This window comes from Acetomicrobium flavidum (assembly GCF_900129645.1).
Lineage (GTDB): Bacteria > Synergistota > Synergistia > Synergistales > Acetomicrobiaceae > Acetomicrobium > Acetomicrobium flavidum.
The window spans coordinates 230,687-346,029 of sequence record NZ_FSQZ01000001.1 but is presented as its reverse complement, the minus strand read 5'-3'; the positions used below and the strand labels follow the sequence as shown (position 1 = coordinate 346,029).

The 115,343-nt window shown below is 47.4% G+C and carries 110 protein-coding genes and 4 tRNA genes (2 of these 114 running past the window's edge); 81 read left to right on the top strand and 33 right to left on the bottom strand.

Features of this window, described 5'->3' with window-relative positions; genetic code table 11:
- From xseA to BUQ78_RS01615, 20 genes are all read left to right on the top strand, one after another.
- Positions 1-31, top strand: partial view of an exodeoxyribonuclease VII large subunit gene (gene xseA, locus BUQ78_RS01710; protein WP_074199084.1) — the 3' end only. 1,214 nt of this gene lie to the left of the window's left edge; the window shows 31 of its 1,245 coding nt (coding positions 1,215-1,245); its start codon lies beyond the left edge, outside the window; it ends in the stop codon at positions 29-31.
- Positions 32-65: 34 nt separating this feature from the next.
- Entirely contained in the window at positions 66-1,163 is a 1,098-nt protein-coding gene (mtnA, locus tag BUQ78_RS01705; protein WP_074200140.1) for an S-methyl-5-thioribose-1-phosphate isomerase, read from the top strand.
- Positions 1,150-2,394 (top strand): adenosylhomocysteinase, encoded by a 1,245-nt coding sequence (locus BUQ78_RS01700; protein ID WP_074199083.1) that lies wholly within the window; start codon positions 1,150-1,152, stop codon positions 2,392-2,394. The genes mtnA and BUQ78_RS01700 overlap by 14 nt, the downstream gene beginning before the upstream one ends.
- Positions 2,391-3,722, top strand: coding sequence for an amidohydrolase (locus BUQ78_RS01695; protein WP_074199082.1), 1,332 nt, complete (start codon positions 2,391-2,393; stop codon positions 3,720-3,722). The genes BUQ78_RS01700 and BUQ78_RS01695 overlap by 4 nt, the downstream gene beginning before the upstream one ends.
- 63 nt (positions 3,723-3,785) lie before the next feature.
- A complete protein-coding gene (gene alaS / locus BUQ78_RS01690) occupies positions 3,786-6,428 on the top strand; it encodes an alanine--tRNA ligase (protein WP_074199081.1) in 2,643 nt (880 codons plus the stop codon).
- Positions 6,429-6,430: 2 nt separating this feature from the next.
- Positions 6,431-6,853, top strand: a complete 423-nt coding sequence (gene ruvX / locus BUQ78_RS01685; protein WP_074199080.1) for a Holliday junction resolvase RuvX — start codon at positions 6,431-6,433, stop codon at positions 6,851-6,853.
- 19 nt (positions 6,854-6,872) lie between these two features.
- On the top strand, positions 6,873-7,823 hold the full coding sequence (miaA, locus tag BUQ78_RS01680; RefSeq protein ID WP_074200139.1) for a tRNA (adenosine(37)-N6)-dimethylallyltransferase MiaA: 951 nt from the start codon (positions 6,873-6,875) through the stop codon (positions 7,821-7,823).
- Between the two features lie 5 nt (positions 7,824-7,828).
- Complete coding sequence (gene ispH / locus BUQ78_RS01675) at positions 7,829-8,662, top strand: 4-hydroxy-3-methylbut-2-enyl diphosphate reductase (protein ID WP_041459752.1); 834 nt, start codon at positions 7,829-7,831, stop codon at positions 8,660-8,662.
- 20 nt (positions 8,663-8,682) lie between these two features.
- Positions 8,683-10,239, top strand: a complete 1,557-nt coding sequence (locus BUQ78_RS01670) for a 30S ribosomal protein S1 (protein ID WP_014806659.1) — start codon at positions 8,683-8,685, stop codon at positions 10,237-10,239.
- Between the two features lie 123 nt (positions 10,240-10,362).
- Positions 10,363-10,854, top strand: coding sequence for a peptide deformylase (gene def, locus BUQ78_RS01665; protein WP_014806660.1), 492 nt, complete (start codon positions 10,363-10,365; stop codon positions 10,852-10,854).
- Positions 10,851-11,789, top strand: a complete 939-nt coding sequence (gene fmt / locus BUQ78_RS01660) for a methionyl-tRNA formyltransferase (RefSeq protein ID WP_318259448.1) — start codon at positions 10,851-10,853, stop codon at positions 11,787-11,789. The genes def and fmt overlap by 4 nt, the downstream gene beginning before the upstream one ends.
- Positions 11,786-12,508, top strand: coding sequence for a nucleotide-binding protein (locus BUQ78_RS01655; protein ID WP_014806662.1), 723 nt, complete (start codon positions 11,786-11,788; stop codon positions 12,506-12,508). Before fmt ends, BUQ78_RS01655 begins: the two co-directional genes overlap by 4 nt.
- Positions 12,509-12,724, top strand: a complete 216-nt coding sequence (locus tag BUQ78_RS01650) for a 4Fe-4S dicluster domain-containing protein (RefSeq protein WP_014806663.1) — start codon at positions 12,509-12,511, stop codon at positions 12,722-12,724.
- Positions 12,725-12,743: 19 nt separating this feature from the next.
- Positions 12,744-13,805 (top strand): 3-methyl-2-oxobutanoate dehydrogenase subunit VorB, encoded by a 1,062-nt coding sequence (locus tag BUQ78_RS01645; protein ID WP_318259447.1) that lies wholly within the window; start codon positions 12,744-12,746, stop codon positions 13,803-13,805.
- A 17-nt stretch (positions 13,806-13,822) separates the two neighbouring features.
- Positions 13,823-14,566 (top strand): thiamine pyrophosphate-dependent enzyme, encoded by a 744-nt coding sequence (locus BUQ78_RS01640; protein ID WP_014806665.1) that lies wholly within the window; start codon positions 13,823-13,825, stop codon positions 14,564-14,566.
- 14 nt (positions 14,567-14,580) lie between these two features.
- The gene (locus BUQ78_RS01635; protein ID WP_074199078.1) at positions 14,581-15,144 is read left to right on the top strand and encodes a 2-oxoacid:acceptor oxidoreductase family protein; all 564 of its coding nucleotides are present in this window, start codon (positions 14,581-14,583) and stop codon (positions 15,142-15,144) included.
- A 23-nt stretch (positions 15,145-15,167) separates the two neighbouring features.
- Entirely contained in the window at positions 15,168-15,722 is a 555-nt protein-coding gene (locus BUQ78_RS01630) for an NUDIX hydrolase (protein WP_074200137.1), read from the top strand.
- 117 nt (positions 15,723-15,839) lie between these two features.
- Positions 15,840-16,733: a tyrosine-type recombinase/integrase gene (locus BUQ78_RS01625; protein WP_084532150.1), complete on the top strand. Its 894-nt coding sequence runs from the start codon at positions 15,840-15,842 to the stop codon at positions 16,731-16,733.
- Between the two features lie 24 nt (positions 16,734-16,757).
- Entirely contained in the window at positions 16,758-17,924 is a 1,167-nt protein-coding gene (locus BUQ78_RS01620; RefSeq protein WP_074199076.1) for a phosphopentomutase, read from the top strand.
- A gap of 32 nt (positions 17,925-17,956) precedes the next feature.
- Positions 17,957-18,781: a purine-nucleoside phosphorylase gene (locus tag BUQ78_RS01615; RefSeq protein ID WP_074199075.1), complete on the top strand. Its 825-nt coding sequence runs from the start codon at positions 17,957-17,959 to the stop codon at positions 18,779-18,781.
- Here the strand turns inward: BUQ78_RS01615 and BUQ78_RS01610 are convergent.
- Positions 18,773-19,606: a HesA/MoeB/ThiF family protein gene (locus BUQ78_RS01610; RefSeq protein ID WP_014806671.1), complete on the bottom strand. Its 834-nt coding sequence runs from the start codon at positions 19,604-19,606 to the stop codon at positions 18,773-18,775. The genes BUQ78_RS01615 and BUQ78_RS01610 overlap by 9 nt on opposite strands.
- A gap of 42 nt (positions 19,607-19,648) precedes the next feature.
- Between BUQ78_RS01610 and BUQ78_RS01605 the strand changes: the two genes are divergently transcribed.
- The 3 genes from BUQ78_RS01605 to BUQ78_RS01595 all read left to right on the top strand — a co-directional run bounded on the left by BUQ78_RS01605 (position 19,649) and on the right by BUQ78_RS01595 (position 20,957).
- On the top strand, positions 19,649-20,140 hold the full coding sequence (locus BUQ78_RS01605; RefSeq protein WP_245529598.1) for a sigma-70 family RNA polymerase sigma factor: 492 nt from the start codon (positions 19,649-19,651) through the stop codon (positions 20,138-20,140).
- 22 nt (positions 20,141-20,162) lie between these two features.
- A tRNA-Sec gene (locus BUQ78_RS01600) sits at positions 20,163-20,260 on the top strand.
- A 13-nt stretch (positions 20,261-20,273) separates the two neighbouring features.
- Positions 20,274-20,957 carry a response regulator transcription factor gene (locus BUQ78_RS01595; protein ID WP_014806673.1) on the top strand — a complete coding sequence of 228 codons (684 nt, stop codon included), beginning with the start codon at positions 20,274-20,276 and terminating at the stop codon, positions 20,955-20,957.
- Between the two features lie 2 nt (positions 20,958-20,959).
- Here BUQ78_RS01595 and cysS read toward each other — a convergent pair whose 3' ends face one another.
- Positions 20,960-22,384: a cysteine--tRNA ligase gene (gene cysS / locus BUQ78_RS01590; protein WP_074199074.1), complete on the bottom strand. Its 1,425-nt coding sequence runs from the start codon at positions 22,382-22,384 to the stop codon at positions 20,960-20,962.
- 106 nt (positions 22,385-22,490) lie between these two features.
- Between cysS and BUQ78_RS01585 the strand changes: the two genes are divergently transcribed.
- The 6 genes from BUQ78_RS01585 to serS are packed head-to-tail and all read left to right on the top strand — an operon-like array spanning position 22,491 to position 28,778.
- Positions 22,491-24,002, top strand: a complete 1,512-nt coding sequence (locus BUQ78_RS01585) for an excinuclease ABC subunit UvrC (protein WP_074199073.1) — start codon at positions 22,491-22,493, stop codon at positions 24,000-24,002.
- Positions 23,974-25,062: a bifunctional diaminohydroxyphosphoribosylaminopyrimidine deaminase/5-amino-6-(5-phosphoribosylamino)uracil reductase RibD gene (gene ribD / locus BUQ78_RS01580; protein WP_074199072.1), complete on the top strand. Its 1,089-nt coding sequence runs from the start codon at positions 23,974-23,976 to the stop codon at positions 25,060-25,062. Before BUQ78_RS01585 ends, ribD begins: the two co-directional genes overlap by 29 nt.
- On the top strand, positions 25,062-25,718 hold the full coding sequence (locus BUQ78_RS01575) for a riboflavin synthase (protein WP_074199071.1): 657 nt from the start codon (positions 25,062-25,064) through the stop codon (positions 25,716-25,718). The genes ribD and BUQ78_RS01575 overlap by 1 nt, the downstream gene beginning before the upstream one ends.
- A gap of 24 nt (positions 25,719-25,742) precedes the next feature.
- A complete protein-coding gene (locus BUQ78_RS01570) occupies positions 25,743-26,975 on the top strand; it encodes a bifunctional 3,4-dihydroxy-2-butanone-4-phosphate synthase/GTP cyclohydrolase II (protein WP_014806678.1) in 1,233 nt (410 codons plus the stop codon).
- 38 nt (positions 26,976-27,013) lie between these two features.
- A complete protein-coding gene (gene ribH, locus BUQ78_RS01565; protein ID WP_014806679.1) occupies positions 27,014-27,505 on the top strand; it encodes a 6,7-dimethyl-8-ribityllumazine synthase in 492 nt (163 codons plus the stop codon).
- Complete coding sequence (gene serS / locus BUQ78_RS01560) at positions 27,498-28,778, top strand: serine--tRNA ligase (protein ID WP_074199070.1); 1,281 nt, start codon at positions 27,498-27,500, stop codon at positions 28,776-28,778. The genes ribH and serS overlap by 8 nt, the downstream gene beginning before the upstream one ends.
- Here serS and BUQ78_RS01555 read toward each other — a convergent pair.
- Positions 28,775-29,536 carry an LmeA family phospholipid-binding protein gene (locus BUQ78_RS01555; RefSeq protein WP_074199069.1) on the bottom strand — a complete coding sequence of 254 codons (762 nt, stop codon included), beginning with the start codon at positions 29,534-29,536 and terminating at the stop codon, positions 28,775-28,777. The genes serS and BUQ78_RS01555 overlap by 4 nt on opposite strands.
- 65 nt (positions 29,537-29,601) lie before the next feature.
- Here BUQ78_RS01555 and BUQ78_RS01550 point away from each other — a divergent pair, with 65 nt between their 5' ends.
- The 19 genes from BUQ78_RS01550 (at position 29,602) to BUQ78_RS01460 (ending at position 47,245) form a co-directional block, all read left to right on the top strand.
- Positions 29,602-31,314 (top strand): WecB/TagA/CpsF family glycosyltransferase, encoded by a 1,713-nt coding sequence (locus BUQ78_RS01550; RefSeq protein ID WP_074199068.1) that lies wholly within the window; start codon positions 29,602-29,604, stop codon positions 31,312-31,314.
- Positions 31,314-31,778 carry a CBS domain-containing protein gene (locus BUQ78_RS01545; RefSeq protein ID WP_014806683.1) on the top strand — a complete coding sequence of 155 codons (465 nt, stop codon included), beginning with the start codon at positions 31,314-31,316 and terminating at the stop codon, positions 31,776-31,778. The genes BUQ78_RS01550 and BUQ78_RS01545 overlap by 1 nt, the downstream gene beginning before the upstream one ends.
- Positions 31,771-32,154, top strand: coding sequence for a hypothetical protein (locus BUQ78_RS01540; RefSeq protein ID WP_074199067.1), 384 nt, complete (start codon positions 31,771-31,773; stop codon positions 32,152-32,154). The genes BUQ78_RS01545 and BUQ78_RS01540 overlap by 8 nt, the downstream gene beginning before the upstream one ends.
- Positions 32,151-34,079 carry a V-type ATP synthase subunit I gene (locus tag BUQ78_RS01535; RefSeq protein ID WP_084532148.1) on the top strand — a complete coding sequence of 643 codons (1,929 nt, stop codon included), beginning with the start codon at positions 32,151-32,153 and terminating at the stop codon, positions 34,077-34,079. The genes BUQ78_RS01540 and BUQ78_RS01535 overlap by 4 nt, the downstream gene beginning before the upstream one ends.
- Entirely contained in the window at positions 34,061-34,270 is a 210-nt protein-coding gene (locus BUQ78_RS01530; RefSeq protein ID WP_014806686.1) for an ATPase, read from the top strand. Before BUQ78_RS01535 ends, BUQ78_RS01530 begins: the two co-directional genes overlap by 19 nt.
- Before the next feature lie 11 nt (positions 34,271-34,281).
- Entirely contained in the window at positions 34,282-34,893 is a 612-nt protein-coding gene (locus tag BUQ78_RS01525) for a hypothetical protein (protein ID WP_074199066.1), read from the top strand.
- The gene (locus BUQ78_RS01520) at positions 34,880-35,917 is read left to right on the top strand and encodes a V-type ATPase subunit (RefSeq protein WP_074199065.1); all 1,038 of its coding nucleotides are present in this window, start codon (positions 34,880-34,882) and stop codon (positions 35,915-35,917) included. Before BUQ78_RS01525 ends, BUQ78_RS01520 begins: the two co-directional genes overlap by 14 nt.
- Before the next feature lie 18 nt (positions 35,918-35,935).
- Positions 35,936-36,217 carry a hypothetical protein gene (locus tag BUQ78_RS01515; protein ID WP_014806689.1) on the top strand — a complete coding sequence of 94 codons (282 nt, stop codon included), beginning with the start codon at positions 35,936-35,938 and terminating at the stop codon, positions 36,215-36,217.
- On the top strand, positions 36,210-37,967 hold the full coding sequence (locus tag BUQ78_RS01510; protein WP_084532146.1) for a V-type ATP synthase subunit A: 1,758 nt from the start codon (positions 36,210-36,212) through the stop codon (positions 37,965-37,967). The genes BUQ78_RS01515 and BUQ78_RS01510 overlap by 8 nt, the downstream gene beginning before the upstream one ends.
- Positions 37,968-37,970: 3 nt before the next feature.
- Complete coding sequence (locus tag BUQ78_RS01505; RefSeq protein WP_318259445.1) at positions 37,971-39,374, top strand: V-type ATP synthase subunit B; 1,404 nt, start codon at positions 37,971-37,973, stop codon at positions 39,372-39,374.
- On the top strand, positions 39,371-39,997 hold the full coding sequence (locus BUQ78_RS01500) for a V-type ATP synthase subunit D (RefSeq protein WP_074199063.1): 627 nt from the start codon (positions 39,371-39,373) through the stop codon (positions 39,995-39,997). The genes BUQ78_RS01505 and BUQ78_RS01500 overlap by 4 nt, the downstream gene beginning before the upstream one ends.
- 5 nt (positions 39,998-40,002) lie before the next feature.
- Entirely contained in the window at positions 40,003-40,311 is a 309-nt protein-coding gene (locus BUQ78_RS01495) for a YbaB/EbfC family nucleoid-associated protein (RefSeq protein WP_014806693.1), read from the top strand.
- Between the two features lie 14 nt (positions 40,312-40,325).
- Positions 40,326-40,943, top strand: coding sequence for a recombination mediator RecR (gene recR / locus BUQ78_RS01490; protein WP_014806694.1), 618 nt, complete (start codon positions 40,326-40,328; stop codon positions 40,941-40,943).
- A 17-nt stretch (positions 40,944-40,960) separates the two neighbouring features.
- Positions 40,961-42,085 carry a PIN/TRAM domain-containing protein gene (locus tag BUQ78_RS01485; protein ID WP_014806695.1) on the top strand — a complete coding sequence of 375 codons (1,125 nt, stop codon included), beginning with the start codon at positions 40,961-40,963 and terminating at the stop codon, positions 42,083-42,085.
- The gene (gene ispF / locus BUQ78_RS01480; RefSeq protein WP_074199062.1) at positions 42,085-43,260 is read left to right on the top strand and encodes a 2-C-methyl-D-erythritol 2,4-cyclodiphosphate synthase; all 1,176 of its coding nucleotides are present in this window, start codon (positions 42,085-42,087) and stop codon (positions 43,258-43,260) included. The genes BUQ78_RS01485 and ispF overlap by 1 nt, the downstream gene beginning before the upstream one ends.
- On the top strand, positions 43,257-43,979 hold the full coding sequence (locus BUQ78_RS01475) for a septal ring lytic transglycosylase RlpA family protein (RefSeq protein ID WP_074199061.1): 723 nt from the start codon (positions 43,257-43,259) through the stop codon (positions 43,977-43,979). The genes ispF and BUQ78_RS01475 overlap by 4 nt, the downstream gene beginning before the upstream one ends.
- 27 nt (positions 43,980-44,006) lie before the next feature.
- Positions 44,007-45,410: a glutamate--tRNA ligase gene (gene gltX / locus BUQ78_RS01470; RefSeq protein WP_074199060.1), complete on the top strand. Its 1,404-nt coding sequence runs from the start codon at positions 44,007-44,009 to the stop codon at positions 45,408-45,410.
- A 32-nt stretch (positions 45,411-45,442) separates the two neighbouring features.
- On the top strand, positions 45,443-46,918 hold the full coding sequence (guaB, locus tag BUQ78_RS01465; RefSeq protein WP_074199059.1) for an IMP dehydrogenase: 1,476 nt from the start codon (positions 45,443-45,445) through the stop codon (positions 46,916-46,918).
- Positions 46,919-47,047: 129 nt separating this feature from the next.
- Positions 47,048-47,245 carry a cold-shock protein gene (locus BUQ78_RS01460; RefSeq protein WP_009201128.1) on the top strand — a complete coding sequence of 66 codons (198 nt, stop codon included), beginning with the start codon at positions 47,048-47,050 and terminating at the stop codon, positions 47,243-47,245.
- A gap of 75 nt (positions 47,246-47,320) precedes the next feature.
- Here BUQ78_RS01460 and hypF read toward each other — a convergent pair whose 3' ends face one another.
- Positions 47,321-49,609 (bottom strand): carbamoyltransferase HypF, encoded by a 2,289-nt coding sequence (hypF, locus tag BUQ78_RS01455; protein ID WP_074199058.1) that lies wholly within the window; start codon positions 49,607-49,609, stop codon positions 47,321-47,323.
- 62 nt (positions 49,610-49,671) lie between these two features.
- On the opposite strand from hypF, the gene cobO reads away from it, so the two are divergent.
- Genes cobO through BUQ78_RS01425 form a run of 6 tightly spaced genes read left to right on the top strand, consistent with a single transcriptional unit; the run spans position 49,672 to position 58,156 of the window.
- Complete coding sequence (gene cobO / locus BUQ78_RS01450) at positions 49,672-50,202, top strand: cob(I)yrinic acid a,c-diamide adenosyltransferase (RefSeq protein ID WP_014806701.1); 531 nt, start codon at positions 49,672-49,674, stop codon at positions 50,200-50,202.
- Positions 50,203-50,223: 21 nt separating this feature from the next.
- Entirely contained in the window at positions 50,224-52,779 is a 2,556-nt protein-coding gene (locus BUQ78_RS01445) for a calcium-translocating P-type ATPase, PMCA-type (protein WP_074199057.1), read from the top strand.
- A complete protein-coding gene (gene mnmA / locus BUQ78_RS01440) occupies positions 52,776-53,819 on the top strand; it encodes a tRNA 2-thiouridine(34) synthase MnmA (RefSeq protein WP_084532142.1) in 1,044 nt (347 codons plus the stop codon). The genes BUQ78_RS01445 and mnmA overlap by 4 nt, the downstream gene beginning before the upstream one ends.
- 36 nt (positions 53,820-53,855) lie before the next feature.
- Positions 53,856-56,303: a Lon protease family protein gene (locus BUQ78_RS01435; RefSeq protein ID WP_074199056.1), complete on the top strand. Its 2,448-nt coding sequence runs from the start codon at positions 53,856-53,858 to the stop codon at positions 56,301-56,303.
- Positions 56,263-57,024: an endonuclease III domain-containing protein gene (locus BUQ78_RS01430; protein WP_074199055.1), complete on the top strand. Its 762-nt coding sequence runs from the start codon at positions 56,263-56,265 to the stop codon at positions 57,022-57,024. The genes BUQ78_RS01435 and BUQ78_RS01430 overlap by 41 nt, the downstream gene beginning before the upstream one ends.
- Entirely contained in the window at positions 57,014-58,156 is a 1,143-nt protein-coding gene (locus BUQ78_RS01425) for a DUF362 domain-containing protein (RefSeq protein WP_318259443.1), read from the top strand. The genes BUQ78_RS01430 and BUQ78_RS01425 overlap by 11 nt, the downstream gene beginning before the upstream one ends.
- A gap of 87 nt (positions 58,157-58,243) precedes the next feature.
- Here BUQ78_RS01425 and BUQ78_RS01420 read toward each other — a convergent pair whose 3' ends face one another.
- Entirely contained in the window at positions 58,244-58,555 is a 312-nt protein-coding gene (locus tag BUQ78_RS01420) for a YerC/YecD family TrpR-related protein (protein ID WP_014806706.1), read from the bottom strand.
- 117 nt (positions 58,556-58,672) lie between these two features.
- Positions 58,673-59,740, bottom strand: coding sequence for a pyridoxal phosphate-dependent aminotransferase (locus BUQ78_RS01415; protein WP_318259442.1), 1,068 nt, complete (start codon positions 59,738-59,740; stop codon positions 58,673-58,675).
- Positions 59,741-60,031: 291 nt separating this feature from the next.
- Here BUQ78_RS01415 and BUQ78_RS01410 point away from each other — a divergent pair, with 291 nt between their 5' ends.
- The 14 genes from BUQ78_RS01410 to BUQ78_RS01345 all read left to right on the top strand — a co-directional run bounded on the left by BUQ78_RS01410 (position 60,032) and on the right by BUQ78_RS01345 (position 75,368).
- Positions 60,032-60,730 (top strand): lipid-binding SYLF domain-containing protein, encoded by a 699-nt coding sequence (locus tag BUQ78_RS01410; protein ID WP_014806708.1) that lies wholly within the window; start codon positions 60,032-60,034, stop codon positions 60,728-60,730.
- A gap of 59 nt (positions 60,731-60,789) precedes the next feature.
- A tRNA-Leu gene (locus BUQ78_RS01405) sits at positions 60,790-60,876 on the top strand.
- A 19-nt stretch (positions 60,877-60,895) separates the two neighbouring features.
- A tRNA-Met gene (locus BUQ78_RS01400) sits at positions 60,896-60,972 on the top strand.
- A gap of 8 nt (positions 60,973-60,980) precedes the next feature.
- Positions 60,981-61,057: transfer RNA gene (locus tag BUQ78_RS01395), tRNA-Met, on the top strand.
- A gap of 70 nt (positions 61,058-61,127) precedes the next feature.
- Complete coding sequence (gene tilS / locus BUQ78_RS01390) at positions 61,128-62,531, top strand: tRNA lysidine(34) synthetase TilS (protein ID WP_318259639.1); 1,404 nt, start codon at positions 61,128-61,130, stop codon at positions 62,529-62,531.
- A gap of 5 nt (positions 62,532-62,536) precedes the next feature.
- Positions 62,537-63,073, top strand: coding sequence for a hypoxanthine phosphoribosyltransferase (gene hpt / locus BUQ78_RS01385; protein ID WP_014806710.1), 537 nt, complete (start codon positions 62,537-62,539; stop codon positions 63,071-63,073).
- A gap of 21 nt (positions 63,074-63,094) precedes the next feature.
- Positions 63,095-65,011, top strand: coding sequence for an ATP-dependent zinc metalloprotease FtsH (gene ftsH / locus BUQ78_RS01380; protein WP_014806711.1), 1,917 nt, complete (start codon positions 63,095-63,097; stop codon positions 65,009-65,011).
- A gap of 116 nt (positions 65,012-65,127) precedes the next feature.
- On the top strand, positions 65,128-67,152 hold the full coding sequence (gene uvrB / locus BUQ78_RS01375) for an excinuclease ABC subunit UvrB (RefSeq protein WP_074199051.1): 2,025 nt from the start codon (positions 65,128-65,130) through the stop codon (positions 67,150-67,152).
- Entirely contained in the window at positions 67,112-69,952 is a 2,841-nt protein-coding gene (gene uvrA / locus BUQ78_RS01370) for an excinuclease ABC subunit UvrA (protein WP_074199050.1), read from the top strand. The genes uvrB and uvrA overlap by 41 nt, the downstream gene beginning before the upstream one ends.
- A complete protein-coding gene (rlmB, locus tag BUQ78_RS01365; protein ID WP_014806714.1) occupies positions 69,949-70,710 on the top strand; it encodes a 23S rRNA (guanosine(2251)-2'-O)-methyltransferase RlmB in 762 nt (253 codons plus the stop codon). The genes uvrA and rlmB overlap by 4 nt, the downstream gene beginning before the upstream one ends.
- On the top strand, positions 70,677-70,958 hold the full coding sequence (locus BUQ78_RS01360) for a DUF4911 domain-containing protein (RefSeq protein ID WP_074199049.1): 282 nt from the start codon (positions 70,677-70,679) through the stop codon (positions 70,956-70,958). The genes rlmB and BUQ78_RS01360 overlap by 34 nt, the downstream gene beginning before the upstream one ends.
- Positions 70,955-72,328 (top strand): TldD/PmbA family protein, encoded by a 1,374-nt coding sequence (locus tag BUQ78_RS01355; RefSeq protein ID WP_318259439.1) that lies wholly within the window; start codon positions 70,955-70,957, stop codon positions 72,326-72,328. The genes BUQ78_RS01360 and BUQ78_RS01355 overlap by 4 nt, the downstream gene beginning before the upstream one ends.
- Positions 72,329-74,650, top strand: coding sequence for a DNA translocase FtsK (locus BUQ78_RS01350; RefSeq protein WP_084532138.1), 2,322 nt, complete (start codon positions 72,329-72,331; stop codon positions 74,648-74,650). It abuts the gene before it with no gap.
- The gene (locus BUQ78_RS01345; RefSeq protein WP_074199048.1) at positions 74,631-75,368 is read left to right on the top strand and encodes a thiamine diphosphokinase; all 738 of its coding nucleotides are present in this window, start codon (positions 74,631-74,633) and stop codon (positions 75,366-75,368) included. The genes BUQ78_RS01350 and BUQ78_RS01345 overlap by 20 nt, the downstream gene beginning before the upstream one ends.
- On the opposite strand, the gene rpmB is transcribed toward BUQ78_RS01345, so the two are convergent.
- On the bottom strand, positions 75,365-75,559 hold the full coding sequence (gene rpmB / locus BUQ78_RS01340; protein WP_071778399.1) for a 50S ribosomal protein L28: 195 nt from the start codon (positions 75,557-75,559) through the stop codon (positions 75,365-75,367). The two genes, BUQ78_RS01345 and rpmB, sit on opposite strands and share 4 nt — an antisense overlap.
- Before the next feature lie 100 nt (positions 75,560-75,659).
- Between rpmB and xseB the strand changes: the two genes are divergently transcribed.
- From xseB to rsfS, 13 genes are all read left to right on the top strand, one after another.
- Positions 75,660-75,884, top strand: a complete 225-nt coding sequence (gene xseB / locus BUQ78_RS01335; RefSeq protein WP_041459756.1) for an exodeoxyribonuclease VII small subunit — start codon at positions 75,660-75,662, stop codon at positions 75,882-75,884.
- Positions 75,881-76,780 (top strand): polyprenyl synthetase family protein, encoded by a 900-nt coding sequence (locus BUQ78_RS01330; RefSeq protein WP_084532135.1) that lies wholly within the window; start codon positions 75,881-75,883, stop codon positions 76,778-76,780. The genes xseB and BUQ78_RS01330 overlap by 4 nt, the downstream gene beginning before the upstream one ends.
- Before the next feature lie 3 nt (positions 76,781-76,783).
- Positions 76,784-78,661: a 1-deoxy-D-xylulose-5-phosphate synthase gene (dxs, locus tag BUQ78_RS01325; RefSeq protein ID WP_084532133.1), complete on the top strand. Its 1,878-nt coding sequence runs from the start codon at positions 76,784-76,786 to the stop codon at positions 78,659-78,661.
- Positions 78,633-79,433, top strand: a complete 801-nt coding sequence (locus BUQ78_RS01320; protein ID WP_014806723.1) for a TlyA family RNA methyltransferase — start codon at positions 78,633-78,635, stop codon at positions 79,431-79,433. The genes dxs and BUQ78_RS01320 overlap by 29 nt, the downstream gene beginning before the upstream one ends.
- A 13-nt stretch (positions 79,434-79,446) precedes the next feature.
- A complete protein-coding gene (locus BUQ78_RS01315; RefSeq protein WP_074199047.1) occupies positions 79,447-80,331 on the top strand; it encodes an NAD(+)/NADH kinase in 885 nt (294 codons plus the stop codon).
- Positions 80,332-81,984, top strand: coding sequence for a DNA repair protein RecN (locus tag BUQ78_RS01310; RefSeq protein WP_074199046.1), 1,653 nt, complete (start codon positions 80,332-80,334; stop codon positions 81,982-81,984).
- A gap of 133 nt (positions 81,985-82,117) precedes the next feature.
- Complete coding sequence (gene rplU / locus BUQ78_RS01305; RefSeq protein WP_014806726.1) at positions 82,118-82,435, top strand: 50S ribosomal protein L21; 318 nt, start codon at positions 82,118-82,120, stop codon at positions 82,433-82,435.
- 4 nt (positions 82,436-82,439) lie between these two features.
- Positions 82,440-82,775 carry a ribosomal-processing cysteine protease Prp gene (locus BUQ78_RS01300; RefSeq protein WP_014806727.1) on the top strand — a complete coding sequence of 112 codons (336 nt, stop codon included), beginning with the start codon at positions 82,440-82,442 and terminating at the stop codon, positions 82,773-82,775.
- Entirely contained in the window at positions 82,772-83,047 is a 276-nt protein-coding gene (gene rpmA, locus BUQ78_RS01295; RefSeq protein WP_014806728.1) for a 50S ribosomal protein L27, read from the top strand. The genes BUQ78_RS01300 and rpmA overlap by 4 nt, the downstream gene beginning before the upstream one ends.
- 78 nt (positions 83,048-83,125) lie before the next feature.
- Complete coding sequence (obgE, locus tag BUQ78_RS01290; protein WP_074199045.1) at positions 83,126-84,469, top strand: GTPase ObgE; 1,344 nt, start codon at positions 83,126-83,128, stop codon at positions 84,467-84,469.
- Between the two features lie 15 nt (positions 84,470-84,484).
- Positions 84,485-85,123, top strand: coding sequence for a nicotinate-nucleotide adenylyltransferase (gene nadD, locus BUQ78_RS01285; protein WP_014806730.1), 639 nt, complete (start codon positions 84,485-84,487; stop codon positions 85,121-85,123).
- A gap of 6 nt (positions 85,124-85,129) precedes the next feature.
- On the top strand, positions 85,130-86,410 hold the full coding sequence (locus tag BUQ78_RS01280) for an LCP family protein (protein ID WP_245529602.1): 1,281 nt from the start codon (positions 85,130-85,132) through the stop codon (positions 86,408-86,410).
- A 71-nt stretch (positions 86,411-86,481) separates the two neighbouring features.
- Entirely contained in the window at positions 86,482-86,871 is a 390-nt protein-coding gene (rsfS, locus tag BUQ78_RS01275; RefSeq protein WP_014806732.1) for a ribosome silencing factor, read from the top strand.
- A 160-nt stretch (positions 86,872-87,031) separates the two neighbouring features.
- Here the strand turns inward: rsfS and tpiA are convergent, their stop codons facing one another.
- From tpiA to rsmH, 26 genes are all read right to left on the bottom strand, one after another.
- Entirely contained in the window at positions 87,032-87,844 is an 813-nt protein-coding gene (gene tpiA, locus BUQ78_RS01270; RefSeq protein WP_074199044.1) for a triose-phosphate isomerase, read from the bottom strand.
- Positions 87,845-87,907: 63 nt separating this feature from the next.
- Positions 87,908-89,098 carry a phosphoglycerate kinase gene (locus BUQ78_RS01265; protein ID WP_074199043.1) on the bottom strand — a complete coding sequence of 397 codons (1,191 nt, stop codon included), beginning with the start codon at positions 89,096-89,098 and terminating at the stop codon, positions 87,908-87,910.
- Between the two features lie 18 nt (positions 89,099-89,116).
- Positions 89,117-90,130, bottom strand: coding sequence for a type I glyceraldehyde-3-phosphate dehydrogenase (gap, locus tag BUQ78_RS01260; RefSeq protein ID WP_014806735.1), 1,014 nt, complete (start codon positions 90,128-90,130; stop codon positions 89,117-89,119).
- A gap of 120 nt (positions 90,131-90,250) precedes the next feature.
- On the bottom strand, positions 90,251-91,135 hold the full coding sequence (whiA, locus tag BUQ78_RS01255; RefSeq protein ID WP_074199042.1) for a DNA-binding protein WhiA: 885 nt from the start codon (positions 91,133-91,135) through the stop codon (positions 90,251-90,253).
- Positions 91,096-92,274: a gluconeogenesis factor YvcK family protein gene (locus BUQ78_RS01250; RefSeq protein ID WP_074199041.1), complete on the bottom strand. Its 1,179-nt coding sequence runs from the start codon at positions 92,272-92,274 to the stop codon at positions 91,096-91,098. The genes whiA and BUQ78_RS01250 overlap by 40 nt, the downstream gene beginning before the upstream one ends.
- Positions 92,258-93,232, bottom strand: a complete 975-nt coding sequence (rapZ, locus tag BUQ78_RS01245) for an RNase adapter RapZ (protein WP_014806738.1) — start codon at positions 93,230-93,232, stop codon at positions 92,258-92,260. Before rapZ ends, BUQ78_RS01250 begins: the two co-directional genes overlap by 17 nt.
- Complete coding sequence (locus BUQ78_RS01240) at positions 93,219-94,019, bottom strand: MogA/MoaB family molybdenum cofactor biosynthesis protein (RefSeq protein ID WP_074199040.1); 801 nt, start codon at positions 94,017-94,019, stop codon at positions 93,219-93,221. Before BUQ78_RS01240 ends, rapZ begins: the two co-directional genes overlap by 14 nt.
- On the bottom strand, positions 94,012-94,512 hold the full coding sequence (moaC, locus tag BUQ78_RS01235) for a cyclic pyranopterin monophosphate synthase MoaC (protein WP_074199039.1): 501 nt from the start codon (positions 94,510-94,512) through the stop codon (positions 94,012-94,014). The genes BUQ78_RS01240 and moaC overlap by 8 nt, the downstream gene beginning before the upstream one ends.
- 4 nt (positions 94,513-94,516) lie before the next feature.
- Positions 94,517-95,491 carry a GTP 3',8-cyclase MoaA gene (moaA, locus tag BUQ78_RS01230; RefSeq protein ID WP_074199038.1) on the bottom strand — a complete coding sequence of 325 codons (975 nt, stop codon included), beginning with the start codon at positions 95,489-95,491 and terminating at the stop codon, positions 94,517-94,519.
- Positions 95,482-97,386: a molybdopterin biosynthesis protein gene (locus tag BUQ78_RS01225; protein WP_074199037.1), complete on the bottom strand. Its 1,905-nt coding sequence runs from the start codon at positions 97,384-97,386 to the stop codon at positions 95,482-95,484. Before BUQ78_RS01225 ends, moaA begins: the two co-directional genes overlap by 10 nt.
- Complete coding sequence (locus BUQ78_RS01220) at positions 97,380-98,618, bottom strand: molybdopterin molybdotransferase MoeA (RefSeq protein ID WP_074199036.1); 1,239 nt, start codon at positions 98,616-98,618, stop codon at positions 97,380-97,382. Before BUQ78_RS01220 ends, BUQ78_RS01225 begins: the two co-directional genes overlap by 7 nt.
- An 18-nt stretch (positions 98,619-98,636) precedes the next feature.
- Positions 98,637-99,302, bottom strand: coding sequence for an SPOR domain-containing protein (locus BUQ78_RS01215; protein ID WP_074199035.1), 666 nt, complete (start codon positions 99,300-99,302; stop codon positions 98,637-98,639).
- A 31-nt stretch (positions 99,303-99,333) separates the two neighbouring features.
- Positions 99,334-100,758, bottom strand: coding sequence for a B12-binding domain-containing radical SAM protein (locus tag BUQ78_RS01210; RefSeq protein ID WP_318259436.1), 1,425 nt, complete (start codon positions 100,756-100,758; stop codon positions 99,334-99,336).
- 63 nt (positions 100,759-100,821) lie between these two features.
- Positions 100,822-101,973, bottom strand: a complete 1,152-nt coding sequence (ftsZ, locus tag BUQ78_RS01205; protein ID WP_074199033.1) for a cell division protein FtsZ — start codon at positions 101,971-101,973, stop codon at positions 100,822-100,824.
- Positions 101,974-101,996: 23 nt separating this feature from the next.
- A complete protein-coding gene (gene ftsA, locus BUQ78_RS01200; protein ID WP_074199032.1) occupies positions 101,997-103,319 on the bottom strand; it encodes a cell division protein FtsA in 1,323 nt (440 codons plus the stop codon).
- A gap of 55 nt (positions 103,320-103,374) precedes the next feature.
- Positions 103,375-104,160 carry a hypothetical protein gene (locus BUQ78_RS01195; protein ID WP_074199031.1) on the bottom strand — a complete coding sequence of 262 codons (786 nt, stop codon included), beginning with the start codon at positions 104,158-104,160 and terminating at the stop codon, positions 103,375-103,377.
- 13 nt (positions 104,161-104,173) lie between these two features.
- Positions 104,174-105,613: a UDP-N-acetylmuramate--L-alanine ligase gene (gene murC / locus BUQ78_RS01190; RefSeq protein WP_084532131.1), complete on the bottom strand. Its 1,440-nt coding sequence runs from the start codon at positions 105,611-105,613 to the stop codon at positions 104,174-104,176.
- Positions 105,600-106,700, bottom strand: coding sequence for a UDP-N-acetylglucosamine--N-acetylmuramyl-(pentapeptide) pyrophosphoryl-undecaprenol N-acetylglucosamine transferase (locus tag BUQ78_RS01185; RefSeq protein ID WP_074199030.1), 1,101 nt, complete (start codon positions 106,698-106,700; stop codon positions 105,600-105,602). The genes murC and BUQ78_RS01185 overlap by 14 nt, the downstream gene beginning before the upstream one ends.
- Before the next feature lies 1 nt (position 106,701).
- The gene (locus tag BUQ78_RS01180) at positions 106,702-107,847 is read right to left on the bottom strand and encodes an FtsW/RodA/SpoVE family cell cycle protein (RefSeq protein WP_074199029.1); all 1,146 of its coding nucleotides are present in this window, start codon (positions 107,845-107,847) and stop codon (positions 106,702-106,704) included.
- On the bottom strand, positions 107,844-109,205 hold the full coding sequence (murD, locus tag BUQ78_RS01175) for a UDP-N-acetylmuramoyl-L-alanine--D-glutamate ligase (protein ID WP_074199028.1): 1,362 nt from the start codon (positions 109,203-109,205) through the stop codon (positions 107,844-107,846). Before murD ends, BUQ78_RS01180 begins: the two co-directional genes overlap by 4 nt.
- A gap of 3 nt (positions 109,206-109,208) precedes the next feature.
- Positions 109,209-110,171, bottom strand: coding sequence for a phospho-N-acetylmuramoyl-pentapeptide-transferase (mraY, locus tag BUQ78_RS01170; RefSeq protein ID WP_074199027.1), 963 nt, complete (start codon positions 110,169-110,171; stop codon positions 109,209-109,211).
- Positions 110,161-111,573, bottom strand: coding sequence for a UDP-N-acetylmuramoyl-tripeptide--D-alanyl-D-alanine ligase (locus BUQ78_RS01165; RefSeq protein WP_074199026.1), 1,413 nt, complete (start codon positions 111,571-111,573; stop codon positions 110,161-110,163). The genes mraY and BUQ78_RS01165 overlap by 11 nt, the downstream gene beginning before the upstream one ends.
- Positions 111,570-113,081 (bottom strand): UDP-N-acetylmuramoyl-L-alanyl-D-glutamate--2,6-diaminopimelate ligase, encoded by a 1,512-nt coding sequence (locus BUQ78_RS01160; RefSeq protein WP_074199025.1) that lies wholly within the window; start codon positions 113,079-113,081, stop codon positions 111,570-111,572. The genes BUQ78_RS01165 and BUQ78_RS01160 overlap by 4 nt, the downstream gene beginning before the upstream one ends.
- A gap of 16 nt (positions 113,082-113,097) precedes the next feature.
- The gene (locus BUQ78_RS01155; protein WP_074199024.1) at positions 113,098-114,759 is read right to left on the bottom strand and encodes a peptidoglycan D,D-transpeptidase FtsI family protein; all 1,662 of its coding nucleotides are present in this window, start codon (positions 114,757-114,759) and stop codon (positions 113,098-113,100) included.
- Positions 114,756-115,154 (bottom strand): hypothetical protein, encoded by a 399-nt coding sequence (locus tag BUQ78_RS01150; protein WP_014806757.1) that lies wholly within the window; start codon positions 115,152-115,154, stop codon positions 114,756-114,758. Before BUQ78_RS01150 ends, BUQ78_RS01155 begins: the two co-directional genes overlap by 4 nt.
- Positions 115,155-115,177: 23 nt before the next feature.
- Positions 115,178-115,343: the 3' portion of a 16S rRNA (cytosine(1402)-N(4))-methyltransferase RsmH gene (gene rsmH / locus BUQ78_RS01145; RefSeq protein WP_074199023.1), read on the bottom strand. 737 nt of this gene lie beyond the right edge of the window; 166 of the gene's 903 nt are visible here — the last part of the coding sequence; its start codon lies beyond the right edge, outside the window; it ends in the stop codon at positions 115,178-115,180.

Sequence of the window (115,343 nt, the reverse complement as noted above, 5' to 3'; positions counted from 1 at the left end):
AATAAAGTCCTTACATCCAAAGGGAGAATAATCAATATTTTACTTAAGGAGTGACATAATTGTCCATGCCCGATCCCATTAAGTGGGAAGATGGTTTCCTATACCTGTTGGACCAAAGAAGGATACCGTTTGAAGTCGAATATCTGAAATGTACCAACTATCAAGACGTGGCCGAAGCCATAGAAAAGATGATCGTACGAGGGGCTCCTGCAATAGGGATAGCTGCCGCCTATGGAATCGTTTTAGCATCTCATGGCGGACTCCCTATGGTCAAGGAGGCCGTCTCTCGTCTATCTAAAACTCGTCCTACCGCTGTAAACCTCTTTTGGGCCCTAGAGAAGATGGAGAGGGCAGCGACTGATTTCCATGACGCAACCGCTAAAGATCCCGGGTTAATCCTTAAAGATCATTTGTTAGAAGTGGCCGTGGGTATTCACGAAGAGGAAAGACGGATAGAGAAATTGATTGCCCTGCATGGCCAGTCTATAGTGCCTCCCAATTGTCAGGTATTGACTCATTGCAATGCAGGGGCTTTAGCTACGGGTGGGATTGGCACCGCCTTAGGGGTAATACGGATGGCTCAAAAGATTGGGAAGGCGATAAAAGTTTATTGCGATGAAACCAGGCCACTCCTTCAAGGGGCCAGGTTATCCTCATGGGAACTTTGGATGGATGGGCTGGATGTAACCGTCATATGCGATGATATGGCAGCCTTTTTAATGAAAAAGGGCAAAGTGGACCTGGTCATCGTTGGAGCAGACAGGATAGCTTCCAACGGCGATACGGCCAACAAGATCGGTACGTATAATTTAGCGGTGCTTTGTAAATATCACGGTATCCCCTTTTACGTCGCTGCGCCCAGAAGCACCATCGACTGTAGCATAAAGGATGGCGAGGCAATACCCATAGAGGAAAGAGATCCCGATGAGGTGCGTACCGTTAGAGGCGTAAAGATCTTCCTCGAAGATATTCCGGCTTGGAACCCTGCCTTTGACGTAACGCCAGGCGATTTGATATCCGGGATAATAACAGAGGCAGGCATCTTGAAAGCCCCTTACAGAGAATCCATAGAAACGGCAATGCGTATAGATGTCAATTTTGAGGATGCCCATTGGGCGGATTCCTATTTAAAACAGGGAGGGTCAGAAGATGGAGGAATATAGAATCGCCAATCCCGCTTTAGCGGATCAGGGCAAAATTAAAATCGCCTGGGCATGGAACTTCATGCCTGTTCTAAAGCTCCTGCAGGAGAAATACAAAGATGAGCGTCCCCTCAAAGGGACCAGGATTGCTGCATGCCTACACCTTGAAGCCAAAACGGCATGTTTGTTAAGGGCCCTTAAGGCCTTGGGAGCGGAAGTCGTGGCCGCAGGAAGCAATCCATTATCTACTCAGGACGATATCTGTGCCGCCTTAGTGGCCCATGGGATCAAGGTATACAGCTGGCATGGAATGACGATGGATGAATATTACGGGAACCTGCACGCTTTGTTGGCATGGTCGCCGCAAATACTGATAGATGACGGTGGCGATCTTGTAACCTTGGTCCATAAGGAAAGACCCGACCTGTTGCCTTACATCAAAGGCGGATGCGAGGAAACTACGACCGGAGTGAAGCGGTTAAGGGCTATGTCCAACGAGGGGGTACTAGCCTTTCCAATGCTGGCAGTAAATGACGCTTTAAGCAAACACCTCTTCGATAACAGATATGGGACCGGTCAATCGGTATGGGATGCCATATGTAGGCTGACGAACATGCTGGTAGCCGGAAAGGAAGTCGTGGTGTGCGGATACGGATGGTGCGGCAGAGGTGTCGCCTCGAGAGCTTGCGGGCTTGGAGCCCGCGTTACCATCGTGGAGTCCGATCCACATAGGGCCCTGGAGGCCTATATGGATGGCTTTTACGTCACGGACATGCCAACTGCTGCACGAACGGGCGATATCTTTATAACGACAACGGGAAACATCAACGTCATAAGAAAAGAGCACTTTGCGTTAATGAAAAGCGGTGTGATCCTGGCCAATGCCGGACATTTCGATGTTGAGATATCCTGTACGGACTTGGACGAAATTGCAGTTCAAAAATCACAGACAAGGCCAGGCGTAACTACCTATGTGACCAAGGACGGTCGGTCTTTTCACCTCCTGGTGGAAGGCAGGCTTGTGAACCTGGCGGGTGGTGACGGACACCCGATTGAGATCATGGATTTGTCCTTTGCGCTTCAACTCCTATCCGTCCTGTACATAAAGGAAAGGGATTTGGAACCGGGACTTTATCCGGTTCCAAATGAAATAGATAAGAATGTAGCGCATTTGAAGCTTGAAGCTTTGGGAATTAAGCTCGAAAAGATGACGACCGAGCAGGAAGAATACATGGGAAGGTGGGACGAATGACCCCCAGCCTCAATGAGCAGGGCTTAGCGGAAGCGGACTTGGTATTCAGGGATGCCGTAGTGTTGGACGGGGCGCGCGACAGAGCTGAAATTTGCGATGTCGCAGTAACGCAAGGTCGTATACTGCGCCTTTTTTCGAGAGAGGAAAGGTCAAAGATAAGGGCTAAGGATGAATATTTTTGCCGAGAAAGAAAGGCCTTGCTGCCCGGTTTTGCAAATAGCCACACACATGTTGCGATGACGTTGCTTAGAGGTTTAGGCGAGGAAAGCCCATTAAAGGATTGGCTTGAAAAACACATTTGGCCCGTAGAGGGTCGACTTAAGCCCAGGCACATTAGGATAGGAACCCAACTTGGAGTAGCTGAGATGATAAGCGGCGGCATAACCTGCTTTGGGGACATGTACTTCCACATGGACGAGGTTGCAAGGGTGGCCACCGAGGTGGGCGTAAGGTGTGGACTGTGTCAGGGATTGATAGGAAATGCCCCGCTTTTTTCGTTAAAGCTGAAGGAAGGCATAAGGCTGTATGACCACTGGCACGGCAAGAACGACCTGATAACCGTGCAGCTTGGCCCTCATGCTCCATACACCGTATCGCCTAAGCTGCTGACGCAAGTAGCTGGCGCAGCAAGGGGCCTTAACGCAGGGATTCACATCCACTGGCTTGAGACCGAATGGGAAAGAAGCTATATAGAACAGGAGCTAAAGAAAGACCCAATCGACCTTCTTTATGAAACAGGGCTTGCTGACGTGACAAGCCTGATATTGGCCCATGGCGTATGGTTTCCCGAAAATAGGCTGAAGGAAATTGCCAAAGACAACATTGCGGTCGTTCATAACCCGAGCAGCAATATGAAGCTGGGGAGCGGTTTTGCGCCCGTTTCGCAGATGCTGAAGGAAGGCGTCCACGTCGCCTTGGGAAGCGACGGGGCGGCAAGCAATAATAGGCTGGATATGTGGCTGGAGATGCGAACGGCCTCCTTGATGCAAAAGGGGTATTATAAAGATCCAATGTTGATGAAATCAAAGGATGCGCTTAAAATGGCTTCTTATGCAGGATGCAAGGCGCTAGGTTTCTCAAATGTCGGCATGATTGAGGAAGGATGGAAGGCCGACTTTGCCGTCATAAACCTCGACAACGCGCGCTATATAGGATGGAACAAGGATAACCTTGCGAGCTTCATCGTATTCTCAGGGAGCTCGAGGGATGTCTGCGGGACCATGGTTAACGGCAAATGGGTATATAAAGACGGCGAGTTCCCTTCCTTGGACTACGAGAAGGTCATGTATGATGCAAAAGAAGCCAGGAAGGAGTTGCTAGCTATATAGCCTGCTATAAATTATAATTTAGTTTTAAGCCGTGCATATTAGGAAAGGGGGCTGCGATTTCCCGTGAAAAGACGAAGTGGAAGAGAGTTGCGGGAGCTTTTTTTATCGTATTTTGAACAAAAGGGGCATAAAAGATATCCAAGCTTCAGCCTGGTTCCAGATGATCCTTCTTTGCTTTTTACCATAGCCGGCATGGTCCCCTTTAAACCATATTTTTTAGGCCTTAAACAACCCGATGTCCCAAGGGCGACGACATCTCAAAAATGTCTGCGTACAAACGACATAGAAAACGTGGGAAGGACATCCAGGCACCATACCTTCTTTGAGATGCTTGGGAATTTCAGCTTTGGAGATTACTTCAAGGAAAGCGTCATTCCATGGGCTTGGGAGTTTCTTACCAAGGAGATAGGATTTTTGCCGGAGAGGATGTATGTAACCATATATCTTGACGATGATGAGGCCTTCGATATATGGCACAAGACGGTAGGTATTCCTGAAGATCGAATAGTGCGCATGGGCGAGAAGGACAACTTTTGGGCAGCCGGGCCGGTTGGACCTTGTGGGCCATGCTCTGAGCTCATTTACGATCAGGGGCCTGAGTTTTCATGCGGAAAGCCCGATTGTTTCGTCGGATGTGACTGCGACAGATATCTTGAGATTTGGAATTTAGTCTTTATGCAGTATAACAGGGATGAAGCGGGAAATCTCACCCCCTTACCAAGGAAAAACATAGATACGGGCATGGGGCTGGAGAGGCTCGCCTCTGTGGTGCAAGGTGTCAGGTCGGATTTCGAAACTGACCTCTTCATGCCCATGATAAACAAGATATCAAATATATCGGGCGTAGAGTATGCCATGAATAAGCAACACGATATGGCAATGAGGGTCATCGCCGACCACGTCAGGGCATTGGCCTTCATGATAGCTGATGGCGTACTTCCCTCGAACGAGGGAAGAGGCTACGTGTTGAGGAGGCTTCTTCGAAGGGCGTCTCGCTACGGACGGCTGCTCGGCCTGGAGAGGCCCTTTTTGGTTGATCTGCTTCCTACGTTAGTCGAGTTGATGGCAGACCCCTATAAAGAGCTAGTGGAAAATATAAATGTCATAGAATCCGTGATAAACCTTGAGGAAAAGAAGTTCAGCAGGACCCTGGACCAGGGCAGTGCTCTGATTGAAGAAGAGATATCCCGACTCAAGAAGGAGGGCAAAGACGTCCTGCCAGGAGAGACGGCTTTCGTGCTATACGATACCTACGGTTTCCCGCTGGAGCTTACGGAAGAAATATGCCAGGAGCACGGGATAAAGGTGGATAGGGATGGTTTCATCGAATGTATGGAACATCAAAGGGAGATGGCAAGGGCAGCAAGCAAGCAGTTAAGCTCTGCAACGAAGAAAGAAAGTTACTCCTCTCTTCTATCTAAGTGCGGCGGTAGCGAATTTGTTGGTTACGAGCTAAATGAGGTACGCGCGAAAGTCGTAGCTATATTTAAGGAATCGCAGGAAGTTTACGAGGCTCAAGAGGGAGAGGAAGTGGAGATATTCTTGGATAAAACTCCCTTTTACGCCGAGAGGGGTGGCCAAGTGGGAGATAGGGGATGGATGGAATCGTCTGGCTGCAAGCTTGAAGTGCTTGATACCTATTCCGTCCTAGAGACGCTTATAGCCCATAAAGCCAAGGTAAGATCTGGATATGTGGCGATCGGTGATGAAGTTGATGCACGGGTCGACGTAACGAGGAGAAACGCCATAAGACGCCACCACACATCCACGCATATAATACATGAGGCCTTGGCAAGGGTGTTGGGGCCTCATGTTAGGCAAGCCGGATCCTACGTTGCCCCGGATTACCTGCGCTTTGACTTCAATCATTTTGACCCCATAACGCGCGAACAGCTTACGGCGATTGAGTGCATAGCCAATGAGGTCGTTCAAGCAAACATAAAGGTCAACATCTTTGAAACAACCATGGACGAGGCCAAAAGGATAGGGGCGAAGGCCTTTTTCGACGAAAAGTACGGAGAAAGGGTACGTGTGATTCAGATACCTGGTTATTGTGCTGAATTATGCGGGGGCCTCCATGTAAATGCCACCGGCGAGATAGGCACTATAAAGATAGTCAAGGACGAAAGCATTGGATCGGGGCTTAGGCGTATAACTGCTCTGGCAGGCATGCCGGCGGTATCTCATCATCAGGAGCTGCAGTTCCTTGCTGAGGATTTAGCGTCTATGTGCAGCGTCGACGTAAAATCCCTAAAGGAAAAGCTTGCCTCCACGCTGGTGGAGCTTAAAAACCTCAAGGTCGAGTTGCAGGGGGCAAAGTTGAAGTTAGCCTTGCACCAGTGCGAAAAGATAACCTCTCAGCGCCAAGTGGTGGGGGATGTAACCGTACTTTTGGGAAAGTTCGAAGACCTTGAACCCGAGACCTTACGGCAGGTTGGGGACCATTTGAAGAGGGGACTCAACAAAGTCTTGATAGTACTGGGCAGCACCTATGGCGAAAAGGTATCGTTGGTTGCCATGGCTGACGAGGAGGCTGTAAAACGTGGTGTCCATGCCGGCAAACTGATAAACAAGATTGCAGCGATAGTGGGCGGAGGCGGAGGCGGAAGAGAAAACGTCGCTCAGGCCGGGGGTAAAGATGCCAGCAGGCTTGAAGACGCGTTAAATTCCGTGCCCAGGATTCTGCAAGAGATGTTGGGGGTATAAGGTTGGATCATGTTTTAGCCTTAGATGTGGGTAGCGTTCGCATCGGAGTAGCGATAAGCGACCCCTTTGGCACATTTGCCCAGGGGGTCGGTTTTTTGGACGCAAAGAGCGATTGGCTTGACCAATTGGACAGGATGATCAAAGAACGCAATGTCTCAACGGTAGTTGTTGGCCTTCCCGTTCGCACCTCGGGCAAGCACGACAGGGAAGCAGGTAAGGTCGTAAGTATGGTGGACAAATTAAAGAGAATGTTTCCCGATGTTTCCTTCGTGCTTTGGGACGAACGTTACACGACAGTGATAGCGCAAAGACTTTTGCTTGAAAGCAACATGTCGGGGAAGAAAAAAAGGAGCAAGGTCGACATGATCGCGGCTACGCTCTTGCTTCAAAGCTATTTAGACTACCGAAATCAAAACAAAACGTAAAGTGGAGTGAAGCGATTTGATGGGCAAGCCTAAATCCCCGATAGTTGCCATTATAGGCCCCACAGCAGTTGGCAAGACGGCCATCTCGCTTGCGGTAGCGCCTGCCATCGAGGGAGAAGTAATATCTGTGGATTCCAGGCAAGTATACAGATACATGGACATAGGGACAGATAAGGTGTCCATGGAAGATAGACGCCATGTAATTCACCATCTCGTAGATGTAACTGACCCCGATGACACCTTTACTGCAGCCAGGTTTGTCGAGGAGGCTAACGGTACCATCAAAAGGGTCATAGCCAGGGAAAAAAGGCCCTTGCTCGTTGGCGGAACGCCATTTTACTACAATGCCCTTTTTGGCGAGATGCTCACGACTTCGCTTGCAAGCGACGTTGAAGTGAGAGCGTCCTTGCTCAAGGAGGCTGAGATAAAAGGAAAGGGATACCTCTATAAGAAGCTTGAAATCCATGACCCTGATCTGGCGCTGCGCATTCATCCCAACGATTTGACTCGGATAGTCAGAGGGCTTGAGGTATTTTACACGACCGGAAAACCTGCCTCATGGTGGTATAGACATGGCAAAAAGATTAAGAGCCCTTATAATGTCCTCTACATAGGGATAATTAGGCCGAGAGAAGTCGCCTATAACAAGATAGAGCAGAGGGCCAGGCGTCAATTTGAAAGGGGATTAATCGATGAAGTTCGTTGGCTCCTTAAAAATGGCTTTGACGAGAGATTCCCTTCCATGCAAGGATTGGGCTACAGGGAGGTTGTTAGGTACCTGCGAGGGCTCTACAGTATGGACGAAGCTTTGACATATTATATCAAAGCAACAAAATCCCTATACAGGAGGCAGATGACTTGGTTTAAGAGGTTTAAGCCCATTGTGTGGTATGATTTAGACGAGATCGATGAAGATGTTGCTGTCAGCAGTATCGTCGATAAAATAAAGGAACATATGGGAGTCAAGTGAATTTCATGAAGTTAGTCATCGGAAAACCCTTAGGTTTCTGTTTTGGGGTAAAGCGTGCCATAGACGAACTCGAAAGAGCCCTAGGCAGATATGGCGAAGTTTACGCACTGGGAAGCCCCATTCATAACGAGGAAGAGGTCAAGAGATTAATTTCTATGGGGTTGAAGTTAATCGAAAAGGTGGAATGCTTGCCGCCGAACGCGGTAGTTTTTATAAGGGCCCACGGCACAACGCCGGAGATATTCGACATGGTGCGCAAGAAGGGAAGTATTGTGATAGATGGCACATGCCCCTCCGTTAAAAATGCCCAAGAGAAGGCTCGTCTTTTATCAAAAGAAGGCTACAATGTTGTGGTGGTCGGGGATCCCAAACATCCCGAGGTTCAAAGCATAAAAGGTCATGCTTTGGGCGAGGTATATGTCGTAACTTCCCCAAAGGATGTCGAAGCTTTCCCCGCGAAGGACAAAATAGGCGTGGTATCCCAGACCACACAGGAAGAGGGCATGCTGCTTGCCATTGTAAGTGCTTTGGTGCCCAAGTCACGGGAGTTGAGGGTATACAATACGATCTGCAAGGCCACCCTGCACAGACAGGAAACTGTAAAAAAGTTAGCATCTGAGACAGAAGGGGTAATAGTTATCGGTGGGCATAACAGCACCAATACGGCCAAGCTCGTCGAGGTGGCCAAGAAAGAGGGATGCGATGTCCTTTGGATTGCCAAATCTGACGAAATAGACGAAGATTGGCTTAAAAATAAAAGTATAATAGGCATAGCTGCCGGAGCTTCAACCCCGGATTGGCTTATAAATGACGTGATTAGTTCACTATCATGTAGGTAGTTAAGGGAGGATGGTTGGTAATGGTAGAGGAAGAAAAGCGAGAGGGACAACAGGAAATCGGAGGAGAAGCTATGGATCTCCCTCCCGCACAGGAGAACCAGGAGACTATGGAGGAACTGATAACGCAACATGGCCTTGAGAATGTACATAGAGGTAAAGTGGTAGAGGGCGTTATCATCGACAGCACCGATGACGGATGGCTAGTCGACATAGGATTTAAATGCGAAGGATTCCTGCCCAAGCGTGAATGGACCCACAGGATATTGGTTGACGATGACAGCGATCCGAGCGTTGGCGATAGAGTTCGTGCCGAGGTAACTAGGGTTGTCCATGGCGAGGAGTCTCAAGTATTGCTTAGCAGATGGCGCCTTCTCTTTGACGAAAGATGGAACGATCTGGAAAATGCCTTGAAGAGCAATGAGACCATAAAGGTCGTTGGCCTGAGAAAGGTAAAAGGCGGGCTAGTCGTAAATGCCTACGGGCTTGAGGGGTTTATTCCCATTTCCCATCTGGCGGAAGAGGGCAAGATGATCAACCCTTCCAAGTTCATCAATCAGGAGATCGAGGTTAAACTGCTTGAGAAGGATCGTAGAAAAAGAAGGCTTATCTTCTCCAGGAGATTGATCTTGGAGCAGGAAATGGCCAACAGGAAAAAGGAATTTTTCGAAAACGTAAAGGCGGGAGACATCCTCGAGGGAGTAGTCACCAGCATAACATCCTTTGGAGTATTCGTGGATTTGGGCCCCATTGAAGGACTGGTCCATATAAGCGAGCTGTCCTGGAGCAAAAACGTAAAACCTCGCGACATAGTTAAAAAGGGCAGCAAGGTTAAGGTTAAGGTGTTGAGCGTAGATCCCGAGCAGGAGAAGATCTCCCTCAGCATCAAACAAACGGAGCCGGATCCTTGGGAGGTAGTAGGACAAGAGGTCAAACCTGGAGATAGGTTATCGGGTCGTGTGACCAACACTGTTGACTTCGGAGCCTTCGTCGAGATAAAGCCAGGGGTGGAGGGTTTGATTCACATCAGCGATATCTCCTGGGGACATATCGATCATCCGCGCGAAGTGCTGAAAAAAGGCCAGGAAATTGAGGTCCAGGTTTTGGACGTAGATGTAGAGCAGAAAAGGATAAGCCTTGGCTATAAGCAGCTGCATGATCCGTGGGAAACCGTTGCCGAGCGTTATCAACCCGGACAGGATGTAACCGTAAAGGTCGTGAAGATAGTCGACTTCGGGGCCTTCGTGGAAATAGAAAAAGGTGTGGAAGGCCTCATACACATATCGCAAATTTCCAAGAGTCACGTTAGCGATGTATCGAAGGTGTTAAAGAGGGACGATGAGATAAGGGCAAGGGTATTAGAGGTCGATCCCAAGGAGAAACGGATAAGGCTGAGCATTAAGGCTCTGGAGGAAGAGGAAGAGAAGCAACACCAACAGGGAGAGCGCGACAAAAAGGATGAAAAGGAAGGAAAGGAAGCACAGGCTCCTAGGGAATCCAAAAACAGCCATCAAGCGCAGGAGAGCGAAGAGGGCATGGTGACCATAGGCGACGTCCTAAAGGGACAGTTGAAAGTTTAGACTTTTCTTTTTCTTAATGTGTATGCTATAATCAATACGAAAGCTAGTGTAAAAGGAGACAAAGAGGCGCATATTCAAAGGCGCCTCTTTGTTCGGGAAAGGGGCAGTTGTAGGGTGGCAATTATGGAGATCAGAAAATATCCAGACCCTGTCCTTCGCGCTAAGAATAAAAACGTAATCGTCTTCGACGAAAACTTGAAGAAGATAATAGATGATATGTTTGAAACCATGTATGCCAACGACGGTCTGGGGCTTGCCGCTCCTCAGGTTGGCATCAACCTAATGATAGCCGTGGTGGATCATGAGGGCAGAAAGTTTACTCTCATTAATCCCGTAATTATAGAAGCAAGGGGAGAACAGGTTGGGGAGGAAGGGTGTCTAAGCTTTCCTGAGATATTTGAGGAGGTCAAAAGGCCTGAAACGGTTAAAGTTGAGGCCTGTAATGAAAAAGGAGAAAGGTATACGATCGAGGCTTCGGGCATGTTGGCCAGGGCCTTCTGTCATGAGATAGACCATTTACACGGTAGGCTAATCATAGACATGGTGTCACCTTTTAAGAGAAGTTTGATTCAAAAGAAGCTAAAACAACGATCTAAAAAGGGTGTAGCGCGTTGAGGTTTTGGTATATGGCATCGGGCTCTTGGGGTGCACAGTGCCTGCTAAAACTACGCGAAAAGAAGGATCTCCTTCCGGAAATGGTGATTACCGCCCATCCGAAACCTTCCGGAAGGGGGTTGAAGTTGAAACCCAATGAGGTTGAGGAGGCGGCAGCCTCATTGGAATGTTTTATACGGAGGAGCGACAACATAAACCTCGACGAAGAACTCAAGAAAGAGCTCCAAGTCAGGAAGCCCGACGTCATATTAGTCATAGATTTTGGACAAAAAGTGAAGGAACCATATCTGTCTACCCCAAAGTTCGGTTGCATTAACTTACATCCCTCCCTTTTACCCAAATACAGAGGGGCTGCTCCAATCCAAAGGGCAATAATGGACGGCCAAGAAATGACAGGCGTTACCGTATTTAAACTAACGGAACAAATGGACGCAGGACCGATAATAGCCCAAAGGGAGGTCTTAATCGATCTCGATGATACAGCCTATACCCTAGGCATGAAGCTTCTTTCCGAGGGCGTAAATCTCTTAACTGAGGCATTACACTATTTCGTTAGCGGGACTGCTCAACTTAAGGAGCAGGACGAGTCGAAGGCAACATATGCGCCCAAGATAACGAACGAAGAAAGCTACTTTAATTTCAACCATGAAGCGATCAATGTGCATAACAAGGTGAGGGCATTGAACCCCAGGCCAGGTGCGCATACCTTCATAAGAGGTAAAAGGCTTAAAGTATGGAGGACAAGCCTGATTAACAGGGAGGATGTGCTAGGCTTGCCTGGGACAATTTTAAATATCAAGGAAGATCATCCGGTAGTTGCCTGTATCAAAGGAGCGATATCGTTGCGGGAAGTTCAATGGGAGGGCAAACCCCCCATTGACGGTCGATCATTCTTAAATGGCTTACGTTTACGTGAGGGGGATGTGTTGTCTTGACGGATTGGGATGAGATAAGGCAGAAGGCTTTAATGAGACATAATTGGGGCAAGATAATCGCTGTTACCGGAAGGCTTGGTTCCGGTAAGACGGAGTTTTTGCTAAGCTTGGCAAGTGCCTTTAAGGCGCAGGGCGAAAGGGTAACGATAGTAGATGTGGACATAACCAATCCCTATTTTTGTGTAAGAGAGATAGCATCCACGTTACAAAATGATGGGTATGAGGTTATTACCCCTCCGGGGGATACCAAGTGGAGCGACCTGCCTCTGGTGAGCTCTGAGGTGCACAATGCCATACTGGAGGATAGCAGAGTATTATTGGATATTGGAGGAGACGCTAAAGGTGCCTTAGCCTTAACGCAGCTTCTTCCGGAAATAGAGCAGTATAGACACACAATTTTGTACGTGATCAATCCATTTAGACCAATGAGTTCCACGGAGGAAGAGATTGACAGGTTGAAGAAAGCCATAGAAGAGACGTCTGGCTTGTCAATTGACGGTCTGATATGCAATCCAAACCTTGGAAATGAGACAACCAGCGAGAATGTAATTTCGGGGTACGAGGTAGTAAAGAGGTATTCAATGAAGAATGGAACTCCATTGTACTACCTTAGCACTACCACCTCGAATTATCACGATGTTGCAGCTAGGGTTAAGGACGTTGCAATCTGGCCTTTAGCCCGAAAAATTTTAATGCCTTGGGAAAGGAGTGAGGTTTAAATGCCCAAAGGGCGAATCGAAGTTTTGGAGGAAAAATGTAAAAGCTGCGGACTTTGCGTCGATGCATGTCCCAACAAGGTGCTCAAGATTTCCGATCGCATCAACAGCAAAGGCTATAGGCCCGCAGAGCAGTACAAGGATGGTTGTGTAGCCTGCAAGATGTGTGCCATGATGTGTCCCGATGTGGCAATTGAGGTATACCGCATAGAATCTTAATAAAATGGGGGTGCAATCAGTGTCCAATCGAGTCTTAATGAAAGGCAATGAAGCTTTTGCCGAGGCCGCAGTGCATGCCGGGTGTAAGTATTTCTTCGGATATCCAATAACCCCACAAAATGAGATACCGGAATATATGTCAAGACGGCTCCCGGAAGTAGGTGGGGTATACCTTCAAGCGGAAAGCGAAGTGGCCGGCATCAACATGATCTTCGGAGCAGCAGGAACCGGACACAGGGTGTTGATCTCCTCGTCGAGCCCTGGCATATCGCTCATGAGCGAGGGTATAAGTTATATTGCCGCTGCAGAATTGCCATGCGTGATCATCAATGTGATGAGAGGAGGGCCCGGTTTGGGAGGCATACTGCCTGCCCAATCAGATTACTTTCAGGCCACTAAAGGTGGCGGGCACGGTGATTACAGGCTTTTGGTCCTAGCTCCCGGCAACCTGCAAGAAGCCACGGAGTTTATAATGATGGCCTTTGATTTGGCGGAATTCTATAGGAACCCGGTGATGATACTGACTGACGGATTCATGGGACAAATGATGGAGGCCGTCGAGTTTAAAAAGGTGAAGCTGGATTACGATATACCCGACGTCAAGGAGTGGGCCATAGGATATATGGCCCAAAGGGGCAAGAGGGCCTTGATAAAGAGCTTGTCCCTGGACCCGGAGGTGCTTGAACAGCACAATAAAAAACTTCAGAAGAAATATCGCCTAATGGAAGAAAAAGAGGTAAGGTTCGAGTCCGCAGGCGTAGAAGATGCGGAAATAGTCATAGCAGCTTATGGCACAACATCCAGGATCGCTAAGTCTGCCATAAAGAAACTGAGGGAACAGGGAATTAAAGCGGGAATTATAAGGCCACAAAGCTTGTATCCATTCCCTTATAAGGCTTTTAGCGATCTCCCCGAGAGCGTAAAACGCGTCCTGGTGGTTGAGATGAGCTGTGGCCAGATGGTTGAGGATGTTAAGCTGGGAGTATGTGGCAAGGTTCCCGTCAGCTTTTACGGGAGATGCGGCGGAATGGCACCATCGGTTGACGAGATAGAAGAAGCCGCTAAGAATGCATTAGGTTAATCATAGGGGGGATAAGGATGCCTGAGGTAAAAATTTTCGAGCGCCCTAAATCAATGACGGACGTGTCCACTCACTACTGCCCAGGATGTACGCATGGCATTGTGCATCGTCTGGTAGCCGAGGTGATCGATGAACTTAAAATCCAGGAAAAGACCGTCGGCGTAGCCCCCGTTGGATGCGCCGTGCTGATGTATAACTACATAAATACAGATATGTATGAGGCTGCTCACGGAAGGGCCCCAGCAGTTGCAACCGGTTGTAAAAGAGTCAGACCCGATTTAACCGTCTTCACTTATCAAGGAGACGGAGACTTGGCTTCCATTGGGGCTGCAGAGATAGTGCATGCCGCCAATCGAGGCGAAAACATAACGGTAATTTTTATCAATAACGCCATCTATGGCATGACGGGAGGCCAAATGGCTCCAACCACCCTCATAAATCAAAAGACGACAACATGTCCCTTTGGAAGAGATCCCAAGGTCAATGGTTATCCCATAAGGATAGCGGAAATGCTCGCAACTTTACAGGCTCCAGGTTATATAGCTCGCGTCACTGTAGCCAGGCCGAAGTACGTCATGAAGGCAAAGGAAGCGATCAGGAAGGCATTCCAAACCCAGATAGACGGAAAGGGCTTTTCATTGGTAGAGGTGCTCTCCACTTGTCCGACGAACTGGGGCATGCGTCCCGCGGAGGCCTTAAAGTGGTTGGAAGAGAACATGATCCCTTACTATCCCCTGGGCGAGTTTAAGCTCCCCAACTAAGGCAGGTGAATCAGATGAGCTTTTACAGAGAAATGATAGCTGCCGGTTTCGGTGGACAGGGCATAATGCTGATGGGTCAGATAATAGCCCATGCAGCCATGTACGATGGCAAAAACGTCATATGGATACCCTCTTATGGCCCTGAGATGCGTGGTGGCACTGCCAACTGTAGCGTGGTAGTGAGCGATGGCGAGATAGCATCTCCTTTGATCTCCTCTCCCGACATATTGGTGGTTATGAATCAACCGTCGCTTGCGAAGTTCGTCAACAGGCTAAAGAAAGGCGGAATTTTAGTATATAACACAGACCTTGTGACCTATGACCATCCCCGCGACGACATCAACATAGTTGGCGTTAACGCCAACAGCATAGCATTGGAGCTGGGCAATGAAAGGGTCGCAAACATAGTGGTATTGGGGGCTTTGGCCGAGGTTACGGACATGGCTTCTGTCGAATCGCTGAAGGAAGCTCTCAAAGAGTTGCTGGGCGCGAAAAAGGCCAGTTTGCTGGAGATCAACTTAAAGGCCTTCGAAAAGGGGCAGGAAATAGGGAAACAATATATGGTTCAAGCCAAATAAGAGATGATCCCTCTAGGATGATTATGGATAAAAGCGAATATAGCATTACTTCAAAGCATATTTATAGCGGCAAGATAGTAAAATTGCGCGTTGATGAGGTCGCACTTTCTAATGGCCATTTAACGCAACGGGAGGTCGTGGAGCATGCCCCGGCAGTGGCCATCTTGGCCGTTGACGATGAAGGCAACGTCCTGTTCGTGCGCCAGTTCAGGTATGCGACCGGAAAAGAGCTGCTTGAGATACCTGCAGGCATCATGGAAAAAGGCGAGTCGCCCGAGGAAACGGCGAGGCGAGAACTGAAAGAAGAAGTAGGGTATGATGCAGGATATCTGAAGCATATAGCCAGCTTTTACTCGTCTCCCGGCTTTAGCGATGAGATCATACACCTTTTCTACGCTACGGGTATCTTTCCTTCGAAGCTGAATAGCGATGAGGATGAAATCATAGAGGGCATAAGGCTAAATCCAGAGGAGTGCAAACGGCTAATCGAAGAAAAGAAGATCGAGGATGCGAAGACTTTAGCAGCGTTGCTATGGTATTTGAACCAGATAAAGAGTATATTGCCTAGCAAAAACTAAGGGATATTTGTTTTTACTGCAATGCAACTACGCCTCAAAGGAACGAGGCGTAGTTGCATTGTTTTTGCTTATTTTGTGATATCATGAAAGAAATTTTATCGCCAAGAGGTGATGCAGGTGGCCAATTTTAATGATGACTCGCTCATTGACGGGTTTTCGGGCTACTTGCGCTTTGAAAGGGGATATAGCGAAAATACGGTTCAGGCATATATATCGGACCTGACAAAGTGGTTCGATTTTTGTGCGCGTCATGCCATCGACCCCTTTCCTCCTAAGCATGAATTTATAGCTAAATTTTTAAAGGAATTGGCAGAACAGGGAAAGGCTAAGTCATCTTTACAACGTTACGCCGCTACCATACGATCGTGGAATCGCTATCTTTCCCTGGAGGGGTTGGTTGATGAAGAGCAATGGTTGCCCTCCCTTCCATCCAAAGAGCAAAAGCTTCCTCAAATTTTGAGCGAGGGAGAAGTTGAGCGCCTGATCTCTTCCTGCAGAGACGGCTCGATCCTGGGCGACAGGGATGAGGCCATTTTTGAGATAATATACGGCTGTGGCCTTAGAGCTTCGGAAGTTTGCCTTTTAACTACAGGTGATATAGATTGGCATGCAAACACGATAAGGGTTAAAGGAAAGGGCGACAAGGAAAGGGTCGTACCCCTGCTTGGATCGATCAAGGAAAAGCTAAAAAAATATGTGGATACCGTACGTCCACAGCTCGATAAATTCGGGGAGCGTTGGCTATTTTTGACAAGGACGGGACGACAGCTCCATAGGGAGGACCTGTGGAGAATCATACGCCGAAGGGGAAAGGCTGCAGGTATCCCGGCCGTAAGGCTTCATCCGCATGTACTGCGACATTCGCTTGCCACGCACATGTTAAGAAGAGGATTGGATTTAAGGACGTTGCAGGAACTTCTTGGCCACGCTTCGATAGCTACTACTGAGCGATACACGCACCTGGACTTGGAGCTTCGAGATATATATGACAAATGTCATCCCCGTGCATAAGTCTGAGCCAGGAGGTGTGTTTGTTTGAGAACGTTTCTGATAATTCTGGATGGTTTTGGTGTAGGCGAAGCGCCCGATGCTGCTCTCTACGGTGACGAAGGCAGCAATACGGCTTATCATGTAGCATTAGCTATGGGTGGCGTAAATTTGCCCAACCTTGCGAAGATTGGACTGCCATTGATCGTCGACGTTCCGGGAAGTTATGTCTCTTGGCCTCCCCTTGGTGCTGCAGCAAGGCTACGCGAACTGTCTCCGGGTAAGGATACGACAACAGGACATTGGGAGCTGATGGGAACGGTTTTACGCGACCCCTTTCCCACCTTTCCGGATGGTTTTCCCGCCGAGATCATAGAAAGCTTCGAGAAGGCCATAGGCAGGAAGATATTGGGTAATTATCCGGCGTCAGGGACGGTTATAATAGAACAACTTGGACCTGAGCATTTAAGGACCGGATATCCGATAGTTTACACCTCTGCTGACAGCGTGTTTCAGATAGCGGCGCATGAGGATATAGTGCCTGTGGACGTTCTGTATGAATGGTGCAAAATTGCCCGCCAACTGCTTCAAGGTAAAAATGCTGTAGCGCGCGTCATAGCAAGGCCCTTTGCAGGAAAACCTGGCAGTTTTTTTAGGACCCCAAGGCGCAGGGACTTTTCGCTTCCACCGCCCAGGGAGACGCTTTTGGATAAGCTTTGCCAAGGAGGTTACGACGTCATAACCTTAGGTAAACTGGACGATATATTCGCAGGCCGCGGCATTACCAAGCCCCTTCATTGCCCGGATAACGACGAGTGCATGAAGCTCCTTTCGAAATTTGTAGAAGATGATTTCAACGGGTTGCTATTTTGCAACCTCATAGATTTTGACATGAAATATGGTCACAGAAACAATCCTCCTGGATATGCCAATGCGCTGCTCCAGTTTGACAGCTGGCTTGAGTCGTTCATAGGCCGCATTCGCCCGGACGATCTTTTGATCATCACTGCCGATCATGGAAATGATCCACTTACTCCCAGTACGGATCATAGCAGGGAGTACGTGCCGCTTCTCGTTTATGGCGGCAAGGTTCGCACTGGCAACATGGGGACCTTCAGCGGTTTTTGCTGCCTGGCTAAGACGTTGGCAGAGGTTTATAGCGTAGATGATGATGGATTGGATGGCGTTTCATTTGCCTCATTGATTTTAAGGTAATCGTACCAATATGCGACGGGAGTTGAAGCTAAATGACATATAAAGAAAAGGTTTATAGTGCCGTAGAATTTTTGAGGACAAAGATTTCGGAAGTACCAGAGGTAGCTATAGTCTTAGGATCGGGGTTGGGCAGTTTTGCAGATGAGATCCAAGAGGCCGTTGAGATACCTTACGAAGATATTCCCTTTTGGCCAAGGTCGACCGTCCCGGGACATGCAGGACGACTGGTTATTGGGCATGTGGGAAATAATTACGTGATCGCATTAAATGGCAGGGTTCACTACTACGAAGGTTATTCGATGGATGAGGTGACATTTCCTGTTCGCGTTTGCGGTTTGCTCGGCGTAAAGACGCTTGTATTGACCAACGCCTCGGGTGGCATAAATTATGGACTTAAGCCGGGAGACCTGGTTTTAATATACGACCACATAAATTTCATGGGGGTAAATCCCCTGAGGAGCGAAGATAGAGATTTCTTCGAGCCTCGATTTCCCGATATGACGTTTGTTTACGATTCAAAATTGATGGATCTATGCGAGCATATAGCACAAGAAAATGGCATTATATTGAAACGAGGCCTTTACATAGCCTTTAGCGGGCCATCCTTTGAGACTCCGGCTGAAATTCGGATGTCAAGGCTTCTTGGTGCAGACGTGGTTGGAATGTCGACCGTCCCTGAAGCCATTGTAGCGAGGCAAATGGGTATGCGCGTTTGCGCTATTTCGTGCGTGGCGAACTACGCAGCGGGCATGGAGGGCAAGGTTTTGACTCACGAGGAAGTTTTGGAGGAGATGGGCAGGGCTTCGGGTAAGCTTGTGACGATACTGCGGGGATTATGCAATTTTCGTTTAGCGTAACTGCAGCGACATCCATTCGTCGTGCTCGATATCGAGCCAAAGGAGACGATCTTTCAATATGTGCTCCTTCTTCAGGAGAATTTTAATTGCCTCATTGGACTGCAAGGCGGCGACCAGCGCTGGAGTCTGCGGCGGGTTTCCCAACACGACTTCGATACCCTTGTCGGGGACATCTTCCCCGAAGATCTCCAGCGGATGTGGATCTTTGGGCATTATTACTTTAACTTGTCCTACAAATCCCCCTATGGCTCCATGAACGACAGGAATGGCCGAAGCTCGACAAACCTCAAAGAGGAGCTGTCTTGAGCGGTTGTTGTCTAGGGCGTCGATTGCCACGTCGATTCCATCGATCAAGCCTTTGGCCGTATCTTGGTCAAACATGCAAACGCACGCTTCAACGTCAACGCTGGCGTTGATCTCTCTGACCCTTTCTGCAGCCACCAAAGCCTTTTGTCGATATAGCGTAGCTTCAGTAGCCAAAAGCTGCCTGTTTAGGTTATGGGCCTCAAAGCGGTCAAAGTCAACCAAGCGGAGATGACCAACTCCTGCTCGTGCCAGTATCTCGATGTTCCATCCGCCCAGGCCACCGCAGCCGACCACTAGTATGCTGCTTTTCAATAACCGAAGTTGCCCTGAAATGTCGAAGGTTCCGATGTTTCTCTCGTACCTTTCAGGGACAAGGCCCTCCTCGAGCAGCATGATTTCTAAGGTCTTCTCAGGTATGCCTTGTTTCGAAGCTGCCTTTATGGATTTAAATGGCACGACGACAAGGTCATTTTTAATGTTGCTTTCCGATTTCAGTCTATTTAATATATCTCTGTCCAATACCTTCAAACCTCCTAGGACATGAGAAAGGAGCAATATCAGTTGGATGAAATATTAACGAAGTATACCCCTTTAGTCCTCAAGATGGCTTCGTTGCTATCGAACGGGGATCCTCATCTCAAGGAGGATTTAACGCAAGAGGGCTACATAGCATTATATCATGCTATACGATATTATCGTAAAGACAGGGGAAGTTTCCCGGCCTTTGCGAAGAAGTGCGTTCGCAATGCGATGATATCCTATCTTAGAAAGAACAAGGCAAGGACAAAAGACCTCATATCGCTGGAAGCCCTTCCGGATCAACAGGACGAAACGAGCCTGGACGAAACGCTAAGGCAAAAGGATTTTTTAGGGAGTCTTTACGCTTTACTGACGCCAATGGAATCTAAAGCTCTTAAAGCTTTTCTTAGTTCGGGAAGCGTAGTAGAGGCAGCGAAAACACTGTCATGGCCGTATAAAAGGGTGGAAAACGCCGTGGCAAGGGCGAGAAAAAAGGCTGACATCCTGAGACAACTGGACAAGGGAGGGGAATAACTATAAGATTTAGTAGTCCGAAGGAGGCGATTGGTCGCTGGTGCGGCCCCCAGACTTCAAATCTGGTGTGGGTCAGTAAGGGCTGGCCCGGGTGGGTTCGATTCCCATTCGCCTCCGCCAAGGAGGATATCAAGTGCCGCAGACGATAAGGGTCGCAATAGCAAATAAGCACAGGTTATACAGGGAGTGCATCAAACACATATTGGAAATGGAAATGGATATATCCGTCGTAGGCGAGATGAGCCATGCCGACGAAATTAATAACATTGTCGACATGGCTCATCCTGATGTACTGGTTTATGATGAAAATCTAACCCGGGACGATACGGTGGAAGTCATTCGCGAGCTGTCCCAAAAATTCAACTCCCTACGATATGTCCTCGTCACTGCACAGACCAGCCTTCCTCCTCTGAACAGCTTAAAGAAGCTCGGCATATACGGATGCGTGTTGAAGTCATCGAAGTTAAAGGACCTTCTTTTAGCGATCAGGTATGCAGCTAAAGCCGAAACATATATGGATCCGCGACTAGAGGTGCGTGAAGACCATATCATTTCCCTGGAAGACGACGCTAACCAACTAAACCACTTGACCCCCAGGGAAAAGGAGGTCTTGTATTGGTTATCCCAGGGCTTCTCCAATCAAAACATAGCCAAGGTAATGTATCTGTCCGAAAAGACAGTTAAAAACCACGTCAGCCGCATCTTAAAAAAACTTGACCTCTCCGACAGAACGCAGGCGGCAGTTTTTGCTTGGAAGACAGGCCTTGCACAAAATACTCCCGAGCAACTCTTAGACGTTCTGGAAAGGAAGAAATAGACCTAGTCTTCTTTTTTCTTCCAACGAGTGCCTAGGGGAGTATCTTCCAATATGATGCCCTTTGAGGCTAGCTCATTTCGTATGGCATCTGCCCTGGCAAAATCGCGCTTCCTTCTTGCTTCGTTCCTTTCTTTTATGAGCTTTTCAATCTCGTCGGGCGATAGCTCCTCGGCCGTGGCAAATATCGTATCTATGCCAATGACGCCCATGATCTCTTCTACGGCATCGAAGAACTTTTTAGCGTTAATCAGAGCGTTCTTGTCCAGAGATGCGCTGTCCTTCAAATAGTTATTCAAGTCTCTCACGATCTCAAAGACGCTGCCCAACGCACCCGCCGTGTTGAAGTCGTCGTCCAGGGCCTCGCAGAACTTGATGTATCCCTTACGAATTACATCATCTAGCCAGGTGTCAGGGGTATCTTTCTCCTCGCTTCTTTCCATATAAAATATCAAATCAGAATAGCAGTTTCGAAGACGCTGCATGCTCCTGACGGCTTGCGTGAGAGATTCCTCAGAGAAATCAAGGGGGCTTCTATAATGAGCTCCCAATATGAAAAGCCTGACGGCCAACGGTTGGTATTTTCCAATCAACTCCCTTACGGTAAGTATATTGCCGAGCGACTTCGACATCTTCTCCTTATTGATCAGCAGGTAGCCGTTATGAATCCAGTATCTCACGAACTGTTTGCCCGTAGCAGCCTCCGATTGAGCTATTTCGTTTTCGTGGTGAGGGAATATGAGATCGCTTCCGCCTCCATGTATGTCTATTGTTTCTCCCAGATATTTCATTGCCATGGCACTGCACTCTATATGCCATCCCGGCCTTCCCGGGCCCCAGGGGCTATCCCACCACGGCTCACCAGGCTTTCTTGCCTTCCACAGCACAAAATCGAGGGGGTGTTTTTTCCTGGCATCCACCTCTATGCGCGCGCCAGCTTGAAGTTCTTCTAAGCCTTGGCCTGAAAGTTTACCGTAACCAGGAAAGCTTTTGACGTCGAAGTAGACGTTGCCCTCGACCACGTATGCATGGCCCCTTTCCATTATCCGCGATATGAGAGCAATTATTTCATCGATGTGTTCCGTAGCCAGGGGATGTACCGTGGCATGTCTAACGCCCAAAGGGGTGACATCCTCGAAGTATGCTTTTATAAATCGTTCAGCCAGCTCTTTAACCGTAATGCCGAGCTCATTGGCCTTATTGATCATCTTGTCGTCTATGTCGGTAAAGTTTTGGACGTAGACGACCTCGAAACCTTTATGTTCCATGTATCTCCTCAAGGTGTCGAATACTACGAAGGGCCTGGCATTTCCGATGTGAATGTAATCATATACGGTTGGTCCGCATACGTAAAAACCTACCTTTCCCTGGTGTAGGGGAATAAATTCATCCTTACGACGCATTAAATCATTATACAACATTAAGCCCATCTTGTCCTCTCCTTTCTTGCATGTCAAAATTACGACAATAATCCTAAACAATCCTATAATAAGAATGGGAAATTAGGAAGCGCGGGAGGAAAGCAAGATACGAAAAATGCAGGACAAAACTGAAGATCGTAACGAATCAAATAATTTGAAGGAAAAGCTTAAAAGCCTTCCGAATAGACCGGGAGTGTACATCTTCCATGGCGAGGACAACGAGGTTCTATATGTGGGCAAGGCAAAGTCGCTTAAGAAGAGAGTCTCATCTTACTTCCGTCACCAGGGGTTTGCCTCTCCGCGGCTTCGAAAGCTCGTCCAATTGGCCAAGGACATCTCATTTATAAGGACAGAAACCGAAGCAGAAGCCCTCATAGTGGAGGCGCGCCTGATCAAACATTATCAACCGTTTTTTAACATCGAACTAAAGATGGGCGAACGATACCCTTACATAAAGATTACAAACGAAGTTTTTCCCAGAGTGATCATAACAAGGCACAGAGGAGAAGACGATGCCATATACATGGGTCCTTACATCAGGGTTAAAGAGCTTAGGCAGGTTTTGAGGCTGATGGAGCGCTATTTCCCTCTGAGGAACTGCAGCCTAAACCTTAAGGAAACCCCTGTGCAAAATCGCCCTTGTCTGCGTTATAACCTTGGGAAGTGTTTGGGGCCATGCGCTGGTCTCTGCACGCCGAAAGAATACCGCGAACGCGTTGACGACGTAATATTGCTCCTAAGAGGTCAGACGAGCGCCTTGGTCGAAGGCCTTAGAAAAAGGATGGACGAGGCAGCAATGGCTTTGGCCTTCGAAAAGGCGGCATTTTATAGGGATGCCATAAGGGCTATATGGCGCTTGAGCAGACAGCAGATCTCCATTACGCTCAGGGATCCTATCGACAATGAAATTTGGAGCGCAATGGAGAGGCTGCAAGATGTTTTGGGCATATCATTGCCCCTTTGGCGCATAGAGGGCTGTGATATATCGCACTTAAGCGGAAGGGAGTCCTACGGCGTATTTGTGGTATTCGAGCAGGGTGTGCCAAATCCCTCGCTATATAGGAAGTACAGCATTAAAAGCGTGGAGGGCATAGATGACTTTCGTTCAATCGAGGAAATCGTCAAAAGGCGCTATTCCTCGCTGATCGAAAAAGGTCAGCCGCTTCCGCAGCTGCTTCTCATCGATGGGGGTGCACAACAGCTATCCTTTGCGATTAGAGCTCTAAAGGAGCTTAATATAGTTAATATGGCCATTGTAGCCCTTGCAAAAGAACAGGAGGAGATATATGTCCCAAACGCCAAAGAACCGATAAGGCTTTCGCTTGATGATCCTGGGCTTAACCTGCTTAGAAGGGTAAGGGATGAGGCTCACAGATTTGCGCTTTCTTCCCACAGCAACAAGTTTAATAAACGTTACAAACGCTCCGCGCTGGAAGATATACCTGGGGTGGGCAAAAGAAGGGCGGCGGCTCTCCTGGCGCAGTTTGGAAGCGTAACGCATATTGCCACCAGAACTCCCGAAGAATTAGAAGAGGTCGATAACATTGGGCCTAAATTGGCAAGACATATCCTTAAATACTTAAAAGGTGAAATTACAGATGAAGATGTCGGAAAGAAGATCTCATGAATATTATATGCGCATGGCGTTGAGTTTGGCACAAAGAGGAACGGGCACGACGACCCCTAACCCGAGGGTCGGATGCGTCGTGGTCAAGGACGGCACCATCGTTGGCATGGGCTTTCATCGCTACCCAGGTGGGCCGCATGCCGAGGTCGAGGCTTTATCTGAGGCAGGTGAAATGGCAGAAGGAGCGACTCTCTACGTAAATTTGGAGCCTTGCACTCATTACGGTCGAACGCCTCCGTGCTGTCCACTGATCGTCCAAAGCGGGATAAAAAGGGCCTTCATAGCCACTAAGGACCCCTTCCCAAAGGTTCAAGGCAAGGGGATAGAATATCTAAGCTCTCGTGGATTAGATGTTACAGTCGGCATTCTCGAGAAGGAGGCCAGATGGCTCAATCGCGGGTTTTTTAAGGCTTACGAGGAAGGAAGACCGTGGATCACTTTAAAAGCTGCCTCGAGCTTAGATGGCAACGTCGCCTTGGAAGATGGAAGCAGTCGGTGGGTAACGGGACAAAGTTCGCTCAAACGAGCCCACTTGCTTAGAGCTGAAACGGATGCAATACTTGTAGGAATCGGCACCGTCTTAAGGGACGATCCTCAGCTTACTGTAAGGATGACCGATGGCAGAAATCCGCTTAAAATAGTGCTAGATACTAATTTAAGGATTCCCTTCGACGCCAAGCTGTTCAACGAAGGCATGACGTTGATAGTGACATCTAAGGATTCGCCATCGCAAAAGGTAGAAGAATTGATATCAAGGGGAGTAAGCGTGCTTCAGGTTCCGACCGATTCCGGCAAACTGGATATCAAGGAGTTGGTCTTTAAGCTGCCATCCATGGAGGTACATTATCTCCTGGTCGAGGGCGGACCCAAGATATTGTCGTCCTTCTTCAGGGCAGGTTTATGCGACGACATGGCGTTATTTTATGCGCCCAAGGTAATGGGCAAGGGGATCGGTATGTTCTCGGAATTGTCCTTTGCCGACATGTCAAATGTACCGCAAGTCAAGATAAAAAACGTCAGGAGATTGGGAGGAGATCTCTCTTTGGAGGTCGATGCGTGATGTTCACGGGATTGGTTGAGACCGTAGGGGTTGTGCGCTCGATCGACAGGCATGGAGAGGTGACCAACATCGAGATTGAAGCGCCCGACATTGCCCCAAAGCTTTCTTTAAACGAATCGATTTCCGTATCCGGGGCTTGCCTTAGCGTAGTCAAGGCAGGGATGACAAGTTTTACGGCGGAAATGATGGAAGAAACTGCTACAGTTACTAAACTTGGTATGTTAAAGCCCTTTGACAGGGTCAATCTGGAACGCGCCCTTAAAGCAGGAGACCGCCTTGGAGGGCATATTGTCCTTGGACATGTGGAAGGGATTGGCACGGTCAGTGAAATTTCAAGAAAGACACAGACGTGCGTTATAAGGATACAGGCTGACGTATCGATATTGCGCTACGTAGTGCCCAAGGGTTCCATAGCAATAGACGGTGTTAGCCTTACGGTGATAAGCGTCACGGATACTGATTTTACCGTTGGAGTAATACCAAGCACCTTAAGGCTCACGACCTTGGGTAACCTAAAAGTCAAAGACCCCGTAAACCTGGAGACGGATATAATAGGCAAGTATATTGAACGTTTTTTAAAGGCTTCCTCTCGTGGTAAGGCAGATGAACAAGAGGAGCTGACATGGGAAAAGCTGGCCGAATACGGATGGCAGTAAATATCGGAAGGAGAGTGATGTATTATGGCTTTAGATGATGTATTTGCGTCGCCGGAAGAAGCCATAAACATGATCAAAGAGGGAAGGATGATCATCGTCGTCGACGACGAAGACAGAGAAAACGAGGGAGATCTCTTGATGGCGGCCTCCAAGGTGACGCGCGAATCCATAAATTTTATGACCAAATACGGTCGTGGATTGGTGTGCGTTCCCCTTACTGAGGAAAAGGCAAAACAGCTTGAGTTAGAGCCCATGGTACTTCATAGTACCGATCCCCATGGCACTGCCTTTACAATTTCCGTAGATGCTAAAGAGGGCACCACCACGGGCATTTCCGCCGAAGATAGGGCCATAACGGCCCGCCTGCTTGCAAGTCCAGAGGCGAAGCCGTCAGACTTCAGACGTCCTGGGCATATGTTTCCCTTGATCGCAAGGAAGGGCGGAGTACTTAAAAGGGCCGGTCATACGGAGGCAGCAGTGGACTTGGCAAGGCTTGCTGGATTAGAGCCCGTCGGTGTCATATGCGAGATAATGAACGACGACGGTACGATGGCCAGATTGCCTCAGCTGATCGAATTTGCAAAGAAGTTCGACTTGAAGATAATGACCATAAAGGACCTCATACGCTACAGACATATGAGAGATAAGCTTGTCGAAAAAGTCTCAACGGTCAAACTTCCAACGGAGTACGGGAACTTCATCGCCCATGCCTATCGCTGGATACTGGACGACGATCCCGATCGCCTGCATATAGCCTTAGTAAAAGGGGAGATCGGGGAAGAGGATGACGTGCTGGTAAGGGTGCATTCCGAATGCCTTACCGGAGATGTATTCGGATCTTTGAGATGCGACTGCGGTGCGCAACTTCACAAGGCCATGGAGATGGTAGAGCGCGAGGGCAAGGGCATTGTCCTGTACATGCGCCAAGAAGGAAGGGGCATAGGACTCTATAAGAAGCTTAAAGCGTATGAGCTTCAAGAAAAGGGAATGGATACGGTGGAAGCTAATATCAAGCTGGGAGTAAGCCCTGACTTAAGGGATTACGGAGTGGGGGCTCAAATACTTTTCGACCTCGGGGTAAGAAAGCTTCGCCTTATGACCAATAACCCCAAAAAAGTCATTGGCCTTGCAGGGTATGGCTTAAAGATCGTGGAAAGAGTTCCCATAGAAGTCGAGCCTAACCCCTATAATTCAGATTACCTTAGGACAAAAAAGGAAAAGATGGGGCATCTGCTTCATCAAAATGGCGACATATAACTCTGTTAAAATTTACTCACTGAAGGAGGAGGGTATCGATGCGCGTCTTTCAAGGCAACCTAATGGGAGAGGGGCAGAAAATCGCCCTGGTTGCTTCTCGGTTTAATGAACTGATAACAAATAAGCTAATAGAAGGTGCTAAGGATATATTGTTCAGGCATGGCGTCAAACCTCAAGATGTAGATCTATATTGGGTACCGGGCGCCTGGGAACTCCCGTTGGTAGCACAGGAGTTGGCCTTATCCGGAAAATATGACGCAGTAGTTCCGTTGGGAGCGGTCATCCGGGGAGATACACCGCACTTCGACTACGTTGCCTCAGAGGTCTCCAAGGGGTTGGCAAAGATAGCTTTAGATCATCGCGTTCCGGTGGTCTTTGGTGTTTTAACCTGCGACAATCTGGAACAGGCGCTGCTGCGCGCCGGAAGTAAGGCCGGCAACAAGGGCGGCGAGGCGGCGATGGCTGCCCTGGAGATGGTCAACCTGCTCGATCAAATACGAAACCAGAAAGGTGGTACCCAAATTGCTTGATATTAAGTGGATCAGAGAAAACCCGGATGAAGTAAGAAAGATGCTCGAGAATAGGGGATATGACTATCCATTAGACGAACTGTTGAGGCTTGATGGCCTGAGAAGGCAAAAGCTTATAGAGGTGGAAAACCTTAAGGCTAAGAGGAACGAGGGTTCCAAAGAGGTGGCCAGGCTAAAATCAAAGGGAGAAGACCCCTCGCAGTTAATGGAAGAGATTCGGAGCATAAATGAGACCATCAAGGCTTTAGATCAAGAGGTACAGGAAATTGAGGGGAAGCTGAGGGATTTGCTTCTTCAGATCCCAAACAGGCCACATGAGAGCGTTCCCGTAGGTAAATCCGAAGAGGATAACGTGGTAATACGTCACGTTGGGAATCTGCCCGAGTTTGATTTCGAACCCAAGCCCCATTGGGAATTGGGGGAAAGTCTGGGGATAATGGACTTCGAGGCGGGTATAAAGTTAGCGGGCAGCAGGTTTACCGTCCTTAGAGGTTACGGCTCTCGAATGGCCAGGGCCCTCATAAATTTCATGTTAGATCTGCATACCCGAGAACACGGATATCTGGAGTTCGAGCCGCCCTTCCTCGTGAACTCCAAGACCATGGAGGGCACTGGACAGCTGCCCAAGTTTGCAAACGACCTATACCATTGCGATAGCGATGACCTTTGGTTGATACCGACTGCAGAAGTGCCTCTGACCAACATGCACGCGGAGGAAATCTTGGAAGAGGATGTGTTGCCCCTTTACTATACCGCCTACACTCCATGCTTTAGAAGAGAGGCCGGAAGTCACGGAAGGGATGTAAGGGGGATGTTGAGGCAACATCAATTTGACAAGGTGGAGCTGGTGAAGATCTGCACCCCCGAAAGCAGCTACGACGAGCTGGAAAAGCTCACGCGAAACGCGGAAGAAGTCCTGAAGAGGCTTGGCCTTCCCTATAGAGTGGTGTGCTTATGCACAGGGGATATGGGATTCGCGGCGAGCAAAACTTACGACATAGAAGTCTGGCTTCCGTCGCAGAACACCTATAGAGAGATCAGCTCCTGCAGCAACTGCGAAGACTTTCAGGCACGACGCATGAACACCAGGTATAAACCCCGCGGCACCAAGGGAACACGTTTCGTACATACGTTAAACGGTTCCGGAATAGCCGTGGGCAGATGCCTCATAGCCATAATGGAAAATTATCAACAAAAGGATGGATCGATAAGGATACCGGACGTGCTGGTTCCCTACATGAACGGACTTACGGAAATAAGAAGCTTTCGTTAAAAGTTGTTTCCAAGAGACCGAGGATATGTCCATTTAAAGCCGCTGTCAAAAGGCTGGGGCTTATCCTTGGTCCGTATGAAAATTGCCTTGTCGTCGTTGCTGACAGAGTCCAGCCTAACCGGAAAAATGAAATCGCTGAAATCTATGAGCGGTTGGACTTTTTCCACCAGCTCTTGTGTCGCCTGCTCCGGAAGGCGGAAGCCGTCGGCATAAAGCTTGTAATTCTTAAGGTAGATTTTATTTTCATCGACGACCTCAAGTTCGCCTGTGAGCTTGGCCAAGACGTTGAGCTTGAACAGCAGCATTGGCAGCTCGTATACAGCTGTTGCTACAATTTTGCCGTTCCTTAAGTCGAACTCAAAGTTGCTCCATCTCTTATCCTTTAACTCGTAATTTTTCAATGCTCCATTTATGTCATCTTCAAGCAGCCTGGCTTCAAACGAGACTGCCGACACGTCACGTGGGCGCAGTTTTTTGTCCCAATCTGTGGGAGGGTTGAATTGCACGTCTCTTGCTTCGATGGCAATGCTGTCGATGCGCAATCCCTCTACAACCGCACCCTGTAGCTTGATATACAGATGAGACACGTATCCTTTATCTGTCGGGGGTGCGTCTACTATTATCAATGCCTTTTCCGGGGACAGCTCTTTTATAAAGCAACTGCCAAGTACCTCCAAGGGGACGCTATTGGCTTTGGCAGGCAGAGATATAAATGCTATCATTAAAAAAATTAGGCAAAGCTTTTTAATAAATTTCATTCTATACATCAACCCTTTCATGATAAAATTATAACCAGAATTTCAAGAGGGGAGAGATCCCAACAATGGGTAAAGTTTATCTTTTGATCACGCTCACGGCCTTAGGTTGTCTAGTATTCGAGAAGTTGACGAAAAGACGACTCTCCATGGACCAATGGGATTATACAAGAGACCTGCTGATGTTGGCCAGCATGTCTTTGCTCTCCATAAGCGTCGGAAGTCGCTCTTCCTCTGTAATAATAGGGTTTGGGGTAATCTTTGCTGTTGCGGCCATGGGCGAAAGGTTGTACACGTCGATGCTTTGGCCTATATTGAAGATCTCTTTGGCCGTGGCCTTTGCCTTTAAAGGACCTCAAATACATTTTATTACCCTGGGTGAGGATAACCTTTATTACCTATCTCCGAATGCAGCTGTCGTGGCGACGGCCATGTGGTTGTTGTTGTGTCAAGCTTTCATGAGAGAGGTAGATGAAATTTCGGGATTGTCGGGCCATTTGATGGCTATTACATGGGTTTTGTTGTGGGGCGTGAGCTTCTTTTTGGGCCAGGACTTAAAGGACGCCATGTGGATGTCCTTTGCCGGAATCCTCATATGTCTCATCTTCTGGAGCAGGATAGGTCATACCTACAGAAGGCTTGGAGATCCGCTTGTGTATTTCTGGTCCACACTTATAGCTGGCACGTCCCTCATAGGTGTCAGTAAAGGCATAACCTTTGCAACTATATTGCTGCCATTGTCCTTGTTTGCGCTTCCGATAATGGAGGCTTCCCTTGGGTTCGTTGGCAAGACCTTCACGGATAAAGGACGCTGGAACGTTTCGCTTTATGAAAGGCTGGTCTCGATGGGCATCGATCACCCGCAATCTGTGAGGTTGGTGTCCGCCTTCTGTATGACCCTAGGCGTTTCCGTTTCCCTATTTCAGCTTATAAGCTCTCCCTGGGGTTTTAGAATCTCCCTTCTGGTGTTCGTCTTGGGAACGATGGCCTTTCTGATCTACATATTTAAGAACGTGGTTCGCGAAGACCAACGCAGGCCAGCGTTGTGGGGTATATTTGTGGACAATGTGTCTATGGATTACGTTTTGAATAAAGTAATATTTTGGGCCACTCAGGAGAGTGACCAAAGCTATATGATAGTAACGCCTAATGCATTGGTTGCCGAAAGGTCGAGATATGACGCTAAGTTGCGGGAGGCAGTAAAGTCCGCAGACCTGTCATTGCCCGATGGAGCAGGGCTTATATGGGCCTTCAAGATATTAGGAGTCAAGATACAGGAAAGGATAACGGGCATAGACTTCATGAAAAGCTTGTGTCAAATTGCACAGCATAGGGATATGCCCGTATTCCTTTTGGGTGGAACACCTGAGGTGGTAGAGGAGGCTTCAAATCGCCTCGCAAAGGACTATCCGAATTTGAGGATAGCGGGTTTCCATCATGGATATTTCTCTCAAGATGAAGATGAGAAGATATGCAAGATGATAAACGAAAGCGGAGCCAAAATACTTTTCGTGGGTTTGGGGGTGCCAAAGCAAGAGCTATGGATCAAGTCCAATTTGGGGAGGCTTAAGGGCATCATAGCCATTGGCGTCGGGGGAAGTTTCGATGTCATATCCGGTCGCCTAAAGAGGGCTCCAGAAGCGTGGCAAAAGGTGGGCTTGGAATGGCTTTATCGCACCATGCAAGAACCTTGGCGGTTCAAGCGAATAATCAGATTGCCGATCTTTATGGCGTTAGTCGTCCTTACCAGGTTTGGCCTTTACACCAGGAGGATTGATTGATGGGAATAACGGCCTTGGATATCATGCAGAAGGATCTTACTGCGCTGTCAAAAGAGGATTTTATCGTTGATGCAGTGAAGATGTTTTATATTCATAAGGTTACGGGTGTGCCAGTGATAGAGGGGAATTGGTGTCTGGTTGGTTTTATCTCCGAAAGCGACATTATAAAGGCTGCACTCCCGACATATCTAGAAACAATAACCTCGTCAGCTTTTCTGGACAAAGAAGGAGAGCTTGGACTCTTCGACAAGATACATGGCATAGGATTTAGAAAGGTGGAGGATTTTATGACCAAGGAGGTGATTTACGTGGAACCCTCAGCAAGCCTTATGAGCGTTGCTGATCTCATGATACGGAAGAGGATCAAGAGGCTCCCAGTTGTTCAAAACGGAAAATTAATGGGAATCATAGACAGAAGCGCTTTCTGTGAATTTCTCATGGAAGGGGGAGTCTTGGATGGGTGAAGGGGAAAGGCAAACAGGCCAAGATCTCATAGAGGAGATAGAATCGTTCAGAAGCGTCCTGGAGCGTGAATATGAACAGAAAATCGCTGAGGTCAACAAAAAAAAGGACGAAATGTTGAAAACTATCCAGGAAATGTACATCAAAAAAATGGGCTCCCTCGTGGAAGAATTGGACGAACAGGAAAGAAAAGCACTTTCTCAAGCTGGAAATCTCGAACAAACTTATAAAGGGAAGGCCGAACGCCTCATCGAAGAGATCGATAAATCCAAGTTAATCGAATCTATATTGCATGATATTTCAAAGGAATTATGGCCAGGCCTCGACGACCAGAACGAAACTTTTTTGAGCAAGGGAAGGAGTATGGATGTAACTTGATCGCCGAGATGGTCAACCTTAGGATGCTGGGGCTAAAAAGCGATATAAAAGAGCTGATAGAACATATCAGGGATTTAGGAATTTTACATATAGTTGAAGAAAACAATGACTATCCCCCTGGAGCAGTGAAGGGGCCCGTCATAGAAAAGATGCGGTTTTTGCGTGCCGGTCTTCTTGGACTGTTAGAGGACCTAAACTGGAAAGATTGGGATAATCTCGACTGGGAGTCGATAGAATATCTTCGCAAAGTTGTACCTATCGATGATATTGCCTCTCTAGAAGATATAGAAAATAGCTTAGTAAAGTTTAAAAAAAGGCTTGAGGAGATCAAAGACGAAATAAAAGCTTTAGAAGAGTCCGCAATTGTCCTTAAACAAGTCCATCATCTGGCGGTTTATTTCCATCCTTTTGTTACGTCAGAAAGAAGTAAGGGAAATGCGGTTTCTTTGTGGCTTATAGAGTCAAACAGGCTTAATGGTTTGTTGCAGATCTTGAAAGAAAAGGTCCGTTCAGTCACCCCTGTGGGCCAACGACCTTTTTTCAATCATAAGACTCTTCCGCAGGGCGAAAATCTTTCTTTAGTTGCCTTGAGCACCAACCCTGATATAGAGCCAACCCTAATAGAGGTCCTGAAAGATTTGGGAGGTATACCTTATAAAACGTTTGGTATAGCCATGGATGGTTTGGCGGTAGAGTCGCCGCATAAGACGCAAATGGAATTGAAATGGCTTCCCAAGAAGTTGGCTGAGGCAAATGAAGCGCTTGAGGAAACAAGAAAAGAGTGGGGACCCCGATTGGCGGCCCTCTACATACTGATGGACGAAAGGCTTGAATCCCTAGCATTAGAGAAAAAACTAATAAAAGGAGGGGAATATTTCACTTTAAATGCTTGGGTTCCTCGCTCCAACCTGGACGAGGTCATCTCGTCTCTAAAGGAACGTTTTAAAGATCGCATCTTGATCACATGGAGGCCTCCACAGCCTGAAGAATGGGATAAGGTCCCCGTCTTGCTTGAAAACCCCAAATGGGCAAGACCGTTTGAGGTCTTTTTGAAGCTTCTTCCCCTGCCGGGATATAAAAGCGTGGATCCGACCGCGCTGATCGCCATATTTTTTCCTATGTTCGCAGGGTGTATGATAGGCGATATAGGGTATGGGATAATATTTTTGCTCTGCGGAATTTGGGCAAAGAGAAGAAATGGCGGAAACAACGGATTGTTATGTGATATCTCGCAGATACTGATAAATGTTTCCATATTGAGTATCTTGTGGGGTTTTTTATACGGCGAATTCTTTGGCGACCTAGGTCACAGGCTGTTGCATCTGCGGCCGGTATGGGTTGAAAGGACGCAAGGGGTTATTCCCGTGATGGCCTTTGCGGTTGCCTTGGGCTTCACGCACGTGACATTGGGGTTGATATTGGGGGCATACGAAGGGTTAAAGAGCAACAACAAACGTCATATATACGAACGAGTTGGGACGATTTTCATGATACTGGGCATCATCGCTTTCGTGGCGGATCGGGCTAAAATCATCCAAATTGATCTTTTGTGGCCGGCGCTCGGATTATTAGTGTTTGGGTTGGCTTTTCTGGTAAGAGGAGGAGGTCTTACGGGATTAGTCGAGACGATAGGGTCCATTGGAAACATATTAAGCTACATCCGCATAGCAGCGATAGGCTTGTCGTCGGCAATACTTGCCATGGTCGCCACAAAGTTTGTAGACGTACTCGGAGTATCCTTTTTTGGGATAGCGCTTGCCCTTTTAATACACCTGCTTAATTTGATAATAGCCATAGTGGGATCTGCATTGCACTCTGCTCGCTTACATTACGTGGAGTTTTTTGGCAAATTCTATGAGGGGAAAGGAAACAACTATAAACCGTTCAGGCGAAGGAGGGAAACCGCTTGGAAAAGGCCTTATTAGGATTGGCTGCAGCCCTGGCAGTTGGCATTCCGGCTTTAGCCACGGCTTACGCTCAGGCAAAAATAGGAAGTGCAGGCGCTGCTACGGTCGCCGAAAAACCGGAAACCGCTGCAATCATGATAATACTTGAGGCAATACCTGAGACTATGGTAATATTAGGTTTTGTCGTTGCTATTATGCTTATCTTATAGAGTGATCATTCATGGTCTCGCAAGATCTTATCAATTTCAAGAACTTTTTAAAAGATGAGTATGAAAAGCGCATAAAGGAATACGAGCAGAAAATTGAGGAAGAGCTGGCCGAAATCGCTGCATCCAAGGCTTTAGAGTTTGAGAAGAAAGCTGAAGAAATTAAAGGACATCGTTTAGAGCAACTCCGGGAACGCTTGGATTTGATCAAAATGAAAGCTGTAAAAGCAGGCAAGGATGCTATTGCAAATGCTGCAAATGAAGTTTTTTGCGAAGCTAGGGAAATGGCTGAAAAAATCACCCTTAACGCCAGAGCAAATTCAGCGAACTATAGCTTTATGCTAGACAAGCTTCTCGAAGAGGCCCTGGAAGTTTTATCCTGCGAATGTGGCACAATTTGGCTTTTGCCAGAGGAGGAGAAGCTTCTGGCCAGTTTGCCAGTGGGTTTCAGGCTTGCCATTGCCGAAAGGGATGACCAGTGGGGAGGACCTGTGGTCACGGACGAAGAGGAGGAAAAAGTTGTCGAAAATACTGTTAGGGGAAGGTTTGAAAGACTCTCGCCGATCATCCTTCAAAGGATCGGAGCCATTATGTCTCCGCTTATGGAAAAGATTGAGAGGTCATGAAGAAAATTACAGTTACCTATGCGCCGCCCTAAGAGCCAGGGCGGCCAGATTTTATACATGGGAAGAGCTTTCCTCGCTTGCTCGCGGCGGTTTTGAGTCCTTGAAATCTGAATTTCTGGAGGGACGATATAGCGAGAGCTATCGCTCGCAATTGTTATCTTCTTTGTCCTCTCCATTGCGCAAGATCGAGCTTGCAATCATGTTTGAGATCACAAGGCGTTTAAGATCGGCTCATTTGAAGGCCCAGGGCGAACCGCATGAACTGATGTCCGTTGTTTTAAGTCAGGCTGATCTGCACAACTTTCGCATTATCCTTCGAAGGTTTGCGAGCAAAGGCTCCCATCAGGAGCAAGAATATCTTTGGCACCTCTACGGTGATCTTCCAAGGAAATTTTTCAAGAATTTATGGGAGTCTGATAGCATTACTATGGCCAGGGAACGCATCTATCTTTTTGGCAATCCACGGGGAGCTATATTGGATAGTGCCTTGGCAGTTTTGCAAACGTCTAAAAACCTTATTTTGGCTGAGCGAGAGTTGATATTAAACTACATCGGATATTACGAAACATCAATCTCAAAGTTTCCCAATAAAAATGGTGCCATAGTCAAGGAATATCTCGGAAGGCTAGTCGACCTATGGAATCTAAACTTATGGCTTAAACAAAGGATAGGGGCAGAAGAAAGCAGATCCTCTGCGGATTACCTTCCGGGGGGAGCATGGATCAATCCTAAGGATTTATCTAACGCCAAGGTCATAACTGACGTTATTCGATGGACTCCGTGGTACAAAGCCGTTAGAACAAAAACATTTAACTCTACAATGGAATTCCAATGGCATATCCAAAGGGAATTTTGGAGGTGGCAGATCTCCTTATTTCGCAAGGACCCCTTAGGCTTTGAGGTGCCTTTCGGATACATTGCAAAGGCCCTGGCAGAATGGAGTAACTTGAACATCATTGCTATAGGTACTGCCTTCAGATTGAACCCGGATAAAATCATAGGAAGGTTGATCCCTACTAAGTGATTGCTGGGAGGCAATTCCATGGAGATCGATAATGAAAAGGAAGTTATTGCCCTAGGTCGGGAGATATTTACTGACCTTTGGAGGCTATTTGGATTCAAGATAATAGTGTGTGATGATCCAAACGACGTGCATAAACATTGGAGGGAGATTAACAGCCAGGATGTAGCCGTAATAATAACGGAAGAAAATTGGTTTTTTAAGATGCCCTTAAGGCTTAGGTTGTTAGCCGAACGTTCCATCAGTCCCGCTTGGGTCAAATTTCCCACATTGCTTCATGAAGGAGAAGATACGCTTGTATGACGACAAAGGCCAAATAAAAGGTATTTCGGGCTCAGTCGTGACGTCATCATGTCCTGTCAATACATCGATATACGAGGTCGCGTATGTGGGCAACGAAGGTTTGCTAGGGGAAGTCGTGAGGGTAAGGAAAAATTTCGCTGACATCCAGGTTTACGAGGACACGACAGGCTTACGGATTGGAGATCGGGTGATATTTACTGGAGAGCTTTTATCTATTAAGCTAGGTCCGGGGTTGCTGGGACAGGTGCTTGACGGCATAGGAAGGCCCTTGGGAAAGCTTGGGGAATCATCTCCATACATATCGAAGGGAACGCATAGGGATGCTATTGGAGGAGAAAGCTGGTCATTTGAGCCCTGTTTAAATAAGGGGGATCGCGTTGGGCCTGGGGATATATTGGGAGAGGTGACTGAGAAAAGCTTCTCTCACAGGATAATGGTTCCATTGAAAATCGGTGCCGGTAAATGCGAGATGACGTGGATAGCGCCTGCAGGCAATTACTCCAGCGACGACGTCGTATGCGAGATAGATGGACAGGCTATCAAATTACATCAAAAGTGGAACGTGAGGGTACCGAGGAACGTCGAAAAAAAGCTAGACTTAGATAGGCCCCTCATAACTGGCACACGTGTGTTGGATGTATTCTATCCCTTGGCTTTAGGTGGTACTGCGGTTATACCAGGAGGGTTTGGAACGGGCAAGACGGTAACCCAACAATCGATCGCGAGGTGGGCTAACGCTGACATCGTAATCTACATAGGTTGCGGAGAAAGAGGAAATGAGATGACGGAAGTCCTAGAGGAATTTCCCAAGTTAAAGGACGTTCGAAAAGATGCTCCCCTAATGGATAGGATGATACTCATCGCCAACACCTCCAATATGCCCGTAGCTGCAAGGGAAGCCAGCATATATCTGGGCATGACCATAGCAGAATATTATAGGGACATGGGATATGACGTGGCAATAATTGCCGATTCCATCAGCAGATGGGCCGAGGCGCTTCGGGAAATTTCAGGGCGATTGGAAGAGATGCCTGGAGAAGAGGGATACCCTGCATATCTTGCCTCAAGGCTTGCTCGCTACTACGAACGATCGGGAAACGTGGTTGCTCTAGGGAACCCAAAGCGCACGGGGTCTATATCGGTGATCAATGCAATTTCGCCTCCTGGAGGCGATTTCTCGGAACCCGTAACCCAGGCCGGCTTGCGACTCTCCGGGTGTTTCTGGGCATTGGATAAGGCCCTTGCCACGAAGAGACATTTTCCATCAGTCAACTGGACTCAGAGCTATTCTTTGTATACTGAGACGTTAAACGAATATTTTGTGACTCATGTGTCCGAGCAGTGGGCACTGCTTAGGGAATTTGCCCTTAGGGCGTTGAATGAGGGGAAATCCCTGCAGGAGATCGTTCAGGTAGTGGGAAGAGACGGCCTTACGGAAGATGAAAAGTGGACCCTCAAGCTCTCTGAATTGATCAACATATTTTACCTTCAGCAGAACGCCTTTGACGTAATAGATGCCTATTGCGACCCCGATAGACAGCTTGCAATGCTGAAGACATTAAAATCATTAGATGACGCAGTAAAAGATTCCTTAAGCAAGGGCGCTTTATTTGAACAGATTGACTCCCAACAGGCCTTTGCAAGGGATCTCATGGACCTGCGCTTGAGCAAGAAGGAAGATTATGAGGATATGTCGAATTCTTATATTATGAGGCTCAGAAACGATCTGTCAAACCTCACGGCGGTGTAGATGATGATGAGATTGCCGAAGGAAGGATATAGGACCATCGAGAAAATAGCCGGGCCTTTACTCTTCGTTAATAAGGTAAAGGGAGCTGGGATCGGGGAAGTCGTAAGAATCGTATCTAATTTTGGGGAAGATTACGGCCAAATTCTTCAGATAACAGAAGAGCTTTGCGTCATACAGGTCTTCGGTGAGACGATGGGACTTTCGCCGGGAAATTCAATCGTATGGCTCGAGAGGGACGTAATAAAGATACCTCTCGGCATTGCCCTTCAGGGTCGCATATTAAACGGCCGGGCTGATCCAATAGATGGAGAAGGCCCGATATCGTGCATTGAAATGTGGGCACCCATACAGGGAAACATCATAAATCCTTGGAGGAGAAAAAGTCCTAATAAATTCATCGAGACGGGGATATCAACGATTGACCTTATGAACACCTTGGTAAAGGGGCAAAAGCTTCCCATCTTCACGGGAACGGGGCTTCCTGCCAATAAGTTGGCAGCTCAAATTGCTAAGTACGCTGGCACTGATGCGTCTTCTAATGGCAAGGAACCCTTTTTGGTGGTATTTGCAGCAATGGGCATCACACAAAGGGAGGCCGCATATTTCAGGCGGGCATTTCATGAAAGCGGATCGATATACAGAGGGGTGTTTTTCTTCAATTTAGCAGAAGATCCATCCATAGAAAGGATCCTTACGCCAAGGATGGCCTTGACCGTGGCCGAATACTTCGCCTTCGAAAGAGGGTATGACGTTTTAGTGATATTGACGGATATGTTGCACTACTGCGAAGCGCTCAGAGAGGTGAGCTCGGCGCGAGAGGAAATTCCCGGTCGCAGGGGATTTCCTTCATATATGTATTCCGATCTGGCAAGCATTTACGAGAGAGCAGGCTGTATCTCCGGCCTCAAGGGAAGCATCACCCAGATTCCAATCGTAACGATGCCCGATGACGATCTGACCCATCCTGTGCCGGATCTGACAGGGTACATCACTGAGGGGCAAATCGTCATGGATAGGTCACTTCATGGCAGACAAATATTTCCCCCTATAGATGTGCTATCCAGCTTGAGCAGGTTGATGAATAAGGGCATAGGGGAGAAATCCACCGTTCCGGAACATAGATCGTTATCAGATCAGTTGTACGCTGCATACGGGCGCTTCAAGGACCTCGTGAGGCTCAAGGCCATAATCGGAGAAGAGGGGCTTACTCCTACGGAGCTGTCATACCTGGACTTTGGAGAGAAATTCGAGACGTACTTTGTAAATCAGAAAGACAAGCGTCGATCCTTGGAAGAAACACTTGAATGTGCTTGGGATTGTCTGTTAACCTTACCAAAGGAAGAGCTTCATCGCCTGCCCTCATATTTGATCGAGGAGATGTCGTTTAAAAGAGGGATGAAATTTTGAGCCGTAGGCCGCTGACCAGGGACCAACTCTTGGAGGTAAAGCGTAGCATCTCATCCCTAAAAAAGAGCAAGGAGATACTGGAGAGAAAAAGAGATACCTTATTGCAGCTCATGGAGGACGATAAAAAGCGCTTCAGGGAAATAAAAGGCGCTTTTTTGCGGAGTTGCACTAAGATATATTCGTCCTATGCGTTGGCGCGACTGCACGACGGGGAAGCATCAATATCCCTTTTGGGGATTAGCATCCCCCAAAGTAAGGTTGCCCAAAGGCTCAATCAGGCCATGGGATGTAAGTATCCGTCCTTTTACCCCGATGAGAACTTTCCGTCGCCCATGGAGCTTTACGATCCCATGCTTTTTTCCATTTATATAGATATGCTAATACAGGATCTGGCGGAGGCAAGAAAAGTGCTTTGGGAGTATATAAATTTACATGTAAAATTAAAAGCGTTGGAAGGAGAATTGCATAAAACGCTTCTTAGAATAAACACCATGGAACAAAATCTCTTGCCCAAGCTGGAGGAAGAGAAGCGCCAGATCACTTTCTATTTAAACGAAAAGGAAAGACAAGAGAGGTTCATCACGAAAAGCTGGTTGAAGAAGAGAAAAATTATTGGGGGGTAACACATATGAATATGGACAAACTGATGAAACAGGCTCAAAAGATGCAGGCACAGATGTTGAAAATCCAAGAGGAGCTGGCCAAAGAAACCGTTGAAGGCGAAAGCGGAGGAGGAGTAGTTAAGGTAAAGTGCAACGGGCAGGGGGACTTCGTCTCCATTTCCATAGATCCAGCAGTAGTGAACCCCGATGACATTGAAATGCTGGAGGATTTGATTCTGGCTGCCATTAATGATGCCCAAAGAAAAAGCAAGGATCTGGCAAACGAGAGATTAAGCAAATTTGGAGCCGGCTTTGGATTGCCGGGACTCATGTAAAGCAGGTGAAATGATTGGCTTTGTCGAAGCCGTTAGAGGATTTGATGCGGCTATTTGAGAGGTTTCCTGGCATAGGAGAAAAGAGTGCCAGGAGGATGGTGCTTTTTTTACTTCAACAGCCGAAAGGTTTTTCCGAAGCCCTTGCCGAGGGCATACGTAAGTGTAGTTCGTCTCTCCATCCATGCAGCATATGTGGAAATATTACCGACGACGATCCCTGCTCGATTTGCAGCGACCCCTTTAGGGACAAATCTACGCTGTGCATCGTAGAATCCGTCGAGGACTTAATCACCCTAGAGCAGGCCGGCATATATAATGGGCTTTATTTCGTCCTGGGAATGTTATATTCTCCCTTAGAGGGTGAAGAGGTATCACCTCAAGTCCTGGAGCGTCTCGTTAAGAGGGTATCGCAGGGAGATATTAAGGAGGTAATATTGGCTTTCAGCCCCAAGGTCGAGGGGGAGCTGACGATGAACCTGATAACATCGGTTCTGGATCCCTTGCCTGTAACTGTAAGCAGGTTGTCTTATGGTTTGCCCGTTGGCGGAAGCGTGAGCTTTGCGGACAGGACAACGCTACATGCTGCATTGGAGGCTAGGACATGCTTAAAAAGAGGCGAAGGCAGACAATAAACGGGAGGTAAACTTTAATGCAAGAAGGCATGGGACGACTTGTCAACATAATAATAAGGACCCTTTTAAGCATATTGGGCGCTATAGCCGGATATCAGTTAGCCCAATACCTATCCGGAAGTCCCTGGTGGCCAAAGAGCACTTTAATGCTGGATCTTTCCATGTGGGGGCTCGTGATTGTTTTTTCTGCCTTTATCGGTTATTTGTTGGCCCCCCTCTTCATCCGTGGCATCGCCCGAATCGGTCAGATATTTGAAAGATCCCTGCAAAGCTTTACATGGCAAGATCTATTTGTCGCCATATTGGGATTGATTGTAGGATTAATTGTGGCCAACTTATTGGCTATGCCCTTATCGGCCATACCGAACCTGGGTTTTTATTTGGCTATTTTGCTAAACATAATTTTGGGATACATAGGTTTGATCATCTTTTTAAGGAGAAAAGACGAAATCGTGAGCATGTGGTCCTCCTTCGAGGTCTTTAGGGATAGATTTCACTTGAAAGGGAAAAGGACTCGAGAGGAAGACGTGCACGACAATATAAAGATCCTCGACACCAGTGCGCTTATTGATGGCAGGATACTTGACATCGCAAAAGTGGGTTTCATAGAGGGTACATTATGCATCCCCGCGTTCGTGCTCTTGGAGTTGCAGGCTATAGCCGATTCGACAGATCCTCTCAGGAGGGCAAAGGGGCGCAGGGGGATGGAAGTGGTCGAGGATCTTCAAAAGCTCCCCGATGTAAAAGTCGAGATACTGGAGCAAACCCTTAAAGAGCTCAAAGTGGATACGGTCGACGAAGGCCTCATAGAGCTGGCTAAAAAACTGAGGGCAAAGATAATAACGACGGATTATAATCTCAACAAGATCGCCAGCATTCAAGGGCTTTCGGTGTTGAACGTAAATGATCTAGCCAATGCCTTAAAACCGGTGCTTATACCAGGCGAGACCTTGGAGGTGGATGTCATCAAGGAAGGCAAGGAGCCCAATCAGGGAGTTGCCTATCTAACTGACGGGACGATGCTGGTCGTCGAGGATGGGGAGAAATACATCGGCAAAAGGGTTGAAGTGGTCATAACATCCCTGCTGCAAACTTCAGCAGGGAGGATGATATTTGGCAGAGTAAAACGTGAGGCAAATTGATGTTCCATAAAAGATGTTCTTTCGTATTGTTAGCTGGGGGAAGGGGCGCCAGGATGGGAAGCCCCTTCAAGCAATTTCGGCCCTTGGGCGGCATTCCCCTGTGGGCATGGGGGTTAAGGCTAGCCAACAGGTTGTATTCCATGGGGTTGATAGAGGAAGCGGTCGTGGTATTTCCGAGGGACATCGATTTTACCGATCAGATCGAGCACCTCGACAAGTTTGATATGCCCTCTAAGATCGTTAAGGGCGGAGAGACGAGGCCAGCGTCATCGCTTGCCGGTGTGACTGCCTCTTGCGGCGATTACGTATTGGTCCACGATGCAGCTCGCCCCTTTGCCTCTGTGCGTTTGGTTAAGCGTATAATATCGGCCCTTACACCGGAAAGCGGGGTGATACCGCTAACTCCGGTCAGGGATGCCTTGAAAAGGGTGTCCGGTAAAGGAGATATCTTTCCGGTGTCTAGGGAAAACTTATGGTGCACACAGACACCTCAAGGATTTCCGCGAGAGGAGTTGATTGCCGCTATGCAGTTAGCCGGCGACAATATATCAGACGAGGCCGAGGCATGGATAAAGGCAGGTCATGAGATTAAATTTGTAGAAGGAGAACCAAATAATATTAAGGTCACCTATGAAAGCGACTTGAAGTTTTGTGAGACTATAGCACAGGGGATGGGCCAATTCAGGGTGGGGCATGGCTTTGACGTACACCCCTTACGTCCGTGGCGAAAGCTGATCTTGGCAGGATGCGATATCCCCGATGCACCCTTGGGGCTTGACGGTCATTCCGATGGCGATGTGATATCCCACGCGGTGGCGGACGCCTTGTTGGGAGCTGCCGGAGAGCCAGATCTGGGTACCCTTTATCCAGCCTCCGACGAACGGTACAAGGATGCATCGAGCCTCATCTTCTTGCAGGAAATATCTCGCCTTTTATCTCAGAAAAATTGGAGCCTGATATGGCTTGATGTAACATTGGAAGCGCAGCTACCAAGGCTTTCGGGATACATCGAACGATTTAAGGAGAATTTGGAGGACGCATTGTCTAACCTAATTTGGAATAAAGGAAAAGTTGTGAATATAAAGGTAAAATCAGGAGAAGGCGTTGGTGCAGTTGGAAGAGCTCGTTGCATGAGGTGTCATTGCATAGCGACGATGAGGGGGGATATTCTGTGAGAAAGGCAAATGGAAGGTCGATTTTGTTCGCCGTCATGATTGCCATAGTCCTTCTCTTATCAAAAAAGGCCAATGCGTCTCGACCCTATCCTTGGATCCATGACTCGGGAGCTAAAATTGAACTACATGTCGGCGAAAGGGTTATAGCTTCGGTACCCAAAGAAAAGGTGGACATCGTGTTATCATGTCTAAATAAATTGGAAAAGATTTTTGGGCAACAGCGAAAAAGTTACGACTACTATATCAAGAAATGCGATAACGGAACCTTTGTAATATCCTACAGAAACCGAGAGGACATCTTGACGATAACCCCCGATTTGGCCAAGTTTCACAAAAGCACGCCCATGATACTGGCAGGACTTTGGCTTACCAATATCTATGAAGCCCACTACGGAACATGGGATGTCGACAAAGAAGGTGCCCCCGACGACGTAATTGCCACTTGGTACGGAGGGCCAAGATGGAACGGAAACAGAATGGCCAACGGGGAGACTTTTTACGACTGGCAGCTAACTGCAGCGTGCAATGACGTTCCCCTGAACTCAATGGTGAGGCTATCAAACCCAGGCAATAAAAAAAGCGTTATCGTCAAGGTGACAGATCGATGCGGGAAGGATGGCATGGTTGACATGTCAAAGCTAGCCGCTGACTTGTTGGACGTCACTCGCAGGGGTATATCCAAGGTCAAGATGGAAATATTGTACGCACCAAGCCATTAATCGACTTAGGAAAGGAGCCATTGCAAAATGCGCGTTAGAACTCGTTTCGCTCCGTCGCCCACGGGCAATCTGCATATAGGCGGTGCCAGAACTGCTTTATTTAATTGGATATGGGCGAAAAAATGGAAGGGAAGTTTTGTGCTTCGCATAGAGGACACCGATAAAGAAAGGTCCTCTATGCAGTTCGAGGAATCGATAAAAAATGACCTATTGTGGCTGGGCCTTAATTGGGACGAAGGCCCTGATGTGGGAGGCCCTTATGGTCCGTATAGGCAAAGTGACAGATTTGGCATATATTATGATGTCCTTGAGAAGTTAAAAGATCTGGGTTGTGTTTATCCTTGTTATTGTACCGTAGAAGAACTGGAAAGCGAAAGGGAAAATCAGTTGGCCAAAGGTTTACCGCCGAAATATTCAGGAAAGTGCAGAAACCTGTCTGATGAAGAGCGAAAAAAACTCGAAGAGGCTGGCAGGCTCCCTTCTTGGCGATTTAAGGTCCCACAAAAACCTGGCAAAGTGGAGTTCTACGACGAGGTACATAAACACTACGCGCTTTCCTACAGAGAAGTTGGTGACTTTATATTAGTTCGTTCCGATGGCATTCCCACTTATATTTTTGCTGCGGTGGTAGATGATCACTATATGCAAATTACACACGTGATCCGCGGCGACGAACATCTCCCGAACACGGTCAGGCAAGTCCTGTTATATCAGGCTCTTTCGTGGGATCCCCCTTCATTTGCCCATATACCCATGATCCTTTCGAGGGAGGGCAGGAAGCTAAGCAAAAGAGAAGGAGCCGAGGGCATAAGCGAGTTGAGGGAAAAGGGCTATTTGCCTGAAGCGGTGAGGGCTTATCTGGCGACGTTGAGTTGGGCCGTCGAAGGAGAGGACTTCTTGTTTGACCCTGATGCTATGGCACAGGCATTCGACCTTTGCAGCATATCGAGATCTTCTCCAATACATGATGAAAATAGACTGAGATGGTGGGGCAATAAGGCCCTAAAACAAAAAGATGCCCTTTGGCTCGCGGAAAGGCTAATGGCAATAGCAAGGGAAAGGGACCTTAAGCCTTCGTGTTCGAGCACAACTTTAGCCTCATTATTGCCTGAGGCCTTATCCGACCAAGCCACAATTATTGAGGTGTTTGATAGTCTGATCTGGCTTTTTATGAGGCCACAGAAATCCGATGAGATGCCTTTGTGGATGGAAGAGCTTGCCAAAGAGCTCAGCGGGGTAGGTAGATGGGATAAAGAGGAGATAGAAAGGGTTTTAAAGGCCTTTCAAAGAAAACTTGGCATTAAGGCAAAGGAGTTCTTCCATCCTATTCGTATGGCTATAACCGGAAGCCATTGGGGCCCACCTCTGCCACTCGTCATGGAGGTCTTGGGAAAAGAGGAGGTCTTGTTCAGATTAAAGCAGGAAAACTAAAATAACGAACTTTAATTAAGGAGGATCGACCAATGGAATTCTCAGACAGATTTGTCTCTTACGAAGGATTTACCTTCGATGATGTGTTGCTGGAACCACGTTACAGCGAAGTAATACCTTCTCAGGTCTGCGTGAAGAGCTTCTTTACCAACCAAATAGAGCTAAACATTCCCATATGCAGTGCCGCTATGGACACGGTAACAGATGGACGCTTGGCAATAGCAATTGCCAGGGAAGGGGGCATAGGCGTTATCCACAGAAACATGACACCGGAGGCTCAGGCCGAGGAGGTAGACAAGGCCAAACGCAGCGAATCTGGCGTCATCGTGGACCCCTTTTACTTGCATCCCGATGATACCCTGCGTGATGCCGTTGCCTTGATGGAGCATTATCATATATCGGGGGTGCCCATAGTTGATGCCGATATGAAGTTGGTGGGGATAATAACCAATAGAGATCTACGCTTCATAACCGACTATGACCAACCCATAAGGGATGTGATGACAAAGGAAAACCTCATAGTTTCATCCGTTGGCACAACCTTGGAGGACGCGAAGGCCATATTGATGAAACACAAGGTCGAAAAGCTGCCCATCGTCGATAACGAAGGTCACCTAAAGGGATTAATCACAATTAAGGACATCATAAAAGCCAAGGAGTTTCCGAATGCCGCCAAGGACCCAAGGGGAAGGTTGCGCGTTGCCGCTGCTATGGGCGTTGGGGCAGATGCCTTATCGAGAGCCGATCAACTGGTTGCGGCAGGCGTCGACGCCATCGTGGTAGATACCGCCCATGGCCATTCAAAGCTTGTCTTGGATACTATACGCAAGCTTAAGGAGAAATACGGCGATTTGCCGATAGTTGGCGGCAACATAGCGACAGAAGAGGGGGCACGAGCCCTAATAGATGCTGGCGCTGATGCCGTGAAGGTGGGAGTAGGACCCGGATCAATATGCACGACACGAGTTATAGCTGGCATTGGGGTGCCTCAAATTGCTGCGATAATGAATGCAGCCAAGGTCGCCAAACCCAGGGGGGTCAAGGTCATAGCGGATGGCGGAATCAGGTACTCGGGAGACATAACCAAGGCAATAGCAGCAGGAGCAGATGTCGTGATGATAGGTTCGCTCTTTGCCGGTACCGAGGAAAGTCCAGGGGAAGAAGTGATATATAGAGGCAGATCGTTTAAAAGCTACAGAGGTATGGGATCGCTGGCGGCTATGAAGGAGGGCAAGAGTAGGGATAGATATTTTCAGGAAGGAGTTACGGAGGAAAAGCTGGTTCCAGAGGGCATAGAGGGCTTAGTGCCCTATAAAGGCCCATTGTCGTCCCTGATATATCAATTGGTGGGAGGACTAAAGGCTGGAATGGGCTATGTGGGAGCCAGGGATATAAAGGCCCTGCAGGAGAATGCCCGTTTCGTCAAGATAACTGCGGCCTCCGTAAAGGAAAGCCATCCTCATGACGTCGTGGTCACCAAAGAAGCCCCTAACTATTGGATGGAGTAGGCCTCATATGATGGCTATTCAATATTTGGGCAACTTTATATTGACGGAATGATAAAATGTTGTTATAGTTAAAAACGCGATCGCATCGGTGAGTGCGATTGATCTTTTGTATCTGGGAGGAGCAAAAATATGTTAGGTACTGTTAAGTGGTTTAATGCAACGAAGGGCTATGGTTTCATTACTTCGGAAGATGGCAAAGACGTCTTTGTGCATTATTCAGCTATTGATATGAAGGGCTTTAAGACGCTTGAGGAAGGCGACAAGGTGGAATTTGAAGTCGTCGAAGGGGCGAAGGGGCCACAGGCAGCTCACGTAAAGCGCGTTTAATGTAAGTTATTTCAAAAGGGACGATAAGACGGGTTTGACAATAAGACAGGAGGAAATTTTCCTCCTGTCCATTTTTTATTTGGACCAACGCTCTATGCCGATTGCTATTTGACCCAATGATATGCATTCGTCGTTTGGTGAGGTATTTTTGTGCACGAGAGGCTCTAAGCCGGCCCTTCGCAAAAGCGCACAGGTGACGTTTAGCAGCCTCTTGTTTTGCCATACTCCTCCGGAAAGTGCCACGTGGCGGATTCTCGTTTCAAGGGATATGTCCTTGCAAGCTTGGGCTAGCGCTGCAGCGAAGCCGTCATGAAAGCCGGCAGCCAGCCGCTCTTTCCTTTTGCCGCCCATTAGCCCCATAATCAGCCATTCTATGGCAGGACGCCAATCCAGAATGAGATGGCCGTTTTCGCGTTCTAACCGAAAAGGCGCACATTCCCTTCCCTTTGCTAGGGCTTCCAGCTCTATGGCGGCCTGCGCATCGTAGGTTACGGCATCCCGTAGTCCGAGCAAAGAAGCGGCGGCATCAAAGAGCCTTCCGGCAGACGAGGTTTTTACGTAAATATTCATATTTCTGATCAGGGCTTCTGACGTCCTTTTACGGTCAGGCCAAAATTTATCGGCCAGTTCCATAGATTTATCAAGCCCAAAAGTTTTAAGCAATATTGAAAGTGCAAAACGCCAAGGTTCCAAGACTGCCTTATCTCCTCCGGGAAGCGGCGCTTCCAAAAGGTGTCCCCATCTGATAAAGCTCTTGGCATTGCCTACCAGTATTTCTCCTCCCCAGATGTTGCCGTCGTCGCCGAAGCCAGTACCGTCTAAGATTAAGCCCATGGCCTCTCCTTGGAAATCGTTATCCCAAAGGCAGGCAGCCAGGTGGGCATGATGGTGTTGGACTGCAAGGCTGTCTTTTACCTCAGGCAATTTATCTTTTGCTATCTTCGTCGACAGATACATAGGGTGCTTGTCGTGCACTAAGAACAGGGGAGAAATTTCATAAAGCGACAAAAACATATCCATGACATGCTCATACAAGGCAATGCTTGCCACTTCCTTTAAATCGCCCAGGTATTGGCTTGTAAATATATAGTGATCGTGAGATACGGAAAAGGTCGACTTCATCTCTCCGCCAGCACCAAAAATAGGCGGTAGCACGTCTTTTGAGATGTAAGGTTGGGGCACATACCCCCTTGCCCTTCTCGTGAAGATGGGCGTATTGCCGGCCATGGCTATGACTGAGTCGTCTATCTTGACGTAGATATCGCGGTCATGCATAAGATAATAATCAGTTATAGACGCAAGCTTTTGAAGGGCTTCCCTATTTCCGGCAACCAATGGCTCATCGGACAAATTGGCGCTCGTCATGATTAGCAAATCCAGGTCTTCGTCTTCCAGCAGCAGATGTTGTATGGGCGTATAGGGCAACATGACTCCGTAAGTATCTATATTTGGGGCTACATAAGCCGATAGCAAAGGGCCGCATCCCTTTGCTTTGGGACAAACCACGATTGGCCTTCTTGGCGAAGCTAAAAGCTTTCTTGCCATGCCGTTGAGCAACACGACCTTTTCGGCTGCCTTAAAATCTTTGGCCATTAGAGCAAAGGGTTTGTCCGGTCTTTTTTTTCGAGCTCTAAGAGCCCTTACGGCTTCATCGTTTCTCGGATCGCAGGCTAAGTGGTATCCGCCGATTCCCTTTACCGCTAGAATACGACCTGCCTTGAGATGCGCCTTGGCCAACGCTATGGCTTCATCGTTCGATGCCAGCTTCTTCCCGCGAGCATCGCAGAGCCATAATGTGGGCCCACACTCTGGACATGCGTTCGGTTGGGCGTGATAGCGCCGGTCGGTCACGTCGTTGTATTCGCTACTGCAATCATCGCACATGGGAAAGCATGCCATGGTGGTCTTTGTCCTGTCATAGGGCAACTCCTTGATAATTGTGTACCTTGGACCGCAATTTGTGCAGTTGATGAAGGGATAACGATACCTTTTGTCATTGGGGTCTCTCATCTCCTGCAGGCAATCATCGCAAGTTGCGATATCCGGCGGTATCAATACCAGCTGCATTTCCTGCCTTTCGCTTGCCTTTATTGTAAATTCCCCTATTGGCCCTAACAGTTTTTCCTCGCTAATGATCTCTATTGTCTGGATCATCGCGAGGGGGGGAGCTTCATCAAGCAGCTTCTTTGAGAACTCGTCTATGTTTTCATTGCTGCCGCAAAGTTCGATCAAGACTCCTGATGAGTTGTTCTGTACGCTTCCGCCAAGCTTTAACTCCTTCGCAAGCTTGGCGCAAAAAGGCCTAAAGCCAACACCTTGAACGATGCCTTTGACGAGTAAGACTTTTCGAATCACTATTGACATACCTCCTCGCAACAGGCATTGTAATCCCATGAGAAATTTGTTTCAATGGGAGGCGTAATTTCATGTCTTTATTTGAAAGAGGTTTAATTCATGTATATACTGGTAACGGTAAGGGGAAAACTACCGCAGCTATGGGATTGATAGTCAGGTGCGTAGGCCATGGAGGGAAGGTTGCCATGGTCCAATTTATGAAGGGCTGGCCCTTTTACGGCGAGATAAAAGGGCTAAGCTATCTTCCTGGTGTGGATTTATTCAGGACGGGGGGCGATAAATGCTTCAGAAAGGGCGAGCATACAGAGGCTGACTTAAAGGAAGCCCAAAGAGGCCTAGCAATCGCCAGAGATTGCGTTACAGACCCAAAATACGATCTGGTCGTATTGGATGAGATAAACGTTGCCGTCGATTTCGGTTTGCTCTCCCTATCGGATGTGCTAAACTTGATCGGCATAAAGTTGCCGACCATAGAACTAGTGTTGACGGGACGGCACGCTCCTAGGGAATTGATCGAGATAGCCGATCTGGTGACGGAGATGGTAGAAGTCAAGCATCCGTATCAAAGGGATATCATGGCAAGAAAGGGCATAGAATACTAAATTATTAAAGGGGGGCCTTTGTTGGAAGAATTGGTACAGTTGAAAGACTTTCACGACCTGACGGAGGAAGAGCTTTTATCGAAACTTAATTCATCGGGCGAGTATGGTTTATCGCAACAGGAAGCCCAAAGGCGTCTGCAAATTTATGGTCCAAACGAGCTGGCAGAGGAAGAAAAAGTCCCATGGTGGAAGTTTTTTATAAGACAATTTAAAGGCCCAATGGTCTACGTCTTGGCCGCTGCAGCCTTGATAAGCCTAGTTATGGGCGAAAAGCTGGATGCCGGAGCTATACTGATCGTAATACTGATCAACGCGACAATAGGCTTTTTCACCGAGTATCGCGCCGAAAAGGCTTTGCAGGCGCTTAAATCCATGGTTGTCCGGCAGGTCAAGGTGCTTAGGGATGGGGAAGTCCGCTTGGTGGCATCTGAGGAGCTAGTGCCGGGTGATATAGTGTTGCTTGAAGCGGGCGATGTAGTCCCGGCTGATGGCAGGCTCCTTGAAGCATATTTGATGGCAGTGGATGAGTCGCCATTAACGGGGGAATCGGTCCCGGTGGACAAATTTGTAAAGACATTGCCCAAAGACACCCTTCTGCCTGACAGGACGAATTGCCTCTATGCGGGAACGGCGGTAGTGCGTGGAAGCGGAAAAGCTCTGATATGCGCTACAGGACTTAATACCGAGCTTGGCCGCATAAGCAAGATGCTTCAAACGGTGGAAAAACAAGAGGTCCCGTTGGAGGCGCGCCTTGCCAAATTTACCCATTTCCTGATAAAGCTTGTGTTAGCTATCGTGGTGGCCACGGTTGCATTGGGCGTATTGGAGGGCAACAAACTTTTGCCAATGCTTCAGACTGGAATAGCGCTGGCCGTAGCTGCCATCCCGGAGGGGCTTCCCTTTGTTGCGACCATGACGTTAGCCCTAGGGGTTCACAGGATGGCAAAGCTCAATGCCCTGGTGAGAAACCTGGCATCGGTGGAAACACTAGGAAGCACGTCCGTGATATGTACGGATAAGACCGGAACGATCACAGTAAATAAGATGACCGTCAGGGAGCATGTGCCAGCCAGCGATGAGGCAAGAGAGCTCATGTTTAAAGTCGCTGTCTTATGCAACAATGCCACGATTAACGGTGAAAATAGCATAGGCGATCCCATGGAGATCGCACTGCTTAAATGGGCCAGCGATAACGGCTACAATCCGACTCAAATAAGAGAACAGTATCACAGGTTAAAAGAAGATCCCTTCGATTCCACGACCATGCGCATGGCTACTTATCATGAAGAATGGGTGGCCGTGAAAGGGGCGCCCGAACGTTTACTTGATGACTGTAAATTCATCTATGATGAAGGCGGGTTACGGCCGCTTTCCTTGGATATTCGCAATAGATGGCAGGAAAACGTGGAAAGACTGGCCAGCATGGGCATGAGAACCCTTGCATTTGCCTTCGGTAAGTCGCTAGATGAACTGGCCTTTTTGGGAGTTGTGGGGATCATGGATCCTCCCCGCGAAGAAGTAAGGGAGGCCGTTGCATCCTGTCGCGAGGCCGGTATCCACGTCATAATGATAACAGGCGATCACGTAACGACTGCCGTGGCCATTGCAAAAGAGGTCGGCATAATAAACCAAGATAAGTTTGAGGCACTAGAGGGCAGACAGATCGCCGAGATGAGCGAGGAGGAAATAGCCAAGCGAGCTAGGGAAGTCGCCGTCGTTGCAAGGGTGTTTCCCGAACACAAGTTCAAAATAGTTAAAGGTCTTCAAAAGGCAGGCGAAGTTGTGGCAATGACGGGCGACGGAGTAAACGATGCCGTAGCCTTAAAGCAAGCAGACGTGGGAATAGCCATGGGAATTCAGGGTACCGAGGTCAGCAAGGAGGCTGCTGATATTATCCTTGAAGATGACAGATTTGCCACCATAGTAAATGCCATTGCCGAGGGCCGCAGGATATTTGACAACATCAGGAAAGCAGTAATGTACCTCCTATGCTGCAATTTAAGCGAGGTTCTCATCGTATTTGGCGGGATATTGCTTAGGTTGCCGGCTATCCTCCTTCCCCTTCAAATACTTTGGATAAACCTTGTGACTGATGTAATACCGGCGTTGGCGCTGTCTCTTGATCCTGCCGAGGCTGACACCATGAAAAGACCTCCCAAGAGGAAGGACGAGGACATCCTGACGAAGGCTTATCAGGTAAAGGTTGGTATTTTTGGAACAGTGATGTTTTTGGGTGTCCTTGGTATAACAGTGTATGTCTTAAAGTGCTTGGGATTTTCTCCGCTTAAGGCTACGGAGATAAGCTTTCACAGTTTGGTTTTAGCTCAATTGTTCTTCGTCTTCAACGTAAGGGAGGCCAGCTTTTTGAGGCGACCTTCTGACCTTTTGAACAACCCGTTTCTTTTCTTCGGAGTGCTTGCATCGATCCTGCTTCAGGTGAGCATTACCTATATTCCTATATTTCAAAAGGTCTTGAGGATAGTCCCGCTGTCGTTAAACGAATGGGGGATTGTATTGATCGGAGCTCTGATTCCAACAACCATCTTGCAGTTGTATAAATTGATTAGAGGCGAGTGATCGTAAATTTGAAGGTCATTGTGGCGATGAGCGGTGGTATCGACAGTTCATTTGCGCTGTGGCTGCTTCTCAAGCAAGGATATGATGCGATAGGATGTTATCTTTTGATGTCTGATGGGCACGAGGAGGACATGAAAAGGGCCCAAGAAATTTGCGATCGCCTAGGGGTCTCGTTTAACGTCGTCGATGTAAAAGATCGGTTTAGCAATGAAGTCATAAAGCCCTTTATAAGGTCTTACTCAAAAGGGGTAACTCCAAACCCATGCATCTTCTGCAACCCCGGCGTTAAGTTTAAAGTCCTCTTTGAGATGCTTGAAAAATTTGATGCCGATATCCTAGCGACAGGACATTATGCTAGAATTGTTAAAAGTGATTTAACTTATAATATTGTCAGGGGCAAAGATCTTAAAAAGGAACAAAGTTATGTACTCTATCGCCTTAAAAAAGAATGGTTGAATAGGATAATTTTCCCCCTTGGCGACTGGACAAAGGACGAGGTTAAGGCAAAAGCCCGAGAGATATTTGGAGAGGTTTTTCGTGACGTTCCCGAAAGCGCTGACCTCTGTTTCTTGGGGGAGAAAGAAAAATTTAAGGACTTCATTGCGACAAATGCACAAGCAACGAAGGGGCCCATAATATCCACAAAGGGCGATTTATTGGGGTATCATGACGGATTAGTATTTTATACGGTAGGGCAAAGGGAAGGCCTCGGACTATCCAACGGACCGTGGTACGTTTTGGAAATACGAGCCCAAGACAATACTCTCGTTGTCGGCAGAAAGGCGGATTTATACAAGCGTACCATAATTTGTATTCATCCCCATTGGCTTGAAAGACCCATGGTTGGGGCAACATACGCAGCACAACATCGGTACAAGGCTATACCTAAAACGGTCATGTTAACTTCTCTTGATGAGGGGGAGTTCGTAGCGGAAGCAATTGAGTCCCCCTTCTGGGGCGTTGCGCCGGGTCAGTCATTGGTTCTTTATGACGGTGAGATAGTCGTAGGAGGAGGCATTATTGCCAGTTTTGAGAGATAACCTAGAGTTTATATGGTTTGTTAAGGGGGTAAGAGAATGTCATCTTTATTGGAGGAAAAGCGGGTACCTAAGGAATTACTTCGTCTTAGAGTTCCCATAGAAAAATTTCATTTCACGACCACCGCGGAACTGGTTAGCGACAATAGGTTGATAGGACAGGAAAGGGCAGCTAAAGCCGTTTCTTTTGGGTTGTCCCTCGATAAGAAGGGATACAACATATTCGTGGTGGGCAATCCGGGAAGCGGTCGTATGACCTACGCAATGAGACAGATAGAGGCGAGGGCAAAAAAGACGGCAGCTCCGGATGACTGGCTTTATGTCCATAACTTTGACAACCCAAGCTCACCCATAACGGTTAACATGCCGGCCGGCCAGGGCAAGCGGTTTGCTCAAGCGATTGCGGATGTCATCGAAGAGCTTAAGTCAACTTTAAGTAAGGCCTTTGAGGATAGCCAATATGAAGATGCAAAAGCTCAACTTGTCAAGGAGTTTCAGGAACAGGTTAACGAATTGATGGAACGTCTAAGGGGCATAGCTCAACAGAACGGGTTCGTCATAAAGCGCACTCCTCAGGGATTCATAAACATTCCATTAGTGAAGATCGAGCAAGATGGCAAAGTAGTATATAGAGAGATGCAGCAGGAGGAGTTTGAGGCCCTTCCGGAAGAAGAGCAAAGGAGATTGCAGGAAATATCGGAGAAGATATCTCAACATACCCTGGAGACCTTAAGGAGGATCCGAGATCTCGAAAAGGGGCTCAAGGATAGGATAAGGGATCTCGAAAGGAATATATCCCGCAATGCCATAAGCCCCTTCATGAGCGAACTTAAAGACAAGTACGCCAGATCGGAAAAGCTCTCCAAGTGGCTCGATTCCATGGAGGAAGACATCATCAAAAATTTCAATATATTCGTGGCAGCTGCGAGAGACGAAAACATTGAGGTTGACTTCGGTAAGTACATGGTTAACGTCTTCGTCAGCAACGATCCGGATAAAGGTGCACCCGTGATTAGGGAATCCAATCCGACCTATTACAACCTCATGGGCAAGGTGGAGTACGAAAGCAGGCAGGGTTATCTCTATACGGACTTTAGGAAAATAGTCGCTGGAGCGATCCATAGGGCAAACGGCGGATATCTGGTATTGGAAGCAGAAGAGCTGCTTCGGCAATACTTATCCTACGACGCCTTGAAGCGTGCCCTAAAAGATGAACAACTCACTATCGAGAATTTAGGTGAACAGTGGGGATTTGTGCCCGTCTCCTCTCTTAGGCCGGAACCTATTCCCTTAAACGTCAAAGTCGTGATAGTGGGTACCCGCTACATTTACTACTTGTTGAGCCTGTACGATAAGGAATTTTCCGAGCTGTTTAAGATAAAAGCAGATTTCGACATCGATATGCCGCGAAACGAAGCCACGGAATATGATATAGCGGTATTCGTGGCTGAGTATACACAACAGGAAAAATTGCTCCCCTTTAGCAGGGAGTCAGTGGGCGAAGTCATAGAGTTTGCCTCGAGGCTTGCCGAGCATCAACGTCGAATGACCACGCAGATGAACAAAATAACCGAGGTATTGGTAGAGGCGACCGCTTGGGCAAAGGCAGAAGGCAAAGAAGTGGTAGAGGCCTCGCATGTTCGAAAGGCAATTAGCGAGATGCGCTATCGTGTCAGCCTTATCGAAGATCGCTTGTTCATGTCCCTCGAGGAAGGAATACTTCGCGTCGAAGTAGACGGCGAAAGGGTTGGCCAAATAAATGGGTTGACCGTAATAGACATGAGAGAGCACTCCTTTGGACATCCCGTTAGGATCACATCTAACGTCTACATGGGACAAGAGGGAGTCGTAAATATAGAAAGGGAAGTAAAGCTCACGGGGCCGATCCATAACAAAGGGCTGTTGATACTTTCGAGCTATTTGGGCAAAAAATATGCACAGGACATGCCGCTCACTTTGTCTGCCAGGATAGCCTTTGAGCAGACCTACGAGGAAATAGAGGGTGATAGCGCATCATCCACGGAGCTATACTGTTTGCTGTCGTCGCTATCGGGTTATCCGCTCAAACAGGGCATCGCAGTCACGGGTTCAGTTGATCAGTTTGGAAACATACAACCCATAGGGGGAGTGAACGAGAAGATCGAGGGGTTCTTCAGATACTGCAAATTCCGTGGTTTGACCGGCAAGCAGGGCGTGATGATCCCGAAACAAAACCTCATCCATCTGATGTTGGATCATGAGGTGTTGGAGGCCGTAGAGAGCGGCAAGTTCAACATATGGGCTATAGAGACTGTCGACGAAGGGTTAGAGATATTGACCGGCGTGCCTGCAGGCACACCTGACGAGTCAGGCAAATATCCGGAGGATTCGGTTCATGGCAGGGCTAAGGCAAAGCTTAGGCTGCTCATGGAGGAGGCCGCAAAGCTCAAGAAGGCCCTTCAGAAAGATGAAAAAGATGGAAAGGAAAGCAGCAGTAACGATAACTAGCAGGGCAAGTTTGGGGGATATTGTTGATCTTAAATTGCCCGATCAAAGGTGGGTCCTTGAAGTTTTAGAAATTCTGGCGGGCCTGTGGGGTTACCTTCGGCCCGCCAGAATGACGCGGGAGGAGCCCCTGGACGGGCTTATTTTGACCGTGCTATCCCAAAACACCAATGACAAGAATAGGGACAGAGCATACGTACTTCTGAAAGCGCGCTTTCCAAGGTGGGATGAAGTACTTGCGGCTACACATGAGGAGATAGCATCTGTCATCAGGCCTGCCGGACTGTCCAACGTAAAAGCAATGAGAATCAAGGAAATCCTCAAGATAGTATCCGATCGTTTTGGCGACTGCAGTCTAAGGGATCTCCGAAGGATGAAAAAAGGGGATATAGTCGAGTTTTTAAGCTCCCTGCCGGGAGTTGGTCCCAAGACTGTCGCATGTGTTCTCCTCTTCGACTTGGGGTTGCCGGCCTTCCCCGTCGATACTCACGTAGGAAGGTTGTGCAAAAGGATAGGCTGGGTGAGCGCGAAATGCAGCCCGCCAGAAATCCAGAAGATCATGGAATCTATCATACCGGAAGAGCTGTATTGGTCCGCCCACTTAGACCTCATATCCCATGGCAGGAATATCTGTTTGGCAAGAAAGCCCCAATGTGGGGAATGTCCCTTAAATGAACGCAAGTTGTGCCTTTATCCGTTGGAAGGTGATGTCGATGGCAGGTAGGTTTACTGTATCCGTAACCCGTGCTTCCTCATATGAAGAGGAAGAAGTCTATAAAGCCTTGATGGATGCCCTAAAGATGATCGATGAACCTTTAAAGACTGATTTGCCTGAGATGCTGTTCAAGGTGAACCTCCTTGCACCGAAATCACCGGAAAATTGCGTTACGACTCATCCATCCCTTGTAAAAGCTTTGATGAAGTTTGCAAGAAGCAGGGGATTTTTGGGAAAGATCGTGGTAGCTGATTCGCCAGGGCATCTTTATGCCGATAGGAAAGAGGAACTTTTGACGCTAACGGGAATGTATGACGCAGTGAAAGGCGACGACAACGCCATGGCCACTGTACTATCGGACTTGGGTTTCGTGACCCTTGAAAGACCGGAAAACTTCGTCCTAAAAAATCCCAGGTTGTCCAAGCGCTATTTCGATGCCCCGTACGTGGTGAACGTGGCTAAATTGAAGACGCATGCCGAAACAGAGATTACTGCGTGCATAAAAAATTGTTTTGGGATTGCAGATACGGACACCAGAAAGAAAGCCCATCTATCGGTATCGATAGAGAGGTTGTGTAATGCAATAATTGATTTATATTTAGCAAATCCTCCCAAGCTAAATATCCTAGACGGCATTTATGCAATGGAAGGAAACGGTCCGACTCACGGCAAACCTAGGTTCGCAGGTCTTTTGATGGCGTCAGAAAACGCATTGGCTCTAGATTTCGTGGCCGCCAAAGCCATGGGTTATCGTAATCCTTTAAGCATACCATTGCTAAAATTGGCTGCAAAAAGAGGGATAGGGCCATCGTCCATGAACGACATAGACATCCTTGGCGTAAATCCCGAAGATCTTGAAATCAAGGGGTTCATTAAGAGCTCCTCTTCGCTCAGAATGCTTCCCACTTGGTTACGAGGATGGACGCACAGGTGGGTAGCGTTAAGGCCGACACTTCAAAAGGCCACATGTATCAAGTGCGGGGTGTGCGCTAAAGTATGCCCCAAGGGCGCCATCAAGATGGACCCCTTTCCCGAGATCGATAGAGGGTCATGCGTGAAGTGCCTATGCTGTCATGAAATGTGTCCAACTGGAGCAATGGAGGTCAGCGAGAACTTAGTGATGAAGCTGCTCAGGGCTTAACGCAAAAATAGAAAGGAAAAGACAAGAAGAGGACGACAGGATTTGATGTCGTCCTCTTCCATCATATCGCCAATTCTTTAGCTTAAGTTACTCAGGTCTCGACTCGCCCTCAAACGTTTTAAGCCTCTCAAGTACCATTTTGTAGCCATCTGCGCCATACTCGAGAAACTTCTTGACGCGGCTTATCGTCGCTGTGCTAGCACCAGTTTGCTGTGCTATCTGAGGATAGGTATATCCCTCTTCGAGCAGCCTGGCTACCTCCAACCTCTGAGCGAGGGCTCTAATTTCACCGATCGTTGCCACATCCTCCAAGAAGTTGTAAATCTCATCGACGTTTTTTAGGACTAAAAAGGCCTTGCACAGCTGGTCGGTTAGACGATCTTTCCACTTCTCAGCCATTCTTTATCCCCCCTTTTTAAAGCATATCTTGATGATTCACGCTTTATTGTACGACTTGTCATCGCCAAATTCAATATTACAGTTTTAAATGTGCATTTGTCAAGGGGTAGAAAATAACTAAGCTATAACAAATTCAGCATTGGGTTGTCGCACCATGGAACGAAATGTTTGAATCACATAGTTCAACTCGTCTTCCTTTCCTATGGAAACGCGCATCCAAGTGTAATCCTTTATGTCCAATTCAAGCATATTAACCCTAATGCCTCTCTCTTTCAAAGAAGCGCATACATAATCTTTATTCAGCTCCGTGCGAATTAACACGAAATTGCCTTGGCTTGGATAAGCGTAAAATGACTCTATCTCGTTAACCTCTTCTATGAACTTGTCGCGCAAAAATCTGATGCTGTAAACTCTGCTTTTCATCCACTCATCATATTCTAACATCGTGCAGGCGATCTCCTGTGAGATCACATTGACGTTGAAGGGGCTTTTTATTTCAAGCAGATCATTAGCTATCCTTTGGGAGCATAGGGCATAACCGACTCTAAGTCCTGCAAGACCCCATGCCTTTGAAAGTGTCCTCAAAACGCATAGATTGGAGGGCATTTCTTCATTCATGACATCCAAAGAAGATTTAGAAGCAAATTCAACATAAGCCTCATCCAGGACAAAGGGACAGCACGAGAGCTTAGCTACTTCTATTAGCCTGGCGGGGTCTATAAACATGCCCGTAGGGTTATGAGGATTATCGAGCAGGATAAGCTTAGGAGAAACTCTGGATATTGCATCTAAAAGCTGCTCTATATCCAAAGTGACCTCATTGTCGTTAAAGTTCAATGGCAAAAGATGTTGTTCGGCTCCAAATATCTTACAAAGGCGGCTATATTCTGAAAAGCAGGGGTAGGTTGTGAGCACCCTATCCCCAGGTTTTACGTAAGCCATGAACAACATCGACAGGATTTCATCGCCGCCGTTGCCTATTACTATACGCTCTTGGGGAAAATTCAATTTTGCGCTTAACTTGCCTCTAAGCTTCGTGGCATAAGGATCAGGATAGCGATTGAGATCGACGCCGGAAATCAGCTTTCGCATCTCCTCTCGGGGAGAGGGGGGTAGCTCAAAGGGATTTTCGTTCTTATCTAATCTGAATTCTCTATCTAATGTGAATGTAAGATCACGTAACATCATGTAATCCTCCTAACGATTTATTAAAATAAACGCATGACGCAGCCAATACAAAGTTTACCATGATCATATAATTTTCGTCAAGTGTATTGCTCCCATTTTACGGTCATTCCTTAGGTTAGTGCCCCGCAACCTGGGTCTCTTCGAAGCAATTGAGATAATTAGCGTTGACCGTGTTATGATCTATTAAAGGTATGTCCAAACTGCCCATGGTGTAAACATCACCTGTTAATACGTTGTATAATATGAATAAATACTTTATAGCTTAATAACGTAAGGAGGGTATATCTCATGGCCATAGGGAGAAAGATGAAATTCAAAGCCTTCACCACATTATTGTTGGTCATTCTTGCTCTATGCCTCTTTCAATCCGGTGCTTCTGCTAAAACCCCAGAACAAAGGATTAAGCTATCGACGCAATTGTTGCAGGAAATGGGCAGGCAGAGCGATGTAGAAGGCTTAACCGATCTACTGGGAGATTGTGTTGGAGTTGCTATTTTCCCCAACGTAACAAAGGCGGGTTTCATATTTGGTGCCGAGTATGGCGAAGGCTTATTGCTTCGCAGAGACCCAAACTCTACGCGATGGTATGGACCTTCTTTCATGAACATAGGAGGAGTATCTGTAGGCCTTCAAATAGGTGTTCAGTCTACAGGCCTCATTCTGGTCATAATGGATGAAGCGGGGTTAAATGCCTTTAGAAAAGAACACGTAAGTTTGGGGGCTGACGTTTCGGTAGCAGCAGGCCCCGTGGGACGCAGGGCCGGGGCAGCCACAAACTCCGTTTACAGCTATTCACTGGCGAAAGGAGCTTTTGCCGGGGTCTCTTTGGGTGGCGGCAGCGTGGATATCGACGAAAATGCAAACATGGCTTATTGGGGTAAAAAAATATCGCCTTCCGAAGCTTTGCAGAAAAGAGCAGTCAAAAGTGAGGTAAAACCTTTAGTTAACGAGTTGAATTCACTTATTGCAAAGGCTAAGAAAAAATAAAACCGAATTATATCTGTGCTTGACTAGGGGTCTATATATTCATATAATGATTTGTGCCAGCCGGGCTGGCGGAATGGTAGACGCACGGGACTTAAAATCCCGGGGACGCAAAGTCCGTGCGGGTTCAAGTCCCGCGCCCGGCACCATGGCGCAGGCATTAGATATCGCGGGGTGGAGCAGGCCGGTAGCTCGTCGGGCTCATAACCCGAAGGTCGCAGGTTCAAATCCTGCCCCCGCAACCAATTTAAGTGGCGGTGTAGCTCAGATGGCTAGAGCATGCGGTTCATACCCGCAGTGTCAGTGGTTCGAATCCACTCACCGCCACCATTGTATTTTAGCAGAACGTAAAGGCGGGGATATCCCCGCCTATGTTGTTTGTGCTTCATAATAATAGGTGATGGAAAAAGTGAATACCTCAAAATGCATCCCCAAGTGGATCATGGATAATTACTATCCCAAGTTTAAGGCCGTCGGCATTCGTCAGGGTTGGTGGAACAGCAGTGGTCCAATTGTAGCCGGTGTCTCAGGGGGACCAGATTCTGTCGCACTGCTTTGGCTGTTGGTCAATTTGTGGCGCGGTAAGGTGATCGTTGCCCATTTCGAACATGGCATAAGAGGAGAGGATTCCTTAGAGGATGCTGCTTTTGTTCGTGGTCTGGCAACTGAATTGAGATGCCCTTTCCTGATGGAAAGCGTTCCTGTGCCAAAATGTCGGCAAAGGGGGGAGAGCGTCGAAGAAGCTGCTCGCAGGCTGCGCTATGCCTTTTTGGAACAAGTCAGAGAAAAATATGGCGCCTCTTGCATAGCCGTAGGTCATCATAAGGATGACTTGGTCGAGACCGTTCTCTTCAACGTAATAAGAGGAACGGGGATAAGGGGAGTTCGCGGCATACCAGAGAAGAGAGGATACATCGTAAGGCCATTGATAGAGTTTTTCAGATCGGAAATTATCGAGCTATTAAAGGGATTAGGAATGGCCTGGCGAGAGGACTCTACCAACATAGATATTGACTACACCAGAAACAAAATACGCTTACAATTGATTCCCCTGCTCGAAAGTGAATACAACCCAAAAATCAAGGAACATATCGCCTCCCTCTCAAGGCAGGCTTGTGATATAACTGATCGGCTGGAAAGGGATGCAAGCTCCATAAACGAGGTATTAAGACGAAATCCGCTGCCCTATGCCATGGCAACCTGGGACAGAAAGATCTTACAGTCAGTCAACCTGCCGCCTCACTTGCTGGCAGAATGCATACGAAAGCAGCAGCGTGACTTAGGCCTAACGACTCTCTCGGGCAATCGAACGGAACTTCTGGTAGGGCTTATAAGGGAAAGGTTAAATTGGAGATTTCAATGGGAAAAGAGGATAGAGGTATGCGCCGATAGGGATTTCATATCATGGGTAGATTGGGATATTGAGACAAGATCGCCAAGCGTCTCTATAGACCTCAGGTCTCAACCCAGCGGAGAGCTTTTTTGGAACGGTTGGGAGTTTCATTGGAACATGTCCGATAGGACAGATATGCCGAAGTTTGGCATGTATCAGTGTTGTGTTTCCATATGTGACGAAATGGATCTTCCCTTGCAAATAGTTTCAATTAAGGAGGCACATCGACTTATAGACGATTTCTTTGATCCTGTACCATGGTGGTCTAAACAAGTATGGCCAATATTCATTTTAAGTTGTAAAATGTGGTGGATACCTTTATATGGTGGAAGTTGTAAAGTCAGGGATGCGGATCGATCGCTGAAAAGGGTCAGGATAAAAGCGGAATACAAGAAAAGCGAAAGGATGTAACCTTCATGTCGTATGAGTTAAACGAAGTCCTGCTTAGCGAAGGTGTAATCAAGGATAGGGTAAGGGAATTGGGACGGCAGATTTCTCGAGATTATGCTGGCAAGGAATTGATCGTGATTGGAGTGCTGAAAGGAGCCGTGATATTTTTATCGGACCTCGTGCGCTGCATAGACAATTCGGTGAAAGTTAAGATTGACTTTTTGGCCGTGTCATCGTATGGTGCATCTACTAAGACCAGCGGTATAGTCAGAATAGTGAAGGACATCGATAGCGACATTAAAGGATGTGAAGTGCTTATAGTCGAGGATATCATGGATACCGGATTGACGCTGTCCTACCTATACAGATTGATGATGGAAAGACAACCTAGGGGACTTAGGATATGCGTGCTCCTCGATAAGCCTGATAGACATCAGGCTGAGGTGAATATAGACTATTGTGGATTTACTATACCCGACGAATTTGTGGTAGGTTACGGGCTTGATTACGCAGGTCTGTGGCGCAACTTGCCGTCCATATATATTGTAAGACCTTCAATGTAGGGCAAAAGAGGTGGTAATAATTTGGGTAAAATGATGAAAAACTTAGGGTTATATTTGATATTGATAGTACTAGTGGTGAGCCTGGTAAATATGTTCATCACTCCTATGCAGCCGACTCGTGATGTGGTTCCACTGTCCTACTCGGAATTTCTGAATCAAGTGGACAAAGGCAACGTCACCGATGTCACCATAGATGGATCCACTATTACCGGCGTGCTAAAGGACGGCCATCACTTCAGTACTTATGCTGTAGGCGTTGGCGATTTGGCTAAGGAAATCGCGGCAAAGGGAGTCAACGTCGAAGTTAAGCCACCACAGGCAACGCCTTGGTGGTCTGGTATGGTATCTTCACTCTTTCCCACCCTCCTTCTTATAGGAGCATGGATATTCATCCTTTACCATATGCAGGGTGGCGGCAGCAAGGTGATGTCCTTTGCAAAGAGCAAGGCTAAGATGTTCCTGGACAACAGGCCGAAGGTCACCTTTGACGATGTCGCCGGTTGTGATGAGGCAAAGGAAGAGCTACAGGAAGTCATAGAGTTCCTGCGCAATCCGAGAAAGTTTGCCGCCCTGGGCGCGCGAGTTCCAAGAGGTGTCCTTCTGTTGGGGCACCCTGGAACGGGCAAAACCTTGTTGGCCCGTGCCGTAGCTGGCGAAGCGGATGTGCCTTTCTTCAGCATCAGCGGTTCGGACTTCGTAGAGATGTTTGTCGGCGTGGGGGCTGCCAGGGTGCGCGACCTATTTGAGCAGGCCAGAAAGTATCAACCATGCATCATCTTTATCGACGAGATCGACGCAGTTGGAAGGCATAGGGGCGCCGGCCTGGGGGGCGGACACGATGAAAGGGAGCAAACTTTAAATCAGCTGCTTGTCGAGCTGGACGGCTTTGACACCACAACCGGAATAATAGTCATAGCAGCCACAAACAGGCCGGATATCTTGGATCCCGCTTTGCTGCGACCGGGGCGATTCGATCGGCAAATTGTGGTGGACCGACCAGATTTCAAGGGCAGAGTGGCCATACTTAAGGTGCATATAAGGGACAAAAAGGTCGATCCTAACGTAAACCTTGAGGTCATAGCCAAAAGGACGCCCGGCTTTGTAGGCGCCGACCTTGCCAACCTCGTCAACGAGGCAGCCTTGCTGGCTGCAAGGCGAAACAAAAAGCTCATCACGATGGACGAGTTCGAAGAGGCAATTGATCGAGTCATAGCCGGTCCAGAGCGTAAGAGCAGGGTAATAAGCCCGAAGGAAAAAAGGGTAATCGCCCTGCATGAATCTGGGCATGCCCTGGTGGCCAAGCTCTTGCCGAATTGCGATCCCGTCCATAAGGTCTCCATAATACCTCGCGGGCATCAGGCTTTGGGTTACACCATGCAACTTCCCGAGGAAGATAGGTTCCTAATATCGAAGAAGGAGCTTTTAAACCAGATATGCGTTTTGCTCGGCGGTAGGGTCACCGAGGAACTCAAGGGCGATGACATAACCACAGGGGCTCAAAATGACTTAGAGCGGGCAACTCAAATAGCCAGAAAGATGGTAACTGAATTTGGCATGAGCGAGAGGCTAGGGCCTGTGCGCCTGGGCAGAAAGCAGCACGAGATCTTTCTTGGAAGGGATATAGTGGAGGATCGCAACTACAGCGAAGAGATCGCCTATGCCATAGACCAGGAAGTAAGGCGGATCATCGACGATTGCTACGAGTTGGTCAAGGACTTGCTTATCAAACATGAGCCGATCTTAGATAGGATTGCCGAAGTTTTACTTGAAAAAGAGGTCCTCGAAGGCGAAGAGCTGGATGCCCTCATTAACGAGCAGCTTCAAGCGATACCGCAGGATAGCGGCGAAAGGCTTCCCGAGACACAATCGGTGGCTGCAGCTCAATCTGTGGACAAAAAGTCGCCGGTTCAGTTGGAGCCTAGGATAGATCCGGTTTAATGGCCAGGCACGATTTAGAATGCGTTTAGTGAAACTCGATGTTTTCGATGACGCGTAGATTGACCTGCGCGTCATCCTTTTTCTTGATATCATATACATGAGGTGGTATTTGAGGTATGAAGCGTCGCGAGGAGAGCATGGAAAAATTTGAGTTAAAGGCGCCCTGGAAGCCAGCAGGCGACCAGCCTCAAGCCATAGATAAACTGGTCGTAGGGTTGAAGGAAGGTATGAAGTATCAAACCCTCCTTGGAGTGACGGGCAGCGGTAAAACCTTTACCATAGCAAACGTAATAGAACAGGTCCAACGTCCCGTATTGGTAATTGCCCATAACAAAACCTTAGCGGCACAGCTTTATAGTGAATTTAAAGACTTTTTTCCGAACAACGAGGTCCATTACTTCGTGAGTTATTATGACTACTATCAGCCCGAAGCTTACCTTCCTGCCCAGGATATCTACATAGAAAAGGACGCATCAATAAATGAGCGCATAGAAAAACTCAGACTGGCCACGACGAAAGCCCTTTTGGAGAGAAGGGACGTTATAGTCGTGGCAAGCGTATCCTGCATATATGGCTTGGGCAAGAGAAAATCCTATGAGGAAGCGATATTTCGGTTCTCCGTGGGAGACGTCATAAGCCGAAAGGAATTTTTCAAGAGATTGCTTGACAACTACTACGAGCGCAACGATGTAACGCTTGAGCCTGGAACTTTTAGAGGACGCGGCGATGTGGTGGAGGTCTATCCGGCGTATAGCGATACGGCGCTACGCATATCCTTTTTCGACGATGAGATAGAGAGAATTGAGGAAATAGACCCCCTATGGGGTAAGTCCATAATACAAAAAGACCATGCCGCCATTTTTCCCGCGCAGCACTACGTAACGACGCAGGAAAATATACAGAGAGCCTTAAAGGCCATCGAAGAAGAGCTTGAGCGGAGAGTTGCAGAGCTTCAAGGTGAAGGCAAGGTCCTAGAAGCACAAAGGTTGCTCACGCGCACGCGGTATGACATGCAGATGCTTGCGGAAGTAGGATACTGCTCAGGTATAGAAAATTACTCACGGCACTTGGACGGGCGAAACCCAGGTGAGCCACCGGGAACGCTTCTGGACTTCTTTCCCGATGATTTTATCATGGTGATAGATGAATCGCACATAACTGTTCCCCAGATAAGGGGAATGTACAATGGCGACATATCGAGAAAAAAGACCCTCGTGGAACACGGATTTAGGCTGCCCTCTTGCCTGGATAACAGGCCCCTTCGATGGGAGGAGTTTGAAGAATACATGAAACAGGTCATCTTCATATCGGCCACTCCCGGGGATTACGAGATCTCGGTATCAAGCCAGGTGGTTGAACAATTGATAAGGCCCACCGGGATATTGGACCCGGAAGTCGAGGTCGTTCCGGCAAGGAATCAATTGGACGATTTGCTTCATCGCCTCAAGGAATGTGTAGGGGCAAACCAAAGGGTCCTGGTAAATACGCTGACAAAGCGTTCAGCGGAGGATTTGGCCGAGTATTTGGCAGGGCTTGGTTATAAGGTAAGATATATTCATTCTGAGCTTGACGCCTTCGAGAGGGCAGAATTGCTGCGCGACCTCAGGATAGGCAACATAGACATATTGGTTGGCGTTAATTTGCTTCGGGAAGGTCTGGACCTCCCTGAAGTTAGATTGGTAGCCATACTTGACGCCGACAGAGAAGGTTTTCTGCGCTCTTCGCGCTCGATCATACAGATGATAGGAAGGGCAGCAAGACATGCGGCAGGTACGGTCGTGCTTTACGCAGACGAGATGACCGAGGGGATAGAGTTCGCAGTAAGAGAGACAAAAAGGCGGAGAGAGGCTCAAGAAGCCTTCAACCTCAAGCATGGAGTAATACCTAAGAGCATAGTAAAACCCATAGTTCACCTACTGCCCGAAGAGCTGCTCGATCATAAGCTCGAAGAAGCCGACAGAGGCATGCTTCCCAGGCAAAGTGAGGTTTCGCTCGATGAGCTGGAACGCATGATGTGGGATGCCGTATCCAAGTTAAATTTCGAGGAGGCAGCAAGGCTTAGAGATCTGATAAGCGATATAAAGGGAGGAAAAATTACCCGTGGAACAATACATAATCGTAAAAGGAGCAAGACAGCATAATCTAAAAAACATAGACGTAAAGATACCGAAGAATAAATTAGTGGTGATAACCGGTCCGTCAGGTTCGGGGAAATCGTCGCTGGCCTTCGATACCATATACGCAGAGGGACAACGGAGGTACGTGGAATCGTTGTCGGCCTTTGCAAGGCAGTTTTTGGGAATGCAGGACAAGCCCGACGTGGATGATATATCGGGCTTATCTCCTGCCATTTCCATAGAACAAAAGGGTATATCTCATAACCCCCGCTCTACGGTCGGAACGGTAACCGAGATTTACGATTACCTGAGGCTGCTATACGGAAGAGCCGGTACCCCCTATTGCCATATATGCGGGCATGAGGTTCATAAGTACACGGTGGATGAAATAGTCGATCTGGTATTAAAAAGGTGGCCGGACAGGAGGCTTTCCATTCTGGCACCGGTTATCAAGAGGAAAAAAGGAGAACATAAAAATCTTTTTCTCCGATTAAGACAGGCAGGATATGCAAGGGTACGCGTCGACGGCCAAATACTTTGGCTCGAGGAAGATATCACCTTGGATAAAAACAGGACGCATGACATAGAGGTGGTAATTGATCGCATACGAGCTCAGGAAGCAAAGAGAGATCGCTTGAGCGAGGCGGTAGAAAAGTCCTTTGAGCTCGCCGATGGCTTTGTGCTGCTGGTAATAGACGAGCAGGAAGAGGAGTTGCTGACCAACAAGTTTGTCTGTCCGGATTGCGGTATTTCAATTCCCGAGGTCGAGCCTAGGTTGTTTTCTTTCAACAGCCCCTATGGTGCTTGTCCTTCCTGTTCTGGGATAGGAAGTTATGAATATTTCTCCAAGGATTTGGCCATAGACCCGGAGAGAAAGGTATTTGAAGGGGCGATAATACCCTGGGGCAAAAACCATTATATGCTCAGGCGCCTTGAGGCACTTGCAAGGACAAAGGGTTGGGATTTAAATACACCATTTAAATCTTTACCTCAAGATGTGAAAGACGTCATCATAAATGGATCTAACGATAGGGCTTTGATGACATATAGAGAACATGGCGAAGAGTTCACGTACATGGGAAGGTATGAAGGACTTATTCCATGGTTAGAGCGAAGATGGAAAGAGACTGACTCGGAAAACGTAAAAGAAGAGCTTGCCAGGTTTCGCACCGAGGACATATGTGAAGCCTGCAGGGGCAGGCGCCTGCGCCCGGAGGCCTTGGCCGTAAGGGTCGCAGGCTACAGCATTGGCGACTTGGTTGAGATGCAGGTGGCATCCCTGGTAAATGTCATTAAAAAGGTTAACTCACAGGAAAGCCAATGGAATAACGTGATCAGGCCGGTCTTAGAGGAGCTTTCAAAGAGGCTTTCCTTCCTCGTGGATGTAGGGGTGGGCTATTTGACGTTGAACCGAAGGGCTGACACCTTAAGCGGCGGAGAAAGCCAGCGGATTCATCTTGCCACACAGATCGGTTCGAAGCTGAGCGGTGTACTTTATGTCCTAGACGAACCCACTATTGGCCTTCATCCCAGGGATACCGATAGGTTGTTGCGAACCATCAAGTCGATAAAGGACCTTGGCAACAGCATAATTGTGGTAGAGCATGACAGAGAAGTGATGCTGGCAGCCGACCACATAATAGAGCTTGGCCCGGCGGCGGGAGAGATGGGGGGTAACATAGTATTCGAGGGATCTACCGAGGACATTCAAAATTCCAATTGTTTATCTGCCCTTTACTTGAGGGGAGAAAGCTCCGGCGTCGTGTTTTCACCACATAACAGCAGGAGGAAGCCGAAGGGTTTTATAAAGATATATGGTGCCGAGGAAAACAATCTAAAATCCATCGATGTGACGATACCGCTAGGAGAACTGGTCTGCATAAGCGGCGTATCGGGATCGGGCAAAAGTACTTTGCTTTACGAGATAATATTCAAGGGCATTAAAAGGCTTTTAGACAGCGATTTCAGGGCCAGGGTCGGCAAGCACAGGGCCATCGAGGGATACTCACAGCTTCAAAACGTGGTATTGATCGATCAAAGCCCCATTGGGCGCACTCCAAGGTCCAATCCTGCGACGTATACAGGGGTTTTCACCTACATAAGGGAGCTTTTTTCAATGCTGCCCGAGGCAAAGCTTAGAGGCTATTCCATGGGACGTTTCAGCTTCAACGTAAGGGGAGGTCGCTGTGAGGCATGCAAGGGCGAGGGTTTAGTTAAGGTCCCTATGCTTTTCATGCCTGATGCTTACGTGACCTGTGAGGTTTGCAAGGGAAAACGCTACAACAGGGAAACGCTTGAGGTTAAATTTAAGGGCAAAAATATTACGGATGTCTTGGACATGACCGTAGATGAGGCCTGCGAATTCTTTAAGGACATACCTAAGATCGAAAAGAAGCTGTCAGTGATAAAGGAAGCAGGCTTAGGATATATTCGCCTTGGTCAGCCTGCCCCCACCTTGAGCGGAGGGGAAGCGCAGAGGGTAAAGCTTGCTACCGAGCTTTCAAAGCAGTTTAGGGGATCTACCCTTTACCTCTTGGATGAACCTACGACGGGATTGCATTACACGGACGTAAAGAAGTTGCTCTTGCTTTTGCACAGGTTGGTCGATCAGGGCAATACGGTGGTGGTCATCGAACATAACCTTGACTTTCTCGTCTCCTGCGATCATATCATCGATCTGGGGCCGGAGGGTGGAGATGGCGGAGGTTATATCATAGCTACCGGAACACCCGAAGATCTTGCGGAAAATAAAAGTAGCTACACCGGCAGGTACATCGATGCCTTCTTACAAGATATAAGAGGAGGAAAATATTTGGTATCATGAAGGACGAGACGAGCGACATTTGTTATGGACATCATCCGGTCATGGCACTTATAGATGAGGCTCCGGAACGTTGCCATAAGATATTGGTGTCTGAATCTATTAACAAAAAACTCTTTGAAGAGATATACGATAAGGCTCGCAGGTACTCTATTCCGATTTCTAAGGTAAAGCCACAGGCCTTGGACAGAATAACGGATGGAGCATCACATCAGGGCATAGTTGCCTATGTAGTAAAGGGAAAAACGGGAGATATGGGTAAATTGCTCGATATGGTTTCCAAGGCCAATGATAAGGCGTTAGTCATCATAGCAGATAAGATCAAGGATCCCCATAATTTGGGCGCCATAATTAGAAGTGCTGAAGTCTTCGGTGCTCTGGGCGTGATCATTCCTAAGCGCAACAGCGCATTCCCAAACAGCACAGTGCATAAGACAAGTGCTGGTGCCAGCCTAAGGATCATGACGGTTACCGTAAGCAACCTGGTGAACTCAATAAATGAACTTAAGGAAAAAGGCGTCTGGATAGTTGGCTTGGATCAAAGGGCTGAAAGGCACTTATGGGATAAGCCGCCCATTGGCGGCAAGTTGGCCTTTGTGGTAGGATCGGAAGAAATGGGCATATCGCAGGTCGTGGCCAAGGCTTGTGACGACTTGAGGTCCATTCCGATGCTGGGAAAAACGGGGTCCTTAAACGCTGCCGTTGCAGCAAGCATAGGAATGTACGAATGGGCAAGATGTTGCAGCGAGATGATCTCATGATGCTACCTAAAAAGGGTTTTTGCAAGTTGTTGTTAAGCGTTCCAGAGCCTGAAATTTTTTATTTGAGCGCCATAATTGACGGTTATGACAACTTGGGATACATCAGGAAGGAAGACGCACCACAGGACCACGTATGGATATATTTTCCACTAGACATGGTCTCTGATGTATACGAAGTCTTAACGCTCCTCAAAAGCGAGATCGATGATCTTGAAACAGTAGGGGAGCTTATTTTAATGGAGGAGTGATCTTTTTGTCATCTGACGTGTTCCTTGAGGCAATGGCAGACATTGGAAAGAAGAGCGATGCCTTTTGCGATCTCTATTTACAGCGCTCATTAGGGCACTTCGCGACTCTGGAGGCAGACAAATTGGAAGAATTGGCCTCGGGTGTCATTCGAGGTTGCGGATTTCGATTGCTTCGCGGAGGCGAAACCCACTTTGGGCACATCCACAGGACCACGTCCGGAGCCGTCATGAAACTGATTTGCGATACAGTCGAGCCCTTGAACATATCAACAAAACTTCCTTCCATGCCCCAGGAAGAGCTCCTAACGGTCAATGAAGGCAAGGAAATTCCCATGATTGATGCGTCAATTTTGCGGGAATTGAGCAAAATTATATCACAGGAAAGTAAGTATATAACAAAAGTGACCTTAAAATTGAGCGCTACGCAGAAGGAAATAGCTATTTACACTAGCCAAGGTAAGCTTGTACGTGAAACAAGATTCCTGTCGCGGTTTGCCGCTCAGGTGATAGTTGAAAGCAACGGTAAGCTTTATACGGGTTATGAGGCAAGCGGGTACAGCGTACCCCTGGATCGTTTTCTTGAACTGGCGAACATGGAGTCTATAGCTTTGGAGGCAGCAAGAAAAGCCCTTGTTGGCCCCGAATGTGCCTTATGCCCTGCCGGGAAAATGCCAGTCGTTTTATCGGGCGAGGCGGGAGGAACTATGATACATGAGGCGTGCGGACATGCCCTGGAGGGGGATATTGTATACAAGGACTATTCTTCCTTCAAGGGTAAATTGGGCGAGCAGGTGGCCAGCCCTGAAGTCACTTTGGTAGATGATGCGACCATCAAGGACGCCTTCGGATCTTACAGGTATGACGACGAAGGAACTCCCTCCCAGAGGACCGTGCTTATAGAAAATGGAATTTTAAAGGCCTATCTGGCAGATGTCTTTTGCAATAAAATGTGGGGACTTCCCCTTACGGGAAACGGACGAAGGCAGTCTTACATGAATCCTCCAACGGTACGCATGTCCAATACCTTTTTATCCCCGGGCAAAGGAAAGGCGGAGGAGATCATATCGAAAGTGCCATACGGTCTTTTTGCAAAAAAATTAGGCGGAGGAGAGACCAACCCAACGTCAGGCGACTTCTTATTCCATGTAGAGGAAGGCTACATGATAGAAGATGGTAAAATAACAACTCCAGTCAGGGGAGCTGTACTTGTTGGCAACGGTCCTCAGGCATTGAAGGACATTTTGGCTGTCGGCGACGACATAAAGTTAGAAGTAGGTTTTTGCGGCAAAAACGGTCAGTCCGTCCCGGTAACGGACGGTCAACCGACGGTGCTTATTAAAGAGTTGGTCGTGGGAGGAAGCGACTTATAAATGCCGGAAAGATATTCGCGCAGAAACAAGAGCAGATCGAAGGGCAAAAGAGAGACGACAAGGAAGCTAGACGCTATTTTTGGTAGCGTTCAAAGGGCCTTTGATGATCTTTTTGTAGAGGAAATGCACTCCGAGGGGATCCGAAGGGCTTCCAAGGTGCTCGATTTCTTTCTGTTGCTGATTCTTTTTGGAGTCATTTACCTAATAGCCAGTATTTTTACCTCCTGGACCGGGATTATAGGTGAGAGCGCCAGAGATCTCATGATGAGCAAATGGGGATTGGCCTCGGTAATACCTTTGTGTTATGTAGGCTATCTCAGCATTGCCTTATTGGTCAAGCGTAAAATACCTGCCTTTATGACACAGACGACAGTTGCGGCGCTGCTTTTTCTCTCTGCTGAATTGATGTTAGGACTAATATACATTGATAATCCTAATCTAGAAAATATGCGCCTCTGTGGAAGTTGGGGCAATTTTATCGCATCCGCAGCCCTAAGAAGCATAGGCCCCTTAGGCATCTTTCTTCTGGGGTTGATGCTTGCTATTCTCGTGGGGTTGTTTTACTACCAAGGCAACTTCAAAGGGCTATTTTCGAAAATGCAGACGTTCTTTGGAGATGTGCTGGAAAGGATAAGGAAATTTAAGGATTCGTTTAGAAAGAAAGAGCCTACTGATGCGGTTGACATGGCTGACATCGGTATGACTGACGACGATAAAGATAATCAACCTCAAGTTTCACCACGGGACACTTTTGAATTTTCCGATGAACCATCGCCCGAGTTGCCCCTGCCTGATCGCGACTACGTATTAACGGAAGTTGCGGAAGGGGAGGATGCCGAAGACGGTTACGTCATTCCTCTTGATGTAGAACCCGGTAAATTTCCGCCACCACTGGATATATTGGGCGCTCCAATCGATCATGACGCTACTGCCGACATTAAGCCAATGTTAGAAAAGTACGGTGCAAAGATCATCGATACACTTGCTGAATTCGGCATAGAAGCGGAGTTGGCGGATATAGTTCAGGGCCCCACGGTTATACAGTTTAGGATACAGATAGCTCCAGGCATAAAGGTAAGCAGGATAGCAGCCCTCTCTAACGATTTGGCTTTGGCCTTGGCAGTGCCAAGCCTGCGAGTGGAGGCGCCAATATTGGGACAACCCTATGTCGGCATAGAAATACCGAATCCCAAGCGGAGACCTGTGCTACTTAGGGAGGTAGTAGAATCTTCAAACTTCATTCAGTCTAAATATGAATTGCCGTTGCCGCTAGGACTTACCGTGGATGGGACGCCAATGGTGGTCGGGCTTGAAACCCTGCCCCATCTATTGGTCGCAGGGACGACGGGATCGGGGAAAAGCGTCTTCATATCGTCCTGCTTGATTGGCCTGTGCTTTGACAGGCGGCCGGACGAAGTTAAGCTGCTTCTTATAGATCCCAAAAGGGTGGAGATGACGTTTTACGAAAAGCTTCCTCACGTCCTTACCCCTCCCATAGTGGAGACCAAGGAGGCTGTAGCGGCACTTGCATGGGCCATAAGCGAGATGGAGCGAAGATATGATATGTTTGCGAAGGCGCGCGTCAGAAATATAGGTTCTTACAACGAAAAGGTGTTACCGAAAGATAGGCTGTACAACCTGGTCATAGTAGTAGATGAACTGGCAGACTTGATGATGACATCGCCCAAGGAAGTTGAGGACTATATCTGTAGACTGGCTCAAATGGCGAGAGCTACAGGCATCCACCTTATCCTGGCAACGCAGCGACCTTCGGTTAACGTCGTAACGGGTCTGATTAAGGCCAATATCCCGGCAAGGGTTGCCTTTACGTTGCCCTCTCAGGCCGATTCCAGGACCATATTGGACGTGGGGGGAGCCGAAAAGTTACTTGGAAAGGGAGATATGCTCTTCCTATCGCCCAAATTTGCCAAACCGGTGAGGATACAGGCTCCCTGGGTAGACGAAGATACCATAAGCAGGTTTATAAAATACACTATCAATATTTTCGGCGAACCGGAATATTTGAATATCTCGGAAGGCAATGGATCGAGTCATGAAGCCGCATATCTCGACGATCCTTTGCTTGAGGAAGCCGTGGAAGTAGTGCTGGCCACCGGAATAGCCTCAGCCAGTAGACTCCAGCGTCAGCTGAGGATCGGATTTACCCGTGCAGCCAGACTGATCGATACCATGGAACAGCTCGGCATCGTTGGACCACAGGAAGGGTCCAAACCCAGGGATATATTGATCGACGAGGACAGGGCAAGGGAGATAATAGCCACTGCCTTGGGAGGCGATCGAAGTGGGATCGATCATAACTGAGGCCTTTGCAATCGAGCGGATACCTCCTATCTCCGACGAGAAAGTCTTGGTAGTGGCCGGAGGTAAGTTACCAAGTGACGCATGGCTTAAGACAATATCAAAGCAATTTGACGTATGGGTTGCAGATAAAGGAATCCAATGTTGCAGAAATATAGACGTGGTTCCGGTTGCAATTGTGGGTGATGGAGACAGCTCCTCTTTGGAGGATTGGGATTGGGCTGCAGAAAGAGGGGCGAAGATTTATAGATATCCCAAGGATAAGGATTATACCGATCTGCAACTGACGCTTATGCAGATCGGCAATATCTACCGGTCGCCATCCGTCTTCGTCACTGCAGGGCTTGGGGGAAGGTTGGACCATACATTAAGCAACGTCTTTAGTCTAATTTGGGCCCAAAGATGGGGCGTTGATGCGCTGGGCTTTATTGGCGAAGATGAATCTTTTATACTCCTTAAAGACAAAGAAAGGCTGACCGTTCATTTTGACGAAAAGCCCTTCGCCCTTTCGTTGTTATCCCTTACGCCTCGGTCGGATGGGGTAAGTTTGAAGGGTGTAAAATGGGAATTGGAGGACGTATCCTTGAAGCTCGAAGAGCCCTTTGCTGTCAGTAATGAACTAAGAAGAGAAGAGAGAGATGTATATTTGAGCATTAAAAGTGGATGTGTAGGTGTGTATATATGTCTCAGCGAGAAAAGATTGAAAAAAGCGGGCTTTTAAACAGCCCGCTTGACCAAACCGGAACGCAGACAACGGGTGCATACCTTCATTCGTTTCTTGATACCGCCCCCAAGGTCTACGTTCACAACCTGCAAGTTGACGAGCCAACGACGGCGGGTTTTGCGGTGAGAGTGGCTGACGTTATTTCCCGTTATTGGGCCCCGCCCACAACATTCACATATACGAGCCATTGATTGACAACCTCCTTTTTGCTATGAAAGGACAGCGAAGGTATTTTAACATGCCTACAGGCAAAAAATCAAATAGTAATGCCTATTTGGAGGAATGATGATGTCGTTTTCAAAAAACATTGAGGAACTGGAGAAAATTATCCAACGCTTGGAAAGGGAAGCCCTCCCCTTAGAAGAGGCCATGGAGATATTCGAACGGGGAGTAGCATTGGTTAAAAATTGCCAGGCCTATTTGGCTGAGGTCCAGCAAAAGGTTATGCTGGTGGACGAAGGCGGCAACGAAAAGGCATGGGAAGCGGAAACTCAAGAGGAGAATGAAAATTGAACCACAAGAACGATTTAAGGGTACTCTTTGAGCAAAAGAAGGAAATAATGGACAGATACCTGTCGGATACATTGGCAAAAAGAGATATACCGGAAAGGCTGGCGCAATGCATCGCCTATTCGCTCCTTAACGGCGGCAAGAGGGTCAGACCGGCGCTTTGCATGATCCTGTCAGAAAGGCTCGGCATAATGCAGGATAAGGTCATGCCATTGGCTGCAGCCTTTGAAATGGCACATACTGCTTCTCTCATACACGATGACCTTCCTTGCATGGATAACGATGATTATAGGCGAGGAAAATTGACCAATCATAAGGTATATGGCGAGGCCATGGCAGTACTGGCAGGCGATGCCTTGCTTGTTTTTGCCTTTGAACATGCGCTTCAGGAATTGCCCAAGCAGGGCTTTGATAAGACGAACATACTGAACGCCTTGGGCATATTTGCGAATGCCCTAGGTCCTGCTGGCATCTGCGGAGGCCAAACGCTTGATATGATGCAGGACGCTGTAAAGGATGAAGAAAATTATGTTTGGGATATGTGCGAACGCAAAACTGCGACGCTTTTGCGTGCAACCCTGACTGCACCCGCTGCCCTGGCCGGTGCAGATGGAAAAATAATGTCACATTTATATAATTATGGGACACATTTGGGAATATCTTTTCAAATCGTAGATGATATACTGGATGTGACGGGTAGCGTTCAAGAGTTAGGCAAGACGCCTGGAAAGGACGTAAAAAGCGGAAAGCTTACCTTTGTAACTGTATATGGATTACAAAGGGCTAAAAAATTGGCAGAAGAAGAGACATCGAAGGCCATAGAAGCAATAGTCCCATTGGGCGGAAATTTTAAGATCTTTGTTGAAATAGCAGAGCATTTTGCCGGGAGGTCTAAGTAAGCCTTGTCTCATTCGTATTTGGATATGATAAATGATTATAGGGATCTGTACAGGTTAAAGTTGGAAGAAAAAAATCGGCTTTGCGGCGAGATTCGACAAATGATCATAGGTGTTGCCACCGAAAACGGAGGGCATCTTGCCTCGTCGCTTGGAGCGGTCGAGTTGGTCGTGGCTTTGCTTTCTGTCTTTGACCCGATGAAAGATAAAATTGTCTTTGATGTGGGACATCAAGCCTATGCTTACAAGATACTGACGGGCCGTAAAGATAGGTTTCATACCCTAAGACAGTGGGGTGGAATAAGCGGATTTCCCAAGAGGGAAGAAAGCCCTTACGATCATTTTGATACGGGCCATGCCGGGACCTCCATTTCCGCCGCGATTGGCTACGCAAAGGCTCGCGACTTACTACATCAAAGTCATAACGTAATTGCCGTAGTTGGAGATGCCTCTATATCCAACGGCATGTCCCTTGAGGCCTTAAACCAGATCGAAGAGCTCAAGACCAAGGTCATAATCGTGTTAAACGATAATAAGATGTCCATCAATTTCCCGATCGGAGGACTTGCCAAGCACTTAAGCCATCTGAGCACTAACCCATCATACAGAAAGATGAAGGATGCCTTGAGGTCTGCCTGCAAGAACCTACCCTTAGGCGGATCGTTGATCGAAGAAAGCCTTAAAAAGCTGAAATATCAAATTAAAACGGCGTTACAGCCCATAAACATGTTCGAGGCCTTGGGCATAAATTACTGGGGTCCCTTTAACGGCCATAACCTGGAGGAGCTTGAAGAGGTGTTTAAGCTTGCCAAGGCCTTTGATGAATCGGTCCTCATTCATGTGATTACCAAAAAAGGCAAAGGATACGCCCCGGCCGAGGAAAACCCCACAAAATATCATGGCGTGTCCCCAAGACGCCCAAGGCCGGATGCGGAAATCGTCTCTTGGAGTAAGGCTTGTGCCGAATGTGTCGAAAAGATCGCCGAGAAGGACAACAGGGTGGTTTGTCTTACGGCAGCGATGGAGGAGGGGTGCGGTTTATCCCGATTCAAAAAAAGATTCCCCGATAGATTCTTCGACGTTGGCATAGCAGAAGAACATATGTTGACATATGCTGCGGGATTGGCAGCTGGAGGCATGCGCCCCGTAACATTTATATACTCGACTTTCTTGCAACGGGCCGGAGATCAACTGTATCACGACATAGCCATGCAAAAACTTCCCGTAGTCATCTCCCTTGACAGGTCCGGACTGGTAGGTGAGGATGGCGAAACGCATCAAGGGTTGCTCGATATACCTTGGTTCAAGTCTGTCCCGGGGCTAATAATTGCTTCTCCCAGAGATGTTGCGGATATGGAATTTATGTTCTCTAACCTTATTAAAAATTGCGATATGCCTGCCATCGTTAGATATCCCAAAGGCGACGCTCCTAAAAGGCTTGCAAGAGACGTTGACGCTCCTTGCGCTCCGTGGCTGAAAGCTGAAGTGTTAAGGCATGGCAGAGAAGTGCTTTTGATCGGTCATGGAGGCGTCATCTCTATGTTAATTGAATCATGTAACAAAATTGCAGATATCTATAATATCGATCCTACTTTGGTGGACTTGAGGTTCCTAAAACCGTTGGACCTGGAGACGCTAAACAAGTTATTTGTCGATCACTCCTTGGTCATCATGGCAGAGGAAAGTTACGCGATTGGCGGCATTGGAGAACAGTTATTGGGCTTCGCTCAAAGGGTAAACAAACATATTCGGTGGGAGCATATGGCCGTTCCGGACCTTTACGTTCCTCATGGTGCTAAAGACGAACAGTTGAGGTATGTTGGGATATGCTGCGATGAGGTGGTGAAAAAAGTAAGTGAGTACCTCGAAACAGCGCCTCGATAAATTGTTGCTAGAGCGAGGCCTCGTCGACAGCAGGAGCAAAGCAACTGCCATGATATTGGCCGGTAAGGTAAGGGTGGATGGTAGGGTTGTGGTCAAGGCGGGCACGCTGGTAAGCCTCGCTTCTTCTTTGGAAGTGATGGAACAGGAGAGATGGGTGAGTCGTGGCGCGCATAAACTTTTAAAGGCATTAAGTTCCTTTGATGTAGACCCAGAAGATGCTGTATGTATCGATGTCGGAGCTTCCACCGGGGGCTTTACGCAGGTGTTGCTGGAACGGGGAGCGAAAAAAGTTTACGCCATTGACGTGGGCTATGGACAGTTGGCATGGCCCTTAAGACAGGACGAGCGTGTCGTAGTTCGCGAGAGGACGAACGCCAGGTTTTTACGCAGAGAGGATTTTGACGAAACAGCCGACCTCGTCACGATAGATGTGTCTTTCATATCATTAAAGCTCATCATTCCTGTGGTGGTAGATTTATTGTCTCCTAATGGAGATATCATAGCTCTAATAAAACCGCAGTTTGAGGCAGGAAAAGAGCATGTAAGTAAGGGAATAATATCCGACCCGCTTCTTCATGAAAGCGTTTTAAGGGATATCACAGGCTTCATTGAGCAAGCTACACCTCTCAAGTTGGCGGGCCTTACTCACTCACCGATCAAGGGGCCAAAGGGCAATATCGAGTTTTTAATGCATGTCACAAACAAAAGGGTCACGCCTTACGTCCCAGATTTCGAAAAGATAGTGAAAAACGCTCACGACGAGCTCGATTAAAGAGGGATGGGTTATGGAAAACCGAGTACTTCTAATAGTTAACACTAGAAAACCTACGGCACTTGAGTTGGCTTATAAGTTGATGGGATGGAGCAAAAAGAGGGGAGTTTCCTTCGTCGCTCCCTCCCATGAATCGGCCATGTTGGGATTGCCGGAATACGATTGGAATATATCCATAAATCCTGTGGATTTTGGAATAGTTCTTGGAGGAGACGGTACCTTTTTGAGAGCTGCCCGCATGGTAATGGATTATGAGATCCCTCTTTATGGCATCAACGTGGGTCGCCTTGGTTTTCTGGCGACAGGGAACCCTCAAATGGCTGAAGAGGAGATCGAAAGGATCCTATCCGGGGGATATAGAATCCAAAGGCGTAGAGTACTAAGAGGAAACGTGACCCGCAAGGGCAGCCTCGTACACGTGCTGTACGCATTGAACGATTTGGTCGTAACAAAGGGACCCTTAGCTCGCCTGATAGAGGTGGAATCCAGGGTAAATGACTATTTCTTGAGCTTATTTCCGGCAGATGGCATTATAGTGTCCACTCCAACTGGGTCTACGGCGTATGCCTTGTCGGCAGGAGGGCCAATATTGCCTCCCCATGTGGATGCCATGGTCATGGTGCCAATTTGTCCGCATACGTTATACGCAAGGCCGTTGGTGCTTGGGCCCGATGATATGATATCTCTGATACCAAAAAGCGATCAAAAGGAGATATATTTGACCCAAGATGGCCAACTCGGTTATGAGCTGATGGTCAAAGACAGAATCGACATATCCTTGGCGAAGGATAAAAATGTATTGACTGTGGAGCTGCTGGAAGACAACTATTTTGACCTTTTGAGAGAGAAGTTACAGTGGGGCAACGTCAGCATTCGCCAAGGCGAGGAGGAGTGGTAAGTGCTGGAGGAGCTTCACGTGAAAAATGTTGGTGGCATCACTACGGCCTCCTTGAGGTTTAAGGGTAATTTTATCGCAATTACCGGAGAAAGCGGCACAGGAAAAAGCAGCTTAGTGAGGGCCCTAGAGCTGCTGGCTGGAAAAAGGGCTCAAGTAAACTATCTTCGCGTTGGCAAGGCAACGGGTGAGGTCGAAGGCGCATTTTTAGCCGACAATATCCCATCCTTGCCGGAGGAACTTCAACCGCAGGAAGGCACATGGGTGGTAAGGAGAGTCATAACCTCTGAGGGAAGGAGCAAGTCCTACATACAGGGGCACGTTGTTCCGCTAAATGTCCTTTCAAGAGCTATGACTCATTTCATGCACATACAAAGTCAATTTTCTCAGCTTGACCTGCTCGACGAAAATAATCAACTCGATCTTCTAGACAGTTACGGTGGAGCAGAGCTCATGAAGAAAAAGATATTTATGTCAAATATCTTTCACAGAGCGGTTGAGATGGAAAGAAAGATACAAGACCTTTACCAAAAAAGAAAAGATATCGAGGAGCGCTATAATGGTGCCCTAGAGTTAATACAACTGCTAAAATCGCTTAACCCGTCACCTTCCAGCGAATATGAATGGGAAAACGAGCTGAGGATGGTAAAAGATGCATTAAACAGAAGGGAAGAGCTGGAGCGCATCTTGGCGGTCTTAGAGGGTGGGATGGCCGCGGGAGGGCTTGAGGGAGAGCTTCAAAGCATTGCCATGAGGCTTAAATCCTTGCTTGGTTCTAACGAAAAGATCGACCAGGCTAGCCAAAGGGCCCTGATTGCACTGCAGGAGTTGATACGCCAAATTAGGGAGATCTTAGCGGCTGAAGCCTCCCCGGAAGATCTGCAGCATAGACAGGAGGAGCTTGAATCCAAGCTTGGTAGGCTTAGAAAATGCAAGCGGATCGCACGCGTTTCAACGGTTGAGGAGTTGGCAGAATATTATTCTACAGCAGAGAGGGAAATGTCCTGGTTATCGGAAAGCCTAGCTGAGATAGAAGTTATGAGAGAAAAGCTTAATAAGCTAAAGAAGGATGTCAGCCAACATGCTCTGGACCTGCGATCTTCCAGGGTCAAGATAGCAAGACAACTTGAAGAAGCCGTCAACTCTCACTTAAAGGACCTGGGCATGGAGGCCGCAAGGCTTACGATAAATATAGAAGAGATGAAAAAAGTACGCGCCAACGGGGCAGAGGTTGTAACCTTTATGATCGAGACGAACGACAGCTCGCCTGTGCCGGTCTCCAGGATAGCCTCCGGAGGTGAGCTGAGTCGCATATTGCTAGCCTTGCAAATGGCTTTGCCCGAGGGCACCTTGCCCAAACTCCTAGTTGTCGATGAAGTGGAGGCGGGATTGGGGGGGAAGGCCGCTTTGCTCGTTGGTCTCAAGCTCAAGGAGCTCTCTACGAAATGCCAGATTATCCTGATAACTCATGAAGCTACTATTGCTTCTCTTGCTGACCAGCACTTCCGCGTCACTAAGGAAGGGGAAGAATCGTACGTAAGAGAGCTCAGCGACGATGAAAGAGTTCAGGAAATCGCACGCATGTTATCCGGCACAAGCGAGATAAAGGAAGCCCTTATGCACGCCGAGCGCCTGTTAGGATTGCGTGAAAAATAAGAGCCTTCCTTATTGACTTCATGGACTTTCTTATTTAGAATGCATAAGTCCCATAAGTGTGGGATAATCACCGCTTGAGACGGGTTTTTAAAGGCAGCAGGCCGCCCGAAGTTCTCAGCGAGAGGGGGTAAGGATGTTGGGCTACGCTATTATCGAAACTGGAGGCAAGCAGTATCGCGTGACGCCGGGAGATGTACTGAAGGTCGAAAAGATCAATGGAAATCCAGGCGATGTGGTCACGCTGGATCGTGTGTTGTTGATATCCGATGAGCAGGGAGTTAAGGTCGGAAATCCCACGGTCCCGGGGGCTTATGTGGAGGCATCCATAAAAAGCCACGGCAAAGATAAGAAGGTCATAGTATTCAAGTTCAAGAACAAGACCAACTATCAGCGATTCAAGGGCCACCGTCAACCTTATTCGGAGATCGAGATATTGTCCGTGAAGTATTAGTTCGATGATCGAGGTTCGCATTTCTGTCGACAAAAAGGGTCCCCTATCCGTTCAAGCTCGAGGTCACAGCGGATATGCACCAAGAGGGAAAGACATCGTTTGCGCAGCAGTATCTACATTGATGCATGCCTTGCTTTTAGGGTTGAGAGATGTCTTAGGAATACAGGATACAGTCTATGAGATAGACGAAGAGGAGCCAAGGTTTTTTATACTCTGGAGAGAAAGCGACCTTGAAGACGATAGATCAAGGGCAGTTATAGATACCGTATTGAGAAGCCTGAGGTCTATCGCAGATTCATATCCCAAGTATGTCCATATTGTGGAGGTGAATAAAAAATGAAGTTCAATATACAGCTATTTGCCCATAAAAAGGGTCAGGGCAGCAGCCAAAACGGAAGGGACAGCATTAGCAAGAGGCTTGGCGTTAAAAGATATGACGGCCAGCTGGTTAATGCCGGCAATATCATCATTCGTCAGCGGGGGACAAAAGTGCATCCCGGCCTAAATGTGGGATTGGGTAGGGACTACACGCTCTTTGCACTCGCGAAAGGCGTGGTCAAGTTCGAGGATAAGGGCAATAGAAAGTACGTAAGCGTAATCCCTGTTGAGTAGCATTGAAGCTTGAAGTGGCAAATTTGCCGAATAGGGGCCTATTATGTCAGGTCCCTATTCTATTACGGGTGATGCAAATTGAAGTTTATAGATAGAGGCGAGATAGTAGTACATGCAGGTCGCGGTGGTAACGGATGCATGAGCTTTAGGAGAGAAAAGTACGTCCCGAAAGGCGGCCCGGACGGTGGTAACGGAGGAAGGGGCGGAAACGTATATTTAAAGGCAACGGATAGACTGCAAACCCTGGAAGAGTTCACGTACAAGACAGAATTTAAGGCACAGTCTGGACAAAACGGTCAAAAGGCAAATCGCAATGGCAAGGACGGAGAAGACCTCATCATAGAGGTCCCCTGCGGGACCATAGTGTGGGATGCCGATAGCGGTGAGCCGCTAGGCGACCTGGTAGAGCCGGGAGATATGCTCCTTGTCGCTTTAGGCGGAAGGGGAGGGAGGGGCAATGCTACCTTTGCAACTTCCACAAATCAAGCTCCCCGTTTTTCCGAGAAGGGCGAAAACGGACAGTCAAGGCGCTTAGTGCTTGAGCTTAAAATACTAGCCGATGTTGGCATGGTAGGACTTCCCAATGTCGGCAAATCCAGTTTACTGGCGTGTTTGTCCAACGCTAAGCCAAAGATAGCAGATTATCCATTTACAACGTTAACTCCAAACCTTGGCGTATTACTCCTGGAGGACAGAAAGATGTTGCTTGCCGATATACCTGGTCTGATCCAAGGGGCATCGGAGAACAGGGGTTTGGGCCTGTCGTTTTTGAGACACATCGAGCGGACGAGGTTGATATTGTATGTGTTGGACTTGTCCAGCAATTCGATGGAGGACCTAAATAAACAATGGTGTACTTTAAGAGATGAAACAGGCAATTATAACAGAGAAATCCTTAAAAAACCATCCCTGCTTGTTGCAAATAAGGTCGACCTTGTCAAGGATAGTTCCTTCCTGGAACAGGTAGCAAGGTGGGCAAAAGAGTTGGGGCAAGAAATCAAGTTTACCAGTGCCGTTACAAAACAAGGGATTGATGAGCTTTCTTCATCGCTTTTACAAAGGCTTTCGGAGATAAATTGCGAGGGAATTAAAAGGCTATATCCTCTCAAACATGCCGTAAGGGAAGAGATGGTCCAACCTTCTAAGGTAAAGATTGAATCCGTTGGAGAAGGTAGGTTTAGGATAATCAACCGATATCTTGAAGAATTGGTTGAAAGGTATGACTTCGAGCAAGACGAGGCAATAATGCGTTTTAGTAAAATTATAGCAAGGCTTGGTATCGAAGGGATGCTGTCAGACATGGGGGCAAAAGAAGGAGATACGGTTTGTATTGGCGATATGGAGTTCGAGTATATACCTGACATAGATGCCGAATGTGAAATCGACACAGGTGATATCGATATTGACGAGGATGGGGAATAAGGGGAGGATATCATCTTGCCTCAGAGGCGTTCAAACTTCATGAGCAGGATAAAGGTTGGCATAATGGGAGGCACCTTTGACCCAATACATTTTGGTCACCTGGTGGTTGCCGAGGAGGCTTATACTTCTTTAAACCTGTCGGAAATAATATTTGTTCCAACGGGAGACCCTCCTCATAAAAGTTTTAAGAATATAACGCCGGCAGAGGATCGTTACATAATGACCTGTATGGCCATTGTTGATAATCCTCACTTTAAAATATCGAAAATAGAGATTGAACGGGAGGGTCCATCTTACACCATAGATACCCTTAGGGAGATGAGGCATTGGTATCTTCCTAAGGAGGCCGAATTTTTCTTCATAACAGGCATAGACGCGGTGCTACAGATACCAACATGGAAGGAGCCTTTTGCAATCGCGCAGTTAGCTCACATAGTAGCTGCATCCAGGCCTGGCTACGACATATCACAACTGGAGTCGTTGCCCGAGGAGATCAAAAGGGCAGTCATACCACTCGAAATACCTTTGCTGGCTATATCTAGCACTGAAATAAGGCGTCGCGTTGCCGCCGGTCAAAGTATAAGGTACTTTTTGCCTTGGACCGTCGAGCACTACATTTACAAAAAGACCCTTTACACGTTAGAGGGAAGGTGACATCGTTTGACTAGGACACGCTTTGCATTGCTCGTAGTTGTCATGATTATAGCCATCGTTGGAGGAGCTTATACGCGCCTGCACGGTTTCTTTACTCCAAAGGTTGAATCGATCAAACAAACGGTTTTGCATGACGAAAAAACAGGGAAAATCAATATATGTATCATAGGAAAGGATAACACTGAAGACTCACAACGTCCCGATACTATACTGTTTACGATACTGGATCTGGATAACAAGAGCATTCAGATACTGTCCATCCCAAGAGATACGAGAGTACAGATCCCTGGACACGGCTGGAACAAGATAAATCATGCCTATCCCTACGGTGGTTGGGATCTGCTTAGCAGGACGATCGTAAATTACCTTGGGATGCCCATTCATTATCACATAGAGCTTGATTACAGCACCTTCCCCAAACTGGTAGATCTATTAGGTGGAGTAGACATCAACGTAGAAAAAAGGCTGAAATATGTTGACAGAGCGGCAGGTCTTTACATAGACATTAAGCCTGGGTTGCAACATATGGATGGAGAGACGGCACTGAAATTCGTCAGGTTTCGCCATGACGCTTTAGGTGACATAGGGAGGATAAAAAGACAACAACAGTTCATGATGGCATTGCTTCAAAAAATCGCAGATCAGGGCATGAACGCAAAACTGCCCATGTTGATCAAAGAAGTCATGCAGACCGTGCAAACAGATCTTCCGCTGGAAGAGGCTATACAGCTTGCCATGTACTTTAGGGACATGCCCCAAGAGAACATCAGATTCTTCACGTTGCCGGGAAAGCCTGCGCTTCTGTCTGGTGTAAGCTATTGGCTGGGTGATGTAAATAGAGCCATAGAGATACTATCTACACCGGTGAAGGATGCTGCTATCGAGGAAAACGACCAAATAATGGAGGAGGAGACCCCCGAGCAATTTAGGGAGGATGCTGACGGTTCGCGCATAGACAGGATGGCTATAGCTCGGGAAATTAAAAGCAAAGTGGCCATCCTAAACGGCGATGGTACTCCAAGCATAGCAAACCAGGTGGCAGACCTATTACAACGCTGCGGTGTGGACATTGCCTATAAGAGTAATGCGAGACACTTTGATTATCATTATACATCAATCAGTTATCCACGTAACTTAGAAAATGAAGCCAAAACGCTAGGCATGTTACTCGGAATTCAAAATAACCTTATTAAACCTAGCGATGGATCGTCCTACCTTACGATCATTATAGGACACGATTACAAGACTATACTAAGCCAACTCGAAAAGAACCTCGGCATTCAATGATCGGGTGCTTCTGACGATTATTGATTATTGAGGTATAATTTAACTGAAAATAAAATACAAAGGAGAGGTGATTGAACATCCTTAAGGAGGATTTGGTAAGGCGGTATGGGTGGATACCCAAGGTCTTAGCCTCAAAAAAGGCCAAAGATATCATTTCGATAGACATAAGTGAGGTATCCGGCTTTGCTGATGTCTTTTTCATCACAAGCAGTATCTCCGACGCTCATATGAAGGCGCTTTTAGATATCGTGACGGAAGCTCTTGACGAGCGCCATGTGGAATACATCGTCGAGGGTAAAAATAGCAACCTGTGGCGCCTTATAGACTGTGGCGACGTGATAATTCATATATTCAGCTCCGAAGGTCGCGAGTTTTATAACCTGGAGCGCATTTGGGGAGACGCGCCTCAATTACAATATGATGAAGACGGCGAAATCCTTTCGACGGCCAGCGTATGTTAACAAATAGCAAAAAGGGCGAAGGATCAATCAATCCTTCGCCCTTTTTTAGGGACTTTCGAAGTGTCCTATAATGTATCTTATGTTACGTTTAAGGCGAAATTTTGCCCATTTTTATTATTTAGCTTAACTCCTCCGCGTCTTTTCTATGATTCTATCGATGCTATGCGTTTGAAGTCATGGCATTTTTGATTATGCCAATAAAACTGCTGACATCCAGTGATGCGCCGCCAATCAAAGCTCCGTCGATATCCTGTTGAGACATCAAGCCCATGGCGTTGTCCGGCTTGACGCTTCCACCATAAAGGATGCGGACCGCTTGAGCGACGTGCGAGCCGAAGTTGCTTTCTAAAAAGCTCCTTATGAAGGCACACACCCTTTGAGCGTCCTCATCGCTGGCTTTACGGCCCGTCCCAATGGCCCAAACTGGCTCGTAAGCTATAACTACACCTATTTCGAAAGTTTGAGGCGTTCCAAGGGCTTTAAAGGCCTCCTTCAGTTGCCCCTCCACCACGGATTTGGTCATTCCTTTATCCCTTTCTTCCAAGGTCTCTCCTACGCACAGAACCGGCTTGATGCCTAAGGCAATCGCCTTCCTCATCTTCATTTCAATCATATCGTCGGTCTCGCCAAATATGTGACGCCTTTCACTATGTCCAAGGATTACGTATTTACACCCCGTTTCCTTGATCATCGTGCCGGAAACCTCGCCCGTAAAGGCACCGCTATCTTCCCAATGCATGTTTTGAGCGCCTAGGGATATCAAGGCGTTCGCTGATTCTATGGCGCTCTTTGCGCGTTCCAGGCTTACGAAGGGCGGAAAGACGCCAATCTCAATTTCATTGGCCTTTACTGCCCCAAAAACAGCTTCATCTCCAACTATAGCGGTGGCCAATTCTCTAATGAACCTTTCGGTTTCAGACGGTCCCTTGTTCATCTTCCAATTGCCGGCAAAAAAAGGAATGCGCTTTTTCATTTTAAAGCTTACCTCCTAAATTTAAGCGGAGCGCACATTCACGCTCCGCTTAAGATCAAATTCCTAAAGGATCAACGGCTCTATGCCGGGAAGCATTTTCCCTTCCATGAACTCGAGGCTTGCTCCGCCACCCGTCGACACATGGGTCATCTGCTCGGAAAATCCAAGCAAGTTCACCGCCGCCGCCGTATCGCCTCCGCCTACGACGGTATGACCTCCTCTTTTAGTGACTTCGGCTACTGCCATAGCGACGTTTTTAGTGCCTGCCCTGAAGGTCTCAAGCTCGAATACGCCCATAGGGCCGTTCCAGAACACGGTATTGGCCTCTTTTATGACGTCGCAGAAGGCCTTGGCGGTCTTTGGCCCAATGTCCAGTCCCATCATGTCGTCGGGTATGCCCTTTTCGACATCGACAACTTGAGCAGTCACGCCATCTTTTATCTCATCGGCAATGACGGAATCAAAGGGCAGATGAATCTTGACCCCCTTGCTATCGGCAAGGGACAACATTTTTTTGGCGTACTCGATTTTATCCTCCTCACATAAGGACTTTCCTATTCCATGACCTTTTGCCTTGAGGAATGTATAGGCCATGCCGCCGCCGATCACTATATGATCGACTTTTGAAAGGAGGTTTTCGATGACGCCGATCTTATCGGATACCTTGGCACCGCCAAGGATCAACACATAGGGATGCATGGGATTGTCCCTTACCACGCTTAGAGCCTCTATCTCCTTCTTGACCAAGAATCCTGCAAAGGGCTTAAGGTAATCCGCCACTCCTCGAGTTGATGCGTGTGCTCTATGGGCAGCGCTGAAGGCATCCATGACGAATACCTCGAAGGGCCGTGCGAGCTTTTTGGCAAAGGATGGATCGTTTTTAGTCTCCTCCTTGTAGAAACGGACGTTTTCCAGGACCAAAATCTCATCCTGCGACTGCGATGCCACCGCCTCTTCAACTGCCACACCAATGCAATCCGGAACGAATCGCACCTTCCAGCCAGTTACATTGCCCAAATGATCCGCTACTGGCTTAAGCGAAAACTCCGGATCCTTCCCCTCCTTTGGTCTCCCCAGGTGGGAGACCAAAGAGATGAATGCGCCACTGTCCCTCAAGAATTTTAATGTCTCAAGATGGGCCTTAATGCGCGTATCATCCGTTACCGCGCCATCCTTCATTGGCACATTGAAATCGACTCTAACCAATACCTTTTTGCCCGCTACATCTTTGGCTTCGGGGATCCTCAGGGGCATAGCAGATCACCTCGCAGCTTAAAGAGCCCTTGCGACGTAGTTTACAAGATCCACCAATCTGCAGGAATAACCCCATTCGTTATCGTACCAGGCAAAGACCTTGACCATCGTATCTATGACCATGGTCTCGTTTGGCATAAATATGGCGGAATGAGGATCTCCGATGAAGTCGGCGGAGACAAGGGGGCCGGGTTCATAGGCCAATATGCCCTTTAATTCGCCTTCAGCGTATTTCTTCATGGCAGCATTGACCTCTTCCACCGTAACCGGCCTTTTCAACTCTGCGACTAGGTCTACGATCGAGACGTCAGGCGTAGGAACGCGCAGGGCAATTCCGTTGAGCAATCCCTTTAGCTCCGGTATTACCTTACCTATGGCCTTGGCGGCACCGGTAGACGTGGGAATTATAGAAAGTGCCGCTGCCCTTCCGCGAGCCGGGTCCTTCTTGTGCGGAAAGTCGAGCGTTACCTGGTCATTGGTATAGGAGTGGGCCGTAGTCATAAGGCCTCGAAGGACTCCGAACTCCTTGTGCAAAACCTTTACGACCGGAGCCAGGCAGTTTGTCGTGCATGATGCATTAGAGATTATTACGTGCTTTGAAGGGTCATATTTGTCCTCGTTGACGCCCATGACGATGGTTATATCTTCATTGGATGCCGGAGCCGATATTATGACTTTCTTGGCGCCGGCGGCTATATGCGCCTTTGCCTTTTCTCCATCGGTAAATCGGCCCGTAGATTCGACGACGATGTCCACGCCTAAGTCCTTCCACGGAAGTTTTGTAGGATCTGGCTCTGCAAATACCTTGATCTTATGGCCGTCGACAACTATGCTGTCTCCTTCGACCTCGACATTTCCGGGATAACGACGATGCACCGAGTCGTACTTGAACAGATAACCAAGCACCTCAGGAGATGCCAGATCGTTTATGGCCACAACCTCGCACAGCTTCTGAGTATCGTACTGCATCATGGCTCTCATGCACAAACGACCAATTCTTCCGAAACCGTTTATAGCAACCCTTTTTGCCATGATAACACTCCACCTCCCTTGATCTTTGAAAAAATTCTTAAAGATTATTGTAGCAGCGATTGCCTCCAAGTACAAGTTCTATATTTAACATATACACCATCAATATATCTCTTTATCTTACTAATTTGCTTGTGTATTATTGTCTTTATTATCGAAAAGGCCATTGACCATGGTTTCCAGTTTATTCCATCTATATTCTACTGTACTTTTGCTTACCGGTTTAGGCAAGATCTGTCCGATTTCACGAAGCGTGGCGCTGGGGAAATTAAGTCGTGCAAGCACTAAATCGCGAAGGTTTGGCGGTAGGTCGTCGACAAGGTTTGCCTCAAGAAGCAAGTTGCTTATATAAAGCTGCCTTTCAGCAGCCTTCAAGCTCCTTCGAATATTTGATGTATCGCAGTTAACCTGCATGTTAGCCCTGCTTTTGACGGATCTTATTATCGCCTTCTCCTCGATGATAAGCGATGTCTTCATGAGCTCCATTCCGGCCAAAAGGGTCAAAATGGCGTCATGATTGCGAACCTGAATCTCATAGCTGCCCATATGAGCTCTTGCGGTGTGTCTTATGCCTTTAACGTTTAAAAATGATGTCAACTTATCACAAAGCTTATCATTTTTGATCCTAAAGACCAAATGATATCCGTTTTTAGGCCAAAATATGGATCCACAGCCACCAAACGCGCCACGCAACCAAGCCCATGATGCCCGCGCCCCAGATATATCTTCATAGAGGTCCGAAGGCAAGATTAGCTTAACTCGTCCCTTTTTCTTTTCCGGCACCCTCATATAGGATGAAAAATTGATGTCGGACCATCGCGTATGTTTCCATATAGCATAAAGCCTCCTGAAGACCCATAACCTCAAGGAGGCCAGCACTGCATAATTCATCTTTCGTGTTACGAAAATTCCCTCTACTATTCCAGAACACTCGGCTTCATTCTTGCTTTTATCGGATAGTCCACCATTTACCCACTCATCCCAGAGAATTGTATCGACTCTTTCCATATTTCCCTTTCCCTCGCACTTCTTGCTATCCTTACCAGACATTCCGCTAACTTGACTGAGTCATGCCGAACGCTGCCTTCCTCGTTAATTTTATATAATTTGTCCTCTATCAGGTATACTCCGATCTTCTTGAACTTCTCCCTCTCCTCCGGTGTCACAAGCAACGGCATGGAGCCGGCCGCGATATATCTGGAAGATATATCCTGCGGCAAAGGGGTAGAGTTTGCCACAACGAAATCGGGAAACCTTCTGAGGACCTTGGCGATCCATTTTGCGTGATCCCATACGGAAAACCCCTCGGTTTCAAGGGGCTGGGTCATGAGATTACAAACATAAACCACGGGCGCTGAAGAGTTTAGTATAGCATTAGAGACCTCCTCGACGAGAAGGTTTGGTATTACGCTGGTAAACAAACTTCCAGGGCCTAAGACTATAAGATCGGCGTTGCTTATGGCCTTTAACACTTCTGGCAATGGTTTGGCATTTCTGGGTTCAAGCCATAGTTCCTCCAAATCCGGGCCACAGGTTGTTATATTCAATTCTCCCTCTACCCTGGAGCCGTTTTTCGTCCTTCCCACCAAGCATACGCTTTCGGTGGTGACAGGCAAGACCTGTCCCCTTATTGCAAGCATGTAGTTTAGTTCCTCTATGCCCTTTCTAAAATCCCCCGCGATCTCCGTCGCGGCAAGCAGCAAAAGATTGCCCAAGCTATGTCCGGCCAGTTCGCCTCTGTCAAAGCGAAAATTAAGCAAGCGATTCAGCGAACTATCGTCTTCGGCCAGTGCCAGAAGGCAGTTTCTTATATCTCCCGGAGGAAGTACCCCCCACTCCTGGCGCAGGCGACCGGAGCTTCCGCCCTCATCGGTCACGGTCACGATGGCCGTGATGTTCCTGGTAAAGCATTTAAGCCCCTTGAGTAAAGTCGATAGACCCGTACCCCCGCCAATAGCAACAATGTAAGGTCCTAACGATAGCCTTTGATTGGAGGCGCGAATGTAGATGTCTTTATACCTCTTTTTTTGGGATTTATCTCTAGTCTTTGCGTTGTCAAACTGGACATTTGCTACCCTTCGAGAAAATATATAAGCGACAACTCCACCGATGAAAGCGCCGGCAAAGAAGCTAACCAGCGATGACATCGCCAATTTTCTCCTTATCCTTATCTATGTCACGATGTCTTACAATGCACTTTTCCCCCTCATCGCTTAAATGCTTTGCAAGCCATTCGGCATAGGCCACGGAACGGTGTCTGCCGCCCGTGCATCCTATCGTGATGTGAACCTGCGGCTTTCCGGTTTTTCTGTATAAGGGAAGTACTAATTTTATAAACTGCAACGATTCATTATAAAATTGGACCGTCTCACTAAATTTAAGCAAGTATTCCTGCACCTCCCTATCCATGCCGGTGAGATCTCTCAGCGATGGGCAATAGAAGGGATTTTCAAGAAACCTTACATCGAAGACATAATCGCTGTCCGATGGTATTCCGTATTTGTAACCGAAGGACGTTATAATCACCGATGGCTCTGTGTCGATGATCCCGACCGATTTCAATATCGCGTCCTTAAGTTCATGAATGCTCAAATGACTGGTATTTATGACTATATCTGCCAGCTCCCTTACCGGAGCTACCATGGCGCGTTCTTTGGATATCATCTCGCTTAAAGGTAGATCAACTCCCAATGGATGTCTCCTCCTGGTAGTCTCGTAACGTCTGATCAAGATCTCATCGCTGGCATCCAAGAAGATCACCCTTACAAGGGGCAGCTTATCCCTGAGGGCTTTGGTGACGCTTTCAAATCCTTTGAGCAAGACCCCTCCCCTCACGTCGATGACCGCGGCAACACCGTTATTGATAGCTGCTTCATGTGTATTCAACATATCGATGAGCTGTGGCAATATGGCTGGCGGGATGTTATCGATCGCATAAAAGCCAATGTCCTCCAATACCTTTAAGGCGGTAGATTTTCCACCGCCTGACATCCCCGTTATTATGATACATCTGGGTATGGTTTTATTAATTTGTTGATGTGTGTAACTGAATTCGGTATCTTTTTTGCCTATGCCGCTGTCATAATTATTGTCAATGGTGAACATGCCTGTCCGTAAGCACCTCCACTGCATGTCTCAAGGAAAAAGACACGGCAGAAAAGCATTCAATAGCTCCCCTTTCACTTCCCGGAAGAGCTACCAAAAGCGTTTTACCCCTAGATATAGCGATACCTCTACTTAAGATGGACATCGGATTAGATAAGGATGTTGACCAACGCATGTACTCGCCTATGCCGTAGACGATCTTGTCAGACAAGGGCAGTAATGCCTCAGGAGTGACGTCTCTTTGAGAAATTCCCGTGCCTCCAGTTAGCAAAATCAGGTTTAGGGATTTTTTGTCACACCAATCGCATACGACTCTTCGTATCTCGTCAATATCGTCCGGTACTATCTTATATTCCTGGCATATAGCACCTATAGAACGGGCTAAGTTCTCCAAAGCCGGGCCTGATGTATCTATCAACTCACCCCTGCTTCTTCTGTCGCTTACCGTGATGACCCCTAAGGATATCGGAAACCATTCCTCGTACTCTGAAGAGAGGCTCAAAAAACCGCCTTTAAAGATCTCCGCTTCATCGTCTTCGGTAAGCCTTAATATTACCTCTCCATTGGAAAAGGAGATCAAATTGCTCTTATCTTCAATTCCTTGAGATAAGACCAATGTCAGAGACTGCGATGGATCGTTTAAGGTCTGTAGGGGCATGGGATCGGTGACAAAGATTTTCCGGGGTATCCCATCTACCATATCCTCACCAAGGCTTCCCTTATGAAGATATGCCATAGTCAAGTCTTTTTGTCCATCGAAGATCCTTATGAGCCTTTTTTTAATCACCTTTGCGCACCTCTTGCCCTTTCCAAACGTAATGTCCGCTCTTACCGCCGCTTTTTTCTGCAAGATGTATATCTTCAAAATACATTCCCTTATCAATTCCCTTGCACATATCATATATGGTAAGCAAGGCCACAGTGACTGCAGTTAAAGCCTCCATCTCAACGCCAGTGACTTCCCTTGCTGACACATCGGAAGTGACCCTTATACCTGAACGTTTTTCATCGAGCTCACATCTCACCTCAACATGATCTATCCTTATGTTGTGACACAAAGGGATAAGTTCCCACGTCCTCTTGGCAGCCATTATGCCAGCAAGTTCTGCTATCTTTAGAACGTCTCCCTTTGGCGCTTCGCCCCTACAAACCACATCGTAAACTGAGCGAGGCAAGATGATCCATCCGCAGGCTTTGGCCATTCTTTCTGTGGGATCCTTAGCCCCCACGTCTACCATCTTGGGATGGCCATATTCATCAAGATGTGTTATAGACCCCATAACATTATCCCCCTATTTGAGACATATGCCTATCTCCGCTTATCTGCTTTTTCCAATTTTCAGGTTTATCCCAGGAGGCAAGAAGTATCCTGTGTTTAACTTCGTCTAAGTCTCCAGCCCTTAAAGGCGAGAGCAAGTCAACTCCGCCAGAAGCAAATAGGCAATTCTTGAGTTCTCCAGATGCCGTTATCCTCAGCCTGTTGCACGTCTCGCAAAAGTGATGCGAAACAGCAGCTATTACTCCAATTTTTTGCCCGGTCTTTAAGTCAACGAAATATCTTGCAGGTCCATCAGTATCCGTGGTCTTATTTTCCAACTCCTTCCAATCCCCTGAAGAGAAAATCAAATCCTCTATCGATGAAGCTGGAATGAAGGAGTCCTGCGACCACACGCTTCGGTCTAAGGGCATAAACTCAATAAACCTCAACACCCCACCCATTTTTCTTGCAAATTCTGCCAAAGGCCGGATCTCATCTTCGTTAAATCCCTTTATAAGGACTGTGTTGACCTTAAACGGCAAACCCAACCCGCTCCACATTGAGATGCCTTTTAATACATCATCTAGGTTCCCTACCCTTGTAATGTCCTTAAATTTATCGGGGTCAAGCGTATCAAGACTTATATTTAAGTTGATATTTAGATCTTTTATGTTATCAATATAATTAGCAAGCAGCGATGCGTTCGTCGTGACGGCGAGTTCCAACTCCGGAAACAAACGTCGTAACGTGCGCAAAAACTGAGGAATGCCCTTCCTGACAAAGGGTTCTCCGCCGGTTAACCTAATTTTTTTGACGCCAAGTTCCGTCAATATCCCAACGAGCAATTCTATTTCCTCGTATCTCATGATCCTATCATGGGGAATCCATTCTACTCCCTGAGCAGGCATGCAATATCGACAACGAAAGTTACATCTATCAGTAACCGATATGCGTACGTACGTTAACCTTCGTCCTAATTTATCGACAAGCTCTAGGGCCAACGATATCCCCCCATTCTGTCAACCTCTTCTCTAAATTCCTCGTCTGAAATGGCATCGAGTAATGCTGCAATCCCTGGGTGACGCAACTCATCTTCCGGTATGACAAACTCATAGGGTTCTTCCGTTATGGGGATGAAGTCCAAATCCAGGGCATCCGCTGCTGATTTGATCCCCAAAGCGACGTCAGCCAGGCCCCACGCAACCCTGCAGGATGCATCTAAATGAGTTACGGTTTGGTCATCGTAACCTTTGATCAAACTTGCGTCTATTCCATGGTCTTTCAACATGGAATCCAATAAAACTCGTGTCCCAGCACCAGGTTGCCTGTTCACTATGCGAACGTCAGTGCGTGCCAGATCTTCTATGGATTTTATCTCTTTTGGATTTCCCTTCTTTACGATAAAACCTTGCTGTCTGTAGAACAAGAGAAATCGTTTCCACCTATCGCTCATCGGCTTGAAGCTCGCTATATAGCTGTCGTTGTAAAAGCCCGTCTCTGGGTCTAAAAGATGAGCCGCTGAGAGATGGGCTTCTCCTCTTGCCAGGGCCGCCAGCCCTCCCAAACTTCCAACGGAACGTATGATCAGATCGGCACCCCTTCTTCTAACGTAGGAAACCAACTTTGCTACCGCGGGGTCGTCGGAGCCCTGAAATAATGCCCGGCTTTCCCATGGCACGTCTCTTACCAACCTTACCTCCAGCTCCTTGCCCTTTGGACACTCGTAAGTCTTTGAAGAAAGCAATACAAATCCGTCAGCTTCGGCCGTAGCCCGCATTGAACTGGAACCCCCAGAAAGGGGCCATACGTATCTCTTGGATCCAAGCTGAACCGCCCTTACTCTCAGCCATTCGCTTATCCCTTGAGGGGATGTATGAGACATCAGTAGGGATGCCTTTAGCTTTTCCTTGGTTCCCATGGCATCATCAAGGAACTTTTCTTCGTTTAAGTTGCCCTTCATCAAAAGCTCCACTAGAGGGTACACGACAGACCAGGCGACTACCATGGTAGACATGGGAAAGCCCGGCATTCCGACTACGGGCTTGTCTTTTACCGCTCCAAGCAGCGCTGGTCTACCCGGTTTCATCAAGACCCAATGAAACAAAAGTTCACCCTCATGTTCAATGGCTTCAGCAGTGAAGTCCCTCTTTCCCTTAGCCGATCCCGCTCCAATCAACACTAAATCGTATTCTTCGGCAGCCTTTAATAAGGCTTCCCTTAATGACTTTAGGTCATCTTTGACGTGCGGCCCTATGAATAGCGGGGTCTTCCACTTTTCAAACAGGCATTCAAGCATGACCGAATTGCTTTCCATCACTTTTCCTGGCGGGAGATAGCTGGGATCTTCCACATGTCCTCTGGGAACTATCTCGTCACCCGTCGGTATGAATACAACTTTAGGCCTCGATAGGACTGGCAGTTCACGCATTCCTATGGCGTAAAACAAGGCCATTAAATTTGGGTCAACCGCGTCTCCAAAGTGTGCAACGATCTGGCCTTTTACGATATCTTCTCCAACGGGTCTCAGGTTAGCTCCGGGAGACAACGAAACATATACGTATAAATTCCCGTCCTTGAGGGAAGTGTCCTCTACCATGGCAACTGAATCAAAATCGGGCGGAACGAAAGAGCCAGTATTTACCCATTGGTATTGACCTTCGTCGAGAATTGCGGGAGTAGCTGCTGTAGCCATTGAGGTGGAGGATGATAACACTGCATAACCATCTACGGCCGACGCAGGATAGTGAGGGACATTGATCGGCGAAACTATGTCTTCGGCCAACAATGCTCCATGTGCCTGTTGCAATGGAATGCGCTCGACTGGTAACCGTCTGCCGGTCCATCTCGCTCTTAATAATTGCCAAACCTCTTCCAGGGGCAAATGTTCTTTTACCATAGAATTACTCCTATCTCCTCTCCCTTTCTCAACGTCTCGGTGTTTATCGGCAGCATGCCCAAGCCAGCGGTCCCCCTTAAGGCAGATATATAGCCCGATTTAGAATTTACGGGAAGGACGCCATCTGTTCGTAATATAACGGGCACGTATTCCTCAATTCCGCTTGTACCAATGAAATCATCAAGACACTTCATTTTGACGGGCATGAAATTTTTCTCGTATAATTCCATGCCACCGATCATGATATCCAGCAATGGAACCAAAATTACCCTTGCCACAATGGCACATGATAGGGGATGTCCTGGCAATGATATGATCAGTTTTGCCTTTTCCTTGATTCCTCCTATCAAAGTAGGCTTGCCCGGCCTCATGTTTACTCCTCTTACTATCAAACCGGGAGCATCCAAATTTTCCATTACCTCAAGACAAAAGTCCCTACTGGATACGGAAGAGCCTCCGCTCAAGATTACCACGTCGTTTTCAGGTAATGCATTTTTTACGGCCATTTCCAGCATTTCAAGGTCATCGGGCACTATCCCAAGAAATGTTGACCTATATCCGTAAGATTTGAGCATCAGCTGAAGCATAGTGCTATTTACATCCCTGACGCATCCTGGAGGGACAGATTGAGCTCCTATATCCACTATCTCATCTCCGGTGCTTAAAATGCCGATATTTAGGCCCACCGTGTCGATACGATCTACGCCCAATCCGGCAATTGCCGGCACATTTCTAAAATCGAGCAGTTCTCCTGGGCTTCCGACGATGTCACCGCTTTTTACCTCTTCGCCCTTAAGAATTACGTTCTCTCCTGGCATGACGCTTTTCCTTATCTCGATCCAAGGTCCGCTTTCTTCTGTGTCTTCGAGCATTACTACAGCATCGCTATTTTGAGGTAAAATGCCCCCGGTAAAAATTTGCATTGCTCCTTCTTTGGGCAACGATTCATCAGTCAGGCGTCCCATGGGTATGGTGCCACATTTTTTCAAAAAAACCGGTGATGATGTCGATGCACCTATGACATCGGCACTTCTCACCGCATAACCATCGCGCAAGCTGCGGGAGAAGGAGGGAAAGGGTTCAGGCGATTTAACCTCTCTGGCCAAACGCATCCCAAAGGCTTCTTTTATGGAAACCGTGTCATGTTTTAAGGCGATCGGGAAGGCTAACTTGTCGCAAACCATCTTTAATGCTTCCAGCCTTCCGATCAATTCTTCTGTTACTCCAGCCATAACTGTACACCTTTTAAATTAATATTTAACTACAAATGTAGGCAAGTTCATATCCTGCATCTTCTTTTCCAACTGCTTGGCGTCAGATACATCTCCACCGGCATAAACTTGTACCCTGTAATATCTCTTGCCGTTAACTACAGCCTCGACAATTCTGACTTGATTTCCGTATCCTGCCTTCTCAAGTTTGCCTTTAACTTCATCAGCCCTCCATTTTTCCGTAAAGGAGCCAACCTGGACTCCCCACCCGCCCTTAGATGGCTGAGATGTTGCTGAAGGTTGTTGAGATGTCTTGGCCTCGAGGCCATCGGTAGTGGTCTTACTTGCAGCCTTCGTCGACTTTGCAGCAGGGCTTTCGCTTGATGGCACGGCTACGACATTTTTAGAGCTTGCTAAGGGCTCTTCAATGGGCACTGATGGGGTTGCCTTGACGGACGTGCCGGGAGCCTTCGAAGCAGGCTTTGCAGGGCCTGTATCTGCATGGTTTGATATGGGGGCAGGTTGTGCCTCTATTTCTGCAGGCGGTATATTTGCTTTGTCGTTGACAATCCTAGTCGGAGTAAAAAAGAACATCTTAACTCCCAAATATAACAAGCCGATGGCTATTAATCCCACCAAGGGGATCATTATTTGGCCAAAGGAAAAGACGGGCCTTTTCTCGCCTTGCCGATCTCTTTTCATCATGCGCTTATCACCCCTTAAATTAATTCTTTATTTAAAGATATAACCTGGATAATTGCTCTTGAGTTAATTCTCTAGAAACTGGTAAATTAAGAAAGCCTCTATCGTCGTTCTTTGCTAAATTCAGGATGCTCTCGGCCTCTTTTAAACCATACCATGATAGCACATATTCTTTCAACGATCCCTTAAAATCTACTGGTCGTAACGTTATGACTTTACCAAATCCCCTTAGTGACCTATGAAGTATATTTAACCTACGCCTACCTTCAGAAATACCTATAAAGGGTTCCCCTGAAAATGGCGTCCCCGGTTTGGGCACAAAAATACCTATTGAAAGGGTCAGTTTTATCTTTAGTAAATCCCATATGCTCTGCGACATTTCAGCTATTGCCCTTATATCTTCATCACTTTCACCGGGCAGGCCGATCATAAAATACATCTTTACGGAATTTATACCATATTCCTTGGCCATAGCAAGTTTTTTAAGGATGAGTTCATTGGTAAAGTGCTTTTTTATGGTCATTCGCAATGCATCGCTGCCAGCTTCTGGGGCAATCGTTATGCTTCTTTTACCCCCCATGGCCAAAGCCTCCAGCACTTTTTCGTTTAGGGCATCAATGCGAAGCGAGGCAAAGCTTACTCTCTTTCCTGCCTCCATTATGGCATCAAGCAATTGTCCAAGATGGGGGTGATCCCCCGCTTCGGGCGTAACTAGACCTACGTTAAAATCACCTAAGCCCTTAAAATTATCTAAAAATGATATGAGATCATCGATAGACCTCGTCCTTGCCTTGCCAAAATTGTTTGGAACAACGCAATAGGGACAATTTCTAAAGCAGCCTCGCTGTAGCTCCAGCAGCAAAGTTCTACCAAAGGCTGCTTCAGGAGTTAACCAAAGGCTGTGTCCTAGGGATTTTGAAAGGTCTTGTATTCTGCCCCTTTTCCTGTTAATTCCATCCTTGTCGGACAAGATAAGCTCATCATGAAGAGGGGGAACGTAAATATAAGGCGAGGTCGACAACTCATCCCATAGCCTCGCTCTATCTTGATGGATCATGTAGTCACGTAGCGAGTCTACTAAATGATCTATTACAACTTCTCCGTCTCCTAAACAGACAAAATCGGCCAATGAAGAGAAAAGGAGGGGATTGATGTAACTTACAGCTCCACCTATTCCTATGACCGGTCCGTTAAAACGGGCCCTATCTCGCCAATTAAGCGATATTTTGCTATCAGCTAATATGTTTATTAAGTTAACATAATCTGGTTCATAGGAAACAGATGCGGTGATAATGGGAAATTCCCCCAGATGACGATCTTCTTCCAACGACCTGCAATTGGAATCAAAAAACAGTCTTTCTGCGCCAACACCCCTTGTTTTCAACGCTGCATAAACATAATGATAGCCCAAATTCGTCATTCCCACCTTGTAGACGTTGGGGTATATCAACGCCCACAAGGGGGCTCCTCCTTTGGGCAAATCAACAAGCGTTATTTCGTTAAGATTACTTCGCGACACCGACTACTCCTTCTTTTTCCTCCTCACAACGGTGGGAAGGTCAAAGGTATCGACTTGTACTCCACTTATTCTGAACAAGTCCTCCTCAGGGACCTTAACCTCAGCCTCTTCAAGGTCTACGCGCGACCTCTTTTTGCCGGACATGCTCTTTACTCGAGAAGTCTCGCTCTGTTGAGAAATAGGAGAAAAGCCAGTGGCTATAACGGTAATTTGAAGCTTATCATCCATTTCGGGATCCAAGACGTGACCCCAAATTATAATAGCATCCTCTGCAGCTGCCTCAGTGATTACTTGAGCTGCCTCTTTGATCTCATGAATTCCGACGTTATTGCCGCCTGTTACATTGAACAATATCCCCTTTGCTCCCTGCATCGGAGTTTCCATCAAGGGGCTGTTTATGGCAGCCTTTGCAGCCATGACGGCACGGTCCTCTCCCGAGGCCTCGCCAATGCCCATTATTGCAGACCCAGCGTTGCTCATTACAGCTCTTACATCCGCGAAGTCGACGTTTATCAATCCAGGCCTCAATATCAGATCTGTCACTCCCTGTACAGCCTGACGCAGCACTTCATCGGCTAACTTGAACGAATCGAGTAAAGCCATTTTTTTATCGGATATCTCAAGCAACTTGTCGTTGGGTATTACGATAAGAGCATCAACCTTATCCTGTAAATTTTTAATGCCTTCCAGGGCTTGTTTAATTCTCACTTTACCCTCAAAAATAAAGGGCTTTGTAACAACGGCAACGACCAGGGCCCCTGTTTCCTTGGCCACTTCGGCGATGACCGGAGATGCCCCAGTCCCCGTACCACCGCCCATTCCGGCTGTAATAAAAACCATGTCAGCTCCCTGTAAGATTTCTTTTATCATGTCAGCGGATTCCTTGGCAGCCTTAAATCCTATTTCAGGATCCGATCCAGCGCCTTTGCCCTTGGTAAGTTGCTCACCAAGCACTATCTTAATGCTGGCCAAATTTTGGTTTAATTGAGCGACGTCAGTGTTGGCTGCTATGAACTCCACCCCTTTAAGGCCACTCGATATTATGTGGTTTAATGCGTTATTGCCGCCGCCGCCTACGCCAACAACTTTGATAACCTCTCTGTATTTGCCTTCTTTTGAGTTGTCGATTTCAAATAACTTCCCATTTTCAGCCATCTTATGATTCCTCCAAAAATTACTTAAAAAAGTTCTTTAAACGTCCTTTTAATAGTGCTCAATAGGTTCTTAAACATTACGATCACACCAGGTCCATGATCTTCCTCTACGCCGACTTTACTCCTTTTGACCTTGGTTTGCCCGGCGATGATGTTGGATGAAAATGATATGGACGGTCCTATGAATTTAAGAGGATATTTTTCCAAAATGTTCACGTATTTTATGATCCCTGCCAATGATGCATATTCACAGCCGTTTCTGCCGGGAGGCATCTTAGGTCCATCAATGGGATTAGCAATTCTGACGGGCATGCCTAGAATTTCCGAGGCCATATCGGCAATGCCATTGGTCTTTGCAACGCCGCCTGTCAACACCAACCCACTTGGCAGCATAATTGAACCGATGTCACGAAGCTCCTTGTTTACAAAATCTTCGAATAATTCCTCCAGTCGATTATACACCACCTCGTGCACCTGTGCAGCGCTACAGCTTCCCCGCTTGCCCTGGACCAGAAATTCCAGCTCTTCGTCAAAGGCGTCAGAGTCATCCCCGAGGGATATGTGCTTTTTTAGTTCCTCAGCAGCTTCCATGGGAATCTTTAAGACCCTTGCAACGTCATTTGTTATGTGATCTCCCCCGATTTGAATTACGGAAAGCTTCTTTAACGCCCCATCCACATAAATGGAAACCCCAGTGGTGCCCCCTCCGATATCCACCACAGCGACTCCTGACGTTATCTCTCCCGGGGTTAACACCCCCAAGGCGCTTGCCAGGGGTTTTACGATCAGCCCAGTTACGCTGACTCCCGCCCGTTCGGCGCAGTTGACTACATTTTGCACGGTCGCAGTAGGAGACATGATGGACTGCACCTCGACTTCTAGGCGCACCCCGGTCATTCCCAGGGGATCGTCGATGCCTTTTTGTCCGTCTATGGAATACATGACCGGTATGGTATGTACTGTGCAGTAATTGTTGGGCATGCTTATCTCGGATAAGGAAGCATCTATCACCCTTTGGACATCAACCTCGGTGACCTGCCTTGGAGTGCTGCCGAGCGATATCATGCCCTTCGAAATTATACTAGTAGTAAGAGCGCCGCTAAAGCAGACGAATGCCTTATTTACGGCGATGCCAGTCATGCTCTCGGCATCCTCGAGGGCAGAAGATATGGACCGAACGACCTGTTCGAAGTTGACGATCAAGCCCTTGCGCAAGCCCATAGAAGGAGCCGACCCGACTCCGATTATCTGAGCTTCGCCGGTACGCCGATCTTTTTCCGCCACGATTACCGAGGTCTTTGTTGTGCCTATGTCAAGCCCTGCAATCAAATCAATCTTTTCGTACATCTTCGGATGCCTCCATCCCTCGATATCAATCCAACGAAGAAACTTCAAAAGAGGCTCATTTTGTCTTTATCACAATTTTATCTTTATATGTTGCATCAAGGAATATTCTGTTTGCATCGGTCGATTTAACGATTGCTTCCAACGCTGGGGACAGGTTGGTCCATGTAATTTTAGAAAATTCCAACAATATATTAACATCTTTGCCCATGGATGCAACCGTAATCATGACCATAAGTTCTCCGGCAACCCTCATTAATTTTATATCATTCAAACTTTGAACCCATGGTGTATTACGCACTGCTTCTACGAACTCGACAATGGATTTAACCGGAAAAATGCTTTGGCGAACTCCAAGTAAATCTGATTCGTTTGGCACCAGGGGAGGCATAGAATCATCCCATTTTAGCGTCAACATCCCACGTACATCAGCGTTAATGCTTTCCCACAAAGGATTTTTTTCGCTCCAAGCCATTCCATTAGAAGTAATGAACCATCTTATGCCGTGCCATTTTACAATGAATGATGGCTGAAGATGAATCCACTCGATTGTTATCTTACCCCATCCATTAACTTTCACGGAGACACTAACGGGATACCTTGCCTCTATATCGCTCTTCCACGACGAGAAACTCGTAAAAAGCAATGGCCAAAACCTAGCCGCCCTTCCTGTCCAGTTAGCTGCCTCCCGTTCGATCAAAACATTGTTTGGAACGACATCGATGTTTTTAAGCCTAAAAAGGTAAATCCTTTCTTCAATGCCATAAAGAAAACCAAGGACAAAGGATGTAGCCATCATCAAAAGGAAAGCTACTTTTATCTTTGCCGCTTTTTCTCCTTTCAATATATCACGTCCATCATATGGACACCATGCCTTGTCTCCTTAAATTCGAGGCGATTACATTGAATATCTGATTTCCATATACATTAACGTTACCCGCCCCCAACGTCAGAAGGATATCTCCCGGCAACAACTCGTCGGCCACCTTTGTAACAACCTCCCCTTCGCTAACGGAAAGACATCGCTCATGGCCGTATTCATTCACCAAACAATTCGTGATCAGGTCAGAGCTGATCGACTCCTCGAGTTTTTCGTCGGCGGGATATACTGGAAGTATGTACACCACGTCGGCATTCGCCAGCACCTCGGCAAATTTGGCGTACATCGCTTTCGTGCGCGTATATCTGTGCGGTTGGAATATCACTACCAACCTATGGGATGGGAAAATGTTACGCAAGGTATCCAAGGTGGCTCGAATTTCCCTGGGATGATGGCCATAATCGTCGTAAAAATATATGCCGTTACTGATCCCAAGGCATTGCAATCTTCTTTTGGTTCCCTTGAAGTTATAAAGGGCCTTTTGAACTATACCGAAGTCTATGTTCAACAAATCCCCTACGGCACAAGCTGCCAAGGCATTCAAAACGTTATGCTCACCCGATACCCTGAGGGCAAGCCTTCCCATTTCCTTGCCTTCCCTTATTGCAGTAAACGTAACGCCTCCACCTATGGAATGATTTACATCCACGGCACCCCAGTTCCAATGCTTACCCCATCCGTAAGTGATGCAATGGGGGGCAAAAAGCTTCGATACGGACTGGCATCCTGCATCCTCTCCGCACATAACTATCTTCCCGCCATCCTTCCGGTTCGATAAAAATCGAACGAAGGCATCCTGAACAGATTGAAACGTTGGATAAAAATTAACATGATCCCAATCTATGTTGGTGATCACCGGTATATGACATGAAAACAGCTCAAAGGATCCGTCGCTTTCGTCAAGCTCAGATACCATGTACTCGCCATGTCCCAGCCTCGCATTGCCTCCTATATCGGACACTTCGCCCCCTATCGCCACGGTGGGATCCAAGCCTGCGGCATCCAACACTGTAGCGATCATGGATGAAGTGGTAGTCTTGCCGTGGGCCCCAGCTATGCCGATGCCCTTTAATCGATTGAATAAGGCGCTCAGGATGTCGCCCCTCCTGGCTATGTTCACTCCAACCTTTCTGGCATATTCCAGCTCCACGTTGTTCCATGCGATAGCGCTGCTGTATACCAACAGATCCGGCTTAAAGATATCTATGTGAGATGCGCAATGGCCTCTCAAGACCTTTATGCCAAGCCTTTCGAGGTTGCATATATAGCTGGTCCTGCTAACGTCGCAACCTGACACCTCGTAGCCAAGCTCTTTCAGTAAATGAGCCAGCCCGCTCATGCCGGCGCCTCCGACTCCCATCAAATGAAGAGACTTGATGCCGTCTCCAAAAATCGTAGATTTGCTAAACGCGTCCAATGGGGCCCTCTCCTTTCATAGAAAAAGACATAGCGTCCCAGAAGCGGACACATATCTCGTTTCTTTTCGCGTCACACTCGTCGTAATTAAGAGTCCTGTGCAAATTAGATACCTCCAAAAGCATATCCTCTAATTGGTCGATACTTTCGTTCTCGCGCCATATTTTACCTTTTCCAAGACGTAAAAAAAGCTTTGCATTCATCAGTTGGTGGCCATCTGAAGCGTTCTCCCAAGGCACCAACACGCCTGGTACATCATAGCAGATAAGTTCCGATAGTGTCGATGCCCCACACCTGGTAACTGCATAGTCAGCCAAAGAAAAATGTGCCGACAGATCCCAAGAAGGAGGTACATTCAATACGTTGCCAGAAACTTGCTGAATGCCCGGCCTCCCATCGCCTCCAATCAACACAAATATGTGGTTCTTTAAAGAATCACGCTTTGCAACCTCAATAATAGATTGCTTTAACGAGTAACCTCCAATAGAGCCGCCCATTACCATTACAAACTTTTTTGAAGGAACTATGCCTTTCCCTCCAATGGATTCCCAGGCACTCTGTCTATCCATAAACTTGATCCTTCGAATGGGAACCCCAACGGTCGTAAAGGTTCCTGAATCTAGAAAAAGACATTCTTCCCAACCTGCCAATACAGGTATACCTCGCTTCGAACAAAGCCTGGTCGCCTTGCCGGCAACGGCATTTTGCTCATGTGCAACGATAGGAACATGAAGGAATGATGAAGCTAAGATGAAGGGCACTGACAGATAGCCTCCGAAAAGAAGGATGACGTCGGGCATGATCTCTTTAACCAATTTATGCACTTTAGCTAAAAAAACAAACAATTCTTTCCATCGTAAAATAGAACGAAAACCCTTGACCCCGAAGGGAGACCCCGATAGGGGCATGACGATAGGACTTATCCCCAATGCCCTGTAGATGCTCGTTTCAAGTTCCCTGTTGCCACAAAGGTAAGTGACTTCAGCGGGCAAATTCCTTTCTTCAATCCATCGGCCAAAGGATATTGCCGGCAAAATATGTCCCCCGGTTCCACCTGCAACGATTAATATCCGAAGATGATCGCTCATTTTAAAAACTGCTCCTCATGTTTAGTGTCCCTCGCCCTTTGATATCTGCGGAACAGCGCAGCAGCAATCCCACCTTCATCCATGTCGCCAAAATGGCGCTGCCGCCATAGCTCAAGAAAGGCATGGCCTTTCCCGTAAGCGGTATTAGCGTAGTTACCCCCCCAATGTTTATGAAAAAGGGTATCAAGATAGAAAGCCAAAGGCCGAAGATCAAAAAACTCAAATACTCTTCATTTGCTTGTAGCCAGAGCAGATGTACCCTCCACGTCATGAGCGCAAAGGCGCCCACGATCGTTAATGTGCCTAAAAGGCCGAATTCTTCGGCGCATATGGCAAATATGAAGTCGGTGTGGGCAGCAGGCAAATATTGAAGCTTCTGCAAGCTCCTTCCAAGCCCTACCCCCCAAAATCCACCATTAGCAAAGGCGATCAATCCCTGTATGACCTGAAATCCTTCATTTAAGGGATCCTGCCAGGGATTTAACCACGCCCTAAGCCTCCTGAGCCTATAAGCGGCACTGAATATGAATATCATCATCGGTACCACCAAGGCAAACAAAAGCATTAAAGGGTACTTCCAACCATACTTCATGATGAACATCCCCATCCCCACCGCAACAAGTATGAGCGTGGAGCCTATATCGGGCTGAAGAAGAAGGGGAGCGGCGCTGACGGTTATCACCCCAATCGTTCGTGCAAAGGCCTTTCTCGGATCCCAATCCGTTTGACAGATGACCTTGGACAGATGAACGACCATCAAAAATATCAACAACTCCGACGGTTGAAAGGAAAATGGGCCCAATCTGATCCACCTGGACGAACCTCCAACCGACATCCCTAAAAAGGGCATTAAGGCGACAAATGACAATAATATGGCCATGACCCACAAAAAGGCGGACCATCGCCTCCAAAAGCTTATGGGGATGGAATACATTACCCCCAAGGAGATCAAGGAGACCAAAAGCCACTTAATCTGCTTTATGCCGTAAGTCCATGGCGAGCCAAATGTTTTCAGCGAAAAGTAACCGGAGGCAGATATTATCATTATGATCCCAAAAAGAGACAAAAGCAGTGGGATCACGGCCAACCATACGTCAAAGAAACATGCAACTTCGTGTTTTTTTTTGGGTTTCGATCGCACTTTCATCCATTTTTCACGGTGTCTGCTTTTACAATCTCCTTGACAATTTTTTGAAAATGCATTCCTCTTTCATGGTAGTTTTTGTACATGTCCCAGCTGGTACATGCCGGAGAAAGCAATACTATCTCTCCTTGGTCGGCAATTTTAAAGGCCATGCTTACGGCTTCTTCCATGGACGAAACAAAATAAAAGTTATAAAATTTTGCTTCTTCCAATGCCTTTGAAATTGCTTCTTTTTCCTCTCCCAATAGTATCGCAGCTTTGACGTGTTCTTTTACAACTTTAGCGAGCTCATCGTATTGCTCTCCTTTGCCCCTGCCACCCAATATAACAACCTTCCTGCCGGGAATTGACGTTATGGCCGTAATGGTTGAGGCAACGTTTGTGCCCTTTGAGTCATCGATAAAAAGCACCCCGTCTTTTTCGCCAACCCTTTCACACCTATGGGGAAGGTTCTTAAAGTCTGAAAGAGACTTGCTTGCCTTATTTACATCGCGCCCCAGGTAATATACGGCAGCCATGGCCATCGCAGCATTTTCGACGTTATGTCGACCAAAGAGCGGTAAAGTCGTGGGGGAAAAGAGCTTCAAATTATGATCATTTGCCATCAAAACTACCTCGGAGTTGCTTAACACTAGATCGTCTTGAACTGCATTTCCATATACCGGCGTGTTTGAAGACCAATAAAGGCGAGCACCCTTGCGATTGCCGATCTGTAGGAGGTCTTCTTCTTTGGTGCGGTATATGCAATATCCATCTGGGGCAAGAAGATCTATTATTCGCCTCTTTGCCTTAACGTACGCCTCAAAACTTCCGTGCCAGTCGATGTGATCGGGACATATATTGGTCACTATGGCTATGTCGAAGCTAAAATGAGTCGCCCAATGAAGCTGAAAGCTGCTCACCTCTATGACAATGTAGTCAAATTTCTTCATGGCAAAATTAGCCAGAGGGATACCAAAATTACCCGCTAAAGCAGCATTATATCCCAATTTTGTCAATAAATGATGCACTAAAGCAGCTGTGGTGCTTTTTCCGTTGGTGCCGGTTACGCCTATGATCTTACCGGATAAATAGGGATATATGAAATCCAGCTCACCCTTCAGGGGTAGCCCTTCCTGGCGAGCCATCTTGACGGGAATGCTTTTTTCGGATACCCCCGAACTTAACACCAGGAGGTCGCAATCAAGCAATCCTCTTGTATGGCCACCCTCCTCCCACTTTATCCCATTTTCGTCGTATAGCTCTTTAGTATCGTCGTCCAACTTATTTTGTTCGGTCACGAACACATCAAAACCTGCATTTTTTGCAAATAACGCCAAAGCTTTTCCGCTGACGCCACTTCCGACTACTGTGATTTTCATCTTCTACATCACCTGCCAACCAATTAGAGCCCCTAAAAGCGAAATGCCGATGATATGTATCAACCAAAACCTTACTACGATGTGCTCTTCTTGCCATCCGCATAACTCAAAGTGATGATGCAACGGGCTCATCTTAAAGATCCTTCTTCCGCCAAAACATCTGAAGGATATGATTTGAAGTATGACGGAAATTATCTCTATACCAAAGATAAATGATACTGGAAGTATAAGCAAAATATACCCCGACATGACGACGTTACCCATCAAAAGACCGGCGATAAAATGAGCTCCAACATCTCCCATGAACACCCTTGCCGGATGGGAATTGTACCACAAAAATGACAAAGCGCACGCCAAGCCTATGACTAAAGATAACCTGCATGATGGAATTTCTAGCGTCCAAAGTAGGGCGACCATTGAGGCTATGGAAGCCCCGGTCGCAAGTCCGTCCAAACCGTCTGTTATGTTCAAGGCATTATACAGGCCTACAGCAAAAAAACAGAGTATAAAAAATGAAGTTTTAAACCCAAGCGGGCTAGAGCTCGAAAGCAAATATAGCGGAACCTGATTTGCTGCAATCCATGCCCAGGGTACGGCCACCACAATTTGCGCAAGCAGTTTTTGTCGCAATGTAAGGCCTTCGCTAGATCTTCTTGCTATCTTTAGGAGATCATCAAGTAAACCGACAGCGCCACCCCCAAAGGCCAGCCACCATAGCACGAACATCTCGCCTTTAGTCGCATAACTTTCTTTAACAAAGAGCAATGCTACGATGGTCAGGACGATAAATATAGCACCGCCCATCGTGGGGGTGCCTGCCTTTAAGAGGATATGGCGCTTCGGCCCATAATCTTTAGGGGTCTGCCCCAACTTAAATTTAACGAAAAGTCCTATCCATAGCCTCTGCAAGGCGATCCCTAATATCATCAATAGACCAAAAATTAGCAAAAGATACTCACAGCTCATTTAATGACCACCATTCATAAATTCGCTCCATCTCATATACCCTGGAACCTTTGACTAATACTATATCTCCCGAACGCAGAATGCCTTTCAAATAATTTACGATCTCTTCGATGTCATGTAGATGAAGGACCTCTTTGCCATTGGCGCTTAAATTGTTCCATTCCTTTCCATATAGTATGGTGACATCGGCAACAGAAATTGCCGTTTCAAACACTTCACGGTGAAACTCCCTCTCAAAACCTCCAAGTTCCCTCATCCCGCCTAAGACTGCTATTCTTCGCCCCCGTGATGGTATGCCCAGTAGGTTCTTTAGGGCTGCCTTTACCGTCACGGGACTTGCATTGTACGATTCATCGACAAACATAATGCCTTCATCGCTTTTAAGCAAAGCACCTCTACCCTTGGGTGAGGACATCTCCCTTAAACTTGAAGCTATATCGTCGAAGTTCAGGCCAATCTCATACCCTACAGCTGTAGCCACAGCCACTACCATGGCATGTTGCTCGCCCCACAATTTGCTTTCAAGTTGTGCAACTCCAAGGGGGGTTTCTATCAAGACTTCTCTCAAGTATTGATGTCCATCCTGGTGTAGTTTGGTGTCCAAAATTTTAAACATGCAAGATGGGTCTCTTCCGATGGTTATCACTCTTGACGGCCTGTCCGTCAAGGCGGCGACTCCTTCAGCTAATAAGGAACAATCGCCATTTATGAATAAAACTTCACAATGCGGAGTCACGATTTCAAGCTTGGCCTCAAGGACTCCCCGGATATCTCCAAATCCCTCTAAATGTACCGGTTCAACGGAGGTTATGACGGCCATCGAAGGAGGGAAATGATCTGCAATCTCGGCTATCTCTCCTTTTGCGTTTGCGCCCATCTCCAATACCAAGTATTCTGTGTCCGAAGGTGCCGACAGGACGGTCAATGAACAACCGAGCAAGGTGTTATGATTGCCTGCGGAAACGTGTGCTTTATATTTCCCTTGCAATATCCTGCCTATGGCGTCTTTAGTGGTCGTCTTGCCGACGCTGCCGGTAATGGCTATTATGTCCTTTAAGGAAGAAAATGAAGAAAGATATCGAACAGCTGCGTCTACTATTGCCCGTTCAGGAGACTGCACCCCAAAAAGCGTCACATCCTTGCCCTGCAAAAGCTCACTATATTTGGGCATCTCTTCCTGCTTAAATATTACTCCCCTTGCTCCCCTTCTTACGGCATCAAGGATGAAGTCGTGTCCATCCAGCCTTTCGCCCTTAAGGGCTACGAATATATCCCCATCCTTGATCTTTCTGCTATCGGTTTCCACTCGACAGGGCATGCCTATATCCTTACCGCATACAGATGTGCAGCCCAGCAGATTTCCAATCGTCAATGTAATCGAAGAAGCGTGTTTACAGTTCATAAAAGTCTTTTCCCCCTTAAATTACACCAATCCTTTAATGCCTCGTAATCGCTGTAGGGCATTGTATGGTCCTTGAATATAATTTGGCGTTCCGGTCCTTTGCCGGTGATCAATACAACGTCGCCAGCCTTGGCGTTATCCAAAGCAAAATGCACCGCTTGTTTCCTGTCTATGATAATCCTGTACTCGGGATTCCCGAGGCTTGATTTTATGCCATCTACTATCTGTAATGCAATATCCTCCGGATCCTCGCTTCTCGGATTATCCATGGTAACGACGATATGATCTGCCAAGCTTGCAGCAACGCGACCTAGTAAGGGCCTGTTTTCCCTGAAGCGATCACCGCCATGCCCAAATACTAGCCATATCTCGCCATCGCAAAGGGGCTTGATCGTTGAAGCAACTTTCTCTAAGGCATCGGGTGTATGGGCATAATCTATTACGCAGACTGGCCCGTCTTCTACGAAGTATCTCTCAAGCCTTCCGGGTACCGGTGGACAGCTTTCTAAGCCCGCTTTAATGACGTCAGGCGAAAACCCAAGTGACCAAGCCGTGCTCGCGGCAGCCAGAGAATTGTAAGCATTGTATTCTCCAAGCAGAGGTAAAGAGACATTTATTAGGGATCCCGGAAGGTTAATGCCCATGTCGATGCCACGAATCGAACTGTCGATTATAAAGCCTGAAATCATTCCTTCACTCTTATTATGAATGGCAAATTCCAATGCGTAGGGCTCAAATATTTTTTGGATGGCCTTTCCATAGGGGTCGTCGATGTTGGTAGAGACTTTCCAGCTGCCGCGCATATGTCTCTCAAATAGCCCTTTCTTTGCTGCAAAGTAGTTGTCCATGTTGCCATGGTAATCCAGATGTTCAGGTGTCAAATTGGTAAAAACCGCCCTGTCGTAAAGACATCCGGCTATGCGTTTTTGTTCTATGCCGTGGGATGAAGCTTCCATAACGCAGGCGTGACAGCCATTTTGGACCATTCGACTAAGTAAGCTTTGAATTAACGGTGCCTGCGGAGTAGTTCTGTCTGCCTCCTCCTCCCTTGTTCCATCGTGGTAGATTATGGTACCGATTAATCCACATTTCATCCCGCCTGCTTTTAGAATACTTCGAATTAAATATGCGGTAGTGCTTTTGCCGTTGGTTCCAGTCACGCCTATCATGAGCAATTTGCTTGCCGGCAATCCATGAAAATAAGCAGCAGCCAACCCGGAGGCCTCTTTCGTGTCAGTAACTATCAGTTGAGGTATGTCCAAATTCAGGATTCTTTCATTTGCAATTACAGCTATGGCTCCAGATTTAGCAGCATCTTGAGCAAACTCTACTCCCCTTCTTTTCGTGCCGTCAAGGCAACAAAACAGGGCACCCCTTTTTGCAAGCCTACTATCTATGCAAACATCCGAAACGATCCGTGACAAATCACCTGAATCTGAAGAGACTATTTCTTTCAAACAACGCCTTTGAAAAAGAAATTCTGCCAAACTCTTGAGAGTTACTTCCATCGATCGTCACCTGCCGTCAGTTGTTCAATTCAAGACCCGTCGATATCATTTCTTCAACAATGGATTTAAATATCGGAGCTGCAATGGCTCCAGCCATATAGCCCTTCTCTCGTGGATTTCCCAAGACGATAACCAACACATAGTTGGGGTTGTCGTATGGCCAGAAACCGGCAAAAGACGCAACGTGGACGTCTTTTAAATATTGTCCCCTATGTGCCACTTGCGCCGTCCCGGTCTTACCTGCCACCTTGACGGCTTCCACATCGGCTCTTTTGCCTGTACCTTCCACTACTGCACGTCTAAGCGCGTTTCGCATCATCTTAGCCGTTTGGGGCGATAACACCCGGGCAACCTCTCGCCTCTGGCCGTAGTAAACCTCTTCGCCGTTTCCGTCGAATACGGCTTTGGTTAAATAGGGCCGAACCAAAACTCCTCCATTTGCGATGGCGGAAAAAGCTTGAGCTAACTGAATGGGTGTTATGGCTATGCCTTGCCCTAATGCTATGTTTGCCGGTACAACTCCCCACCATTGCGACGGAAGCGGAAGAAGACCATCTTCCTCTCCGGGTAACTCTATTCCCGTGGGAACCCCAAATCCCCAACTTCTCAGGGCATTGTAAGTAAAGTTGACAGGCATCATCATCCCTATTTGAGCCATGCCTACGTTGCAGGAATTTATGATTATCTTATATATGTCCTCCGTGCCATGGGCTCGACCTCCAACTTCTCGAATCGTATGATCGGCTATCCTAATAGAACCTCCACAGCGAAAGATGCTGCCAGAGGTGACATAACCGTTTTCCATGGCAATGCCCATCATTATGGGTTTGAGGACAGAACCAGGTTCATAAACCCTTCCTATAACGTTGTTTCTGAGTCGTTCTCCTGCAAATGTGCTTCTATTCTCGGGATCGTATGATGGATAGCTTGACATGGCTAAGACCTCTCCTGTAATGGGATTCATGCACACGGCAGCAGCCCATTCGGCTCCGTTTTCGGTAGCGCCATTTTGGAGGGCGTTGTCCACGATATATTGAAGCCGCCAGTCAATGGTAAGGGTTACCTTGCTTTTAGGTAAGACGGCTTCCTCGGCTGATAAAGTTGAAGCCATTTCGAATAGGTTGCCAGCTGCATCCCTAACCAGGGTTTTGATCTCCGGAGGCGTATATATAAATACGTCCCATTGCTTTTCCACTCCGGCAAGCCCCTTCTCGTCTATGTCAACGAAGCCAAGCAGGTGGGCCATATGCCTTCCAAAGGGATAGGAGCGCTCCATTTCCTTTATTCCGTAAATTCCTTTCAGCTTTAGCGAAAGGACCTTTTCGCCCTCAGATAGAGACAATTTACGCACCAACCAAATGAACCTTCCCTCCAAGGGTCTTTTAAGCTTGTCCGTTACACCCTTGGGCAAATACCTTGACAGGACTGGCAATTGGCTTGCTTCCCAAAAGGCAGGGTCGACGAATAAGCTCCACTTTGGGACAGATAAAGCCAACGTGACATCGTTTCTATCGGCTATGATTCCCCGTGACGACGTCGCTAAAATCTGCTGCCAATATTGGCTCCGCGCCCATGTAACGACTTTGGAATCAGGAAAAAGACAAAGCTGAAAAACCTTAAACGATACAATTAAAAAGGCCAAATAAAGCACAAACCAGATGCTTCTAGATCCCCTCAATATCTATCCCTTCGCTCCTCCTTGGCACTGGCGGCAGGATAAAGAAATCTCAAGATTCCCCTATTTTCTGCCGCTACGGACATAGTAGATGTAATGGGTGAATCTCCGCCATTTGGTGTAACTGCAAGTCGTATGGTCATATCACATTCCGTATCTCTAACCATTCCCAGATTACTGCTTGCGTAATATACCACACGATCGGGTGCCATTAAAGAAAGAAGACGCTGGGACAGAAGCAAATCCCTTTGTCGAAGCTCATCTATTTGGCTATTGAGCGTCATTAGTTCATTTTCAAGATATAAACTATAAAAACGAAGGCCAGCAAGTCCGAGGAGAGCCAGGGAAATCAATATAATATAAGAATACACCCCCCTTTTCCCATTCCATCCAGACATCTTTCTTCGCCTCCTCCTTGCCTTTATGATTTTATAAAAGCTCTCAACTTAGCACTTCTGGACCTTGGATTGCGTTCCACCTCTTCGGGCTTAGGCAATATGGGTTTTTTAGAATATAATCTTCCCCGTCCATCGCTTTCCCACTGCTTGAATGTATGTTTGACTAGGCGATCTTCCAGAGAATGATAG

Coding starts and splice junctions, on each gene's coding strand:
- mtnA (WP_074200140.1), top strand. CDS start 66: ATGCCCGATCCCATTAAGTGGGAAGATGGTTTCCTATACCTGTTGGAC.
- BUQ78_RS01700 (WP_074199083.1), top strand. CDS start 1,150: ATGGAGGAATATAGAATCGCCAATCCCGCTTTAGCGGATCAGGGCAAA.
- BUQ78_RS01695 (WP_074199082.1), top strand. CDS start 2,391: ATGACCCCCAGCCTCAATGAGCAGGGCTTAGCGGAAGCGGACTTGGTA.
- miaA (WP_074200139.1), top strand. CDS start 6,873: ATGGGCAAGCCTAAATCCCCGATAGTTGCCATTATAGGCCCCACAGCA.
- ispH (WP_041459752.1), top strand. CDS start 7,829: ATGAAGTTAGTCATCGGAAAACCCTTAGGTTTCTGTTTTGGGGTAAAG.
- BUQ78_RS01670 (WP_014806659.1), top strand. CDS start 8,683: ATGGTAGAGGAAGAAAAGCGAGAGGGACAACAGGAAATCGGAGGAGAA.
- def (WP_014806660.1), top strand. CDS start 10,363: ATGGAGATCAGAAAATATCCAGACCCTGTCCTTCGCGCTAAGAATAAA.
- BUQ78_RS01650 (WP_014806663.1), top strand. CDS start 12,509: ATGCCCAAAGGGCGAATCGAAGTTTTGGAGGAAAAATGTAAAAGCTGC.
- BUQ78_RS01640 (WP_014806665.1), top strand. CDS start 13,823: ATGCCTGAGGTAAAAATTTTCGAGCGCCCTAAATCAATGACGGACGTG.
- BUQ78_RS01635 (WP_074199078.1), top strand. CDS start 14,581: ATGAGCTTTTACAGAGAAATGATAGCTGCCGGTTTCGGTGGACAGGGC.
- BUQ78_RS01630 (WP_074200137.1), top strand. CDS start 15,168: ATGGATAAAAGCGAATATAGCATTACTTCAAAGCATATTTATAGCGGC.
- BUQ78_RS01615 (WP_074199075.1), top strand. CDS start 17,957: ATGACATATAAAGAAAAGGTTTATAGTGCCGTAGAATTTTTGAGGACA.
- cysS (WP_074199074.1), bottom strand. CDS start 22,384: ATGGGCTTAATGTTGTATAATGATTTAATGCGTCGTAAGGATGAATTT.
- BUQ78_RS01585 (WP_074199073.1), top strand. CDS start 22,491: ATGCAGGACAAAACTGAAGATCGTAACGAATCAAATAATTTGAAGGAA.
- ribD (WP_074199072.1), top strand. CDS start 23,974: ATGAAGATGTCGGAAAGAAGATCTCATGAATATTATATGCGCATGGCG.
- BUQ78_RS01575 (WP_074199071.1), top strand. CDS start 25,062: ATGTTCACGGGATTGGTTGAGACCGTAGGGGTTGTGCGCTCGATCGAC.
- BUQ78_RS01570 (WP_014806678.1), top strand. CDS start 25,743: ATGGCTTTAGATGATGTATTTGCGTCGCCGGAAGAAGCCATAAACATG.
- ribH (WP_014806679.1), top strand. CDS start 27,014: ATGCGCGTCTTTCAAGGCAACCTAATGGGAGAGGGGCAGAAAATCGCC.
- BUQ78_RS01555 (WP_074199069.1), bottom strand. CDS start 29,536: ATGAAATTTATTAAAAAGCTTTGCCTAATTTTTTTAATGATAGCATTT.
- BUQ78_RS01550 (WP_074199068.1), top strand. CDS start 29,602: ATGGGTAAAGTTTATCTTTTGATCACGCTCACGGCCTTAGGTTGTCTA.
- BUQ78_RS01545 (WP_014806683.1), top strand. CDS start 31,314: ATGGGAATAACGGCCTTGGATATCATGCAGAAGGATCTTACTGCGCTG.
- BUQ78_RS01540 (WP_074199067.1), top strand. CDS start 31,771: ATGGGTGAAGGGGAAAGGCAAACAGGCCAAGATCTCATAGAGGAGATA.
- BUQ78_RS01525 (WP_074199066.1), top strand. CDS start 34,282: ATGGTCTCGCAAGATCTTATCAATTTCAAGAACTTTTTAAAAGATGAG.
- BUQ78_RS01515 (WP_014806689.1), top strand. CDS start 35,936: ATGGAGATCGATAATGAAAAGGAAGTTATTGCCCTAGGTCGGGAGATA.
- BUQ78_RS01505 (WP_318259445.1), top strand. CDS start 37,971: ATGATGAGATTGCCGAAGGAAGGATATAGGACCATCGAGAAAATAGCC.
- BUQ78_RS01495 (WP_014806693.1), top strand. CDS start 40,003: ATGAATATGGACAAACTGATGAAACAGGCTCAAAAGATGCAGGCACAG.
- BUQ78_RS01485 (WP_014806695.1), top strand. CDS start 40,961: ATGCAAGAAGGCATGGGACGACTTGTCAACATAATAATAAGGACCCTT.
- ispF (WP_074199062.1), top strand. CDS start 42,085: ATGTTCCATAAAAGATGTTCTTTCGTATTGTTAGCTGGGGGAAGGGGC.
- gltX (WP_074199060.1), top strand. CDS start 44,007: ATGCGCGTTAGAACTCGTTTCGCTCCGTCGCCCACGGGCAATCTGCAT.
- guaB (WP_074199059.1), top strand. CDS start 45,443: ATGGAATTCTCAGACAGATTTGTCTCTTACGAAGGATTTACCTTCGAT.
- BUQ78_RS01460 (WP_009201128.1), top strand. CDS start 47,048: ATGTTAGGTACTGTTAAGTGGTTTAATGCAACGAAGGGCTATGGTTTC.
- hypF (WP_074199058.1), bottom strand. CDS start 49,609: ATGTCAATAGTGATTCGAAAAGTCTTACTCGTCAAAGGCATCGTTCAA.
- cobO (WP_014806701.1), top strand. CDS start 49,672: ATGTCTTTATTTGAAAGAGGTTTAATTCATGTATATACTGGTAACGGT.
- BUQ78_RS01435 (WP_074199056.1), top strand. CDS start 53,856: ATGTCATCTTTATTGGAGGAAAAGCGGGTACCTAAGGAATTACTTCGT.
- BUQ78_RS01430 (WP_074199055.1), top strand. CDS start 56,263: ATGAAAAAGATGGAAAGGAAAGCAGCAGTAACGATAACTAGCAGGGCA.
- BUQ78_RS01425 (WP_318259443.1), top strand. CDS start 57,014: ATGGCAGGTAGGTTTACTGTATCCGTAACCCGTGCTTCCTCATATGAA.
- BUQ78_RS01420 (WP_014806706.1), bottom strand. CDS start 58,555: ATGGCTGAGAAGTGGAAAGATCGTCTAACCGACCAGCTGTGCAAGGCC.
- BUQ78_RS01415 (WP_318259442.1), bottom strand. CDS start 59,740: ATGTTACGTGATCTTACATTCACATTAGATAGAGAATTCAGATTAGAT.
- BUQ78_RS01410 (WP_014806708.1), top strand. CDS start 60,032: ATGGCCATAGGGAGAAAGATGAAATTCAAAGCCTTCACCACATTATTG.
- tilS (WP_318259639.1), top strand. CDS start 61,128: ATGGAAAAAGTGAATACCTCAAAATGCATCCCCAAGTGGATCATGGAT.
- hpt (WP_014806710.1), top strand. CDS start 62,537: ATGTCGTATGAGTTAAACGAAGTCCTGCTTAGCGAAGGTGTAATCAAG.
- uvrB (WP_074199051.1), top strand. CDS start 65,128: ATGAAGCGTCGCGAGGAGAGCATGGAAAAATTTGAGTTAAAGGCGCCC.
- rlmB (WP_014806714.1), top strand. CDS start 69,949: ATGAAGGACGAGACGAGCGACATTTGTTATGGACATCATCCGGTCATG.
- BUQ78_RS01360 (WP_074199049.1), top strand. CDS start 70,677: ATGGGCAAGATGTTGCAGCGAGATGATCTCATGATGCTACCTAAAAAG.
- BUQ78_RS01350 (WP_084532138.1), top strand. CDS start 72,329: ATGCCGGAAAGATATTCGCGCAGAAACAAGAGCAGATCGAAGGGCAAA.
- rpmB (WP_071778399.1), bottom strand. CDS start 75,559: ATGGCTCGTATATGTGAATGTTGTGGGCGGGGCCCAATAACGGGAAAT.
- xseB (WP_041459756.1), top strand. CDS start 75,660: ATGTCGTTTTCAAAAAACATTGAGGAACTGGAGAAAATTATCCAACGC.
- BUQ78_RS01315 (WP_074199047.1), top strand. CDS start 79,447: ATGGAAAACCGAGTACTTCTAATAGTTAACACTAGAAAACCTACGGCA.
- rplU (WP_014806726.1), top strand. CDS start 82,118: ATGTTGGGCTACGCTATTATCGAAACTGGAGGCAAGCAGTATCGCGTG.
- BUQ78_RS01300 (WP_014806727.1), top strand. CDS start 82,440: ATGATCGAGGTTCGCATTTCTGTCGACAAAAAGGGTCCCCTATCCGTT.
- rpmA (WP_014806728.1), top strand. CDS start 82,772: ATGAAGTTCAATATACAGCTATTTGCCCATAAAAAGGGTCAGGGCAGC.
- tpiA (WP_074199044.1), bottom strand. CDS start 87,844: ATGAAAAAGCGCATTCCTTTTTTTGCCGGCAATTGGAAGATGAACAAG.
- BUQ78_RS01265 (WP_074199043.1), bottom strand. CDS start 89,098: ATGCCCCTGAGGATCCCCGAAGCCAAAGATGTAGCGGGCAAAAAGGTA.
- gap (WP_014806735.1), bottom strand. CDS start 90,130: ATGGCAAAAAGGGTTGCTATAAACGGTTTCGGAAGAATTGGTCGTTTG.
- whiA (WP_074199042.1), bottom strand. CDS start 91,135: ATGGAAAGAGTCGATACAATTCTCTGGGATGAGTGGGTAAATGGTGGA.
- BUQ78_RS01250 (WP_074199041.1), bottom strand. CDS start 92,274: ATGTCATCGCTGGTTAGCTTCTTTGCCGGCGCTTTCATCGGTGGAGTT.
- rapZ (WP_014806738.1), bottom strand. CDS start 93,232: ATGTTCACCATTGACAATAATTATGACAGCGGCATAGGCAAAAAAGAT.
- moaC (WP_074199039.1), bottom strand. CDS start 94,512: ATGGGGTCTATAACACATCTTGATGAATATGGCCATCCCAAGATGGTA.
- BUQ78_RS01225 (WP_074199037.1), bottom strand. CDS start 97,386: ATGGTAAAAGAACATTTGCCCCTGGAAGAGGTTTGGCAATTATTAAGA.
- BUQ78_RS01220 (WP_074199036.1), bottom strand. CDS start 98,618: ATGGCTGGAGTAACAGAAGAATTGATCGGAAGGCTGGAAGCATTAAAG.
- BUQ78_RS01215 (WP_074199035.1), bottom strand. CDS start 99,302: ATGATGAAAAGAGATCGGCAAGGCGAGAAAAGGCCCGTCTTTTCCTTT.
- ftsZ (WP_074199033.1), bottom strand. CDS start 101,973: ATGGCTGAAAATGGGAAGTTATTTGAAATCGACAACTCAAAAGAAGGC.
- ftsA (WP_074199032.1), bottom strand. CDS start 103,319: ATGTACGAAAAGATTGATTTGATTGCAGGGCTTGACATAGGCACAACA.
- BUQ78_RS01185 (WP_074199030.1), bottom strand. CDS start 106,700: ATGAGCGATCATCTTCGGATATTAATCGTTGCAGGTGGAACCGGGGGA.
- BUQ78_RS01180 (WP_074199029.1), bottom strand. CDS start 107,847: ATGAAAGTGCGATCGAAACCCAAAAAAAAACACGAAGTTGCATGTTTC.
- murD (WP_074199028.1), bottom strand. CDS start 109,205: ATGAAAATCACAGTAGTCGGAAGTGGCGTCAGCGGAAAAGCTTTGGCG.
- mraY (WP_074199027.1), bottom strand. CDS start 110,171: ATGAGCTGTGAGTATCTTTTGCTAATTTTTGGTCTATTGATGATATTA.
- BUQ78_RS01165 (WP_074199026.1), bottom strand. CDS start 111,573: ATGAACTGTAAACACGCTTCTTCGATTACATTGACGATTGGAAATCTG.
- BUQ78_RS01160 (WP_074199025.1), bottom strand. CDS start 113,081: ATGGAAGTAACTCTCAAGAGTTTGGCAGAATTTCTTTTTCAAAGGCGT.
- BUQ78_RS01150 (WP_014806757.1), bottom strand. CDS start 115,154: ATGTCTGGATGGAATGGGAAAAGGGGGGTGTATTCTTATATTATATTG.